Source organism: Leptospira chreensis, from assembly GCF_016919165.1.
In the GTDB taxonomy this organism is placed as follows: domain Bacteria; phylum Spirochaetota; class Leptospiria; order Leptospirales; family Leptospiraceae; genus Leptospira_A; species Leptospira_A chreensis.
In genome coordinates this window covers 1-115343 of the sequence record NZ_JAFFPS010000031.1, presented here as the reverse complement: position 1 = coordinate 115343, position 115343 = coordinate 1, and the positions used below count along the sequence as shown (strand labels likewise).

Annotated in this window: 112 protein-coding genes (1 of these 112 running past the window's edge); 46 read left to right on the top strand and 66 right to left on the bottom strand. The window is 39.7% G+C overall.

Annotated features, from left to right (window positions below; translation table 11 throughout):
- The 7 genes from JWG41_RS09965 to JWG41_RS09935 form a co-directional block, all read left to right on the top strand.
- A protein-coding gene (locus tag JWG41_RS09965; protein WP_205269777.1) for a hypothetical protein crosses the window boundary here: on the top strand, positions 1 to 241 show its 3' portion. It extends 44 nt beyond the left edge of the window; only the last 241 of its 285 coding nucleotides appear in the window; the start codon falls outside the window, past its left edge; the stop codon is at positions 239 to 241.
- Positions 242 to 577: an LBF_4227 family protein gene (locus JWG41_RS09960; protein ID WP_205269776.1), complete on the top strand. Its 336-nt coding sequence runs from the start codon at positions 242 to 244 to the stop codon at positions 575 to 577.
- A 4-nt stretch (positions 578 to 581) separates the two neighbouring features.
- The gene (locus tag JWG41_RS09955) at positions 582 to 827 is read left to right on the top strand and encodes a hypothetical protein (protein WP_205269775.1); all 246 of its coding nucleotides are present in this window, start codon (positions 582 to 584) and stop codon (positions 825 to 827) included.
- A 219-nt stretch (positions 828 to 1046) separates the two neighbouring features.
- A complete protein-coding gene (locus JWG41_RS09950; protein WP_205269774.1) occupies positions 1047 to 1370 on the top strand; it encodes an ArsR/SmtB family transcription factor in 324 nt (107 codons plus the stop codon).
- Positions 1371 to 1375: 5 nt separating this feature from the next.
- Positions 1376 to 1843, top strand: coding sequence for an SRPBCC family protein (locus JWG41_RS09945; RefSeq protein ID WP_205269773.1), 468 nt, complete (start codon positions 1376 to 1378; stop codon positions 1841 to 1843).
- Between the two features lie 4 nt (positions 1844 to 1847).
- A complete protein-coding gene (locus JWG41_RS09940; protein WP_205269772.1) occupies positions 1848 to 2444 on the top strand; it encodes a YdeI/OmpD-associated family protein in 597 nt (198 codons plus the stop codon).
- A 91-nt stretch (positions 2445 to 2535) separates the two neighbouring features.
- Positions 2536 to 2907 carry a DoxX family protein gene (locus tag JWG41_RS09935; RefSeq protein WP_205269771.1) on the top strand — a complete coding sequence of 124 codons (372 nt, stop codon included), beginning with the start codon at positions 2536 to 2538 and terminating at the stop codon, positions 2905 to 2907.
- Positions 2908 to 2934: 27 nt separating this feature from the next.
- On the opposite strand, the gene pnuC is transcribed toward JWG41_RS09935, so the two are convergent.
- From pnuC to queA, 9 genes are all read right to left on the bottom strand, one after another.
- Positions 2935 to 3588, bottom strand: coding sequence for a nicotinamide riboside transporter PnuC (gene pnuC, locus JWG41_RS09930; RefSeq protein WP_205269770.1), 654 nt, complete (start codon positions 3586 to 3588; stop codon positions 2935 to 2937).
- Between the two features lie 15 nt (positions 3589 to 3603).
- A complete protein-coding gene (locus JWG41_RS09925) occupies positions 3604 to 5433 on the bottom strand; it encodes a hypothetical protein (RefSeq protein ID WP_205269769.1) in 1830 nt (609 codons plus the stop codon).
- Complete coding sequence (locus JWG41_RS09920; RefSeq protein ID WP_205269768.1) at positions 5396 to 5746, bottom strand: hypothetical protein; 351 nt, start codon at positions 5744 to 5746, stop codon at positions 5396 to 5398. The genes JWG41_RS09925 and JWG41_RS09920 overlap by 38 nt, the downstream gene beginning before the upstream one ends.
- Positions 5747 to 5793: 47 nt before the next feature.
- Positions 5794 to 6471: a class I SAM-dependent methyltransferase gene (locus tag JWG41_RS09915; protein WP_205269767.1), complete on the bottom strand. Its 678-nt coding sequence runs from the start codon at positions 6469 to 6471 to the stop codon at positions 5794 to 5796.
- Entirely contained in the window at positions 6471 to 7625 is a 1155-nt protein-coding gene (locus tag JWG41_RS09910) for a hypothetical protein (protein ID WP_205269766.1), read from the bottom strand. The genes JWG41_RS09915 and JWG41_RS09910 overlap by 1 nt, the downstream gene beginning before the upstream one ends.
- Before the next feature lie 64 nt (positions 7626 to 7689).
- Positions 7690 to 9945 carry an aconitate hydratase gene (locus JWG41_RS09905; RefSeq protein WP_205269765.1) on the bottom strand — a complete coding sequence of 752 codons (2256 nt, stop codon included), beginning with the start codon at positions 9943 to 9945 and terminating at the stop codon, positions 7690 to 7692.
- 110 nt (positions 9946 to 10055) lie between these two features.
- Positions 10056 to 10586 (bottom strand): FlgO family outer membrane protein, encoded by a 531-nt coding sequence (locus JWG41_RS09900; RefSeq protein WP_205269764.1) that lies wholly within the window; start codon positions 10584 to 10586, stop codon positions 10056 to 10058.
- Positions 10546 to 11568, bottom strand: coding sequence for a hypothetical protein (locus JWG41_RS09895; protein WP_205269763.1), 1023 nt, complete (start codon positions 11566 to 11568; stop codon positions 10546 to 10548). Before JWG41_RS09895 ends, JWG41_RS09900 begins: the two co-directional genes overlap by 41 nt.
- A 52-nt stretch (positions 11569 to 11620) precedes the next feature.
- Positions 11621 to 12661 carry a tRNA preQ1(34) S-adenosylmethionine ribosyltransferase-isomerase QueA gene (gene queA / locus JWG41_RS09890; RefSeq protein ID WP_205269762.1) on the bottom strand — a complete coding sequence of 347 codons (1041 nt, stop codon included), beginning with the start codon at positions 12659 to 12661 and terminating at the stop codon, positions 11621 to 11623.
- A gap of 63 nt (positions 12662 to 12724) precedes the next feature.
- On the opposite strand from queA, the gene JWG41_RS09885 reads away from it, so the two are divergent.
- From JWG41_RS09885 to JWG41_RS09855, 7 genes are read left to right on the top strand one after another with little or no spacing between them, the layout of a single operon-like run.
- On the top strand, positions 12725 to 14017 hold the full coding sequence (locus JWG41_RS09885) for a glycosyltransferase 87 family protein (protein WP_205269761.1): 1293 nt from the start codon (positions 12725 to 12727) through the stop codon (positions 14015 to 14017).
- Positions 13995 to 15083 (top strand): glycosyltransferase family 4 protein, encoded by a 1089-nt coding sequence (locus JWG41_RS09880; protein ID WP_232373906.1) that lies wholly within the window; start codon positions 13995 to 13997, stop codon positions 15081 to 15083. The genes JWG41_RS09885 and JWG41_RS09880 overlap by 23 nt, the downstream gene beginning before the upstream one ends.
- A complete protein-coding gene (locus JWG41_RS09875) occupies positions 15080 to 15667 on the top strand; it encodes an LIMLP_18675 family protein (protein ID WP_205269760.1) in 588 nt (195 codons plus the stop codon). The genes JWG41_RS09880 and JWG41_RS09875 overlap by 4 nt, the downstream gene beginning before the upstream one ends.
- A gap of 15 nt (positions 15668 to 15682) precedes the next feature.
- A complete protein-coding gene (locus JWG41_RS09870) occupies positions 15683 to 16969 on the top strand; it encodes a hypothetical protein (protein WP_205269759.1) in 1287 nt (428 codons plus the stop codon).
- Positions 16970 to 16980: 11 nt separating this feature from the next.
- Positions 16981 to 18477 (top strand): MBOAT family O-acyltransferase, encoded by a 1497-nt coding sequence (locus JWG41_RS09865; RefSeq protein ID WP_205269758.1) that lies wholly within the window; start codon positions 16981 to 16983, stop codon positions 18475 to 18477.
- Positions 18478 to 18479: 2 nt separating this feature from the next.
- Positions 18480 to 19625, top strand: a complete 1146-nt coding sequence (locus JWG41_RS09860; RefSeq protein WP_205269757.1) for an SGNH/GDSL hydrolase family protein — start codon at positions 18480 to 18482, stop codon at positions 19623 to 19625.
- Complete coding sequence (locus JWG41_RS09855) at positions 19612 to 19950, top strand: nucleotide pyrophosphohydrolase (protein WP_205269756.1); 339 nt, start codon at positions 19612 to 19614, stop codon at positions 19948 to 19950. Before JWG41_RS09860 ends, JWG41_RS09855 begins: the two co-directional genes overlap by 14 nt.
- Here JWG41_RS09855 and JWG41_RS09850 read toward each other — a convergent pair.
- Genes JWG41_RS09850 through JWG41_RS09825 form a run of 6 tightly spaced genes read right to left on the bottom strand, consistent with a single transcriptional unit; the run spans position 19940 to position 28651 of the window.
- Complete coding sequence (locus JWG41_RS09850) at positions 19940 to 20662, bottom strand: hypothetical protein (protein ID WP_205269755.1); 723 nt, start codon at positions 20660 to 20662, stop codon at positions 19940 to 19942. The two genes, JWG41_RS09855 and JWG41_RS09850, sit on opposite strands and share 11 nt — an antisense overlap.
- Positions 20663 to 20667: 5 nt before the next feature.
- A complete protein-coding gene (locus tag JWG41_RS09845) occupies positions 20668 to 22422 on the bottom strand; it encodes a Kelch repeat-containing protein (protein ID WP_205269754.1) in 1755 nt (584 codons plus the stop codon).
- Positions 22415 to 24268, bottom strand: coding sequence for a Kelch repeat-containing protein (locus JWG41_RS09840; RefSeq protein WP_205269753.1), 1854 nt, complete (start codon positions 24266 to 24268; stop codon positions 22415 to 22417). Before JWG41_RS09840 ends, JWG41_RS09845 begins: the two co-directional genes overlap by 8 nt.
- Entirely contained in the window at positions 24255 to 25769 is a 1515-nt protein-coding gene (locus tag JWG41_RS09835; protein ID WP_205269752.1) for a Kelch repeat-containing protein, read from the bottom strand. The genes JWG41_RS09840 and JWG41_RS09835 overlap by 14 nt, the downstream gene beginning before the upstream one ends.
- Positions 25753 to 27054: a caspase family protein gene (locus JWG41_RS09830; RefSeq protein ID WP_205269751.1), complete on the bottom strand. Its 1302-nt coding sequence runs from the start codon at positions 27052 to 27054 to the stop codon at positions 25753 to 25755. Before JWG41_RS09830 ends, JWG41_RS09835 begins: the two co-directional genes overlap by 17 nt.
- Positions 27055 to 27070: 16 nt before the next feature.
- Positions 27071 to 28651 carry a methyl-accepting chemotaxis protein gene (locus tag JWG41_RS09825; RefSeq protein ID WP_205269750.1) on the bottom strand — a complete coding sequence of 527 codons (1581 nt, stop codon included), beginning with the start codon at positions 28649 to 28651 and terminating at the stop codon, positions 27071 to 27073.
- Positions 28652 to 28758: 107 nt separating this feature from the next.
- Here JWG41_RS09825 and JWG41_RS09820 point away from each other — a divergent pair, with 107 nt between their 5' ends.
- Complete coding sequence (locus JWG41_RS09820) at positions 28759 to 29496, top strand: pirin family protein (protein WP_205269749.1); 738 nt, start codon at positions 28759 to 28761, stop codon at positions 29494 to 29496.
- Positions 29497 to 29666: 170 nt separating this feature from the next.
- Here JWG41_RS09820 and omp85 read toward each other — a convergent pair whose 3' ends face one another.
- The 10 genes from omp85 to JWG41_RS09770 form a co-directional block, all read right to left on the bottom strand.
- A complete protein-coding gene (omp85, locus tag JWG41_RS09815) occupies positions 29667 to 31088 on the bottom strand; it encodes an Omp85 family outer membrane protein (protein ID WP_205269748.1) in 1422 nt (473 codons plus the stop codon).
- 5 nt (positions 31089 to 31093) lie between these two features.
- Positions 31094 to 32527, bottom strand: a complete 1434-nt coding sequence (gene pyk, locus JWG41_RS09810; protein WP_205269747.1) for a pyruvate kinase — start codon at positions 32525 to 32527, stop codon at positions 31094 to 31096.
- Positions 32528 to 32531: 4 nt separating this feature from the next.
- A complete protein-coding gene (locus JWG41_RS09805) occupies positions 32532 to 34535 on the bottom strand; it encodes a hypothetical protein (RefSeq protein ID WP_205269746.1) in 2004 nt (667 codons plus the stop codon).
- 15 nt (positions 34536 to 34550) lie between these two features.
- The gene (gene asd, locus JWG41_RS09800) at positions 34551 to 35600 is read right to left on the bottom strand and encodes an aspartate-semialdehyde dehydrogenase (protein ID WP_205269745.1); all 1050 of its coding nucleotides are present in this window, start codon (positions 35598 to 35600) and stop codon (positions 34551 to 34553) included.
- A gap of 36 nt (positions 35601 to 35636) precedes the next feature.
- Entirely contained in the window at positions 35637 to 37157 is a 1521-nt protein-coding gene (locus JWG41_RS09795) for a hypothetical protein (protein WP_205269744.1), read from the bottom strand.
- Positions 37158 to 37165: 8 nt separating this feature from the next.
- Positions 37166 to 38503 (bottom strand): MBOAT family O-acyltransferase, encoded by a 1338-nt coding sequence (locus tag JWG41_RS09790; protein WP_332461290.1) that lies wholly within the window; start codon positions 38501 to 38503, stop codon positions 37166 to 37168.
- Positions 38504 to 38666: 163 nt separating this feature from the next.
- Complete coding sequence (locus tag JWG41_RS09785) at positions 38667 to 38882, bottom strand: hypothetical protein (RefSeq protein WP_083901925.1); 216 nt, start codon at positions 38880 to 38882, stop codon at positions 38667 to 38669.
- 865 nt (positions 38883 to 39747) lie between these two features.
- On the bottom strand, positions 39748 to 40173 hold the full coding sequence (locus tag JWG41_RS09780) for a phosphatidylinositol phospholipase (protein WP_205269742.1): 426 nt from the start codon (positions 40171 to 40173) through the stop codon (positions 39748 to 39750).
- A 529-nt stretch (positions 40174 to 40702) separates the two neighbouring features.
- Entirely contained in the window at positions 40703 to 41701 is a 999-nt protein-coding gene (locus JWG41_RS09775) for a hypothetical protein (protein ID WP_205269741.1), read from the bottom strand.
- Positions 41702 to 41703: 2 nt separating this feature from the next.
- The gene (locus tag JWG41_RS09770) at positions 41704 to 43020 is read right to left on the bottom strand and encodes a helix-turn-helix domain-containing protein (protein WP_205269910.1); all 1317 of its coding nucleotides are present in this window, start codon (positions 43018 to 43020) and stop codon (positions 41704 to 41706) included.
- 229 nt (positions 43021 to 43249) lie between these two features.
- Between JWG41_RS09770 and JWG41_RS09765 the strand changes: the two genes are divergently transcribed.
- The 4 genes from JWG41_RS09765 to JWG41_RS09750 all read left to right on the top strand — a co-directional run bounded on the left by JWG41_RS09765 (position 43250) and on the right by JWG41_RS09750 (position 48632).
- Positions 43250 to 44002 (top strand): ParA family protein, encoded by a 753-nt coding sequence (locus JWG41_RS09765; protein ID WP_205269740.1) that lies wholly within the window; start codon positions 43250 to 43252, stop codon positions 44000 to 44002.
- Positions 43986 to 44807, top strand: a complete 822-nt coding sequence (locus tag JWG41_RS09760) for a ParB/RepB/Spo0J family partition protein (protein ID WP_205269739.1) — start codon at positions 43986 to 43988, stop codon at positions 44805 to 44807. The genes JWG41_RS09765 and JWG41_RS09760 overlap by 17 nt, the downstream gene beginning before the upstream one ends.
- Before the next feature lie 375 nt (positions 44808 to 45182).
- Positions 45183 to 46070: a helix-turn-helix domain-containing protein gene (locus JWG41_RS09755; protein WP_205269909.1), complete on the top strand. Its 888-nt coding sequence runs from the start codon at positions 45183 to 45185 to the stop codon at positions 46068 to 46070.
- Positions 46071 to 46121: 51 nt separating this feature from the next.
- Positions 46122 to 48632, top strand: coding sequence for a discoidin domain-containing protein (locus JWG41_RS09750; protein WP_205269738.1), 2511 nt, complete (start codon positions 46122 to 46124; stop codon positions 48630 to 48632).
- Here the strand turns inward: JWG41_RS09750 and JWG41_RS09745 are convergent.
- Positions 48618 to 49442, bottom strand: coding sequence for a 1,4-dihydroxy-6-naphtoate synthase (locus JWG41_RS09745; RefSeq protein ID WP_205269737.1), 825 nt, complete (start codon positions 49440 to 49442; stop codon positions 48618 to 48620). The genes JWG41_RS09750 and JWG41_RS09745 overlap by 15 nt on opposite strands.
- Positions 49439 to 50617, bottom strand: a complete 1179-nt coding sequence (locus JWG41_RS09740; RefSeq protein ID WP_205269736.1) for an AZOBR_p60025 family cell surface glycopolymer formation protein — start codon at positions 50615 to 50617, stop codon at positions 49439 to 49441. Before JWG41_RS09740 ends, JWG41_RS09745 begins: the two co-directional genes overlap by 4 nt.
- 76 nt (positions 50618 to 50693) lie before the next feature.
- On the opposite strand from JWG41_RS09740, the gene JWG41_RS09735 reads away from it, so the two are divergent.
- Complete coding sequence (locus JWG41_RS09735; RefSeq protein WP_232373904.1) at positions 50694 to 51497, top strand: hypothetical protein; 804 nt, start codon at positions 50694 to 50696, stop codon at positions 51495 to 51497.
- Here JWG41_RS09735 and JWG41_RS09730 read toward each other — a convergent pair.
- From JWG41_RS09730 to JWG41_RS09680, 11 genes are read right to left on the bottom strand one after another with little or no spacing between them, the layout of a single operon-like run.
- Entirely contained in the window at positions 51487 to 53811 is a 2325-nt protein-coding gene (locus JWG41_RS09730; RefSeq protein WP_205269734.1) for an ATP-binding protein, read from the bottom strand. The genes JWG41_RS09735 and JWG41_RS09730 overlap by 11 nt on opposite strands.
- Positions 53812 to 53871: 60 nt before the next feature.
- The gene (gene htpG, locus JWG41_RS09725) at positions 53872 to 55701 is read right to left on the bottom strand and encodes a molecular chaperone HtpG (RefSeq protein WP_205269733.1); all 1830 of its coding nucleotides are present in this window, start codon (positions 55699 to 55701) and stop codon (positions 53872 to 53874) included.
- 3 nt (positions 55702 to 55704) lie between these two features.
- Positions 55705 to 57276 (bottom strand): BatD family protein, encoded by a 1572-nt coding sequence (locus tag JWG41_RS09720; protein WP_205269732.1) that lies wholly within the window; start codon positions 57274 to 57276, stop codon positions 55705 to 55707.
- Complete coding sequence (batB, locus tag JWG41_RS09715) at positions 57260 to 58891, bottom strand: VWA domain-containing protein BatB (RefSeq protein ID WP_205269731.1); 1632 nt, start codon at positions 58889 to 58891, stop codon at positions 57260 to 57262. The genes JWG41_RS09720 and batB overlap by 17 nt, the downstream gene beginning before the upstream one ends.
- Positions 58888 to 59841: a VWA domain-containing protein BatA gene (batA, locus tag JWG41_RS09710; protein WP_205269730.1), complete on the bottom strand. Its 954-nt coding sequence runs from the start codon at positions 59839 to 59841 to the stop codon at positions 58888 to 58890. Before batA ends, batB begins: the two co-directional genes overlap by 4 nt.
- Before the next feature lie 2 nt (positions 59842 to 59843).
- On the bottom strand, positions 59844 to 60683 hold the full coding sequence (locus JWG41_RS09705) for an LB_053 family protein (protein WP_205269729.1): 840 nt from the start codon (positions 60681 to 60683) through the stop codon (positions 59844 to 59846).
- Positions 60676 to 61494, bottom strand: a complete 819-nt coding sequence (locus JWG41_RS09700; RefSeq protein ID WP_205269728.1) for a DUF58 domain-containing protein — start codon at positions 61492 to 61494, stop codon at positions 60676 to 60678. Before JWG41_RS09700 ends, JWG41_RS09705 begins: the two co-directional genes overlap by 8 nt.
- On the bottom strand, positions 61495 to 62475 hold the full coding sequence (locus JWG41_RS09695; protein WP_205269727.1) for an AAA family ATPase: 981 nt from the start codon (positions 62473 to 62475) through the stop codon (positions 61495 to 61497).
- Complete coding sequence (locus JWG41_RS09690; protein WP_205269726.1) at positions 62466 to 63785, bottom strand: LIC20035 family adhesin; 1320 nt, start codon at positions 63783 to 63785, stop codon at positions 62466 to 62468. Before JWG41_RS09690 ends, JWG41_RS09695 begins: the two co-directional genes overlap by 10 nt.
- Positions 63782 to 64324 (bottom strand): PaaI family thioesterase, encoded by a 543-nt coding sequence (locus tag JWG41_RS09685; RefSeq protein WP_205269725.1) that lies wholly within the window; start codon positions 64322 to 64324, stop codon positions 63782 to 63784. The genes JWG41_RS09690 and JWG41_RS09685 overlap by 4 nt, the downstream gene beginning before the upstream one ends.
- Positions 64321 to 65181: an alpha/beta fold hydrolase gene (locus JWG41_RS09680; RefSeq protein WP_205269724.1), complete on the bottom strand. Its 861-nt coding sequence runs from the start codon at positions 65179 to 65181 to the stop codon at positions 64321 to 64323. The genes JWG41_RS09685 and JWG41_RS09680 overlap by 4 nt, the downstream gene beginning before the upstream one ends.
- Before the next feature lie 92 nt (positions 65182 to 65273).
- Between JWG41_RS09680 and JWG41_RS09675 the strand changes: the two genes are divergently transcribed.
- Together JWG41_RS09675 and JWG41_RS09670 are read left to right on the top strand one after the other, a co-directional pair.
- Positions 65274 to 65702, top strand: coding sequence for a hypothetical protein (locus JWG41_RS09675; protein ID WP_205269723.1), 429 nt, complete (start codon positions 65274 to 65276; stop codon positions 65700 to 65702).
- Positions 65703 to 65812: 110 nt separating this feature from the next.
- Positions 65813 to 65953 (top strand): hypothetical protein, encoded by a 141-nt coding sequence (locus JWG41_RS09670; protein WP_205269722.1) that lies wholly within the window; start codon positions 65813 to 65815, stop codon positions 65951 to 65953.
- Here the strand turns inward: JWG41_RS09670 and JWG41_RS09665 are convergent.
- The 4 genes from JWG41_RS09665 to JWG41_RS09650 are packed head-to-tail and all read right to left on the bottom strand — an operon-like array spanning position 65939 to position 69430.
- Positions 65939 to 67210 (bottom strand): NAD(P)/FAD-dependent oxidoreductase, encoded by a 1272-nt coding sequence (locus tag JWG41_RS09665; RefSeq protein ID WP_205269721.1) that lies wholly within the window; start codon positions 67208 to 67210, stop codon positions 65939 to 65941. The two genes, JWG41_RS09670 and JWG41_RS09665, sit on opposite strands and share 15 nt — an antisense overlap.
- Positions 67198 to 67686: a low molecular weight protein-tyrosine-phosphatase gene (locus tag JWG41_RS09660; protein ID WP_205269720.1), complete on the bottom strand. Its 489-nt coding sequence runs from the start codon at positions 67684 to 67686 to the stop codon at positions 67198 to 67200. The genes JWG41_RS09665 and JWG41_RS09660 overlap by 13 nt, the downstream gene beginning before the upstream one ends.
- A complete protein-coding gene (locus JWG41_RS09655; protein ID WP_205269719.1) occupies positions 67687 to 68361 on the bottom strand; it encodes a M48 family metallopeptidase in 675 nt (224 codons plus the stop codon). It abuts the gene before it with no gap.
- A gap of 16 nt (positions 68362 to 68377) precedes the next feature.
- Entirely contained in the window at positions 68378 to 69430 is a 1053-nt protein-coding gene (locus JWG41_RS09650; RefSeq protein WP_205269718.1) for a putative porin, read from the bottom strand.
- A gap of 181 nt (positions 69431 to 69611) precedes the next feature.
- Between JWG41_RS09650 and JWG41_RS09645 the strand changes: the two genes are divergently transcribed.
- From JWG41_RS09645 to JWG41_RS09630, 4 genes are read left to right on the top strand one after another with little or no spacing between them, the layout of a single operon-like run.
- Positions 69612 to 70538, top strand: coding sequence for a ParA family protein (locus JWG41_RS09645; RefSeq protein ID WP_205269717.1), 927 nt, complete (start codon positions 69612 to 69614; stop codon positions 70536 to 70538).
- Complete coding sequence (locus tag JWG41_RS09640; protein WP_205269716.1) at positions 70522 to 71232, top strand: ParB/RepB/Spo0J family partition protein; 711 nt, start codon at positions 70522 to 70524, stop codon at positions 71230 to 71232. Before JWG41_RS09645 ends, JWG41_RS09640 begins: the two co-directional genes overlap by 17 nt.
- A gap of 7 nt (positions 71233 to 71239) precedes the next feature.
- Entirely contained in the window at positions 71240 to 71890 is a 651-nt protein-coding gene (locus JWG41_RS09635; RefSeq protein ID WP_205269715.1) for a DUF1569 domain-containing protein, read from the top strand.
- Positions 71887 to 72489 carry an NADPH-dependent FMN reductase gene (locus JWG41_RS09630; protein ID WP_205269714.1) on the top strand — a complete coding sequence of 201 codons (603 nt, stop codon included), beginning with the start codon at positions 71887 to 71889 and terminating at the stop codon, positions 72487 to 72489. Before JWG41_RS09635 ends, JWG41_RS09630 begins: the two co-directional genes overlap by 4 nt.
- Here the strand turns inward: JWG41_RS09630 and JWG41_RS09625 are convergent.
- Complete coding sequence (locus JWG41_RS09625; protein ID WP_205269713.1) at positions 72431 to 73510, bottom strand: acyltransferase family protein; 1080 nt, start codon at positions 73508 to 73510, stop codon at positions 72431 to 72433. The genes JWG41_RS09630 and JWG41_RS09625 overlap by 59 nt on opposite strands.
- Positions 73511 to 73619: 109 nt before the next feature.
- On the opposite strand from JWG41_RS09625, the gene JWG41_RS09620 reads away from it, so the two are divergent.
- Positions 73620 to 74060, top strand: coding sequence for a Crp/Fnr family transcriptional regulator (locus JWG41_RS09620; RefSeq protein ID WP_205269712.1), 441 nt, complete (start codon positions 73620 to 73622; stop codon positions 74058 to 74060).
- On the opposite strand, the gene JWG41_RS09615 is transcribed toward JWG41_RS09620, so the two are convergent.
- Complete coding sequence (locus tag JWG41_RS09615; protein WP_205269711.1) at positions 74061 to 74312, bottom strand: hypothetical protein; 252 nt, start codon at positions 74310 to 74312, stop codon at positions 74061 to 74063.
- A 2-nt stretch (positions 74313 to 74314) separates the two neighbouring features.
- Entirely contained in the window at positions 74315 to 75817 is a 1503-nt protein-coding gene (locus JWG41_RS09610) for an HDOD domain-containing protein (RefSeq protein WP_205269710.1), read from the bottom strand.
- A gap of 87 nt (positions 75818 to 75904) precedes the next feature.
- Here JWG41_RS09610 and JWG41_RS09605 point away from each other — a divergent pair, with 87 nt between their 5' ends.
- Positions 75905 to 76432, top strand: coding sequence for a hypothetical protein (locus JWG41_RS09605; RefSeq protein WP_232373903.1), 528 nt, complete (start codon positions 75905 to 75907; stop codon positions 76430 to 76432).
- Here JWG41_RS09605 and JWG41_RS09600 read toward each other — a convergent pair.
- Both JWG41_RS09600 and JWG41_RS09595 read right to left on the bottom strand, forming a co-directional pair.
- Positions 76341 to 76889, bottom strand: a complete 549-nt coding sequence (locus JWG41_RS09600) for a hypothetical protein (RefSeq protein WP_205269708.1) — start codon at positions 76887 to 76889, stop codon at positions 76341 to 76343. The two genes, JWG41_RS09605 and JWG41_RS09600, sit on opposite strands and share 92 nt — an antisense overlap.
- Positions 76890 to 78167 carry an STAS domain-containing protein gene (locus tag JWG41_RS09595; protein WP_205269707.1) on the bottom strand — a complete coding sequence of 426 codons (1278 nt, stop codon included), beginning with the start codon at positions 78165 to 78167 and terminating at the stop codon, positions 76890 to 76892.
- Positions 78168 to 78344: 177 nt separating this feature from the next.
- Between JWG41_RS09595 and JWG41_RS09590 the strand changes: the two genes are divergently transcribed.
- The 7 genes from JWG41_RS09590 to JWG41_RS09560 all read left to right on the top strand — a co-directional run bounded on the left by JWG41_RS09590 (position 78345) and on the right by JWG41_RS09560 (position 84484).
- Positions 78345 to 78650 carry an HU family DNA-binding protein gene (locus tag JWG41_RS09590; protein ID WP_002991590.1) on the top strand — a complete coding sequence of 102 codons (306 nt, stop codon included), beginning with the start codon at positions 78345 to 78347 and terminating at the stop codon, positions 78648 to 78650.
- A gap of 41 nt (positions 78651 to 78691) precedes the next feature.
- The gene (locus JWG41_RS09585) at positions 78692 to 79144 is read left to right on the top strand and encodes a VanZ family protein (protein ID WP_205269706.1); all 453 of its coding nucleotides are present in this window, start codon (positions 78692 to 78694) and stop codon (positions 79142 to 79144) included.
- An 88-nt stretch (positions 79145 to 79232) separates the two neighbouring features.
- A complete protein-coding gene (locus JWG41_RS09580; protein WP_205269705.1) occupies positions 79233 to 80849 on the top strand; it encodes an FAD-binding oxidoreductase in 1617 nt (538 codons plus the stop codon).
- A complete protein-coding gene (locus tag JWG41_RS09575) occupies positions 80849 to 81490 on the top strand; it encodes a TetR/AcrR family transcriptional regulator (RefSeq protein ID WP_205269704.1) in 642 nt (213 codons plus the stop codon). Before JWG41_RS09580 ends, JWG41_RS09575 begins: the two co-directional genes overlap by 1 nt.
- The gene (locus JWG41_RS09570; protein ID WP_205269703.1) at positions 81490 to 82416 is read left to right on the top strand and encodes a diacylglycerol/lipid kinase family protein; all 927 of its coding nucleotides are present in this window, start codon (positions 81490 to 81492) and stop codon (positions 82414 to 82416) included. The genes JWG41_RS09575 and JWG41_RS09570 overlap by 1 nt, the downstream gene beginning before the upstream one ends.
- A gap of 4 nt (positions 82417 to 82420) precedes the next feature.
- Positions 82421 to 84061: a glycerol-3-phosphate dehydrogenase/oxidase gene (locus JWG41_RS09565; protein ID WP_205269702.1), complete on the top strand. Its 1641-nt coding sequence runs from the start codon at positions 82421 to 82423 to the stop codon at positions 84059 to 84061.
- A complete protein-coding gene (locus JWG41_RS09560) occupies positions 84062 to 84484 on the top strand; it encodes an acyl-CoA thioesterase (RefSeq protein WP_205269701.1) in 423 nt (140 codons plus the stop codon).
- Positions 84485 to 84500: 16 nt separating this feature from the next.
- Here the strand turns inward: JWG41_RS09560 and JWG41_RS09555 are convergent, their stop codons facing one another.
- On the bottom strand, positions 84501 to 85490 hold the full coding sequence (locus JWG41_RS09555) for a P-loop NTPase family protein (RefSeq protein WP_205269908.1): 990 nt from the start codon (positions 85488 to 85490) through the stop codon (positions 84501 to 84503).
- Between the two features lie 101 nt (positions 85491 to 85591).
- Entirely contained in the window at positions 85592 to 87610 is a 2019-nt protein-coding gene (locus JWG41_RS09550; protein WP_205269700.1) for a protein meaA, read from the bottom strand.
- 101 nt (positions 87611 to 87711) lie between these two features.
- Here JWG41_RS09550 and JWG41_RS09545 point away from each other — a divergent pair, with 101 nt between their 5' ends.
- Positions 87712 to 89043, top strand: a complete 1332-nt coding sequence (locus tag JWG41_RS09545; RefSeq protein WP_205269699.1) for a hypothetical protein — start codon at positions 87712 to 87714, stop codon at positions 89041 to 89043.
- Between the two features lie 10 nt (positions 89044 to 89053).
- Here the strand turns inward: JWG41_RS09545 and JWG41_RS09540 are convergent, their stop codons facing one another.
- The 3 genes from JWG41_RS09540 to JWG41_RS09530 form a co-directional block, all read right to left on the bottom strand.
- Positions 89054 to 89680, bottom strand: coding sequence for a lytic transglycosylase domain-containing protein (locus JWG41_RS09540; RefSeq protein ID WP_205269698.1), 627 nt, complete (start codon positions 89678 to 89680; stop codon positions 89054 to 89056).
- A gap of 51 nt (positions 89681 to 89731) precedes the next feature.
- Entirely contained in the window at positions 89732 to 90100 is a 369-nt protein-coding gene (locus JWG41_RS09535; protein ID WP_269750432.1) for a response regulator, read from the bottom strand.
- A gap of 80 nt (positions 90101 to 90180) precedes the next feature.
- Entirely contained in the window at positions 90181 to 91584 is a 1404-nt protein-coding gene (locus tag JWG41_RS09530; protein ID WP_205269696.1) for an aspartate ammonia-lyase, read from the bottom strand.
- A 65-nt stretch (positions 91585 to 91649) separates the two neighbouring features.
- Between JWG41_RS09530 and JWG41_RS09525 the strand changes: the two genes are divergently transcribed.
- The 7 genes from JWG41_RS09525 to JWG41_RS09495 all read left to right on the top strand — a co-directional run bounded on the left by JWG41_RS09525 (position 91650) and on the right by JWG41_RS09495 (position 94956).
- A complete protein-coding gene (locus JWG41_RS09525) occupies positions 91650 to 92006 on the top strand; it encodes a hypothetical protein (protein WP_205269695.1) in 357 nt (118 codons plus the stop codon).
- A gap of 37 nt (positions 92007 to 92043) precedes the next feature.
- Positions 92044 to 92724, top strand: a complete 681-nt coding sequence (locus JWG41_RS09520; RefSeq protein ID WP_205269907.1) for an SH3 domain-containing protein — start codon at positions 92044 to 92046, stop codon at positions 92722 to 92724.
- A gap of 93 nt (positions 92725 to 92817) precedes the next feature.
- Positions 92818 to 93198 (top strand): TIGR04452 family lipoprotein, encoded by a 381-nt coding sequence (locus tag JWG41_RS09515; RefSeq protein ID WP_205269694.1) that lies wholly within the window; start codon positions 92818 to 92820, stop codon positions 93196 to 93198.
- Positions 93199 to 93292: 94 nt separating this feature from the next.
- Positions 93293 to 93745 carry a Spy/CpxP family protein refolding chaperone gene (locus tag JWG41_RS09510; protein ID WP_205269693.1) on the top strand — a complete coding sequence of 151 codons (453 nt, stop codon included), beginning with the start codon at positions 93293 to 93295 and terminating at the stop codon, positions 93743 to 93745.
- Positions 93746 to 93748: 3 nt separating this feature from the next.
- Positions 93749 to 94273: an RNA polymerase sigma factor gene (locus tag JWG41_RS09505; RefSeq protein WP_205269692.1), complete on the top strand. Its 525-nt coding sequence runs from the start codon at positions 93749 to 93751 to the stop codon at positions 94271 to 94273.
- Entirely contained in the window at positions 94254 to 94517 is a 264-nt protein-coding gene (locus tag JWG41_RS09500) for a hypothetical protein (protein WP_205269691.1), read from the top strand. Before JWG41_RS09505 ends, JWG41_RS09500 begins: the two co-directional genes overlap by 20 nt.
- 145 nt (positions 94518 to 94662) lie before the next feature.
- Positions 94663 to 94956, top strand: a complete 294-nt coding sequence (locus tag JWG41_RS09495; protein ID WP_205269690.1) for a hypothetical protein — start codon at positions 94663 to 94665, stop codon at positions 94954 to 94956.
- A gap of 25 nt (positions 94957 to 94981) precedes the next feature.
- Here JWG41_RS09495 and JWG41_RS09490 read toward each other — a convergent pair whose 3' ends face one another.
- From JWG41_RS09490 to JWG41_RS09430, 13 genes are all read right to left on the bottom strand, one after another.
- Positions 94982 to 95668 (bottom strand): sulfite exporter TauE/SafE family protein, encoded by a 687-nt coding sequence (locus JWG41_RS09490; protein WP_205269689.1) that lies wholly within the window; start codon positions 95666 to 95668, stop codon positions 94982 to 94984.
- A complete protein-coding gene (locus JWG41_RS09485) occupies positions 95646 to 95846 on the bottom strand; it encodes a cbb3-type cytochrome oxidase assembly protein (RefSeq protein ID WP_205269688.1) in 201 nt (66 codons plus the stop codon). Before JWG41_RS09485 ends, JWG41_RS09490 begins: the two co-directional genes overlap by 23 nt.
- Positions 95828 to 98290 (bottom strand): heavy metal translocating P-type ATPase, encoded by a 2463-nt coding sequence (locus tag JWG41_RS09480; RefSeq protein ID WP_205269687.1) that lies wholly within the window; start codon positions 98288 to 98290, stop codon positions 95828 to 95830. The genes JWG41_RS09485 and JWG41_RS09480 overlap by 19 nt, the downstream gene beginning before the upstream one ends.
- A complete protein-coding gene (locus tag JWG41_RS09475) occupies positions 98287 to 98775 on the bottom strand; it encodes a FixH family protein (protein ID WP_205269686.1) in 489 nt (162 codons plus the stop codon). Before JWG41_RS09475 ends, JWG41_RS09480 begins: the two co-directional genes overlap by 4 nt.
- Before the next feature lie 2 nt (positions 98776 to 98777).
- A complete protein-coding gene (ccoG, locus tag JWG41_RS09470) occupies positions 98778 to 100097 on the bottom strand; it encodes a cytochrome c oxidase accessory protein CcoG (RefSeq protein WP_205269685.1) in 1320 nt (439 codons plus the stop codon).
- A 2-nt stretch (positions 100098 to 100099) separates the two neighbouring features.
- On the bottom strand, positions 100100 to 100630 hold the full coding sequence (locus tag JWG41_RS09465; RefSeq protein WP_205269684.1) for a c-type cytochrome: 531 nt from the start codon (positions 100628 to 100630) through the stop codon (positions 100100 to 100102).
- Positions 100631 to 100635: 5 nt separating this feature from the next.
- On the bottom strand, positions 100636 to 100785 hold the full coding sequence (locus JWG41_RS09460) for a cbb3-type cytochrome c oxidase subunit 3 (RefSeq protein WP_135578242.1): 150 nt from the start codon (positions 100783 to 100785) through the stop codon (positions 100636 to 100638).
- Positions 100786 to 100789: 4 nt separating this feature from the next.
- A complete protein-coding gene (ccoO, locus tag JWG41_RS09455) occupies positions 100790 to 101485 on the bottom strand; it encodes a cytochrome-c oxidase, cbb3-type subunit II (protein WP_205269683.1) in 696 nt (231 codons plus the stop codon).
- Complete coding sequence (gene ccoN / locus JWG41_RS09450) at positions 101485 to 102915, bottom strand: cytochrome-c oxidase, cbb3-type subunit I (RefSeq protein ID WP_205269682.1); 1431 nt, start codon at positions 102913 to 102915, stop codon at positions 101485 to 101487. Before ccoN ends, ccoO begins: the two co-directional genes overlap by 1 nt.
- A gap of 190 nt (positions 102916 to 103105) precedes the next feature.
- The gene (locus JWG41_RS09445; protein WP_205269681.1) at positions 103106 to 104077 is read right to left on the bottom strand and encodes an LA_0442/LA_0875 N-terminal domain-containing protein; all 972 of its coding nucleotides are present in this window, start codon (positions 104075 to 104077) and stop codon (positions 103106 to 103108) included.
- A 210-nt stretch (positions 104078 to 104287) separates the two neighbouring features.
- Positions 104288 to 105730, bottom strand: a complete 1443-nt coding sequence (locus JWG41_RS09440) for a glutamate synthase subunit beta (RefSeq protein WP_205269680.1) — start codon at positions 105728 to 105730, stop codon at positions 104288 to 104290.
- Positions 105723 to 110300 carry a glutamate synthase large subunit gene (gene gltB / locus JWG41_RS09435; RefSeq protein WP_205269679.1) on the bottom strand — a complete coding sequence of 1526 codons (4578 nt, stop codon included), beginning with the start codon at positions 110298 to 110300 and terminating at the stop codon, positions 105723 to 105725. The genes JWG41_RS09440 and gltB overlap by 8 nt, the downstream gene beginning before the upstream one ends.
- A 196-nt stretch (positions 110301 to 110496) precedes the next feature.
- Positions 110497 to 111777, bottom strand: coding sequence for a hypothetical protein (locus JWG41_RS09430; protein WP_232373901.1), 1281 nt, complete (start codon positions 111775 to 111777; stop codon positions 110497 to 110499).
- Between the two features lie 70 nt (positions 111778 to 111847).
- Here JWG41_RS09430 and JWG41_RS09425 point away from each other — a divergent pair, with 70 nt between their 5' ends.
- The 3 genes from JWG41_RS09425 to JWG41_RS09415 all read left to right on the top strand — a co-directional run bounded on the left by JWG41_RS09425 (position 111848) and on the right by JWG41_RS09415 (position 114655).
- Positions 111848 to 112750 carry a TPM domain-containing protein gene (locus JWG41_RS09425; protein WP_232373900.1) on the top strand — a complete coding sequence of 301 codons (903 nt, stop codon included), beginning with the start codon at positions 111848 to 111850 and terminating at the stop codon, positions 112748 to 112750.
- A gap of 95 nt (positions 112751 to 112845) precedes the next feature.
- Complete coding sequence (locus tag JWG41_RS09420) at positions 112846 to 113487, top strand: hypothetical protein (protein WP_205269677.1); 642 nt, start codon at positions 112846 to 112848, stop codon at positions 113485 to 113487.
- Positions 113474 to 114655, top strand: coding sequence for a helix-turn-helix domain-containing protein (locus JWG41_RS09415; RefSeq protein ID WP_205269676.1), 1182 nt, complete (start codon positions 113474 to 113476; stop codon positions 114653 to 114655). The genes JWG41_RS09420 and JWG41_RS09415 overlap by 14 nt, the downstream gene beginning before the upstream one ends.
- A gap of 20 nt (positions 114656 to 114675) precedes the next feature.
- On the opposite strand, the gene JWG41_RS09410 is transcribed toward JWG41_RS09415, so the two are convergent.
- Positions 114676 to 115212 carry a shikimate kinase gene (locus JWG41_RS09410; RefSeq protein ID WP_205269675.1) on the bottom strand — a complete coding sequence of 179 codons (537 nt, stop codon included), beginning with the start codon at positions 115210 to 115212 and terminating at the stop codon, positions 114676 to 114678.
- Between the last annotated feature and the right edge of the window lie 131 nt (positions 115213 to 115343).

Here is a 115343-nt window from a genome sequence, read left to right as displayed (position 1 = left end):
GTTGTATGAGAAAAAAGCCAAAGAAATTGAACAAATAGCCAAGGAGAAATATATGGAACAAGTAAGCGACATCAAACAAAAGTTAGGTAAAGCCAGTGAAGAGGCTTCTATCAAAGCAAAAGAAGTGATTGATACTGTGGGTGCTTATGTAAAAGAACATCCGCAAAAAGCTGCTGTGATTGGATTTGGTGTAGGGCTTGGACTTGGTCTTGCTCTTGGTTGGGTTTTTAAGAAGAAATAATTGGAACATAAAGAATCAAAACATCGTAAAAAAGGCGGGATCAAAGCCGCCTTCGAAGACCTAATCACTAAGACAGTTGCTTATGCAGAAGTGATGGTGGTTTATATCCAGAAGAACCTCCAAGTTTATATTAAAAATTTGGTTCTCTCTTCTGTTTGGGTTTTTACTTCTATTTTCCTTATCTTTTTAGGACTCATTTACATTTCCTATGGAGTGTTTTTAAGTTTTCAAAAATTTCTCTCCGCAGGCGATCCCATCCTTGCGAGTTTCGGAACAGGATTTGGATTTTTGGTTTTTGCCATTTTGTTTTTATCTTTAGTGCTTCGAAAAAAATAACCCGATGAATTTCAACCCCCTAACAGACCACGAACGGTATTTGGACAAAGATCCCAAAGACATGTCTCTGACCGAACTACGAATGTTACTGAAAATCAAACGCATGGACTTACAAATTGGTTGGAATGAATTTGAAGGCAAAATCAAATTTTGGCAACGGGTCGTCAGATCTGTTCGCGAATCGGGAATGGTAGACCAAGTGAGAGAAGGAATCCAAACCTACTTACAAAACAAATCTCCCAAAGAATAAGAATCCTTCTACTCCCACCAATACTTCGTTAGTTGCAAAAAAGAGGGTTACTCCTTAAGCCATCGATTCTCTAACAAATCGAAGGATCTATTGTATGGTTTTCGTGGGGGGCGCCTCGAATCCCTCACCCTCAAAAAAACTAGAAAACAGCCCACCCCGATCCCATAAAATTGTGTTGCCAAATGGCTACATGTATTTTATTAGTCAAATGACTACACAATGGATTTAAGAAGAGACGTATTCCAAGCAATTGCCGATCCCACAAGGAGAGCCATCCTCTTACTTGTGGCCACCCAGTCTATGACAGCGGGAAGTATTGCTTCCCACTTTGACACCAAACGACCCACGGTTTCCAAACATTTACAAATCCTTACGGAATGTGAATTACTCGCCAAAGAACCTAGTGGTCGGGAGATTTATTACCATTTGAATCCAAACAAAATGAAAGAGATCGCCAATTTCATCGCACCCTTCCAGAAACTTTGGGATGATCGGTTCAACAAATTAGAATCTGTGATGAAAAATTACCAAACCAAAGGATAAGGGAAATGGAACTAAAAACAAAAGTTTTTGCCGAGGACGGCAAACAAGAGTTAACGATCGAACGTGAATTTGATTTACCTGTTTCTTTAGTTTTTAAAGCACACACAGAACCTGAGCTCATCGAACAATGGATGGGAAACAAAGTTTTGAAGTTTGAAGCAAAAAATCATGGCGGTTGGATTTATGAAATCAAAAATCCCGAAGGGATGGTTGTCTTTCGTGCCAATGGAGTTTTACATGATTTTGTTGAAAATGAAAGATTCACAAGAACCTTTGAGATGGAAAATACCGGTTTTGCGGTCCAACTTGAATTTTTTGAATTCCAAAAGGTATCGGAAAACAAATCGAAACTCAAAATGCATATCATCTATAAGTCGGCGGAACAAAGAGACCAGGTTCTCAAAATGCCTTTTATCCAAGGAATCAATATGGCTCACAATCGAATGGAAGAAATCTTAAAAGATAAAGGTTAAGTTTATGAAACCAAAAAAAACAATGCCAAATGATCCGAATGCTTTTTTTGAAAAAACCAAAACTTGGAAATCCGAATTCCAAATCCTACGTTCCATTGCATTAGAAACGAAACTAGTAGAAGAAATCAAATGGGGACAACCCTGTTATACATACAATGGTCAAAATGTATTTTTAATTCATGGCTTCAAAGAATACTGTGCCCTATTATTCTTTAAAGGTGCTTTACTCAAAGACCCAAAAAAAATTCTGATCCAACAAAGTAAAAACGTGCAATCAGCAAGACAAATGCGATTTCAAAATCCTTCGGAAATCAAAAAACTAAAATCTACCATTCTATCTTTTATCAAAGAAGCCATACAATTGGAAAAGTCAGGGAAAAAAGTAGTGATGAAAAAGACCTCAGAATATGAGGTTCCTGAAGAATTTTTAAGACATTTAGAATCCAATCCAAAGTTACACACTGCTTTTTTATCTTTAACCCCCGGTAGACAGAGAGGATACCTACTTCACTTTTCTGGGGCCAAACGATCCGAGACAAGAGAAGAGAGAATCAATAAACAAATACCGAATATCTTAATCGGTAAAGGTTTGAACGATTGAGATGTGAGTTAGGAAATTAAACCGATTCGATTGTATCGATTTTACGAACAAAGCGAACAAACTGGAATTATATTTAAATTAGGAGAGATATATGTCAGAAAAAACAAAAAAGATTGCTTATTGGTTCTTCACCCTTTGGTTGTCATTGGGTATGGTATCCACCGCGATTGTACAACTTATGAAACTTCCTGAAGAAGTAGAAAAGATAAACCAATTGGGTTATCCCACTTATTTTCTCACAATCCTTGGGGTTTGGAAACTACTCGGTGTGGTTGCTGTCCTAACACCAAAGTTTGTTTTGTTAAAAGAATGGGCTTATGCTGGATTTTTCTTTGCCATGTCTGGAGCTGCGATTTCGCATATCATCTCAGGCCACGCCATAGGAGAGATTCTTCCTTCCGTCCTTCTTTTGGCGCTCACTGTGATCTCTTGGTACTTACGGCCCGCAAATCGTAGAACGTAAATTCTAACGATTTGCCTCGTAACTGACTTAAGTAATCTGGTTGAGTTTGTATTCCTTGTACCAATGATAACAACCGTAGAACGCAATGAGTAAAAATACTATGTATTCTGCGGTGACGAAGGGAATCTCTTTCAATGAGTACAATCCAATACAAACTACATCCACAAGAACCCATAAAAACCAAGATTCCAATTTTCTTTGCGCTAACAAAAAATTGGCGATGATACTTGCCACAGTGGTAAAGGCATCCCAATATAAAAACACGGGTGGTTTTTCAAATATTTTTGGAAACCAAAGAGGCAAACGGCTCGTAATCTCACCGAGGACATACGTTCCCAAAAGAATAGAAAGTAGAAGTAAAATATTTTTTGGTTTCCCAAGGGATTGGATCTGAACATAAGATCCGGTTCTCTTATGCCAAATCCACCATCCATAAATACTCGATCCAAAAAAATAAATTTGTAATAACATATCCGAATACAATTGGATCTGAAAAAATAAAAAGAAAAAACAAATCGAATTGAATATTCCAATTGGCCAAGTGAGGATATGATTGCGAGAGGCCAAATACACACAGACAAGACCCGAGCTGGTTCCTAGGAGTTCAATCAAACTGATAGAGTATCCGAATACAGAGAAGAGTTGGAATTCAATCGAGAGATAGGAGATTAAGATTGTCATTTACTAACATTAGTTTCAATAACCATTTTCTTCAAATCCAAATAATCGAATTTGGCTCAAACTCCCTTCCCGAATAGGGATGTCCCCACAATAGTAAGGCCGGAGAGCATTAGCCTTTCTTAAAAGGCCATGACCTTGGTAAGCACCGAGGTTCGGAGTAAAAAGACAATCTTCTTTGGATTCACAAAGCCCATTTTCATTTCCCTTGGCATCTCCAATGATTTCACTTGCATTCCTAAGATGATAAATCCCACACACATTGGATCCAAGATAAATAGATCCTCTTACCAAATTTTGACAGTCGGATTCGGAACTCGCAACTCCACCCACAATATGTAAAAGCGGTCGCGACGGATCAGGGCAAGAGTTGGCATTCTTAAAATAGACATCAGAGGATTTTAATGACCAATCGAAGATACGACAATTCCCTGAACATAACCCACGAGTCCCATCCGAAAATACATTCGGTGGGTCATAATTATTAAAAGCACGGTAAAAGTTTTGGAATTTCACATAACTGCTATCACGAAAAGCAGTAGGAACAATGCCAGAATTGTCGTTGGGGTTCACTCTATCATCTTCAAATAAAAATCCAACAAAACTATTTTCATAAGGAATATTGTTTATAAAATCATAATCAGATTTTCCTGCAGGAGATCCACTTGTCGTAAAACCAATATTGGTTCCACTAGGAAGATTACAGGTTTGGCCACTCGCAAATTGTACCTTCCCTGTTAAGTAATGATTATTTACTAACGATGTTTCAATTGCAAAATTAGAAACCCGAAAGATTCCTAAATTTTCCATTGTTAGTCCGAAGTCCGATCCAGAGGAACTATTAAATCGCATACCAGACGTTATGTTGACTAAAATCTGATTTGAAATTGTCAAACCAAATATCTTTGCTGGCGAAGTTTCGGTTACATGTAACCCCGAAATGGTGGAGCTATTTGCCACAACTGTATCTTTCAAAGCAATCCCCCCTATATTAGAGTTTGTTGCCGAAATTGCGAGCCCTTCATCTGTAGAAGAATAAATGACTGAATTGATAAAACTATGGTTCCAAACATGGTTATTCGTTCCAGCAGCTAAGATGTAAATGGCACCTCCATCAACATCTCCGACCATTAAACCTGAAAACGTATTGTTCTGAAGTACATTGCCTGCACCCATTCCAGAAGAATTCAAACTCACAGCATTTCCATTGTTTTGAATCGAAACTCGTAACGATTGGTATAATCCTTGAGAGCCCTGTACCGCCAAGGTGGTCCCCCCGACGGCCGCAATCAAATTGGGAACCCACATAAATCGATTCCCCTCTGTGACAGATACAAGTGGATTTACATTGGTGATTGCAGAAAATTCACCTTCCAAAAACTGGAAACTTCCACCAAACCGAAAGAAGGGGGCTGTGTTTGTTAAAGCTAAACTTGTATTTGATTTATATAAAATTCCCGTTCGATTGGATGAAATATCAGCCGAACCTAAAGAAGCAGTGGGTTGGTCCAATAAATAGAGTGTGCCTGGACTATTGAGTGTTCCGCCTGCCAAAGGATAGGAAAGAATTGGATTATTCCAAGTACTTGCAAATTCTGTTTTTCCAACAAATTGGTTTGTATGAAAAACAGAAATCGAGATAGGACGAAATTGGTAACTCCCATTTTCTAAAATGACAAAATCACCTAAATACTTTCCTTGTTTGATCGATGTGGCAACAAAAACAAGCCCACCACCTGCTCTTTCAAAACAAGTAAATTGTAAAATACCCAAATGATCCTCTGCAGAATACCCGTCACAGGAATTGGAATTAAAAATTCCTCCGGAGCGACAACATAAGACCTGCATGCAAACAAGCACTATACCCACCTAATTCAAGCCCCGTGCAGCTAGTGTTGGACGCAGTGAGAGCTGATGTTCCATCATTTTTTATATAATCTAATAACTGGGTGCGACCTTCATAGAGAGGTTTAATAGAAGAAAGTTTTAGATCCACATTGATCCCGCAATGGGGTGATCTTAAATTTGCTGCGATTTTAAAAAGTAAAGTATCGAAAAAAGTGGAAGATCGGGTGTCACATACATTACCAAACTCACTATGACTACAGTAATTCAGACTAAAGAGGATACAAAAGACTGATATTCGAAGAAACCACCACATTTCCCTCTAAAAACATTATTTTGAAATAAATTGCAAAGTATTTTTGGTTAAATCCGAAAGAAATCTTCCTTAAATCCCTTCTCACCTAACCATTTACTTTGTAAAAGGTTATAACCTACAATTTCAAAATCCCTAGAAATCCATTTTTGGTATTTCTTCTTAGATCTGGAAAATGCATAAGGGTCGTGAAAAGACATTTCTTCCTTCATGACCGCATAATCTTCATTTGTTGGCACTGTAAAATATAGGTAATTACAATACTTTGCCATTTTTTCCAAAACACTTGGGATCATGGAATCCGGTAGGTATTGGATGACAGAGTTACAAATTCCGAGGTCCACTGGTTCTTTTTCCAATTTTGGGAGTTTGAAAGTTTCCAAAGATTCATGATAGAGATGGAATTTGTCAGAACGTTTGACCCAGTCTTTTTTTTTGAGGTCTTCATAGGCTTCTTTGGATGCATCCACCGCATACACTTTTACCGGAGAAAAAGTTTTTACCATTTCTCGTAGTAAGATTCCTTTTCCGAACCCAAAGTCTGCCATCTTGTATACAGGGATCTCCATCAATTGAAAGAGTGATTTTAAATATTCGGCATGTTGTTTGGCATTGTAAGATCCATCTACATCCAGTCCATTTCCGTAGATATCTGACCAATAGGAATCATCAAACTCTTTGCCATTTTTACCAAGACCAAAGTTCTTTTTGTTCAAAAACCCTTTCACTAAAATTGAACTCCTAAACTTTGTAATTCTTTAATCATCTCTTTGATGTATTTTGGTTCTTTAGTGAGTTGCTCCACTTCTTCTTCAAAAGCTTTTGTGACCATTTGATTGTCTTTTTTCACTCGGATCAGATAGGAAGTGAGACTTTCTTTTGTAATTTTTCTTTCTGAAAAATCTGCCATCAGTGGATGGGAAAAAAACCTTTGGCGGATCGAATCTTCCAATTCCCGAATTTTTGATTTGATAATACCTACAAACCGTTTGATGGATGTATCATGAAAGGAAACATCTGTTTGTTGGTTGGGCATTAACTCATCCACTTGCAGTTTGATTTCTAAAATTTCTGCAATGTTCATATTGTCTCTCGCACCGGAGAGTTTGGTCATCAGTTTGGATTTTTTTTCGCGTAAAACAGGATCTTGTTCTTTGTCAGGATGGATGAGTTTGGCTAAATTTTTAAATAGAGTATTGATATCTGTGCTTAGGAGACGTTCCGATTCTAGGATCTTTTTTTCCTTATCTGTTTGTGATTTAGATTTTTTTCGGTCGTTAGACTTAGAACCTCTACCTCTAAAGTATTCCGCTCGGTATTCTTCATACTTTTCACGAAATTCTCTATACTTTTCTTCGTGAGACTCTCTTTCCTCTTCTGAATCAAACCCAGTTCGATTCATATCATCTAAATCAATATCGATTCCAAATGTATTTTTGATTTTGGATTCCATTTGGTTTTTATACCGGAGGCGTTCCATCCGTTCAAACTTCGTTTCCAATACATCGCGGTACTTTCCATAGAAGATTGTATCTTCCAAAATAGAATCAGTACAGATATCGAGTAAATACCTACGTAAAAATTCCCTTTGCATTTTGCCAAAAGAAAGTTTTTCTTCGAGTAGGATGGCACACATCAATTCAAAACGTGTTCGTTCTAGTTTCTTTTGTTTTTCTAATTCAGGTAAAACATCTTTTAAGTAGGTCTCATTCACCATTTGGAACAAGGGTTCAATTTCTTTATTACGTTCTAAGGTTTCTTTATGTTTTTTGAGAGCGTCGTTAAATTCTTTTTGGGCTTTGGTTTGGTTGGAAGAAACTCCCGTCCAAATCAAAGTTTCCTCTGTCATCACGTCAATGGGTTTGGATTTTTGTTTAGGCATGGAGGTAAAAAAAATCGCCAGAGAGGAATCCCATCTGGCGACTGTTCGAATTGTTAATTTTGGGTTATGCTTTCATTAAGTTCAAAGCCGCACCTGCTTTGAACCACTCGATTTGTTGTGCATTGTAAGTATGGTTGACTGGAATTTCATCCTTTTTGCCATCCTTATGGTTGAATACAAGTGTCAGTGGTTTCCCTTCTGCAAAACTTGTGAGTCCAACAATATCAATCACATCGTCTTCTTGGATTTTATCGTAGTCTTCTTTATTTGCAAAAGTAAGTGCCAACATCCCTTGTTTTTTCAAGTTAGTTTCGTGAATTCGAGCAAAGGACTTCACAAGCACTGCTCTCACACCAAGATGTCTTGGTTCCATGGCTGCATGTTCGCGAGACGAACCTTCTCCATAGTTTTCATCGCCAACAACGATCGATCCAATCCCTTGGGCTTTGTAAGCTCTTTGGGTTTGCGGAACTGGTTCATAGTTTCCGCTTAATTGGTTTTTCACTTCATTGGTTTTGCTATTGAAGATGTTTGTCGCACCGATGAGTAAGTTATTGGAAATATTATCCAAGTGACCACGGAATTTGAGCCAAGGACCTGCCATAGAGATATGGTCTGTAGTACATTTCCCTTTAGCCTTGATGAGAAGTTTCAAACCTTTAATGTCAGTTCCTTCCCATGCTTTGAAAGGTGCTAAAAGTTGGAGCCTTGTCGACGCTGGATCTACAATCACTTGCACTCCAGAACCATCTGCCGCAGGAGCTTCAAAACCCGCATCCTCTACCGCAAAACCTTTGCTAGGTAGTTCTTCGCCAGTAGGTGGGTCTAATTTGACTTGTTCCCCTTTTTCATTGGTAAGAGTGTCTGTGAGTGGATTGAATCCTAAGTCCCCAGCGATCGCAAGAGCCGTTGTGATTTCAGGAGATGCCACAAATGCATATGTGTTTGGATTTCCGTCTTGGCGGGCTTGGAAGTTTCGGTTGAAGGAGTGAACGATAGTGTTCTTTTCCTTTTTATCCGCACCCACTCGAGACCACATTCCAATACAAGGTCCACAAGCATTGGAGAAAACTTTGGCTCCAATTTTGTGGAAGGAATCAATGAATCCGTCTCTTTGGATGGTGTAACGAACAAGTTCCGAACCCGGAGTGATGGTAAACTCTGCTTTGGTTTTTAATCCTTTGGCAGCCACTTGTTTGGCAAGGGATGCGGCTCTGGAAATGTCTTCATAAGAAGAGTTGGTGCAAGATCCAATGAGACCCACTTCTACTTTGAGGGGCCAACCATTCTTTGCTGCTTCTTCTTTCATTTTGGAAATAGGAGTCGCAAGGTCTGGAGTGAAAGGACCATTTACATAAGGCTCTAAAGTATTGAGATCAATTTCAATGACTTGGTCAAAGTATTTTGATGGATCTGCATACACTTCCTTGTCTGCAGTAAGATGAGTTTTGTATTTGTTGGCAAGATCAGCCACATCACTTCTGTTAGTGGATCTCAAGTATCTTTCCATGGACTCGTCGTAACCGAAAGTGGAAGTGGTAGCACCAATTTCCGCACCCATGTTACAAATGGTTCCTTTTCCAGTACAAGAAAGGGCTTCGGCACCAGGACCAAAGTATTCTACTATGGCACCCGTTCCCCCTTTCACAGTGAGGATTCCGGCAACTTTTAAAATCACGTCTTTTGCGGAAGTCCAACCATTGAGTTTTCCTGTGAGTTTGACACCGATAGCTTTGGGCCATTTGAGTTCCCAAGCAAGTCCTGCCATTACATCACAAGCGTCAGCTCCACCAACACCAATGGCGATCATTCCAAGACCACCGGCGTTCACTGTATGGGAGTCTGTTCCGATCATCATTCCACCAGGGAAAGCATAATTCTCTAAAACGACTTGGTGGATGATACCTGCACCTGGTTTCCAGAAACCAATTCCATATTTGTTAGAAACGGAGGATAAAAAATCATATACTTCTTTGTTTTCTTTAACAGCGATACCGAGATCCACACCGGATTCGTCTTTTGCTGTGATTAAGTGGTCACAGTGAACGGTGGATGGAACCGCTACTTTTTTACGACCAGCTTGCATAAATTGGAGAAGCGCCATCTGCGCTGTTGCATCTTGCATCGCCACTCTGTCGGGAGCAAAATCTACGTAATCCACACCACGACCAAAACTCTTTGTTGCGTTTCCTTCCCAAAGGTGGTTGTATAAAATCTTCTCTGTGAGTGTGAGGGGTCGACCCACTACCTTCCTGGCTTGTGTGATGGCCGCTTCCATTTTGGAATAACGTGCCGCAATCATTTCTATATCAAATGCCATCTGAACCTCTTATACCTATCAGAACGCAGGAAAAAAGGGAATCAATCGAAAATTAAACTACAAGTATTAAAATCAGTAAATTTGGCTCTAAGTGAGAATGAGTATCTTTTCTAACCGTCAATACGGACATAAACTTCGTCCGCTTTTAGGATGAGGCCTGATTTGATTTCGATGAGCCTGGTATTGACAAAAACTCCGTCTTGGTATGGTGTCACAATTCCTGTAATGATGACATCCAGTTTCAAAACATCGCCTATTTTCCGCAAGGTGGCGGTATCTGTCGGAGCGTCGAGTCCAAGCCCTGCTTCTTTTAAAACTTTTTGGTTGGCAAGACGGTCTAAAATTTGGAAGCGATCTTTTTTTACTAGTTCCGTAGTCAATTTTTCCGCAAGGATTTCGCCGTAGGGGCTTTTTTTACCCTCGTTATCTAAGAAAGTCAGGACAACGAGTCGTTGCGGTTGGAAATAGAATCCTTTTTCAGAAAGGGAAACGGCCAATTGTTCTAGTGGGGGAATCCCGATTTTTTTTGGTTTGGATTCTCTTTCCTCTCCCAAGTAACAAGCGCTAACGCTAAATAAAAAAACAAATACAGTGAATATTCTAAAACGCAAGTTCCATCCCGAGTGAAGTGACCTGTTCATAAAACGATTTTCCATTAAAGCCATTTCCATACATAAAACCACCGGGAACCCCAATCAGCATACCGTCTTTATAGAATTGGTTCTGGAAATTCAAAAAAAATGTAGTTTTTAGTTTTCCCGAAGGTTTCCCGCGAAAGGAAGCAGAGAATGTTTCTGGAGATCTACCATTTTGGTCTTTGACTTGTAGGAGTGGATCGTTAAAAACATTGAAAATTTGATTCCCCACATAAAGAGAATAGTTCTTTGAAGAACCTAAAAAAACAACGAGACCAAGAGAAGCAATGTCTTGGGCGGGAGAAAATCCCATGTGCCCACTTGCTACGGAGCCGGGCCTTGCATTTACATAATTGTATTTTACGTTTAATTGAACTTTATCACTGCCGAAAAAAAAAGAAAATTTACCACCTTCTGCACCATAGGCTGCCACAGGATTTTCCGTTTTCACATTATACACTGCCGTCTGCACTTTGACAAACTTTGATGGAGAAAAATTTCCTTGGTATTCATACAATTGTTTTGGATCAACTAACGACCGTCTATTGGCGTCCATTTGACGAAAAATCATTGTTGCTGACGGATGAACCGGTGTCGCAAGGTTCGCTTGTGATAAGGATGGTTCCCCTGAAAGTTTTGCATCCCAAATATAAGCCGACTGAGGAGTAAAATCAAAGTCCAATTTAGAACCGGAGCTGGCAAAAGGATTCCATTTAGAAGGCTTAGTTCGTTCTCCTTTGGTGCCCGATAACAAACCGAGAGAAAATGATTTCAGAGTATTCGCATATTCTAAAGCTTCAGAATCCCCACTTCTAAACTTTAATTTGACTTGACCTGGATGGTGTGCATACCCTTCACCTAACTCTAGTGAGCTTGGAGATTCTAATTCTCTCACGGCGGGTTCTTTCACGGGAGCAATATAAACCACCCCAAGAAGACCTAAACCTGAGAATAAGGAAACAAATACCGAAGATTTCGGGGAGTACATAAAGAAACTGTAGAAACATATTTCCTAAATTCCAATGAATGTAAATCTATTTTTAAAATAGGAACATCGAATCTCCATAAGAATAAAAACGAAACCCGTTCTCCAATGCATACTGATAAGAACTCATCACAAGTCGGGTGTTAGCAAAAGCACTGACAAGGAGCAAGAGACTTGATTTAGGAAGATGAAAGTTAGTAATCAGTCCTTGTACGGATTGAATATTGTCACCTGGCGACAAAAAGATGTCAGTTTGACTTGATCCTACCTTATATGTCTTCAATTGAGAATCAAATACAGATTCTAATACACGAAGAGTGGTTGTACCGACGGCAATGATTCGCCTTCCTTCACTTCGCGCCTCATTCAACTTTGCGGCAGTGGCTACAGAAACTGAGTAGTTCTCCCTGTGTAAAGTTTTAGTCTGCCATTGTTCGGTGGTCAGAGGACGAAATGTCCCATAACCAATTTGTAACTCCACTGGCAAAAATTCGACACCCTTGGTTCGTAATTCTTCTTTTAACTTTTCTGTAAAATGAAGGCCTGCTGTTGGTGCTGCTACAGAGCCCGAACGATTGGCAAAAATAGTTTGGTATCGAACCTTATCCTCCTCTGTCACATTTCGTTTCAAATAAGGAGGGATTGGAATGTTTCCAAAAATTTCGAAATCAGAATCAGAGATTGGTTTTCCCGAATGCAAAACAGAAAGTTCTTCTTTAGGCCCTTGAAAAGAAAAGGAAAAGTTGGGAAAACCAACGGGAGACAATATATCACCTAACTTTAATTTGGCTCTATTTTTTAAGATACATAACCAAGTTTGGCCTGCCGTATCTTCTGGTTCTAAAAAGATGGATTCATGAATCCGCCCTGACTCCACCTGCAAATACACTCGACGGTAAGATACTTTTGTCTCATTATAAACAAAAACATCGCCTGGGCGTACGAGATCCGCAATGTCCCGAAACAACGGTGCTTCCCAATGTTTACCCTCTGTTCTATCTACAACCAAAAGCCGAGACTCGTCCCGATTTTCTAAGGGAAATTTAGCAATCTGTTCGTCGGGAAGGTGGAAATCGAATTCCTGTAAAAAATCCATCTTTGTATAGCCTTGGGAAAACCTTGTCAATTAACCAGAAATATTGGGAATGGTAGGAGAACTATGTGGAAATTTTTAGAAAACCTAGAGAGACGTGGAAAATGGGTCTTAACTGTGTTTGTTTTGATTCTACTTGCCCTTTCCGTTTCTAGATCCAAACAAAAATCGGATTTTTTGGATTATTATCATGCGGCGGAACGTTGGGGAACGGGGGAAAATCTCTACCGGTTTGATGTGGCCTTCGAACTCCAAACAAAAATCAAAACCATGGAAGACCTCTTCCGACCAGAGAACCTACACCTACTTTCGGCCCTTCAAAACGAAACTGCCACCTACATTTACCCTCCTTTATTTTCCTTTTTACTGATTCCTTTCACTTATCTATCAGAACCAAATGCAGCTCTCGTTTTTGAAATTTTGAGTCTTCTATCTTTAGTTCTTATCTTATACCTGATCTTTCAAAACAAAGAACTATCCAACAGAAAATCCGCATTTCCGTATTTGATTTTACTCGGGACCTTGGTATTTAACTTTCGATTTTTAGAAAGCCATATCCAAAACAACCAAGTGGGATTTCTTCTCATCTTACTTGTGTTACTATCCTTAACCATTAGATCTCATGCGCTGAGTGGACTCCTTTTGGCCCTAGCAGTCAGTATCAAAATCACTCCCTTAGTTTTTCTTTTTGTCTTTGTTTATGAAAAAAAATACCAACGGATCCTTTGGTTTGTACTTGGGATGTTTCTCTGGAACGCTCTCCCTCTTCTCTACAATTTTGATTATACCATCCAAATGACAACGGAATGGCTCACTGAAATTTTGGGAAATGCCTTTAGTAATCCTCTACTTCGCTCTTGGAAGAACAACCAATCTCTGAGTTCCACCTTAGCTAAGTATTTTGTTTCGGGGGCGGATATGATCAACCAACCCAGCTACGGAATGCCTTTTATCAATCTTTCTCTTTCTAGTTTGAAAATCATTCAACTCTTCTTTATGGTTTTGTTTGGAATTCCACTCTTACTTCTCTTACGAAAGGAAAATAAAAAATGGGAAATTATTTCCTTACTATTTTTAGTATCGGCTCTCTTCAGTGGGATTAGCTGGATTCATAGTTTTATTATTTGTTTGGTTCCCATCTATTTTATTTTGTATAGAACAGCTCATAAAGAAAACAATCAGAAGGAAATGTATATTTTACTTTTGATTCTCAGTTTGCCGATTGTCACACATAGAACTTTTGTGGGTTCTAAAATCGAAGCTGCACTCTCTATGTATTCCATTTTGTTTTATACAACTAGTGTTTTGTATTTTTATCTCGTTAGGTTTGCCTTCCATGAAACAGAAAATCGGAATTGATGCCAGGCCCTTAGCCTACGGCATTACAGGAAACTCCCGTTATTTAGCAGAAGTTCTTAGGGTCATTTTACCCAAACACAAAAATAAAGAATTTTTTCTTTATACGAATAAACCAATCCATCCGGTGTTTCATGACCTACTGATCTCTAATACCAAAGTAGTTTTGGAACCAAAAAACATTCCGGGTCCCATCTATTTGAACTTCATTCTACCAAGGCGCCTAAAACAAGATGGAGTGGAAGTATTTTGGGGCACCATACAAATGTTACCTTTTAAAAAACTCCCCATTCCAAGTTATGTGAATTATCATGACCTGAACTTCATTTCAGCACCGGAAACTATGGCGAAGTGGAACTATTGGCAACACAAACTTCTTTCTCCCGTCACATTGAAAAACGCAGACAAAATCTTTTGTTTGTCAAAGAACACAAAAGTAGAAATTGCTACCTTCCGCCCCGAATACGAAAAAAAATGCCTGGTTGTTTATCCCGGTGTTTCTAAACAAAAAACAGCAAAGGTCAAAACCAATTTTCCAAAAGATTTTTTCTTAACTGTTGGAACTTTGGAACCAAGAAAAAACATCAATCGATTAGTAGATGCGTTTTTAGATTTTAAAACCAAACACCCAAAAGACAAACACTCCCTCCTGATCATGGGAAGAAGGGGTTGGGGTGAGGAAGGTGAGTTTTTGTATCAAAAACTAAAGGACTCTAAAATTCAAAGTAAAGGGATTCAATTTTTAGAAAACCCGGAGGAAGCAACATTGGCAGAAGCCTTTAAACAATGTAAGGCCTTCTTTTTCCCATCTCTCCACGAAGGATTTGGACTTCCCTTACTCGAAGCTATGTTGGATGACAAACGTTGTGTTGCCTCCGACATTCCCGTATTTAAAGAAATTTTATCCGACAAATGTGATCTCTACGTTCCTCCCAAAGAAACAAAACTTTGGACCCAAAGTTTTGAATTGATGTCAGGGCCAAAAAAATTCAGATCACCCAAATTTCCCGCCAAACAATGGACATGGGAAGAAACAGCCAAAAAAATAGAAGAGGTACTCTTTCAATGAAAGTCATCAAAAAATGGATCTCCCGATGGAAAGAAATCCAAAGCAAAAAAGAAATCGCCTACTTTGGAACTTCTTTATACGATGAGTTGACGGTAAACCCCATCCCCTCTTTATTACTTGTTGTGGCTTCTATACTTTTTTTCACCTATAGCCTACCTTATGCCTTTTATTTGGGTAAGTTTTTCTATTGGTTTGTGGGAGTCCTTGAGATTACTAAAGTTTTAAAAATTCCTTTTTTGGACGAACTAAGATACTACCACTATCTTTCTGTTTTTGTATACTTTTACATCGCGACTTCCTTATTAATTGATGTTAGCCGCCTCTTAAACAAATGGAATAGAAGAACTGTTTTTGTTAAAAATGAAATTTGGCAAATCCAAAGATTTGGGTTTGGAAAAAAACTAAACAAATTTAATTTAGAAGCAGAAGGATTACAATTTGGGTTCGAACATGGTGGTCTTAACGATTATTTGGGATGGAATCGAATGGTTTGGGAAAAGGATGGAGAAACTATATTTACCACTCCTTATTTTTTTCCTTACAAAAAGAACCGAACCATTATCAATCGAATCTTAAAACGCTAAATTGGACTTGGGTTCTTGAAAAAGTTATTCATTCTTCTTTTACTACTCGTTCTTTTTTTATTCCATCTAAGATACCTATCCCGGGCCTTTGATTGGGATTCTTGTGTCTATGCACTCAATATTCAAAAAGACCGAGTGGAATCAGCATTTTTCAATCCGCACCATTTGGGCTTTGAATCTTCAGGACTACTTTATTGGAAGATGATTCGTAATATTTATCCGACAACGGACATTATGTTCTTTTTACGATTAAGGATCCTAAGTTTTTCCTTATTCTTTTTAGGGCTTTTTATTTGGCTCTATTACAAACTCTACAAGGACTTAGTACTCGGGGTCATTCTTGCTCTTGTCATTCAAGTCACACAAGCCTTTTGGTTTTATAGTTTGCACAATGACACTCCCCTCATCCATTCCTGTTTGATGGCTCTGTTATTTTTATTTACGATTTATTATCTAAGGCAAGGTTTACAAACAAAACATATCCTTATATTATGGATCATCCAACTTTTTAGCATCTATTTCCACCAATCCAATGTAATCCACTTTGGAATGGTTCCTATGGCAATCTTCCTCTCCCCTAACAGAAGTTTAGGCAAAAAACTCAGAATCATTTTTGTTTATCTGACCTGCCTTGGAGTTGCGACTATCCTTTCTTATTTATTTGTTGGGTTCGTCATCTTAAAAAGGGGACTTGGTCCATTGGATGAAAAACATTTTTCTTTTTGGATGTTTTTGTATGCGGCCATCAACCGATGGGGAACAAGTCTCGGAGAGGAAAAAAACTATGTATTGTACTTTTACCGAGGGATCGGAGACGCATTTTTAGTATTCCAGAACATCATTCCGAAATTCCGAGTGAACCTATTTGACTTCCAAAACCCCAAACACCTTCCCTACAATTTGAATCTTTTATTCTGGATTTTTAGTTTGAGTCTGGGAATTTTGAATTTCCGTACTATGTGGGCCCGATACAAACAAGAACTATTGGTGATGGTGTTTTGGCTTATCCCTTCGATTGGATTTTATACATGGTGGGAAGGATATTTCTTTGAATTTTGGGTGGGAACAACGATTGGTCTTTGGATCTTGAATTCCTATACCTTACAATCTTTATCAATCCCTATGTTACCTAGATTTTCAAAATCCATCCTTCATACAATTTACTTAGTATTATTTCTTTTTTACTTCAGTACCAATTTTACCTTTTCGACTCTTCCCCGTTCCATCGGCCCAAAATTTGGATACACGGAAGGAATTCAGGGACCTGTTGAAAAGTTAGCCGAAGAATCAATTTACCGTTAGGAATCAAATCAATGTTATTTAACTCTTTTGAATTTTTAGTATTTTTCTTTTTAACGATCATCGTTGGTAATCTTCTAAAGAATCGCTGGCAGAAACTCTTTTTCTTACTCACCAGTTATTACTTTTACATGGCTTGGCAACCATCATCGATTTCCTGTACGGCGATGGCGACAGATGGATTCAAATTTTATACAGATCGGCTCTACTGTGATTTCAAAATCAATCCTTATGTTTTCATTCTGATTTTTTCAACTGTTATCGACTACTTTGCAGCTAGACTGATCGAAGAAAAAAAGGATAGTGATAGCACAAGAGGTTGGTTACTTGTTCTTTCCCTAGTTGTAAACATTGGAACCCTGGGATTCTTTAAATATACAGACTTTCTTCTCGGGGTCATCAACGACATTCACCTCTTAGGTGCGTACCAATTCCCGAAACAAAACATCATCCTTCCTGTTGGAATTTCCTTTTATACTTTTCAGTCAATGAGTTATACCATTGATGTATACAATCGCAAAATTGAAGCAAGGAAATCATTTCTCGATTTTGCTTTGTATGTTGCCTTCTTTCCACAACTTGTTGCGGGTCCCATAGTTCGTGCCGAAACTTTCTTTCGCGATTTAGATTTTCGCCTCAGTGTTTACAAAGAACATATCGAAGCTGCCTTTGCTTTGATTTTGATTGGGTTTACAAGAAAAATTGTTTTTGCTGACAACCTTGCTCGCGTTGTGGACTCCACATTTGCAAACTATCAAAATCTAAATACAATAGAAATTTGGACCGGAGCTCTTGCCTTCGGTTGGCAAATTTATTTTGATTTTGCTGGGTATACCGATATCGCCATTGGGGTGGCCCGGTTATTTGGATTCCAATTCAATCCAAACTTCAACTTCCCCATGTCGTGCCGAAACATAGCCGACCACTGGTCCAGATGGCATATATCATTTTCTACATGGATTAGAGACTACATTTATATTCCGTTAGGTGGCTCAAGGGTCAGTATCATCATGTATATTCGGAACATTATGATTACTTGGCTTTTTGCAGGGCTTTGGCATGGAGCGGCTTACCACTATGTAGGTTGGGGAATTTGGCAAGGAACCATGTTACTTTCGCATAAGTTCTATGGGGATACCAAACTAGCTAAATTCCTAAACGGGCGAGGCGGTAGAGTGTATGATTTATTCGCTCGTATCTTTACTATGTTTTGTTTGGCTTTTGGTTTCATTCTCTTCCGAGCAGAGACAATGGAAAAAGCGATCCCAATGATGAAAGCTCTTGTTTTTCTGGGTGATTCTGTAGCGCCACTCACAAGGTGGACCAACTATCGATTTGGGATTCTACTTGTGATTTGTTTTGCAGCGAGTTACATTTTTTCTAAAAGACAAATCCCTACCCTTCTCACGGGAAGTTGGGTGAAGTATACAACCTTCGTCATTGTGAATATATTATTATTACTACTTTTTGGAGTCACTGAAAGTCAGAACTTCCTCTACTTTCAATTTTAATTATGAACTTACTCAAAGAAACCATCTCATTTCTTACTGATAAAAAGTTAGTAGTCGCAGTTCTGTTCCTACTAATATTCGAAACCATCCTTCAATTGGGATTTTATAAACCCTTTTTAAAAAAGAATTCCTATGCCTCCAATATCAACCGTGTTACAGAACATGTAGTCTCCAAACGAGATGTCCTAGATCCAGATATTTTGATTGTTGGGACTTCTGTGGCCTTTGAAGGGATTAGTGTTCGGATACTCAATGAAAGGCTCCAAAAATCAGGATGGAAGACTCAATCCATAGCAGTTCGTGGTTCGGAACTTGTTGTCCAACACCGAATTTTAGAGGAATATTTACAAAAGTTTCCTAATGTAAAAATCATCTTACATGTAATGGAACCTGGAATGCCTTGGGTTGATAGAAATTATATCGTAGATCCCACCTTAGCGATGTTATCGGAACTTGGAAACTTTAAAGCAATCCCTACCGTTCTCGATTTTGAATACAATCTTCAATTTCCAAATTATCTTTATCTTGTTTTTAAATCTGTCGCCTATCGCAAAGATTTGTCTGATTTTGTGATCAATTTTAATGAACGATTGAAAGCAATTTCCAGAAATAACAAAAATCCAAACACCAATCCTTGGGATTATGAAAATGATCATCCTGAATCCATCGATGAATACAATTTAACCAGTGTAGATGATTGTTTGAACCGATTGGCACTAAACCTTCCTTTGGACATTCCCAAAGCCTCCAATCCAGATCACAGACGTATGTTATTTGAAACTTGTGGTATTGCCAGTGTAGTCCCACAAGATTCAAATGCTACAGACGATACCAGAAGGTATTTTCGAAGATTAAAGAAGATGTATGACTTCATTGGGAATAAAAAAATTCATATCGTTAATGTCTTTGCTCCTTATTCCGATGTCATTCGAAAGGTAAACAATGAAGGGAGAATGAAGGTATGGTTAGATGGATTAAAAGAAGCTTTGTCTTCTCACCAAACTCTGGATCAAATGGACTTACAAGATTCCCTTGGTGCCACTAACGGCAAATACTGTTTTGATTTAATCCATTTAAATGAAGCAGGTATGAAAGAGTTTTCCGGAATCCTTGCTGATGCGCTGGAGAAAAAACTTGGGAAACGATGACATCAGTCTAAACCAATTACAATCAGAGGTTAACGATTGGATTCAGACCATTGGGGTTAGATATTTTTCCGAACTCACCAATTTATCAATTCTAATGGAAGAAGTGGGTGAACTTTCTAGATTAATGGCAAGAAAGTACGGAGACCAGTCCTTCAAGGCCGGAGAGTCCGCAGACAATATTCCCGGTGAGATTGGTGACATTTTATTTGTACTCACTTGTTTAGCAAATCAGATGGGGATCTCTTTACAAGATGCCATCCAAACCACGATTCAAAAAAATACAAAACGCGATATCAATCGACACAAAAACAATCCTAAACTCTAAGATCCGAATGAATGGGAATTCCAGCTTCTCTTCGAATGGCATTCCAATAAGAAGTTAAATGGGCCGGATGCGAATTCATATCTGAGATACAATAATCAAATTTAGATCGAAACACTGGATTTGTTTCTAATACGGACTCGTATTTTGGATAATCCAACCACATCTCACTAAAAAATTGTTTCTGTCCTTCAAAATCATAATCTTCTCGAAAGAACATATAGGCATGAGCTAAGTCATGAAGGAGATGTTCGAAGGCATCTCTTTTGTCTTCGACCAAACTTCCTTCCATAGCGTGATCCCAACTGATTGTTGAATATCGATATCCTCTACTTTGGGATTCTAACATTTCTAATGAACTTGGGTTGTAGTTTATGAGTCTGATATCCCACTCTCCGATATGCCATTTCCAAAGTGCAAATCGTACGGTATCAGGCATTCCATAAAATCGAACTACTTCTAAAAATTCTTTCGATTGGGTTCGGTTCGGCAATGGTTTTCCCATTCTAAGAAAAGGGTGTTTTTTGACTCTACGTTCTAAATATAATAGTACAATTTGAAAACTAAGTTGGCTGTCGGATATCTGACCTGTCTCCCAATCGAATTTCAACGATTTTAAGTTAGGGAGAATGGATTCTGCTTCTATCTTTAAGTCCGATTCGGGAATACAAATTTTTTTAAAGGAGCCGTAGATACGGCCATTATCATGAGGCATAAATTCTAATGGATAAGTCCGTAATATTCCGTTTCATGATGAAACATTCCACCAATTTCCCCACCAAGAAAAAACAATGTTCCATCCGAAAATTTGACACCACTATGTTTTGATACACTATACTTGGCCATACCCATATCAAAAAAACTATTACTCTTTCCATAATCCAGTTTTTCTATGGTTCGACTTGGTTCACTTGTATTATAACGGTAAGCACCACCATAAAACAAAATCCCACCATCGGGAAGTTCTGATGCAATACTCCACTCTCTACGAATTTTGGAATTTGCTATGGTAAATATTTGATTTCGTGTTTTATCAAATAACATGGTAGAGTTGTTTAAGTTGGATAGCTGAGCACCATAAATCAAAATATTTCCATCTAATAACTTCATACATTTTAATGCACCAACAGGAACCGGCAAGGTTGGACCCCAGGAAAACGTTTCTGTCGTCGGATCAAAAAATTCCGTTGTATCTTTCGGTGAAAAAATCCCGTCCGTACCACCAATCACGAGCACTCTTCCATCATCGAGTAACACCGAACAAGAAAATGATCTAGGTGTCATCATTCGATTGGTAATTTCTCGAAAATTGCCTGTTGCCGGATCATATATCTCAGCAGTATTCGAAGAAGTAAAATAAGCAGGTCCTACGGGCGCATAATCCCGAATCCCACCAAGTACAATTACTTTGCCATCTTGAAGTTTGACAATATTATGTAAATGCCTTCCCCCATTCATACTCCCGGTAGGGGTAAAGGCTGTTGTTTCTGTATCAAAAATATAACTAGCGGTCATTGTATAGGCCGTGTTAGATGGAAGTCCACCAGTGATGAGTAATTTTTTCCCATCCAACATCACTCCTCTTTCTCCTTGAAGATTCTCAGGAAGGCTGGGGTTTGTTAGGACAAAACTAGTGGCTCCTTTACGCAAAATTTCAGCACTCGAATTCTTTCCGTAAATGGCAATCACATCTCCGTTGTCGTTCTGAAAGGCATCAAACTCAGATCGACCACGATTTAAGGATGGTCCTTGTACAAGCCCAATGAACTGAACCGTGACGGAATTCGAAACAAGATTGGATGCATTGTCTTTTGAATTCGAAAACTGTAAAGTAAGAGAACCAGGCCCATTTGATGAAAAATTAGTTTCGAAATACACTCGGTAACTCGTTTCAGTTATCTTTTGTACTGAGCGAAGTACAACGGAGGAAGCAAGCGATCCACTTAAAATAGGTGGTCCAAAATTGGCCAAGGGTTCAGAGCTGGTGAAGTCCCAATACCGAGTCGAGAAAAATGTATAATCTGTAATTGGTATATATCCATTTAAGGAAACCGTTGGAATTTGTGTATCGATGATAATAGGGAGTTTATCTTCAAGCAGAGTTTCTCCTGCTGAGGAAACGATTCCAGAGAGAACCAATTCGTAGCGACCATCATCTGTTAGGGGGTCAAAGGTGATGAGCAGTCGATCCGATTCAATTTTAGAAAATTGAATGTTTGAAAAAATACTTTGGTTTGACTCTGCAAGATAATTGGTATCTAAACTTGCGAGTTCTCGGTTACATTGCAAAAGAACCTGGTCTACATTACCGAGAGACTTCCCATTTGCATTCGTTGAACAGCTAAAAGGACTGGAATAAAAAAACGCACTTAGGATTACCCCGGCTGTGGATTTTTGATCGTACAAATTCCTATATTCGGAAGGGAACATACATCCAATCAAAAACAGAAATATGAAAGAAAATAATTTATTCAAAACTATATTCCTCCGTGTTCCCAAGAATTTCACCTATCCTACCACCAAGAATCATTCCTCCACCGGCCGAAGAATAACGGATATCACATCCTTCCCAACGAGCATTTAAGGAACGACTTGTCATATAAAATCGATTGATTGATTCCGACCATGACTCTGTATCATGAATGGAATCAAAAGTGGAGCCATTGATGGTTCGGTATTCCAATCCACCTGCAACGATGAGTTGATCTTTTCCATAAGGAAAAAGAAAGGAAGAACCCCATTCTCTTCCAAACAATAAATTTTTATGATCTCTAATCGTATCTGTTACTGGATTATAAATCTGAGCACGTAATACTGGTTGGCTAATATCAAAACGAGAATTCACACCACCGAGAATCAATATCTCTCCATTAGCCAATTCATGGGAGAAATGATTGAATCTTTTATAAACTTTGGCAGAGGAGTTGGTAAGAGTTTTAGAATTGATATCGTAGACTGCAATTGAATCCAAAGCATATGCATTAAAATCGTTCGGCATGGGGCCCGTTACGTCAGATCTTTCCCCTCCAAAAATCACCACCTTACCAGAGGAATGCGAAAGAGTTTGGGTTTGTTTGCCCCGAGAATCGGTCAAATCCCCAATGGTTTCTACCGTCATAGCGGCTGGGTTATGGGTAATATGAACTAATTCTACCATAGCAACGGATTGGAATGGTTTAAAGGGACTTAAACCCCCAACTACCAAAACATCTCCATTCGGAAGAACGGTCATTTTATGTAACTGACGAGGTGTTGTCAGCTGGGGACCCTCAGTCCAAGTATTTGTGACCGGGTCATACACTTCAGTGGATGTGAGACTTCCATTGGATGGGTCCCCCACCTTACCACCAAACCCACCAGAGACAAAAAGTCTTCCATCTGCAAGTTTGACCACATCAAATTCTTGCCTGCGGTAAATCATCTCAGGGGCAGAAACAAACTGTTTGGAAACCGAATCATAAAACTCTGCGTGACTCAAAGTTCCATTGCCATTGATGAGAACATCTTTTTTGGCCCTTCCACCAAGAACGATTCTCCGTCCATCATTCAGTTCAATACCAACACAAGACCTTCTCGCCACATGTAGATTAGGCCCACTTTTGAATGCAAATACATTCACTGGAACCATCATTGTCCCGTGTGAATTAGAGGCTTTGTCTTTCACATTCAACAATGAAATGGTCAGTATACCACCATTCGAATTAGGATTTCCTGCAAACAACAAACGTATATTACGCGATGAAACAATAACATCAGAAACAACAAGACTGTTTTTAGCAGTCCCAGTCAATGTAACCTGGGATAAGTTTCCATCCCATACAATGTCTTCATTAGAAACAATATCCAAAAAACCAGACTGCAATTCAGAAATATCGATTCCATTTCCAGTACGGAGTTCTAAACCCGGCGGTTGTGAATCAATTTCAAACTCAAAGTTTTCTGGATTCACCAAAAGTGATTCGTTTAAATAATAATCCTTCAGGTTGATACTGAACTTACCATTTGTAATGGATGGTTTCATGCGGACTTCATATAAATATCGACTTCGAGGAATGATCTGGGAAATAGGACTCACTCCAGGTCCAGAAACTGGTAATTTTAAACCGTCAATTCTTCCCGTAAAATCATGGTTAGTGGATACATAAATGGTGCCGCCAGGTTGCACGCGATTTGTTGAAAACTCCATATTCACTATAGGTTCAACACCCAAAAGAAGTAACCCTAAACTGGTTTGTGAGTTTGGATCAAATATGTTTTTACCTGGAGTCACTTTACAGGATACAAAACATAAAAGTAGAAATAGGAATTTAATCTTTTCCATACAATTCTACTCTTCTGTCATTTAATACGGAATCGCCAAAAATAACAATCCCTCGACTAGTTTGGATGGCAGTATGTTCCGACCGTGCATCCATCATTGTATCGACTATGAAATTTTTCTTTTCTATATGATCGTATAATTCCAAAATTCCAGATTTATAATAAGTATCCACTCCGCCAGTGTAAAGGATTTGAGAATTGGAAAAAGGAACAATGGAACTTCCATTTTTAAAACGAGTTGTGAACCCATGGATTTTTGTTACTAAACTCCCCTCGTTCCAAGATTCAATACTCCGAGAACCCACACCACCGCCCATAACACCACCCAAAACCAATCGATCCCCTCCAGGCATCACGATGCTTTTAACATTGGATCTGGAAGTAGGCATAACAACAGAAGAAGCAGTTAACGTTTGAGTATTAACATCCAAACTATAAATAACATTGGAATAAAGAGCATAAGGATCGAGGCGATCCCTTCCTCCAAAAAACAATACCTTATTTTTATTGGCATCATACTCTACAAATTGAAAGAAAGTATTGATTGGAAAATTGGAACTAGAACTCATCACTGTGAAAGTTGTATTTTGTATGGATATGAGTTCATGGTCATTAGTGATGGCAGATGGATCATTCCCTACTTGAAACTGTCCGCCAGAAACAAGTAAGTTCCCATCCGGCAAACAAACCATAGTATGACCATACCTTCTCTTCTGCATCAGAACAGGAAGCTCTACTACTGTTTGATCAATTCCATTGATTTGATAAATTCGATTATTAATCTGAGAATTGGTTGTGGCAGTTCCAGCAACCGTTTTACCACCCGACACATAAACAAAACCGCTTGAGTCAGTACAGATTGCCATTCCCACCAAACTTTGATTTAATGGAGGGAGAAGGGTAGATAACCCAGTTTCAGGATTAAAAATTTCGACAGTGGATACAGTGTTCCCCGCAATCGAAACTCCTCCTACAAGTAATATCCTTCCATCTAACAAAGATGTGGACGTGATATTGCCTTTTGCTTCAGAGATCGAACCAATATAACGAGGGTAAGGGAATTTGAACTCGAATTCTTTTCCAGAAAAAGAATCAAATCCTAAGGACTCTGGTCTTTGGATGGATAAAGAAATGGGTTCTCGCCATTCGGAACGAGAGGATACCGAAAACAAAACACGAATCTTTGATTCCGAAAGTGGGAATACATCTCTAAGTACCAAATCGTCTTTATAATTTTCTGATACATGGAAGTTATTTTTTGTAAAATGATAGGCAACAGGTTCACTGAGATCTAAATCTAATATTTCTGTTTTGATAAAAGATGGATAATCGTTTGGTTGGTATCTGGATGTAATTTGAATTTGATTGGGAAAAACTAAAGTAGATAAAACCGCAACCGAACCGCCAGTTAAAGTTGTAGGATCAAAAGCATTCTTAGATTCGCCAGGGATTGTACAATGGCAGAATATTAAAGTTATGAATAGACTAAAACTGCATCGCATATCCTAACTTCCCTATTCTGTCCATTCCCATATAACCTTGGTTTTCCCAATGAAATTCGAGCCAAACACCCGACTTTTCTTTAGGATTGGGCCCTAACAGATAAAAATCAAACACATTTGCCGACCAAAGTATCAGAAGTGCCGTGAGGGCCTGGGAAAGATTTGTTCGAGATGCCTCCATCCTTTGGCGGTGAGGTTCGATCAAATAATAGTTTAGAGCGACTGTTTCAGCTATGCGCGGGTTTGGTGGGATTCCTACTGCCGATTCATAGGCGGCCTTGTCATGTCTATAGGTATTGTACTGATATCCTGCATACAAAACTCCCAAGGCAAAGATCGACATATACACCTTCCCTTTTTCTTCTTGGCCACGTGCATATTGTCCCCAACCAGGAAAAAGAAAAGAACGAAAGGCATAGGTCGGATTGTACGGATTGAACAAAGGGGCATCGGCAAGGGATGTCTCTGGATTGACTGCGTAGGTAAGGATGGTATCTTCGGATTTCTCCGCATATTCCTTGGTGTATGGCTTTTGTAATTTCTGATTGGCTTTGGACCACTCTTTCAAAGAAGAAATTACATAGTTCGACAATTCAGAATAAGATACCTCACCATTAAAGTTGGAATCAGCTCTACCTTCCAATCCATAGATCAGAAATTTGGTAAAAACACCATATCCAGACTTTGGATCTTCAAAACTAGAATACCCAACTTTGGTAGAATAAAACACAGATACAATTTCTGAATCACGAAAGGAAGTTGCATCCAAATACTTTCGACCTTCCTCTCCTTTCCCGTCTTCTGGGTTACGACAAGCATCGATAAAGAAAACAACTCGTTTCAATTTGTACTTTCTTGTCATTTCCAGAAGTTGTTCCACTGCAATTCCGGACTCAAAAGGTTTTAAGGGGTTTGCATCCTCTGGAAGCAAATATACCTTATCGTTATAATCAACCACGCCATGACCCGAAAAATAGAAAACAAATAGGTCATCGGGTTTCGTTTCTTCTAATAATGCTTCAAAGTTTGATAGGATATTGTACTTTGTTGGTGTTGAATTGACGGAACCTTCCTGAACCAAGGTTTGAATTCGATTGTAAGAACCGTAACTAAACAAAATCTTAGTCATACCCAAGGCATCACTTTTGGCTGTTTTTAAATCACCCAAACTCAATTCTTTATATTCGCTGACTCCAACGACGAACCCAAATCGTTTGGAGGTCGAATCTGCAAACAAAATAGTAGGTGTAGTCAAAAATAAGAATATTAGAATTTTTGATTTCATGAATAATGGTTATTTATTATTTGGAAGCCAAATCGGCAGCTTGTTTTTCCAAACTTAAAGTATTCTCACCTACTTTTCTAGCATTAATCACTACTTCTCTGTTGATTTCAGCCATTTTTTGAACGACTGCCACCATCTGGTCTTTGTCCCTATTTAACAATTTAGATTCTTGGTCCAGTTCCCGCGAAATGGACTCGATCAAATCCAGTGATTCTAAAACTTCATTATTCACATCTTTTTGGGAACTGATTTTGTTCGTTGCGGTTTTAATGACTCCACTCAATAGCTCATACTTGGACTGCAACGCCTCGGTTTGTTTGAGGGAAACCGAAGCTAGTTCGGTACCTTCTTGGATGAAGCGATTGGAAGTGGTGATGATTTTTTTAATCTTTGTGGCATTTTCATTCGAATTTTCAGCCAATTTGGCAACTTCCTGAGCCACAACCGCAAACCCTCTTCCATGTTCCCCGGCCCTTGCGGCTTCGATGGATGCATTGAGAGCGAGTAGATTGGTTCTGTCTGCAATCTCCGCCATAATATCGTTCACTTCACTCACTTCTTTTTGAGATTCATTCACTGATCTTAATCTTTCTTCTAAATTTTTAACGGTTCCCGAAAGAACATTACTTCTATCTTGGAAATCACTCATATTGGAATTCAATTCTTCTACAACGGTTCCAATTTCAGTGATACTTGATTTAAGCGTATCTGATTTATGATTTAATAAACTGATTTGGTTGTGTTGCTTTCCAATATTATCCACTGAGGTTTGGATACTTTCCGAAAAGGAAGAAACAAACTCGGTCAATTCATGGATGGATTTATCTTGAGATTCAATTTGTAAGTTAAAGTCAGTTGTGATTTCACGAATGGATGTTAAAGTTTTGATGAGTTCCGAGCCTACCTTTACCAAATCACGATTTAAGTTATCGGCAGTAGACTTTTCAATCTCAGCAATCTTTTGTCTTTCTTCCGATTCATTTTTGATTTCATTTAATAAATTGAGAACGGCAGAAGTTAGGTATCCAAAACAAATCAAAAATAATATTTTGAAAACTTCATTTGAGATACCAACCGTACTCTTTTGGCTTTGGAATCCCTCCACCTCTTTATACTGAACCCCTTGTGTATAACCAATTACCAAAATTAGGATCAGACAAAAAGCAGAGTAATAGGTACTCATGAGTAGAGTTCGTTTTGAAAATAAAAACGCAGAATAAACTACATAAAAATAATACAACACATAGAGAGTGGGTGACTTGATTAAGTCGGCAGCAACCCCGCTCCCACCCAAAAGGCCGGAAGCTGTGACTGCAAAAAGGACTGTGATGTCCATAAGGATGAGCACCTTTGGGAAAAACGCGTTTAACCTTTCCTTTTTGAACAGGTAGGCCTGGAGCCCTCCATACAAAAACATACAAGTAATCCCCACCAAATAACTTGTGGTTTGTAATGTGGTTGAGGTTTTATAGGAACCGAGAGTCGCTATGATATAAAATCCCGCCAAAAGAAACCTGACTCGATTTACATACACCGGACCCAATTCTACCCAGCTCTTTTTGGTTTTTATTGATTCTAAACTAGTTCTCGTCGACATAGGATGATGATCGGGAAAGGAAAGTGAAAGGGAAGTGATTTTCTTTTTTTACTCCCTGAAAACAAAACTCTGTTGACAAATTATAGTTTAATATTAAACTATTCAATATGGAAACATTAAAAACCAACAGCAATTCCGTAGAAAAAAAACTTCACCCCGCATCCGAGCGTGGCCATGTCAATTTCGGATGGTTGGACAGCCACCACTCTTTCAGTTTTGGCCATTGGTACCATCCCGAAAAAACAAACTTTGGAGCCCTCCGTGTGTTGAATGATGACATGGTGGAACCGAGTATGGGATTTGGCATGCACCCGCACCAAAATATGGAAATTGTTTCCATCCCTCTCTTTGGAGAGTTGGCCCATAAAGATAGTACAGGTACGAATGGGATCATTCAGACGGGGGATGTGCAAATCATGTCTGCTGGTTCAGGAATTATGCATTCGGAATTCAACCATAGCAGTGAAAAGAAAGTGAGTTTCTTACAAATTTGGATCCTTCCGAAAGTAGCAGGCATCGAACCCAGGTATGCCCAAAAAACTTTTTCGGAAGCAGGCAGGGTAAACCGATTCCAAACCGTAGTCTCCCCGATTGATGAAGAAGCCGTATGGATCAACCAAGATGCCTACTTTTCTTTGGCAACTTTAGATCCAGGAAAGGAAATCTCTTATCAAGTCCATGCACCGGGCCAAGGGGTTTTTACTTTCCTCATCAATGGAAAACTCAAAGTGGAGGATACCATTTTGGAACGTAGAGATGCCGTGGGACTTTCCGGAAAGGATGAATACAAGTTTCATGCAGAAGTGAAATCCGAACTTCTAGTGATTGAAGTTCCGATGAAGTGAAAGACAAACATTCGAAGAGGGAGGAAGTTATTTTTTCTCCTTCTCGATAGAATCAATACAGAGTTAAGGAAGTTCGAAATTTCTTTGGTCTGTATTGTTTTTGTTTCCCAGATTAAGATTTCCCCTGACCAATTTTAGATTTTAACCTCTATCATCTAGAGGAGTGAAAACTAATACGTATGCCCCATGTCTATATAAAACAATTGGTCTTCTTTGGAAGATGCGTAGTCGATTAAGATCACTGTGGCCTGGTCCCAAATGAGGCGGAGTCCTACCCCACGGGCATGTTTATAACCAAGTGCATTCACATCGCGAAGTTTGTCCCAAACGCGGCCGACATCATAAAACGGAACAATACTTAGTTGAAAGAACTGGCCCCAAAGAGAAAAACTTCCCACACGGTATCGTAACTCAATATTATAGAACCCAATCACAGGGCCAAAAAATCGTTCCTGTCTGTACCCACGAAGTGTATTCTGCCCTCCGAGAGCACCAAACGGACCATCGATGGAAAATAGATACCGGTATTCAAAAAAAGGAACATTCCCTTCAATTTTAGTCAAAGCCACACGTTGGGCGATCACAAACTCTTCAAAGAGTTTTGGGAATGGTTGGTAGAAATTCTTTGCCTGTGCAAAATGTCGGATATAATTAAAATCCGAACCAATCGTACGTTCTGCTTTATTGATATTGTATTCAACAAGCCAACCCTGATCCGGATCCGGCTCATAATCTCTCGTATCATAAGCGATCCCCCCGCGCACATAATTTAGATGTCCCCCATTGATACCAATGATTTTCCCTGCATTCGCATCTTCTGTGATTTTAGAACTATCTTCTACTGCGGGAACTTTGGCGCCTGTTATTGGGTCAAATGCTTCTGTGGAAGTTCCGTCATACCGCCTAACGGAATTTTTCGAGAACTCCACTCCTCCCCAAACTCGAAAGACCTGGAATATGGTTTTATCCGCAGCAAATTGTCCATAGGTAGTTTCAAATTGGTAGTCATGGTAACGTTGGTTCGATGTGAATTCTTTACCTGGCCCACGATTGCGTGCAAAGGAATTTGCATTTTCGAAATCGGAGAAAGTAGCATTACGGGTAATCCGGCTTCCATCCATATTCCGATCTTTGAAATAAAGTGGCTGCAGACTCTCCGTTCCCACACCAAAGTATTGATTGTATAAACTAACATCGCGCCCCACATAGGCTCTAAGTCTGTAGGCAGTATCCGCAAAATATGGTGCATCCCAAGCCAAATAGTGGCTCTGTGTTCCACGGTTGGTATTATACACTCCTATATTAAACATATGTTCGTAGGGAGTGTATTTGAATGAAGAATCGGTTTTGGTTCCGTTATAGAAAATATTTGCGATTACCCCAAGGCCAGCACCACTCACGGCATCGTTTCCAAACCGTGGAAGGCCCGTGGCATACCAACCTTCTTTTTTGTTGGTCAGTTCCTTCTCGTCTAATTTTTTGAACTCACCGAGCCACTCGGGTACATCGGATTTTCTTTCTTCGGCAACGAGTGGAACGGATATCCATGTTGATACAACGACCAACACAGAAATCAGATTCCGAAAAATCATTGGAGTTATTTGACTTCGCGGACTTGGATGGTTTCGACTCTTTCTTCACCAGCGATAATATCAGATAATATTACCACTTTTTCTCCCATTTGGAGGTAACCATTATTCACAAGAGTTTGGATGGCAAGTTTGATGGTCTTTTCTGGGTCGGAGGAAAAATCAACTCGGTAAGGAATCACTCCCCTCGTGAGCCAAAGCTTCCGCCTAACGGACGTCATATTTGTAAACGCGTGAACAATGGGATATTTCGGATGAAACGATGCTAAGTTATTGGCCGTAATCCCACGACGAGTGATAGCAATGATAGCATGAGCTTGCATGGAATCGGCTAAGTTTGCCGCAGAACGAGCCATTTCTTCTTTTTGGTCTTTTGGTTTTCTTTGCGCCGCAAGTCCTAGGTTGATGGACATCTCCATACGACGTGCAATTTTATCCAACATTTCCACACAACGCACAGGAAATTTCCCCATCGCCGTTTCGCCGGACAACATAATCGCATCGGCCTCTTCATAAACCGCATTGGCAACGTCTGTTACCTCTGCTCTTGTAGGAGAAGGATTCTGGATCATAGATTCTAATAAGTGGGTAGCAACAATGACACGTTTCCCTTCTTCTTGGCAACGTTTGATGATTCTTCTTTGTACAATCGGAAGTTCTTCGATCTCGATCTCAACACCCAAATCCCCGCGAGCGACCATGATCCCATCAGATTCTTTGATGATGGCATCTAAGTTTTTTAAACCTTCTTGGTCTTCAATCTTTGCAATGATTTGTGCATGGTGATTTTTTTCATCGATGATTCCGCGAAGTTGGATCACGTCTTCCTGGGAACGAACAAAAGATAACGCCACAAAATCAATATCCTCTTCCAACCCAAAGATAATGTCTTTGAGGTCTTTCGGAGTGATTGACGGCAAGTTGACGCGAATCCCTGGCAAATTGATATGTTTTCTAGATCCGAGTTTTCCACCATCTAACACGGTACAAACGAGTTCGTTTTCACGAATCTCTTGCACCGCCAAGTTGATCAGCCCATTATCCACAGTCACCTTGTCACCGACTTTTAAATCTTTAACAATATCACGGTAGTTTACAAAGACACTTTGGGCTTCAGCTTCCATACCAGGAATGATATGAAAAGTAAAAGTCTCCCCCACTTTTAAGTGGAGGTCATTTTGTACATCCCCAGTTCGAATCTCCGGCCCTTGGGTATCCAAAAGGATGGAGATGGGTTGTTTGTGTAATTCATCTTTGTTTAAAGATTTTATGATACGAATGATCTTTCTATGAAACTCATGATCCCCATGGCTCATATTGAGTCTTGCGATATTCATTCCAGCCAAAGCCAAACTTCGGATCATATCTTTGGAGGCGGTCGCAGGACCAATGGTACAAACGATTTTTGTTTTTCGAGCTCTTAGTTGTTCAATAGCAGGCATAATTTTAAGGTTTCAATCTAGGTAAGATTCTATTCAGAAACTCTAATTGCGATTCCGCAATGTCAAATTTCTCTTGGTTCGGAAATTTTTCGCTCCGTTGGCGGTCACTTTCGGCACTGACTTTGTCTAAAAGTTTTTTGCCGTGCCGTTTTAGGTAACCAGTAGAAATAAGAATGGGCCAAGGGAATTTTTCTCTTTGGTTTCGGATAGGAAAACTGTAGATTTCCTTTCCCCCAAACTTCTTCAAAAAAAAGATCAGATTTTCTTCGGTAAACTTCCCATTCAATTTGGAAAGGACATACTCACGATCTGGATACACTCCAAACTCCCAAGCTTCATCTAAAATACGAATGATGGCTTCAATGGATTCTTTCCATTTTTTCTCTTCTTCTGGACTTCCCTGTTTGACTGGTTCCGAAGAATCCTCTTCTCCACCATTAAAACCGGCTGTAGATGCAGAAGTCTGTTGTGACTGTTTGGATTTTCTTTCTGCATCTTTCTCCGCTTCTTCCCGATCCTTCAAACGAGCTTTCACAAGTCGGTCTTTTTCCTGTGCTATCTTTTTGACTTTTTGATTCGCCAAATCTCGGTTTAACTGTTGTTGCAACCTTGCTTTGATAGGAGGGATTTCAAATTTATGAACCGTCATACTGCCCATAATCATTCTCCAAATTCTTGTGAAAAATGGGAGGAATTGGAACAGACTTTGTGCCTCGATCTCTTCTAAGAGTCGCTTAGGACTTTCATCATTCAAATGGAGAGTGACATTCATTTGATTGAGAACTCGAATTTCTAAATCAGAATGTTTGATTTGAAAAGTTCTTTTGGCAGACTCAATGGCCTGAGGAATACAAGACTTATGAAGGATAAATTCATTATAAACTTTGTTGTCTGCGTATTCTGTATATAGAAGTTCTGGTTGTGAGAGAAGGTTCGCACGGAACTCATCGGTAAGTGGTTCCCCACTCACACGAAGTAAGTTGACCTCAACAATACGCCCGGCCTCTGCCAAAAACGCCATCAAATCATCAACTTGTTGTTTGCGTTTCTGTTTCTCTTCTCTTTCTTTATCTTTTTCTATAATTTCATTTAAAACCAAACACTCTTCTATAAGAGTTTTTTGGTCTCCGTAAGAATCATTCATATACCCTTTAATTTCTGTTAAGAGGTTGCGAGGGTTATTCCATGAATCTTCCGTAATTTCCCCCATAACCCCTAAATTCTTTAGGGCCGGGTAAATGGTATTTTTTGTATAATCAATGTATCCATCATAACGATCTGCAATTTCAGAAGGGCGATTGTAGAGAAATACACTTTTGTTGGCAGGTCTTGATGCCGAATCATTCCGAAAGAAAAACAAAACCTTATCATCCACCAATTGTTTCAAAATGGGTTTTAAATGGATGATGATAGTGGCATCCTTTTGCACTTTTGTTTTGTCATAGGGGCATTGGAATAAATTTCCAATTTCAGTAGATGCATAGGTATCAAACAACCGGTTGGAATCCACCGCCGCCTTGATGACCTTACGCATTTTTTCTTTTCCCACATACTTTCTTTTTTCGTTAAACCAACCCTTAATAGCGGCAGTAGAAAGTTCATTGAGACCCAGTGCATAACGAAACGCAGTGCCCCCATCAGAGGTTGTGGGTCTTGCAAATACAGTATTGTGTTTGATAAAGGTCTTTGGATTTTCAGGATCCCCTGGTTCATTCGGATGAAACTCGAGGACATTCATCTTTCTGATGATCGCAGGATTTTGTTTATAACTGAGATCGATTACATAGTTTTCTGTACGATCTCTGTCAATCGAACTATCACGTTCAATTTGTTCTACATTGGGAAGGACTTTGTTCTGTAAAAACTTATCCGTCCATTCAAAGATCACAAGTAAAACTTTATAGATCCCTTTGTACGAAAAATCCCCCCGTGAATCCATAGCCTGCACCTTTTGGAGGCAGGCGGTGTAATCCATTACTTTTAATTCCGGGAGGTTTGGATCCAACATGTATTGGGTGAGTCCTTAGTTAAAAAATCCTTTTTTATACAATAACTCTGCATTCAAAATCGCAGCACCAGCTGCACCTCGAATCGTGTTATGCGACAGTACTACCCATTTCCAATCTAGGATTGGATCTTCCCGAAGCCTTCCGACAACGGTAGTCATTCCTCTTCCTGTCTCTAAATCGAGACGTGGTTGGGGCCTATCATTTTCTTCGCGGTAGAGAATAGCCGGATTTGGTGCAAACGGCAATCCCAATTTCTGCGGTTCCCCTTGAAAATCGGCCCAAACCTTAAGAATCTCTTCTTTTTTTGGTTTTTTATCGAAGGAAACAGAGACACAAACGGTATGTCCGTCAAAAACGGGAACCCGATTGCAATGAGCCGAAATTTTAAAATCTGCAGATTTGATGATTCCATCTTTCACTATTCCCAAACATTTCTGTGGTTCTTCTTCTGCTTTGTCTTCTTCGCCACCAATATAAGGCACAACATTTCCAAGGATGTCCATAGTCGGAACACCAGGGTAACCTGCTCCGGAAATTGCCTGCATAGAAAATAACATCACTGACTTCAGTCCAAAAGCATCCATCAGAGGTTTCAGTGAAATCGTAACACCCATAATCGTACAATTAGAATTGGTAATGATTTTACCTTTGGTCTTTTGGAATTGTAAAACATCCAAATGGTGTGCGTTCACTTCTGCAGAAAGAATCGGAACGTTCGGATCCATTCTATGATTTTTAGAATTGGAAAGAACCATCACACCCGCTTCTGCATAGGCCGTTTCTACTTCTCCTGCAATGGAAGCATCAAGACCGCTGAACACGAGTTGCACGCCCTTCGTCAATTCAGGATTTGGTAACGTAATGATAATGTCTTTAGCGTAAGCAGGGATATCGGATGAAATCTTCCAACGAGATTTCATTACCTCACCATAAGTTTGGCCGGCACTTTTTTCTGAAGCTGCCAAATGAGTCACCGTGAAATAAGGGTGATTCTCCAAAAGTTGAATGAATCTTTGACCGACGGATCCTGTTGCTCCCAGGACTCCAACTTTGATTTTTTCCATAAAATTCCTTATCTAATGTAAGGATTGAAAAACATCCTATTTCGGAAAGAGATTTCCAATTCTTTTGGCATAAATCGGATTCATTTGTTCCATTCCGGTATATGTGAAGTGATGGAAGTCGGAAAAACCCTGCATGGGCAAACCTCGGTGGATGTCCCAATAATGGACAGACCCTCCGGCCAAAGATTCCAAATATGCTAGGTGGTCCCGATACCACTCGGAATCTTCATACCAGTCAAGTGAGATGGGACTCTCCGGATTGTTGATGAGTAAAAAACGAACATTTCGCTCTCGGAAATGATCTGTAATCTTTTTGAGATACCGAAAGTGGAAGTATGGTCGAAACGATTCCTCTCGAATTCTTTCTTTCGCCAATTTCAAAGCTACTAGGTATCCAATTCCGGGCCTTTTTTCCAAACCCTCGAGCAACCGGTAATTAAAATACTTCCGATACTCATCGTCTTTCATGCCCAAATACCGAAAGTCTTCCGTTCTTGGGTCACGTTCGTATTGGATTCCCGACCGGGCCTCTTCCAATCCAAAGGTTTGTTCGAGTCGCACGCCCATTGGGTCAAAATGGTAATCCAAATAAGCTCCCGTCGCTTGGTTGGCAAACCATACTCGCTCAAGTTTTACAGTGACTAACTTTTTATCTTCGAAGAATTTTGAATCCAACTGTAAATGAACCCAACCTTCTTTCGTGAGCAAAATTTCCTGGTTGCTTGTCCCATTCGAAATTTCCATCCGGCAAGGTTTCCCTGCCAAAAGAAAAGAGGTGACCTCCACCCAAAACCCTTTGTTTTTTATTTTCTCTGTGGGGAAAAAACTAAAATTTTGGCCTGTCCATCCGAGTCCATTGATGCCCTCTGGAATGAGGACACCGGCGTAGGCATGGTAACTGGTATTTCGCCCAAAGCGGTGTTGGACTAAATTCTGTAGATTTTGCAGATAAATGTCTTTATATCGATAAAAAGAAAACCCAGAGGAAATTAAGTATCTTGACCAAGTTTCTAGATCCATGGAAGAGCCGACCTCAGGCAATGTTTCCCAAGGAAAAACCCACAAAGACTGCGGGGCTTCTGTAAAGGTAAGTGCGTCCTTTACCACAACAGATTCATCTACAGAATCGTTCCCGCCATCAGGGAACATAACATAAGTTCGGTGAAGACGATAATCAATAAAATTAATCGGGTAAACTACAAGATCCGGCTCCAAAGGATCCAACCAATTCAGTAGTAAATATACATAAAGTGGACTATTCCCCGCATACGCTAAATAAAAAACATCCACGTCCAGGGCAAAATCCTTCTGGAGGGTTTCTTTTAGTTTACCGGCATCAATCGAATAATAAGCAATAGAACTTCCTACAATGATGATTCTTTTTTTGGTTTTGGGGAGATGACGAATCCTCTCATACTCATATAAAAAATTGAAAAAATGGTTCGTGTTCCAAGGAGATTCGTTGGGTAATAAAAACTGAAGTTTCCTAAAAACTAAAAAATCTAGGCTAAATAGAGAAATAAGAAAGAGGCATATAAATAATATCCGTTGTTTCATATACCTACCTAAAATACAAAATACACAAACGGTTTGCTATCCGCCGAAAACAAAACAATCAGAACGATAGAAACGGAAGCCAAAACTCCAAAAAAAGCAGTTTTTCCTAAGGAATTTTGCCATTTTTCAAACAAACCTAACAATCGCTTGTTGTCAGAAAAATAAAAACTACCGAAAAGATGCCCGAGAAGTATGATCAAGAAACAATAAAGAAAGTTCATTTCCATTGTGTAGGGGAGAGAAAAACCCTCTTTTTTAACAAAAAGCCCCTGTAGGTAGCACAGTGAACTATCAAAATTTACACTCCGAAAGAAAATCCAAAGCAAACTCACAAGAAGGAAGGTTCCCAAAATACGAATCGGCCGCATCCAAGAAAGGCACCATAACTTGGATCTTCCAGAAGACCATCTTTCCAAAATCAGTAAAATTCCGTGGCAGCTCCCCCAAATGACAAAATTCCAAGAAGCTCCATGCCAAAGCCCACCGATGGCCATTACGAGAAATAAATTCCTATAAGTGAAAAGTTCCCCGATTCGGTTTCCGCCGAGAGAGATATAAATATACTTTTTTAACCACTGGGAGAGAGAGATATGCCACCGGGTCCAAAACTCAGAAAACCCGGCCGAGAGATAGGGCATTTTAAAATTCTCCGGTAACCGAAACCCAAACATAAGTGCCGAACCTTGGGCAATGTCCGTATATCCCGAAAAATCGCAATATATCTGCAGGGAATAGGAAAACATACCAATCCATAGTGCCTTGGTCGAAACATCTGCTGGTCGCATAAAAACAAAGTCCGAAGTTTCTGCCAAATGGTCGGCGAGCACCATTTTCTTAAAAAGACCAAGTAGGATGAGAAAAACAGCAAAGAGGATGGGGGTTCTGAAAAAGGGAAGCGGCCTTCGAATTTGGGGCAAAAAGGACTTTGCGGTCACAATCGGACCTGCCACTAGCTGCGGAAAAAAGGACAAAAAAAGGAGATAGGACAAAAACTGTCTCTCCGGTTCCAATTCTTTCCGGTATACATCCACCAAATAGGAAATCGACTGGAAGGTGTAAAAAGAAATTCCCACAGGCAAAAGCCAATGGCTCCAGAAATCAGGATTCGTAGGATACAAACCAAATATATTTGCCCAATTTTCAGCAACAAACTGTCCATATTTAAAGAACCCTAAGATTCCGAGACTATTTATTAGAGAAATTGCTAAAATAAACCGGCGCCAGTTCTCCGAAATCACGACTCCAAGGAGTCTTGCTAAGGAAAAGTCAACAAAAGCAACCCAAACAAGTAGTAAAAAGTAAAAAGGATTCCAAAAACAATAGAAAAAAGCACTAACAATAAGCAAATAACTGACCAATATTAAACGGCTAAGTGCGTTGTAGAAGCTGTATCCTGGATTAATAATAAGCAGTAAATTGCGTAATATTTGCCAAAGGATAAACGATCCGAAAAAGAAAAGAGCATAAACTGCAGAATTGAAAAGCATAAACTAGATTAAATTTAAGCAATTATACATTATACTTGCATTTAACTCCACAATTGGGGCAGGTGCAAGTCACTTCTGCCTTCACTCGACGCCCTTGCGCCCCTTCCACCTTTCCCACCGCCACAAAATCAAAGACAATTCCCTCTGGAACAAAGTGCCCAGACCCGTATTTAGCCGTTCCTTCGATCAAATTGGAGCAGGCATGGCATTTCACCCTAAGTCGTATCGTTTCCGCCATAATAGAAAGAACGTTGGGCCGGAACACCCTGGTGGCAACCACTATTCAAACTACTGCCAATTTTACATACGGATGCATTTTGGCTACACATGACATTTTGTCACTATATTGATAGGATTTATCACCATTCCCACTTGAATCCTAGGGAATCGATATCGGCCCAGGTTTTAGTTACCCGAATGGATCTGCCCTGCACAAATGCCGGAAATTGGTCGTTTCAGTAGCCTTTTCCGGAGTTTTTACAGGACAATCTGACCCATTACCCAATTCGGAGCTTTCTATAAACAACAAAGCCTCCCCTTGCCTAATGGCTCCAAAAATGGCGAAATTACCCCTAAATTTGCCTAAATGGAACTATTTAGCATAGAATCGAAACTGCCCGCTTCTCGGCAGCTTTCAGGCTTTCCTAGTTTCATTTAGAGCCTTGCTTTGGATGTGGCGGTCTTTTGAAAAGAAGACGGGCCTTTGTCCAAACCAGTATTTTCTGGCAAAATCTGGGCACCGACCCAAATGCCTACCCCTTGTCCGCCGGATGACCAACATGCCGAGAATTGGTTGCCCAGGACAGAACACTAGCTGCCGTCCCGCGAACAGATGATAGGCACAAAACAAAAGCTAGGTGGCGGTGGGCAGGCAGATAGCCCCAGAATCGGCTTTCTCAATAAATGCCTAAATTTCGGCAGTTTTTATCGATAGATGGGTTGATTGGTGTTCTCGAGTGAATGAGGAACCTTTAAGCTTCCATAAATGCTTAAAAATGGTCATTTTTGTTGAATTTGATGCTATGTCCCCTACAGGACAGAATTCTGGATTCCGCCCTGTGTGCAGCACAGGAAGCGTTGCCACTAGGAAATATAGAGAGCTTTTAGGACTTTTTAGAAGAAGATTTGGGGGAAGGTTTCCCCTTCTTTACAGAACTTGCAGATTTGGATGTAGTACGTTTGGTTTTAGAGCTACTGCTGGATTGCTTTCTAGAGGACTTAGAGCCCGAGCGGTCCGCAGAAGATCTGTCCTCTTCTCCTGCCAAAAGGTCACTGGGAACCCGACCGTTGCGTTTGACCATGTAGATGAAATGTCGGACATACTGTGTGTATGGTTCCGGGATGGTCTTGGGGTCGAAGTTCTTAGCATCTTGGAGGAGCTGGTTGACAACGGCCAAAGGGAGGTCGTCCTTACTGGTTGCCATAAGAATTTCCAATCGTTTGCAGATCTCCGAGTCATTGACTTCGGTAGAGAGTTTTCGCATAGCATTGAGAAATTTTTGGAAGGCAACTCGCTTCGGCTGAGACATATCCCCAGAAAACCAAAAAGTCCTGGGCTGGCAATCGATTTTACAGAGAAATGCTTTGGGCCATTCTCAAAAACAGAAGCCTCTTCCAAGATCACTTTGTCTTCCATTTGGGAAAATGAACCATTCGAATTTAAGGAAACCGTCTCTGCATTTGGGAGAATCCCAAGGTGAGTTAACTCTTGCGCCGATGCATCGGAAGAAACGAAGGCTATTGTTGTTTGTATTTCTGAAGCGGGAATTGCATCAAAGGCAAGTTCCTTTTCTGCTGTCACAACCACTTCTAGAACCAAACCATCGCGAAGCTCAATTGGTGTTAAAAGTTCATCGTTTGGAATGATCACAGGGAGGTCGGCTTCGTTTGCGAAAAGACCGGAGATAGGAAAAATAAAAAACATAGAGAGCAGAACCAGAAGGGCGCTCTTTTGCAACTTTTGTGCCAGATTTTTTATTTTTTCCGAGAAAATCATAGGATTATCCTCAGTTTTCATCGAAATCAGGGAAAAATAAAGCTTTTTTTAGTCGATTTTGGCTATTTTTTTAGGATTTGGGAGCGGACCCGAAGTTTCCATTCCCAGAGAACAATTTCATGTTCCAGGTCTTGGGCCGTCTCTTGTTCCTTAGCAAGTAAGGCATAAATCATATGAGAGATCTCTTTGGAAAAACCTGAGTCCAATTCCTTTTCGAAACCTTCCACACGATATTCCAAAATGAGAACTGCCAACCGAAAGGCTTCTGTCATAGCAATGAGTTGCGGTTTGACTACATCCAATTCTGGTTTTTTTAATTCGTTTTTGATCATCACATCCAAGAAGGTTCGGATGAACATAACATCATCGGACGAGAGATGGAAATCGAGAAGGAGTTGTTTTACCTTATCCAGCTCCATAGCTCGGAGGTGGATTCTGGCCAAGAAGACCGGATTTTCGCTATAGGTATTTAAGTTCTGGTTTTTGGCAACGTCAGTGGCACGGACCTTATCATAATCGACCACACCCTTGTCTTTGGATTCGTCTGTTTTTGGAGACTGCGATTCTGCCGAAGTATTGATCCTTTTTTTGATCACAAGGATGTTCATACTGGGGTATCGGATCTTAAAGGAAACCATGTCCGAGCGGGGGATTTCTTCATCGACCACCAAAAACTGGGCCTGCTCTCCCCTCTCCCAAGCCGCCATCAATTCTTCTTTATTTTTGTAATGATAGATGACAACGGGTAGAACATCGCTAAGACTCCCCGTGCCTAAATAGATGGTTTTGATTTCGTTGGAAAATCCATGTTGGTAGGGGATGACGAGTTTACTTGCTTTGACATTGACAAAGGAAAGTTCTCCCAAATGGAAATGGGAGACATCAAAATCGTCTCCGAAAAACCCAACCCGGGGCACATTGACGACGATGGAATTATTCCTGGCACCCTTCGGAACTTCTGGGCCTGTTTCCGTAAAAACGACGTAGGTGAGCTTGGAAAGTCGGACTTTGACGAGAAAGCCAGCAGGGGTTTTCCGCTCTTCGTATACAGTATCATCCATCTTTACATTAAACCAAGTTGTTTCATTTTATATTGGAGGGATCCCCTCGAAATACCTAAGGCCTTTGCCATCCGGATTTGGTTGCCAGAAAAGATCCGCATAGCCAGAAGAATCTTCTGCCTTTCTAAGGCCTCTGTTCCACGCCGCAAGTCTAAATCTTCTGCATCGGGAATCTCTAAATCCATCTTGAATTTTCCGGGTTCCAAGTCTGCGGGTTCCACCTGGTTTGAACGACAAGTTAAAATCCCGGTGAGAATTGCATTTCGCAAATCAGTAAAATTTCCCGGATACGATCTAAATACCAATTCCTGCAAACTCAAAGCCCCTAATTTCAAACCCGACCGGTTCTGGGAATTACACAATTCTTCAAATATGGCCTGGACCAAAGTTTGCAATTTTGCTTTCGGAAGGAACCTGAGGGATGGTAGTACCAACGAATTTTTTCGCAAAAATCTTTCAAACTCGGGTAATAATTCCTGGCTCATTTCCTCAGGCCCGAGTAAAAATAGAGACCCAGAATATCCAGACTTTGACCACCAATCCGAAAGGATTTGCTGCTGGCCTAAACTCAAAGCATGGATTCCGACGAGGACCAAACTTCCCTGGCGAGACTCACTCCCCCAAACGGCAAGGGCCTTTTCCAATTTCCCAAAATGGTCTGGCAAAGATTCTACAACGAGAAAGGGGGCTCCGGGCAGCTGGGACTGGTGGATCCATTTGGCCAAAGTCTTCTTTCCGGAACCGGAGGGACCAAGGATGGTAAGGACTTTTTGTTTAGTAAATTCCGAGATTGCCAAATCTAAATTGGGAATTTCTCTGCGAGATAAGGAAAGTGAATTGTCTACAAAGACCGTTTCTTTGGCCACGAGACTGGGCCTGGTTTTACCCCACTCATTCCCAATTTTTTCAGAAAGGAGGGTGAGGAAAATTCCTGCGGGAAGCGATAGAGAATCGTCCATTTCGGCGAGTAGAAAACCGATTTCTTTTTGGGCGGATCGGATCCGAATGGTCATCGCATTTGTTTTTTTGCTGAACAATTCAAACTCGGTTCCGGAGAAAAAGATAGGTTCCTGAGAGCGCATTAACTCTTCCCAATGTTCGGAACCGCGATTCAAAAATGAATAATAGAAGCCGTCTTCTCCGTATCCAAAACTGGCAGACTCATAAAATGAATCTTCATCTTCTGCTTTCAAAACAACCACTCCGGCAGAAAAACCAAGCTCTGTACATAACCCATCCCACAAAAGAGGAAGGACAGAATCCATCCAATCCTTGCCTATTTTTTCGGAGGCAAGTAGGGAAATGGCTTGAGAAGGCATGCTATGAAACTGTTTAAATTTAATCACTTTGTCAAGTACGTACCTATTTGAATGTCGGATGTCCGACCAAAAGAAAGGAGATAGTTTTTGCTAATTTTCAGTATGTCGGATGTCCGACAATGGAGAGAGAAGAGACCAAAAAATCCTTTTTTTGCTCCATTCTAAAAATACAATTGATCCCAAATTTTCGGCAGGAAAGCATACCATTTGGGAAGGGAAAAAGAGATAGATGATCACCATTGCAGTTGCGAACCAAAAAGGCGGAGAAGGAAAAACGACTACTTCTTTGAATCTTGCCATGGGGTTGGCCCGTCGGAATCTTAAGACCCTCCTCATCGATATGGATCCTCAGGCGAATTCTACAGGAATTTTTCTGAACCCAGAGACCGTTGAGAAAGACCTTGCCCATCTCTTCCAAAATTCTGCCAGCCTCAAAGAAATTATAACGCCGGCGTATAACGAGCATTTGTGGGTAGCCCCATCTAGCATGCGTTTGGCGGAAATGGAAACAGTTTCCGTAAACTCCGTGGAGGCCCCTTATATTTTAAGGGACTCACTTTCTTCGGTAAAGGAATTTGATTTTGTCATTATTGATTGCCCTCCTTCCCTTTCCATCTTCACAGTGAATAGTCTTGTGGCCGCAAACTTTGTCCTCATCCCCCTCCAAGCAGAAAAGTTTTCTATGGACGGGATCATGGGATTACAACAGACAATTTCCTCGATCAAAAAGAGGATCAATCCCGATCTAGAAATTTTAGGGGCTCTCATCACCCAACTCAAACCCCAAACCCTTCTCACAAAAACCATCCTTCCGGTTTTGACCAAATACTTCCGCATCTTTGAACATACGATTTCGGATGGAGTGGCCATCGGAGAAAGCCATCTGGCCAAAAAATCGGTATTTGATTACAACCGAACTTCTCGCCAGTCCCAAGAGTATGAAGGTTTTATTGAGGAGGTTTTAAATGAGCTTAAAAAGTAAACGCCTCGGAACTCTAGCCGATATCTACCAAGCGGAAAATTTGGATGGAACCATTCGAACCATTCGTATGGACAGAATCCTACCCTCCGAACACCAACCGAGACAAGAAAGAAAAAAGGGAATCGAAGAGCTCGCACAAACCTTAAAGGTCGATGGTCTCTTACAACCCATCATTGTGTCCAAAGGGGAACGGGAAGGGCATTATAAAATCATCGCGGGAGAAAGAAGATACCATGCCGCCAAATCCCTTGGCTGGGCCGAGATCGAGTGTAAGATCCTAAACCGCCCTGATAAAGAAATCTATAAACTCGCTGTCATTGAAAACTTACAAAGGGAGAACCTATCCCCCTACGAAGAAGTGGATGCCCTACTCTTTCTCAAAAATTCCCATAACTACACCGATCAGGAATTAGGTGACCTTTTTGGGAAAAGTCGCAGTTATATGACAGAAGTCCTTTCCATCACCTCGATGTCGAAAGAAGACCTGGACAAATGCAAAAAGAACGAAATCTACAATAAGAACCTTCTTGTCCAAGCAGCCCAGGCCGCAAAAAAAGGAAGTCTCGACGATTTTTTAACCCTATTCCACAAAGGGGCTCTAAAGACTGTCAAGGACGCCAAAGACTTCAACAAACAAGTGAAATCAGGGGAACCGGGTTCCGCGAAAAATTCTCTTTTTTCTGGGTATAAAATTCGTAGAACAGGGACGGGAATTCAGATTCTGTCGGACGACGAAATTTTACTCGGAGACATCTACAAATTCATCCGCAAAGAATTAGTCAAAAAATACGGGGATTCGGCGTAACCTAGACAAGTACTAAGCAGTCAAGTACTTAGGAAAAAAATTTATAGTACAGCTCAGGAAAAATGCTGTACGAACTTGACATCTGCCGGAATCCGACAATAATGTGACATAATAAAACTGATTTGAGTTTGAGCAGGCGTTTCTTGTAACCCAAGAGACGGGGGATTTGTAGTATCCCAACCCGAAATATAAAAAAATTCCCCTGGTGATCCAGGGGGTCGGGGTTTCCCGAAGGAATGTTGTTGGATGAGACATAATTAACATTATGTCAGATAATGTCAACTCCTTCGTAAAATTTGCTTAAATTTGGTTTAATTTTTGCAGAAAAGCGGAGGAGCTTTTGTGAGCGACCAGCGGCATCCCTATATCCGACTGATGACCGACATCATAGATTCTGGTGTTTGGGCTGGCCTTTCCCATGCCGCCAAAACACTCTACCCGGTTCTATTGAAATTCAGTGACTATAATTTCAAACCGGTTTGGCCCAATACAGAAACATTGATGCGGCTCACCGGTTTCAAAACCAAAAAATCCATTGTCTCAGCAAAAAAGGAACTCACACGTGCGGGCCTACTCTACCAAGTTCCCGGCAATGGACGAACCTCGACCCGGTACCATTTTTCCTTCCACTATGAGGGTTCCAGAATTACCCCCCTGGGGGATACGAGCGTAACCCTCAGGGGGTCCGAATCGGAGACCTCAGGGGGTTCAAAACCTGTCGGTAAGGGGGGTGCTGACGGAACCCCTAACCATATTAATATAACTATATCTAATACAAACAATATACCTGCGGTGCCCGCGCCTTTGGAATTGGCTAAAGAAAAGGAAGAGAAAAAAGCGTTCGAAACTTTAGTGGAACTCTTTGGACCTGAAATTGCGCTGGAAGCATATCGAAAGGCTGTCTCTTTACATATGGAATCGAACGCATCCTATGTCCAATCTCTCTGCAGGGAGTTAGTCTCCACGCAAAGAAAGGAAGTGATTAAAACTGGGCAGAAAGTTTTCACGGAAGAACCCTTTTCTCACCCGGCTTCTTGGGTTGGATTTTTAGATTGGGCAAGCAAAGAATTGACCCAATCCTCTTGGAACCAATTGGAGCGAATCGAAGTCCAGACTGACGGGAACGTGATTGTTGTTTCCTCACCTCTCCAAGGACATTTACGCCAAATTGTGAATATGTATTTTACGGAACGAGTGAAACCGGCAGTTCTCGTTGTATTTTCAGAGAAAGAAGAAGGATCACGCCTCAGTGAAATTCGATAGACTGGATACAAAAACGGTAATTTTTGGAAGGAATCAGAATCAAAAAGCGCAATGAAAGATCATTTAATCCGCACAAGCCACCCCTACTCTCTACCGATCAAATCAGTTTCCACTTCGGGAACTTTCGAAGTCAAAAATGAAGAATTTTTATCCTTTTTTGAAGAAAAGGAGCAGTCTTCCCTTTCCTCCATCATTTTTCAATTTGATGACGTTGTGTATTTCAATGGGATTGAGCTTTTACCAGGAAAAGATGGATTGGATTTCTTTCCCGATTCCTTCCGGTTTGAATTATCCCACGACGGAAAGTACTGGGAACCCATTTTACAAGAGTCTTCTTTTCGGAAGTCTTTTAAAACATCAGCCAAATGGCTTTTTTCTCTTACTAGCGCTCGTTATGTGAAGTTTGTCTCGAAAATTTCGAGAAAAGCCAGTAACGGAAAAAATCGGATTAGTTTTGGTCAGTTAAAAATTCTCATCACTGGGATCCAGTCCATCCAGGCAAGTTCTGAATTTGACCGGTTGTATGTAAAAGAAAATCTTTTTGATACAAGACCTGACTATGGATGGTCTTCCAAAAAGAAAGAAGAACCAGAAGAGGAATATTTGATTTTGGATATGGGTTCTGTGAACCGCATTGAAGAGATGCGAATGCTTACAAAAAACGATCCTATAACTAATTTCCCCGAACGTTTTGTTACCTATTATAGCGAAGATGATCTGACTTGGCACCAGTTACATGAAGAGAATTTCTTTTTATCAGAACCAGGCACTTGGTATAAGTGGAGGTTTTCTGCGGTAAACCTTCGATTTTTAAAATTGGTTTTTTTCCAAGAGAAACAACCGAACAAAAAAGATTACATTACAGAAGTCATCGAACTCGAGTTATATTCTAGCCCAGATAAAAAAGATTACGGTGGTCCGACAAGAGAACCCCTCCCCTATGCTTCCGTCCTTCGTTCCGGGATCATTCGCCTTGCTGTGGATGGAGAGGTCAAAGAAGGAGTTGTGGTTCAGGCAAATGACAGACGCCTTCGGGATGCCACTACGGAATACCGTGGGATTGTGGAATTGGCATCGGATGGGGAAGAAAAACCGGGAGTTGCCGTCCAAGGAAATGATAAACGCCTAAAAATTGCCACCGAACTCACCCATGGTCTGGTTCGTTTGTCAAGAAGCGGAGAAGCCCGTCCTGGGCTTGTCGTACAATCTGATGATGAACGTTTGCGTAGTGCTTCAACCGATCATCCTGGTATTGTTGAACTCGCGTTAGACGGTGAAACTCGTCCGGGTGTGGTGGTGCAAGGAAATGATTCTCGTCTCCGTGTTGCCACAAAAAAATCCATTGGTCTTGTGCAACTGGCGGATGCAGGAGAAGTGGCTCTTGATAAAGTGGTGACTGGGGATGACCCAAGACTTCGTGATGCTACAAACACGGCAAAAGGAATTGTGCAACTCGCACCTAACGGTGGAGAGGAGCCGAATACTGCTGTCCAAGGGAACGATAAACGTCTGAGACAGGCGAGTACAGAGTTACATGGAATTGTGCAGCTGGCCCACTCTGGTGAAACAAAACCTGGTGCCGTTGTCCAAGGAAACGACAAACGTCTTGCGAAAGCTGGATTTGCCGATGCCGGAATTGTATTACTGGCAAATCACGGTGAAGCTGTTCCTGGTAAGGTGGTGCTTTCTGATGATCCTAGGTTGTCTGACAAAAGGGATCCGAAACCACACACCCACCCTTACGCAGAAAAAGAACATGATTTTAACTCCCATACAGGACTTTTGAAAATCACGGGAGAAGCCGAGGGATCATCCAAAGGTTTCATTCCCCCACAGGCAAAAGATGCCATCATTTACGGAAAAAATACAAAAGTAGGATCGGGGATTGCAGGAATTTCTTCGGGAACTGGTGTCTCTGGATTCGGAGATTCGATTGGAGTGTATGGAATTTCGAAAGGAAAAGATTCAAAACAATCCGCCGGAATTTTAGGTGCCGGGACTACGGCACCGGGTGGTCGTTTTCTATCACAATCTGATTTTGCTCTTATTGTGGATGGAAAAGGAATTCCGGAATTGGAACTTTCTGGTTCTGGAAAAGCCATCTATGCGAACGGAGAGTCCTTGTTTGAAGGGAATCTTCGCATTACAAAAGAAGGTGGTGAAGAGTGTATTGCTCGTTACTTCCGACTGGATGGGAAAGATGTTGTGACTGCGGGAGATCTTCTTGTGGCAACGGAAGAGCCGGGAGTTCTCGGAAGGTCCAAACACCCCTACTCTACAAACGTCATTGGTGTTTGTGTGGCAAGTGCCCATGTGATCTTTGGTAAACAAGAAAAGACTGTGGAATACGTGCTTGTAGCACTACTTGGAATCACAAAATTGCATGTGGATGCAACGCAAGTGCCGATTTATCCAGGTGACCTTTTAGTTTCTGGATTATCGTCTGGTCATGCAGTGAAAGCGGATCCGAGTAAATTGAAACCGGGGATGCTTGTGGCTAAAGCCATTGAAGCTTGTAAACGAGACAAAGGAAATATCCTTTGTCTGTTAACTTTCTCCTAAAAACAAAGGTAACGAGGTGGGTTTTTGAATAAAACCTGCCTCGGTTGCGCGCTTTAAAAGATATTCTACGGCACCCTGCCCTTCCTTCCCTAAATTTTTAGTAAATCCATTCACATACAAATTTATATGAGATTTGATTACCGCATCTTCTTTGTTTTGTGAATTTGCACGAATGTAATCCATCATTTCTTTGGGTTCCAAATAGGCAGCTTCTAAGCTTTGTCTCAGATTCGATTGGAACTTTAACGCTTCCTCTCTTGGGATATCGCGGCGGATAGCAATGGCACCTAAAGGGATGGGATAACCCGTAGAACTCTCCCACCATTCCCCGAGATCCACTACCTTTTCCATCCCCCTTGCTTCATACGTGAACCGTTCTTCGTGGATGATCACACCTAAACTGTCGTCTTCACTGGTTACCTTGGGAATGATTTCATCGTATCGTAATGGAGTGGGATTTTGTTTTCCATTGGTATATAAGGACAAAAGGAGGTTTGCTGTGGTAAGTTTGCCTGGAATGTATAGGTTTTTGTAATTGGAGAGATCTGTGTTTGTATTTTTTTTTCGAACGAGTAAGGGTCCACAACCTCTTCCCAAAGCAGAACCTGTTTCGAGTAAAATGTATTTGTCTATGATTTGGAAATAAGCAGCAAACGAAAGTTTTGTGACTGGAAATTTTCCTTGGAATGCGAATTCGTTTAGGTTTTCTACATCATAGAGTTCTTCTTTCACTGGGTAATTTGCATTACGGATCAGATGATAAAAGAGGAAAGTATCGTTGGGACAAGGGGAATAGGCAAGAGATATCATAGGCTAAAGAAAAACTCCTTCGTGGGTGTGATCCAAAGGATCCGGATGATTAAAAAGAAAAACAAGGTAATGGAGATGCCGAGAAATAGGCGTAAAAAAGGTCTTTTGGATGCCCCTTCGAGTAACAAAGAAAAAGGTAAAATCAGTGTGAACATCCGGCTGAGATTATCAAAAGACCTCCAATAGCCTTGTTCTGCAATGAGGATCACAAACAAACTTCCAAGAATCGGAATGAGTAGATCCACATTCTTAGAAAAGGATTCTTTTAGGGATTGAACGCTGACAACAGACAGGACAAGAAAAGAGATAAAGAATAGAATTTTCGGAATTTCTTTGAGTTTGAATTGGAAGGACTCCCCTTCCTTAAAACTTTTGAAAAAACCAAACAATGGAAGGTCTGTCATATCTCGAAATCCAAGAGGATTGGTACCTAAGTGGTTCGGAGGATGGATGAGTCCATATACCACCAAACAGAAAAATGCGAAGCCGGGAATGGAATAAAGAAATACATCTTTCCATTTTTTTTCGAGTAATGCCTTAAAAACAATCGGAACAAGAAATAAAACTCCCAATTCGCGAGTGATTACCATCAAAAGAAAAAAGAAAACAGCGAGGAAAGTTTTTTTGTTTCTAAAGAAATAGAAAGCGATGATTCCGAAACTGACAAAAAGAGAATCGGCAACAAGGAGTAGATTGGCATTTAAAGAAAAAGGAGAAAATAGATAAAAGACAACAAACCATTTTTTGGATTCTGGAAGAAGTGAATACAAACAAAAGACAGATAGAAAAAATAGGAGAAAAAGAAAGAGGATGGTGATTAAGGGATAATGAGAAAATCCAATCACTGCAGAAAAAACACCGGCAAATAGAGAAAGTCCGATTCTATGAAACCGGAAGTGGTAAGAGTCTACAATTAGGCCCCAATCTCCATAGGCAAACAAGTCTTTTGCGAGAAAATAGAAGAATTGGCCATCATAACCACCCGATTTGTAGATTACGAAATTCGAATCGACCAGGGTGGGATTGATTTCGTAGAATCCTTCCCAAATCCCAATCAGTGCCGAAAGGGAGTGATCATAGGGAGCTGTTTTGTAGTAAATCAGTCCCCCTAGCCCGCAAATGAAAATTAAGATTAGAAACCAAAGTTGGCGTAGCTTCACTCTTCCATTTTGCAAAATTTAACAGATTCGAAAAGGAATTTCTCTGGAATTTTACGAAGATTCTGACAGTTTGTATCCAAAGTTGGGGCAAATGAAAGAAGTTCTCGTTACAATCCAAAGTGTTTACCAGTATTTAGAAAAACTGGGCCCCAAAAAATCCTTCCAGATTTTGAAGAATCTGGGTTACGAAAAGTTACTTTCGCTCACGGGAAAGGTTCCTAAAGAGAGGCTGATTGTACTCACACAAAAGTTAAGTGAAGATACGGTGGTTGAACTCGTAAAACAAATCCCTGAGAAAATTCTTGTGGAGATGATCCGAGAGAATGAGGACGATGATTTAGTTTATTTTATTCATTCTTTACCAATGGCAGATTTGGCTCTTGTGTCTCGGAGCATTCCTCCTCATGATGTGGGCTTACTTGCCAAAACTTTGGGTAAAGAAACCAGTGTCGAAATTTTAAAAACTTTAGGGATTCAAAAATCCATTGCTCTACTCAAAGAAATTCCGATGAAAGATTTTCTTTGGCTTGTGAATGAGATTCATGTAGGGCCTATCATTCAACTTGTTAGCGAACTTTCCGTTGCGGATTGTAAAAAATGGATCAAACAACGCGGTCTCGAAGAACTCCCAATACTCATCAAATTTTTTGGGGTTTCCCAAGCGCTTACCATTTTTAAAAAGTTGGGGATGAACCAAGCATTGGATATGATGCATTTGCTTGGGACTCGGGAGATGTTGGAATTGTCTTTACTATTATCTAAGATGCATCTGGAGGAAAAAAATATTCCTTCCCTTGTTGTATTGAAACCAAATGATCTGTCTTCCAAAAACAATTCGAAACCAGCACCGAAGAAAAAACAAATTCCGAAAAAGAAAAAAACTTCTAAACGTTAATATTCACTTTGGGGAAGTAGATGGTAAATTTACTTCCCTCTCCCATCGTACTATCTACAGAAATTTCACCGGACATTTTGTCCACGAGGGATTTGACAATGGAGAGTCCAAGGCCCGTTCCACCAATTTTTTTATTATCTGATGATGGGATGCGAAAGAACCGATCAAAAATTTGGTTTTTGTAGTTAGGATCAATTCCAATCCCTGTGTCTTCGACAGTGATTTCAATTTTTCCATTGGTTTCTCGGATGGAGATACCAATCTTTCCTTTGAATGTATACTTCAGAGCATTCACATAGAGGTTGGTAATGATTTGCGAAAATTCAAATTTGATCCCCCTTAGAAAAAAACCTTTTTTGAGTGAGAGGTCCCACTCGATAGGTTTTCCTTTTGCCAGGTGAGAGTTCATGTGGATGACATCTTCTATGACGGCAACGGGATCAAAAATTTCTACTACTTCGGCTTCCTTATCTTTTTCCCGGGATGTGGTTAGTTTTAGTAAGTTTTCGATTAGAAAGCTAAGTCTTTTGGCATTTTTATCGATAACTTCCAACATATTTTTGTGTTCGGTGTTAAATGGTAGTGAAGTATCGGATTTAAAAAATTCCAAATATCCTCTGATATTTGTCATAGGGCTTCTGAGTTCATGACTTACATTGGAAATAAATTCGTGTTGCAAGCGTTCTTGTTCTTTTCTCTCCGAGTTCGGTCGGAATTGTACTTGGTAACGTTTTTTTGGAGAAAGCAAAATGGATGTAAAACTAATGTCCACTTCTAGTTTACTCCCATCCTTTGCGAGAATTTCGACATCGGGAAGGGACATCATGGTATCAGAAGATAGATCGGAACCAAACCGGAGTTGGTTGGATACTTGGTTTCCTAAAATAATATCTTCAATATTCATTTTAGTGATATCACCACGAGTGTAACTGGTGAGCGATCGGAACTGGTGGTTTGCTTCTAAAATACTTCCTGTATCCGCATCCACAAGAGCGATGGCTTCTCTGGAAAATTCGAATAGATAGCGATATTTTTCTTCCGAGTATTGGAGATCCACGGCGGAACGGTCCAATTTAATTTCTAAAATGGAGATTAAATTTTCGAGTTCAGTGATCTCTTCTCTTTGTAGTTCCATTTTTGCGTTAAAAGAATCTAACATGGAGTTTACGAGAACTTTGACTCGATTGTCTAACTGTAATGTTTCATCCGAGTTGATTCTGGAGTTATAGTTTCCTTGCAGAATGTCCAAAACAACTGAGTTTACATCGACGATTAAATGTCTGACAGCATTGAGTTTTCTGTAATTGATTTGGGATGGAGCATGGAGTTTTGATTCTGCGGGTTCTTGGAAACTACTCAGTTTCCTAACATCAAAAACTTTTTTTGGTTCTAGGGCAGAAAGAATTTCATCAAAGTCGAGAGCTGACTTTACAGCTTCTGGTTGTATGACCCGTCGGATAAGCCGGAAATACACATCTTTTAGGAGTGGGTTGAGTGTTGTTTCGTCTCCCTTGTAAGAGAAAACTCCCTTTTGCAACAGCGGGTGTGCATTGAGTAGGTTTTTTGTTTCCCCTACTCTAAGATGTGGGTAATAATGAGAAAGTTGTAAGTCTTCCCATAAATTTCCTGTAGTCAATTGGTTTGTGTTTTGTAAAAGGTCTATGGCTTTTTTGACAGCAAGAAGTACACCAGAGATTTCCCTTCCTGTTTTTAAAACAGCATCACCACTAAATGCTAGTAAGGTGGATGGGAAAAAAGATTTGGTTTCTAGAATCGGTAATTCGAGTGTGTTTGCAAAATCTTGAAAGTTTCTAAGAAAGGGACTTGAAAATGGATCAGAGACAAGACCAAGACATGATGGTTTTAAAAATTCTTTTTCTTCTAAAAAACCTGGGGTGTCAACGTAGCGAACTTTGACAGGATTTTTGGGAGCATACTCCTCTAAAAATTTTTCTGCATAGAGTCTTTCTACAGAATATTGGTGTGGAACGGGTAATATATATGCTTTGTTTCGAGTGAGGTCTTCTGGTTTGAATTGGAACCGAGAATAGAATGATAATGGAGAATGGTAGAGATAGATCCCTTTATAGATGCGTTTGAGTTTGGATTTTTTTAAGAAACTATCTTGTAAGTAAGCAATCGTGGGGACTTCCCCTGCCTCCACTCGACCAGCGTCCAGTAAGGGCATAATTGCTTTATGGTGTGTGTTGACGTGGAGAGTGACTTTGACGCCGAATTCTTCAAAGTATCCCTTTTTGTAGGCAACTACAACTGGTAATGAACTAAGGCGACTTGTTATACAAATCTGGATCACATGGCAACAATTCCAAAAAGAGGAATCGTTGCCAAATCATTCTATAGGGTTTTGTCTAAGTTAAGAAAAAATCTCCTGGAGAAATTCCGTTGTTCTTTTGGTATACTCGGATACTTCTTTTTCGTCCATCACCTTGGCGGAAAGGAGTGAGAGGTCATAAATGATCCTTGCCAATTTTTTCCCTTTTTCTGGGTTTACACCTTCGAACGCTTGTAAGGCGGATTTTACTAATGGAGATTTCGAGTTAACCATAAGGGTATGTGATCTTAAAATGTTCTTTGTGTCTTCCCGGTTTAACATCGAGTTCATTTCTGACATTCGTCTCATAAACTCTGGCAAAAGAATGACCCCCGGAACATCTAAAGATTTTAAGGCCTCGACTTTTACTTCGACTCCTTCTGCTGGCAAAGAAGATTGAAACAAATTTTGGATTCTGTCGGATTCCGTTTTGTTGTCTTCATTTACCAAGTCTTTCGGAGCTTCTTTGTCCACAACCTGGTCTGCAATTTCGGAATCCACTCTTTGGAATTTCCAATCTGGGTTTTTCGTTTCTAAGTGTTGGATGAGGTGGGAATCAATTTTGGAATCAACGAGGAGTGCTTCTAGACCTTGTGACTTTAACAGTTCCATATAAACGGAACCCATCTCCGTTTCATTGGCATAAAAGATTTTGTTTTGGTTCTTTTCTTTGTTTTTTTCCCAATATTCGGAAGTTGTAGAATACCCACCTTCGGAATTTTTAAAAATCAGGTGATCCTTCATAGCATCATAAAATTTTTCATCCGTTAGAACTCCGTATTTTACGAATAAAGAGATATCGTTCCAATTTTCTTCATATTTGCTTCGATTCTTTTTGAAATCATCAATGAGGCGGTCGGCTACTTTTTTGATGATATGGTTGGAGATCTTTTTTACTAGTGGATCGTTTTGTAAATAAGACCTGGAAACATTCAGTGGGAGGTCTGGGATATCGATGGTTCCTTTGAGAATGGTTAGAAATTGTGGAATGAGTTCGCTTGCGTTATCGCTCACGAAAACATGATTACAAAAAAGTTTGATTCCATTCTTTGATGCTTCTAGTTCATGTGTGAGTTTGGGAAAATACAAAATTCCTTGTAAACGGAATGGATAATCTACATTTAAATGGATATGGAAAAGAGATTCCCCAGAGAAAGGGAATAGATACGAATAAAAATCTTTATAGTCCTCTGGAGTGACTTTTGCAGGTTCTTCGGACCATAATGGTTTTTCGCGATTTGCTTTTTCATCTTGTATATAAATCCCTACTGGCAAGAAGTCACAATATTTTTTAATTAATTCTTTGAGTTTCCATTTGTCTAAGTATTCGCCGGATTCACTATCGAGATGAAGGGAAATTTTGGTTCCCCTTGTTTCTTTTTCTATTTGGGAGATAGTAAAATCGGTTCCGGATTCGCTGGACCATAAAACAGCCGTTTGGCCTTTTTTGTATGATTTTGTTTCGATGGTTACTTTTTTGGAAACCATAAAAGAAGAATAGAACCCAAGTCCAAAATGGCCTATGATTTCTGCTTTGTTTTCGGCGTTTTGGTATTGTTTTGCAAAGTCAGTAGCACCAGAAAATGCAATTTGATTGATGTATTTTTTGACTTCTTCTGTGGTCATTCCCACACCATTGTCTTCGATGGATAGGATTCTTGTTTCTACATCAAAGTTTAAATCAATTTTGTATTCGTTCCCACCTTCAAATTCTTCGGATAAAGAAATTTTTTTTAGTTTTGTAATCGCGTCACTCGCATTGGATACGAGTTCTCGCAAAAAAATATCTTTCTCCGAGTACAACCATTTTTTGATGATAGGGAAGATATTTTCCGTTTCTACGCTTATTTTTCCTGATTCTTCGGCTGACATATGTTATTCCTTTGTTTTTAATTGTTTAGCGATGATAATGGCTTTGGTTCTTTCTTGTTTGGGTAAATTTGGGAACGATTTTTGAGCTGTTTGTAGGTCAAAGTCTCCCAAAAGGGTTACAATAAACTGACTGTCTTCTTTTGAAATTTCTTTTTTTTCTAGATAGTCTGAAAGGAAGACATTTCTTTTTTTCCCAAAGCTTTGGACCATTTCTATCAATTCCTGAGACTGTTTGTGAAATACATACCTTCTATATCCTATATAGGAGGTAACACCCAATACGGCAAGGAAAACTAGAAGAAAAATAGGAGGAGCACTCGGTGTCTTTTTATGGTTCGCTGCTACTTGAGGATTCCTTTTGATTTCAGGAAGTACGGAGAGCTCGGGGAAATTAATAGTGATGATTTTGTATTGGTTTTCATTTAAAGAAAAAAAATGGAACTGGTAGGGTTCGAGTTGTACTTTGCTGATGGATTCGTTTTGGTATCCGTAAAGAAACTTTACCACTGAATAAAATCCGTATTCGCCTGAATCTAATTTTTGAAAGGTTTTATTTCTGGTTTGGGAAATGAATTGGATGTTTGAGTTCGGTTTTGGTAGCGGGCTGATCCCTTCATATCCACCTTCCCCTTCAATTGTAATTTCAAAATAGGCAGTTTCCCCTTTGTGAACCTCTTTCGGAAAGTTGGTTAGGTTCAATTTAAAATTGCCAATGGCTCCAGTGAATTCTTTTGATTTGGTTGGTGGGAGGTCAAGGACTGTCACAGTTGCTGGAGTTGTGTTGACTGTCTCTTGGAGAGAATTGAATCGCAAACTATCACCAGAGATGAATTTAGTTTTTCCGATTTGAAATCTCCCTGATTTAATTGCTGTTAATCCATAGATTTCTTTATCATAAGCTAATGTTTTTTTCGGGATATTGTTTCTATAGACTTCTGGTTCAATTTGTACGGATACTTGTCGTAGTGTTTCTGATAGAAAATAAGGGAATGAAATGGATTGGTTTGGATCTCTTTCTAGGAAAGGTTGTCTGTATCCATTATAATAAAGTACATAATAACCAACAATAGGTTCCCCTTTGTAAAAAACGGATTTGTTTGTATGGAAAGATACTTCTGGGGATTCGTCAGCAGGTACTTCGTCGGTTTCCATAGGGAAAGGATCGAAGAATTGGTTTTGTGAATGTTTACTTCTTTTGCTGACTTTGAACTGGGTGGATGGCGATTTATAGATTTTGTTGTCGTATTCTACGGAAATTTCTGGAAGTTTAAAGGTTCCTTCTGATTCCGTATCCACATAGAAATTTAATATCTGTGATCTGGAAACTTTGAAGTTGATGATTTGTGTTTCGGTACCACTGCCGACAAATCGAATCCGAACTCCGTTTTGTTTAATATTGGTTTGGATGGCTCGGAAAATTTTTTCGCCGTGCGCTTTCACTTCTAGTTTGGCATGTTCTCCGAGAGAAAACTCGTTTGGATAAAATTGAAACTCTACTTCAGAAGAAAGCATGGCAGAGAGTGGAATGAGGTAAAGTAGAAGGATAAGGACTGCAAGTTTACCAAAACTTTTCATTATCAATCGAACCTCCTTTTTTGTTTTTTAGGATGGAGTCTTGTGAAAGAGGATCCAAAATTCGTTCTGCATCCGACTTTTCTTGTTTTTGGTTTTCTTTTTGATTCCTTCTTTCTGGTTCAGGTAGGGACTCATTTCCTTTCTGATTTTGGTTTTGCCCTTGGTCTTTCTTTTTGGTTAAGTGTTCAATATTTTTTTTTGCGGAAAGATGGTCAGGATCGATTTCTAGAGTTTTGGTATAAGATTGTAATGCTTTCTTTTTATCACCTAGCTTTGAATAAACATTCCCGAGGTTAAAATTGGCCTTTGCCTTGAGATCAGGATCCGCTTTGGGATGGGCCAGAATTTTTTCTGAGAGTCCTATGGCATCTTTGTACTGACCCAGTTGGTAAGCTGAAGCCGATTCATTGTACAATAACCTTGGGTCGTCTTGGATATATTCTTTTGCTTTTTCAAATTCCTTTTGGCTTTCATTGTAGTTTTTGCTATGATAGGATTTGACTCCCCGCTCAATGGAGTTGCCTCCTGGGTCTAACTCCCATGCTTCTAAGCGACCTAATCCGAAAAATATTAGAATAAGAAAAAATGTATAAATTCCTTTGGGGATTTTTTGTACGAATAGATTTAGGATTCGTTCTAAAAATAAAAAAGCAAAGGCAGCAATTAAAAATGGATGGGCTCCATCTTCATTTTTGAAGTGTTCGATCATTTGTATTTTCTGTTTTTTTACGGTCTGAATTGTATCTAACAAAGCATAGGCGCCATCTGCCTGAAAAGAAACATCGTGGTAAGTTCCATTGTTTTGATCCGCAAGGGATTTTAATTTTTCTCCATTTATTTTAGAAACTACCAAATTGGGTGCCATTGGAGAATCGGATAAGCCAGCATCCAGAGTCACATACCCTCCCTTCCCGGTTCCAGGGTCACGGTATTCAATTACACTACCTTCTTCAGTGCCAATCCCCCAAACCATCACCTCGCCTGTAACCTTTGGCAAATTTTGATTTTCGTGGTCTTCTCCATCGGAAACAATCACAGTGATTTGTGAGGAGATATGATTGTTTTTCTTTCTGATTTTGTTTACTCTTTCGAGAGCAATGGCGAGGTCTGTTCCTTTTGCACCCACCATCTCTACACCTAATGCTTGTATGTAATCGGATACGGCGGTGATATCAGATGTTAAAGGGCAGAAGGAAAAAGATTGTCCGGCAAAAACAACAATACCGATTCGGTTTCCTTTAAGACTTGTCAAAATTCGTAGGGCTAAATCTTGGAATCGTTTGAGCCTGTTGGGTCTTACATCGATTGTGTTCATAGAAAGACTGACATCGACAACAAATAGAACATCGGCAGATTCAAATTCCTTTAAGGATTCCACTTCCGTGGATTTCACTTTATATAGAGAATAGAAGGCAAGGATTAGGGAAAGTAAGAGGCAGGTGAGTCTTGTCAGATAGAGCTTTGTATTCGCTGTATAGATTCTATTTTTTAAATTTGGATGTTCTTTTTTTAAATGATTGGCTTTAAGGTTGAGATACAACTTCCCTAAGATTACTAAAATCCAAATGGATATGGAAGTTATGCCAACCGTTGCTATCGAATCTATATCTATCATAGCTTTTCTGTGAGTGGGTAGATCATAAATAAAGCCACTATTCCAAGTAAGATAAAAAATACTAAAACTGCGGAGGGGAAATGGGTTTCGTGAATTTCCATTGGTTTGGATGGGAGATCCACGGTTTCTAATCCATTGATTTCGTTTAGCACCTCTTGTAATACTTCGGGAGATTCTGCACGAAAGAAGCGTCCCTTTGTGTTTGCGGAAATGGCCTCTAAGGATTCGTAATTAACTTCATACTGTCCTTGTTCTTTCCCGATTCCTATAGAATAGACTTTGATTCCGTAGGCTTTGGCGGCATATGCCGCGGTTTCCGGATCTAATTTTCCTGTGTTGGAGACGCCATCGGTTAGCAGTATGATGATTTTTGATTTTGCCGTAGAATTTTTCAGCCTGTATGTGGACAATACCAAAGCATCCCCAACTGCCGTTCCTTGTTCCGTGATATCTTCATCGGAGGTATCGGTGATGAGTTCGTCTAACGCATAGCGATCGTTTGATAGAGGTGATTGTAGGTAAGCTGCTCCTGCAAACAATACAATTCCAATTCGGTCATACAAACGTTTTTGAATGAATTCTCTGAGTAGTTCTTTCGATACGGTGAGTCGATTTTTTGGTAAAAAATCATATGAATTGACCATGGAACCTGAAATATCCAGGGCGATCATGATATCAATTCCATTAGTAACATCAGGTGTTAATCTGTATTTTTCTCCAGGACCTGCCGCAGCAATGATGAGAAACACAGCGGCTATATAAAACAAAACTTCGGTTAGTCTTAAGAATAGAGCTCGTAATTTTAAGAAAAAGTTGGTAGTCGGAGTTTGGAAGCGGTCAGATTGAATGAGTAGGATAGCACCCAATGGTTTTTTTCTCCATTGGTAAATTCCGAGTAAAAGGAATGGGATGATGAAAAATAAAAGATAAGGTCTTTGGAACTGATCCATAGTTATAATTCAAAGTCCTTTTTGATTTTTTCCCAAATAGAATTTGCTGTCTCCTTTGTGATTTCCGTTGGGTTGTCATCGTATTTTGTGTTTCTGAAATAGATGCGTAGTTCGCGAAGGAGGGAATCTTCGATATGAGTTCTATCGGACAATTCTGCTAAAAATTCGGAGTCTGTTTTTCCTAACAGGTTCCTTTCTAGTTTTTGTGAGTATACTTCTTTCAAATATTCACTGATTTTAAAAGCCAAATCTTTTTCATGGATTGGTTCTGATTGCAAATAGGTTTCTATGGTATGGAGGCGTTTGGTTGTTTCTTCCAACACAGGTTGTTTTTCCCAAAGAGCATCCATGACCTTTGGTTTCGATTTCCAATATATGTATAAAGCATACAATAAATAAACATTGATGGCAGTGATGAATAAGATAATGAACAAACGAAAGAAATAAGGCCCCGAAAACTGGAGGGGAGGCTCTATATCTTCGATATCATTTTCAATTCCAATGAGTTGTGATTTGACTTTGATTAAAAAAGTAGATTCTTTTTTTTCACCGTTTTCCTCCCAAGTAACAGGCAATATATAATCTCCTGGTTTGAAAAACAAAAGAGAGGCTTTTATTTTTGACTCTTCTTTCGCAATGCCAAAAATTTTGTAAGAAGGTAGGTTGTCATCTTCATAGAATTCCCCTTCCTGTAAATCCAAGTTAGATTCGTTTGTCTCTGTTAATTCGACTTGGTAGTGGACCGTATCTCCGACATAAATATCGGATTCCAAAACCATCTCTTTCGGTACAGCAAAGGCCGAAACGGAAGAGAATAAGAATATTAAAATGTACTTAGCCATTTCGTTTGCTTTTGAATAAGGGTAGGATTTGGTTAGAAAGTTTTGTGGTTGGGTTGATTTGGACTAAATTGACGCCAAAAAATGACTTCGCTGCTTTTAAGTCCTTAGTGTATGTATTTTCTTTACTACGAAAACTGACTTTTTCTTCTGAGATTTCCTGAAACATTCGAAGCCAAAATGGGAATTTGATACTGTCCAATTCATCCTTGATCCAAATCCCAATGGGTTCCCAAAGTTTGGGGACTTTGTTTTTTTCTGTATAGTCAGAAAAGTTAATAAAGTCAGAGATCCAATAACTAACTGCGAATTTTGGGTAAAGTTTAAAAGCATATTGATAGGCTTTCGAATAGTCCGTTCCATCGCCTGCGCTTTGTTTTGTGAGATTGGCAAAAGTGGAGAAAACATCAGTTTCTGTTTTTAACCATTTGGCTGAATTACTTTGATCTTCGGAAAAGCTAATCAGGAGGATGCGATTTCCCATTTTGATGTGGAATAAGGATAAAAAAAGAGCAATTTGAAAACTGGCGGTTTGTTTTATCCCATTCAGTGACCCGCTCCTATCATAAAAAATGATAATGGAAGCATCGCGTTCTACATAAAACTCTTTGGTGTATAATTCTCCAGTTCTAGAAGTTACGTTCCAGTCGATATACCTTGTATCATCGCCGAATTGGTAGTTTCTTACTTCTTTGAAATCAAATCCCCTACCCCGCTCGGACATTGTTAAGAGACCTTGCCTCGTCGAAGAGAATTTTTTCTTTGTTTCCCATTGTAAAACTTGAAGTAACCGTTTTAGTTCTGGAGATAACATTTAGGGAACTTCCGTGACAGATAGGATTCGTTTGATGATAGAATCTGTGCTGATATCCTCGCTAATGGCATCGATTGTTAGGTGGAGTCTGTGTTTAACGATTTCCGAGAAAAAACGTTGGATATCTTCAGGGATTACAAAGTCGCGTCCCTCAAGAAGTGCATGAATCCTACTTACTTTCAACATAGCAAGGCTGGCGCGTGGGCTAACTCCATGTTGAATGAAGTTTTTTAATTCACCATCGATGGTAGTTTCCGGTCTTGTGTTTCTTGTTAGGTTTACAATATAACTTTGTAATTTCGGTTCTACAAACACTTGGTTTGATATTTCAGAAATCTTTTGGATTTCTTTTGGCTGTATGATTTTTTTAGGTTTTTTCTTTGTGAAGTTCAAACTTCCGTGTTGGTGTAGGATGGCCAATTCATCGTCAAATTTTGGATAGGTGACAATCACTTTGAATAAAAATCGATCCAGTTGTGCTTCCGGAAGTGGATAGGTTCCCTCTTGGTCGATGGGGTTTTGTGTTGCGATCACAAAAAATGGAGGTTCCAAATCAAAAGTTTCGTCTGCAATGGAAACCTGTCTTTCTTCCATACATTGGAGTAGAGCCGATTGAACTTTTGCCGGTGCTCTATTGATTTCGTCAGCTAACAAAACATTGGTGAATATAGGGCCTTTTCTGATTTCAAAGGACGAAGTTTTTGGGTTAAATATATTGGTTCCAGTGAGGTCTGCTGGTAACAAATCGGGTGTGAATTGAACCCGAGAAAACTTTGCATCAATGATGGATGCTAAGTTTTTGGCTACAAGGGTTTTGGCAAGGCCTGGCATACCTTCAAGTAACACATGCCCATTGGCCACAAGGCCCACAAACAGGGATTGGATTACATTGTCCATCCCTGATATCGATTCGGATAGTTCCGACCGAAGTAGTTTTACTTGGTCGGATATTTCTGTAATTTGTTCTTTGTTTATTTGCATTGCGATGGAGTCATTTTTGGCATTGGTTTATCAATCATATAATATTCTGTTTTGCCTCCAATGGTCCAACAACCCATCTTTCTTCCTTGAGGTTCCACAGGTCCTTTTCCTAACTCTCTCCCATCTTCCGAATATTCAGTAGCATCTTCAGTGGAACGAATCACCATTCTTTTTTTTCCAGAAGGATAGAAATAAGTATAAGGGATACTCGGCTTGTAATTGAGTTTTAAGTCTTGGGTTTCTTCATCGATCTTTACGAGTGAAAAGAAAAGTTTTCCTTCTCCAAGAATTTTTCCCGTATTGTCATAAACTTTAGCAGATTCTAACATACTTTCGTTTGCCATATTGCCTTGGTAGCCGATCTGACCATTTTTATAGTAGAACTTCCATTCGCCGGTTCTTGTATGTTTTCGTGAACCAGTTCCGAATATTTTTCCATCGGCATAGTATTCTTTCCAAATTCCTGTTCTTTCATACTTAATATCTAAGTTTTCAGAATTTTCTTTTTTAGAATAAGTTCCTTCCGCTAAAATGTTTCCTTTAGATCCAAACATCTTCCATAAGCCAGAGCGTACGTCAGACGAGTAAGATCCTTGTGATTCGACTGCACCGTCTTTGTAATAATTGATCTCTTGGCCATTTTTTAAGCCGTTAGAAAATGATACCTTGGTTTTGATTCCGTTCCCATCAGCACCTACAAAGTGATAGGTCCATTCGCCGTCTTCTTCATTATCTTTAAAAGAACCTTTTTCGACCCACTCACCTTTGTTATTCTTTCGGTAATAGGGGCCATTTTTTTTATCATCAGTGTAGTTCGTTTCAGAAGTAACAACACCTTGTTTATCAAAAGTTTTTGCAAGTCCCTCTTTTTTTCCATCGACCCACGGGGTTTCCGCGAGAAATTTCCCTGGACTATCAGGATCTGGTTTTTTCCAAATTCCTGTTTTTTTACCATCCACATATTCTCCGACTTGGTCTAGTGTGGATTTGTATTTTGGATTTTCAGCTGTGGAACCTGGTTGTTCGAATTGGATGTATTCTTCCCAAACACCATGTTTTGGTAATGATTTAATTTTTGCTGGAGCAAATTTTGTGACTTGGTCTTCGGTGCATTTGGCACCAGCGCATTCCGCTTTCACTTCTCCGACGGCACGAATCCCTCCAGAGTTTTTGAAACGTTCGGTTCTAGTCCATTTTCCTTTAGAAAATTTTAATTCAAACTCTTGGTCACCTGACCCGTCTTTTATGGAGGCACCAGAACATTGGATGACTAGTGTTGTGATGAGTAAGCAGAGAAGTTTTAGTTTCATGTTTCTATCCTATCAAAGAGATGTGCGCGTTTTAATTTATTTACCGATAGCAATTCATTCGCAATCGCTATTTTCCCTCCGGTTAATTTATCAGAGAAAAAACGCGGAGGTAGTATATGGAATGCCCCCTCCCCTTTTACATAGAGAATTTCTCCATCGAGTGAGGTAAGTTCACATTCGAGTAATACTTTGCGTTTTGCTTTTTTGATGGGCCATGCACGGATGAGTAATTCCTTTTCGACAGGTGTTGCTTTATGGAATTTAAAACTCATGGTATCAGTCATCACGATATAACCTAAATGAAAACAGAGTCCACCCATGGCTTCATCTAAAACAGTCGAAAGAATCCCTCCATGTACAAAACCGGGAGCTCCGTTATACATTTTTTTGAAACTGTAGGTAAAATTAACTTCGCCAGTTTCATCATGAAAGGTGAAATCAGCAACGAGTCCTAATGGGTTTTCTTTCCCACATCCAAAACAAGTGTCGTGATGGATTTCGTAACCATGTTTGGAAGGATTTTCTATAGGTTTGTTCATTCAGTGTCCTTAATTGTTTCTTTTTCTAAAAATTCTAAGATTGTCGAGGAAACTTCTTCTGGGGAATCCATATGTAAATGGTGTCCTCCTGGAAGGATTACTTCCTTTATATTTTTTACCGCTTCGATCCTGTTTCTATATTTTTCGGCGATAGGAAAATCTGATTTATCACCTAATATGAGTAATGTTGGGCATTCGATGCGGTTACAAAAGGATATAATTTGTTCTTCTGTGTAACGAAAGAAAGAATTGTAGTGAAGCCGTAAATCCCTTCTCGGCTTTAGGCCTTTTGGGGTTTTTTCGATCCCTCGTTCCATAAGAATTTCTGCAGATTCTTTTTTCATATCCCCTGCTCGCATTCGAATTGCTACGGCTGACTCCATATCGGGGAAGAAGGTTTCTTTTTTTCCTCTGGGATGGAGGATTTGTTTGATCGCCTCAACTAAAATGTCTGGGGCTGACTCCGAAAGATTGGTAAGGGGTCCGAGTGATTCGATTAGAACCAGTTTTTTTATTTTTAAAAGGTTTGTTCCTGCAACTAACGTAGAAACTGCGGCACCCATGGAATGAGCCATTAAAATAAATTCTTCTAATCCAAGAGCTTGCGCTATTGATATAATTTCCAGTGTATACTCTGCAAAATAATAAACTGTGTTTTCGGGTTTGTGACTGGATTTCCCATGTCCAGGGAAGTCGATGGAAATGAATCGGTAATTTGGGAAAAACTTTGCAAGTGGTGCAAAACTATTGGCATTGTCTAACCAACCATGAAAGGCAAGGATGGGAGTCCCTTGTGGATTCCCCCATTCAACTCCTTCTATGGAGTGGAATTTTGTGCGAATAGAAATCGGCAACATATGCCTAAGGCTTTTCAATTCCTCCCGATTGTAAACATTTATCTTTTCGATTTAGGCTTGATTCTTTTTTGCTTTTTTTATGAAATTTGTTTATGAATCGTTTTCTTTTGATTGTTTTGTTGACCCTTCTGAATTTGTCGTTACTGGCAGAACCGAAAACAAAAAGTGTTTGTCTCAGTCTGTCAGATTGTGAATCAAAAGCGGATGCCACTTCGATCCATCGAAAGAAAATTACCTTACTTAGTTTTGGGATCGACGAGTATTCAAAAGATACTGCTGTTCCCAAATTAATTCCTTTGTATTTAAAACGTGCGAAGGCTACGATTCTCGAAGCAAACGGTGATACAGGTTATAAGGGAGAAGTGATTTTAAAAGTCACCCACAAACCAGAATACAAACAATCACAATTGTTAAAGGCAGAAGAAGACCTCCATTTTCTTGAGTCAAACAAGGCAGATCTCTCTAAAGAACAATCTTCTGAGTTATTAGAATTGCAAACACTGCTGGGCCAATCTAAGTGATTCGATTCTTTTTACTTTTGTTCTTACTTACTTCTGCTTGTGCACAATTCTCCAAGGAAGATCAATTCCAAGAAGAGTGTGAAAAAATAAGGAAGAGAAATTATATCTTCATGTCACCAATTTTTGAAAGACATATTGCCAGCGGAGATGCAGAGATGAATCGAACTGTATGGGTGGGAAATACAGAGCTGGCGTATAAAAAATGTGTATCAGAAGCAAATAAGAATCGTTATTATCTAAGATCGAACTGAGAGCTCATCCATTTCTTCTTGGATGAGTCTTGAGCCCGCTCGGAATGTTAAATAACTCCATACCCAACTGAGTAGAGTACTCACTTTATTTTTGAATCCAACCTGGTAGACAAGATGGACAAAAAGCCAACCAAGCCATCCCAAAATTCCTTTTAATCGAAATTTACCAAATTCAGCTACAGCGTCAGTCCTTCCAATGGTTGCCATATTCCCTTTATCAAAATAATGAAAAGGGGTGATGGATTTTTTCTTTTCGATGGATTCAATGATTTTGGCAACATACCTTCCCTGCTGCATCGCCACAGGAGAAACTCCCGGTAGTGGCTTTGTGAGGCCTTTGCTAAAATTAGCAGCGTCACCAATCACAAATACTTCTGGATATTCAATTGTCCTACAATATTCATCTACAATGATTCTATTCGCCTTATCCTTGTTAATCGAAGTATTTTTGGCCAATTCGGAACCTTCTACTCCTGCCGCCCAGATCACGGTTTTGGATTCTATGGTTCTATCTTTAAGGGTTACTCCTGTATCTGTAATATCTAAGACGGGAGAATTAGTTAGGACTTCCACTCCCCTACTTTCTAGTTTTTCTTTGGTGAAGGCACTCGACTTTTCACTAAAGGCAGTCAGTAACCTAGGGCCTGCTTCAATGAGAGTGACTTTGGTCATTCCAGAGTCGATATTACGAAAATCTTTTCTGATGATATTATGGGAAAGCTCAGCAATGGAACCTGCAAGTTCTACTCCTGTTGGCCCTCCGCCGATGATTACGTAATGCATAAAACTTTTTGCTTTTTCGTAGTTACCGATAAGTTCTGCTTGTTCAAAGGAAAGTAGAATTCTTCTTCTGATTGCTAAAGCATCTTTTAGATTTTTTAGACCTAATGTTTTTTCTTTCCAACTATTGTTCCCAAAATAACTAGTCCTTGCTCCTGTTGCGAGGACTAGGTAGTCATAGGTTTCTGAATTGTTTTGGAATTTTACTTGGCGGTTTTTGAAATCAATTTCTGTTACATCACCGAGTAGTATTTTTACATTTTTATACTTTGTGGTAATGGACCTGGATGGAATTGCGATGTCTGCCGGTGATAATACGGCAGTGGCTACTTGGTATAAAAGCGGTTGAAAGAGGTGATGGTTTTTTTTATCAACAACTGTGATGTCAAATGATTTGTGGTTTGCGAGAGTTTTGATGACTTGTAATCCACCAAATCCGGCTCCAACGATTAAGATTTTTTTCTTTATTTGAGACATTCGTCTACTCCTAAATAATTCAAGAAACCGGAAGAACAGTCTTCTACAAGATCCTGAACCAATTCAAATGCGGTTTCGTTCTTATAATACGGATCAGGAACAATGGGTGCACCTGAATCACTTCTGAACTTACCAAACAGGATGATTTTATCCTGAATTTTTATATCATTTGTTAGACTACTTACATCCAGGAAATTGTTCTCATCCATCACTAACAAATAATCAAAATAAGTTAGATCTTTTTTATTTAATTTTCTTGATTTATGAGTTAAATGGATTCCGCGTTTTTCTGCAACTTTTCGTGTCCTTGGGTCGGCTAAGTCACCATCATGGTATCCCGAAGTTCCGCAAGAATCGATTTCAAATAAATGGTCTATTTTTTTTTGTTTAACAAGGTTTTGGAAGGCACCTTCGGCCGCAGGAGAGCGGCAAATGTTTCCTAAACAGATAAAGAGGACTTTGGTTTTTTCTTTCATTTAATTTAGATAATAGATATATTTTTTCCCAGTTTCTTTGAGCCATTTCTCTGCAATTTTGTAATTTGGATTTTGTGATTCGACTATTTTCCAAAACTTAGAGGAATGGTTGTGTTCAATGGTATGTGCTACTTCATGTAAGATAATGTATTCGATGATTGAATCTGGGCAATGAACTAAACTTAAGTTCAAAGAAATCTGGTTTTTGGAATTACAGCTACCCCAAAGGGAACGCATTGTTTTGATAGATAGTTTCGTTACTTTTGTGTTTAGGTCTGATGTTGTTTTTTCTATAATAGGTTTTATTTTCTCTAAAAGTAATCCCTTTAAAGCAAGTTTCCCTTTGCGAATACGAGAGTCTTCGTTACCAATATTTGGGATCTGAATGGTTTTTTCGAGAAAGGTAACTTTTTTCTTTGAACCTAAATGGATGGTTGTTGGATTTCCAAAGATATGGGTTGTTTCCCCGTCTGCGAATTTTAATTTTTTAGGAATGTCTTTGGGGAGATCTTTGAGTTTGGAGAGAATCCATTCTTTTTTTTCGGTTATGAATTCCTCCAATTGTTTCTTTGGAACTCGCGCTGGATGTTTTAAAACGACTTTGCCATTTTGATATACAACAAGAGAAATATTCCGTCCTCTCGTTGTTTTCCTTTCGATTTCAAAATCTATCATTATATATTAGATAGTTTTATTCAGCCGTTTTCGGTACAACTTTTTCTGGATTTTCCGACTCGTTTCCAGACCAATCTAATTTGTTTAGAGCCCCAATTTCGATGGAATAATCTTTAATATTGATATGTGATTTAAACCCGCTGACTAAATTCGAAGCCAAGTCGTCGGCTGTCAATCCTCCTTGAGAGGTAAACCTACCTTCTGAAAAAAACCTCCGATGATTGATGCGGATATAACTAAGCCAGGTCGGACTCATTTTATAACCTACTTCAACTTTTGAAGCCCAACCCAATCCATAGTTTTCTGAGAAAAAATTGATGGATCGTTGCACATGAAAATCTCTTGTTTTGATTCTTCCGAATGATGGCATAAAACTTAAATCCATATAAAAATCTCCCGACGAATAACGGTAACCACCTCCGGAAAAGAACTCCCAAAGATCGTTGGAAAAACTAAGTCCGATTCCAATGGGGCCATAAAAAACGGGTGTGGTTTCAACGTATTGGTTCACATCGTAAAATAGATATTTAAAGTAAGAATACCTGGCTCCTATTGCTAGAAAAAATCCAGAACCTTCCGCCCAATAATTTGGATTTGCATTTTGGAAGTAATACCTCCCGTAAAGTTCGGCTCTATTTTCGAAGACTGTTGATTTACCTTTTCCATCGGCAAAGTTGCGACTTCCGGAATAAACAGTCGCTGAATCTCGATAACTCCATTCCCTTGTTGCGATATTGGTTGTATTTTCTGTTGATACGGCACCAAGGAAAAAATCTTCATCACGGGCTTCTCCCGATTTTTGGTAATTACCGGTAGTTTTTAGTGCACCACTAATTTCGATACGATCTTTAGTGAAGATTCCTTGGATGCCGAAGAGTGAGAAGGTTCTCGGGAAGCTGATTCTTGAACCACCGCGAATCCCAGATAAGTTGGGATACTTGTTCCCAGTCTCGAAGATATACTCACCACCAGATCTTTCTATTGTGGGTCCCCATATTACTTCTGCGGAGACCGAGTTTAAACTTAAGAGCAAAAATAAAAAGGGGGTCTTGGATATTTTAGGCACCAACGTAGGTTCTATTTTACCTAAATGTTGTAAATTCCTAAATTTAAACTTAGGGAGGGGTGGTTTTATGGTTCTTGGTTTCTTTGTTTGTTCTTCTATTGATTTAGGGGTGAAATGATTTCACCCCTAAGAGACATAATTAAATTGACAGTTTGGGCGGATTTACGCATCCTTTGGGAAGGTTATGGGCAAAACAGATACTATACTAACTGAAGAAGAAGCAGCTAAATTCGTTGGTTTAAATGCCGGAGAGTTTTCTGCAAAAGCGTCAAGTTTGAAGATACCTGGATGGAAGTCAGGGGAGTTTAAACAATCAGTTTTGCTTAAGTATTTTGAGCCTGCTGAATCAGATGGACTTGATAGTCATGTAATTGCAGTATCAAACCAAAAGGGAGGGGAGGGGAAAACAACAATCAGTTTGTATCTCGCAGAGGCCCTTGCTGAAAATCATAAAGTATTGTTAATCGATTGGGACCCACAAGCTAATGCGACTCAACTTTTTTTAAAGGAAGATGTTCCCTCGGTGATGGATTATTTAGGTTACCGAGGAAAAAAGGCTAAGAACATCGAACCTGCCATCAAAACGATTGGTGAAAATTTTGATTTACTTCCTTCTACATTGGAACTTGCAAACTTAACCACTCCTTATGAGAGGGACGATTTCGAATTATTAAATGAAGCAATTTTACCCCTTCGTTCCAGATACGAGTATATAATTATAGATTGCCCGCCTTCTCTTGGTCTTATCTTGGAAAATGCTTTGATCTGTGCTGATTATATATTGGTTCCGATCCAAACGAGAGCCTTCAGTTTGCAAGGGATTAGAGATTTGTATGAAACTTTCCAGAAGATCCAGAAAAAAGCGAATCAACGACTCAAACTTTTAGGAGCTGTTTTGAACCAATACGAAGGTCAAAAGGCTCTAGCTGGTTTAGCGGAAGGGGTAAAGAAATATTTTCCTGTTTTCGACACTGTGATTCAAAGGCGAGAGGCTATCCCACAAGCGCAGGCAAAGATGTCTTTTTTAGCTAAGATTGATTTGGCTACTATGAAAAATTTTAGAGATCTTGCAGTAGAGGTTAAAAATAAAATCGATGTCCAAAAAAACTGAATTCCAAGCCTTAGATTTAATTTCTGCTTACTCTGAAAAGAAGAAGAACCCTTCTCATTTGGAACTTAGTCAGATACTTCCAAATCCTACTCAGCCGAGACTTATCGGTCGTGAGGATACTGCAGATTTAGTGCCTTCAATGGAAAGGTTAGGGCTAATTGAACCAATCCTTGTTCGAAAAGATAAAGGTAAGTATCTAATCGTTGCAGGAGAGCGTCGTTATCGCGCCGCTCTTAAGCTGGGGTGGAAAGAAATCCCTGCAATTATCACGGATGCAAATGAAGACGTTTGTTATGAAATGTCCCTTGCTGAAAACGAAAAAAGGAAAAACTTAAACCCCTGGGAAGTCGGGAAAGCGATCCAGTTTCTCCGCAGAGAAAAAAGGAAAACAGCAGAGGAAGTCTCCGAATTGTTGGGTTACAGCGGAAGGTATGTAAAACAACTTAGCAGTATTGCCAGGTTGGATCAGAAATCGGTTATGGAACTGATGATCAGTGGGAAACCACTTTCGGTAAAGAACCTTGAAGAATTACTAAAACGTAAAGAAAATAGGGGGGGTGAAACCATTTCACCCCGAGTTGGATCTGGAGTCAGCCGTATTAGTATCAATTTAGGTAAACTTAGCGGAAAGGTCAGAGATAACTTTTTGAAAGAATTGGGTTCACTCAAAAAGAAATACGGAATCAACGAATAGAGGAAAAATGAAGTCAACTTTAAAACTTAAAACGATAGACGATATCGAAAGAGAGTTATCAATCATTATAGCTTGCGAGAAAAAACAGAAGGCTGACGTTAGTTTAACTCAAGTTTATGATTTTTTGGCAGAATCCATTGAGTTATCAATACAAAGGATTGGTTCTACAAACAAAAGAAATACAATCAATAAATTATTGGGTAAATACAAGTTTGCAAAACTAATATCCACAGGGAATTATACAAAAGCAAATCAGATCCCGGGATTCCCTCCGAAGGATTTAGGGGATTCTGATTCCGCTCTTCTCAGATTAAAAACGTCCCTTACAGCATTTAAGTTACACTCGGGTCCGTTTGCGGAACATTCAGTATTCGGTGAATTGGATAAAAAACAATGGGAACGTATCCATGGAATTCTTGGTGCATTCCTATTTGGATACATCCAACTGTATGGCGATGAAAAGTTAAGGTTTGCTAAAGAAAGAGAGCAGAAAAAAGAAAAAGCCTTCGCTGACAAAAAACACCACCACCACCATCATCCGCAAAAGAAGAAAGAGGATCAAGAAACGAAACCCAGTGGTCACAATAACCGTAAATGGAAGAATAAAAAGAAGACTCACCACAAAGGTAACAAAAACCAAGGTGGTGGGAATCGATGAAAATCTGTTTAATCGCGGGTAGTCACAGAAAAAATTCTCAGTCATTGAAAGTAGGGAAATTTCTCGCTAAAATATTAGAAACAAAAGGAATCGAAACTATACTCTTTGACTTGGGTGGGAATCCTCTCCCACTTTGGGAACCGGCAATGTGGGAAAAAGATTCTGAACTTAAAAAATTTTGGCTAGAGTATAGCGCTGGATTTGGAAATGCAGATGCTTATGTTTTTCTTTCCCCTGAATATGCGGGGATGGCAAGTCCTGCTTTAAAAAACTTTTTTCTTTATTTGAGTGGGGGAGATATCTCTCACAAACCAGGACTCATCATTACTGTCTCGAGTGGAATGGGTGGAAGTTACCCCAATGCGGAACTTAGAATGTCTAGTTACAAAAATACTAGGATAGTATACATCCCCGATCATGTAATTGTCCGTCATGTGGAATCTGTATTAAATGCAGAAACTCCCGAAGGCAAAGATGATGAATACATTCGCACTAGACTTACTTATACATTAAATGTTTTAGTAGAATATGCCAAAGCTCTTAGTTCGGTTCGGCAAAGTGGCGTGATTGATATAAAGACTTACCCTTTTGGATTGTAATCGCAATACCAATGGGTATTCCCACATTCAATATTAAGGTCACAATATAACCGAAAACTGGACCGCCGAACGTATAAGGATCAAAACTATGCATCATATGGATGACAAAGGGATGCAGAAGGAATATAAAGAGACTATTGTTTCCTATATAACAAATAAAATCCGATACCGTACGGTTGAATTTAGGTAAAAGTTCCCAAACAATAAAGAAGAAAAATATGGGATATACTAAGTGGTGGTTTTTGAAATCGAAAGCATAAACACCACTAAATAAAACAATAAAGAACAGAAACAAAAGAGAGAAAGTTCCGAAGATAAGGGAGACCTCTGTTTTTGGTTTGTTTATCTTTTCTTGTGAAAGTCCAATTTGAATCCCTAAAATAAAGAAGAATAGATAATTGAAGATGGAAATCGAATGGTAATCTTTTGGGAGGAGAGAGTCGAAAAATCCCAGATTGGAAGCTAAATTGATTAAAAAGGAAACTAGTAGTAAACCTTTTGAAAATCTCTGGTTCATTAGAAATTTATCAAATAAATAGAACAAAATATAAAATTGGGTTAAAAGTGGAACAAAGTAGAAGGGAGCAAATACCTTTCCCAGAAAATAAAATTCTACAAATTCCAATACAGCATAGTTGTTATATTTCACCAAATATCCAACCACAGAAGCAACAGTATAAGGTAGAATAAGGTTTTTAAGCTTAGAGATCCAATACCCATTTTTTTTTCGTAAAAAAATAGCAGATGTGAGTATAAATAGCGGTACAGAAAAACGAGATAAATTAGACAAAAACAAAGTTGTTCGAACGACTGAAGTGTCTGCTGGGTGGAAAAACTGAAAGTAAGAATGGATATGAATGATAACGATCCCAACCATCGCGAAACCTCGAAGCAGGTCAAATCGAGTTTCTCTTCCCTTTGAGGTAACCAGGGGATGAGGGAGAGAGTAGGGGACTTGAAAGACCCAAAGATACAAGGCTCCGAGGCCTGCTAGTATGATCCCTAGTAATTCCCATTCCATAAATCTCTTCTCCTTTAAGGCATTTTCTTTTCAGATTTCCTGCAGGAAAGGAAAATGAATTCAGATTTTAGGCAAAATAGCCAAAAATAGATACAGGAGCCACGAATCAATGAGCAAACTCAACATTCCGCCAAATCAGAGGATCTTCAAAGAAGGGGAACTGAATAATGCGATGTACATCATCCTCCAAGGAAACGTTGAGATTTTTTTTACGGTAAACAATAGCCAAACTCGATTGGCTCTCATGAAACCAGGAGATTTTTTTGGTGAGATGGCTTTGTTTAGCTCTAATCCAAGAAGTGCAACAGCAAGAACGATTACTAATTGTGAAGTGGCAGTCATTGAAAGCAAACAGCAGTTGGAAAACTTTCTTGTTAAGAATCCGAAGTTTGCAGCAAAGATGGTTTCGATTATGGCAGACAGGCTTGCTCGTACAAATGAACTACTTATTAGTAGTATGGAAAAAGCAGTCGCTAAGAAAATTGAATTTAGTACGGATGTCGGGAAAGAACATCATACTGATATCAGTGATGTTCAAGATGTGGAATGACTATCCGTAGATGGTAGGTAGATTTTTTTTAATCAATGTAATTTCTAATATGGGAGCGTAACTTAAAAGATTTTTGATATTTACAATTTGACCTTCTGCCAACAAAAATTCTTTAAGAACTTCTAATGTTTCTTCGGGCGGGAGCGTGGAAATACTTGGATATTCCGGATGTCCTACTAAATTGAATTCATCTGCGAGTTTTGGATCTTCTAATTGTCCGTCTTCTAGGTTGAGTAAATCTTTCCAGTTCATAATTAAATTAATAGAGTTTGGTATTCTTCTCTATGTTCCTCGAACTTCAGTTTAAACCTTTCTTGCATTTCGCGAAATTCTTTTTCTGATTTAATTTCGAAATACTCAAGTACTTCTGGTTCCACGGTGAAGTAGTTCCCTTTTCCGCGACCGATATTGGCTAAAATATCTGCCAAGTAGATGATTTGACAGAGGATATTGTTTCTAGTTTTGCATTGCCATGGTTTGTGATGGTAACGAATGACATCTAAAATTTCCTCGGGGAATTTCCATTTTTCTGACATCAAATAACCAATTTCCGAATGTGTGGTACCTAGAGTGTATTCCTCCACCCATTCTGAAATTTCATTAGTATCGTCACTTCTAAGAACTCTAATTTGGTTTATTTGTCTTAGGTCCAAGGAAAGTAGAACCATTCTTCCTAAATCATGAAGTAAACCGCATATGATGGCAGGTTCAAGTAACTTGAGATGTTTTTTGCTATCTTCGATTAAGAATCGGGCATACATAGAAGTTTTAAAAGAATGGGTCCAAACCAAAACTTGCTTCGCATAACGAGAGTTAAGTATTTTTTTAGCACCTAAAGTTAGAAAAATGGATTCTAGATTTTTTAGTCCAATTCTTTTGACACCTTCCAAAACCGATATGATGGGCGTGTGTGCTCCAAATAAGGGAGAATTTGCAATTTTAAGAATTTCTGCGGTTATGGCTGGATCTTTTTCTACTTCCGCAGAGATTTCATGCCAATCGACATCCTTTTTCTTTGCTGTAAGGATCAGTTTTTGGATTTGCGGAGGAAGTGGGGGAAGGCTATTCACTTCGCGAACCAAAAGGTTTTTGATATTGATCTGATTTTCTTTAGGGATGAGTTGTTTTGGAATTCTGATGATCACTTCAGTATAATCCTCTGTTGTCATCAGTTGAAAGAATTGGTTAGAGATTCCGGAGTTTCTGAGTAAAATATGGATGAGAACAATCCCGAGTCCTGAACTTTCTTCGTTATCAACAGATTCGCGATAGGCATCGTTTATGTTTTTGTATCTTGCCGATGCCTGGACTCGTTTTAGGATTCTGTTTTTTTCTTCTGGGAGAATTTTTGCGTTATTTCTGACTCGAAACTCTATGTAATCTTCTTTGCAAATTGTACTTAAGGTAATTTTGAAATCGGACTTATCGAGAGCCAAAAACACTCGTTTGCGGTTGTGCCCAAATTCATCCTTATAAAGAGGGATTCCTCTAGCGTAATCATTCCCATTCCATAAATCGAAGCCTTGTTCAGAGAAAAAAACTCGTTTGCCGTTAGCCTTACATCCGTTTACTAGTAGTTCACTCAGGATGGTAAAGAGAATTTCATGTAGAAATTCTAAGGAAATACTGCGAACCACTCTCCCGATCCAAACATCCAATTCCGGGCAATCGATTTCCGAAAAGTGGACATATTCTTTGGAAATCAATTTTCCGGAAAGAAAGTCCTCCTGGAAGGTAATGAGTGGGGGAATCGACATGATAAACCTGTTTTGAACCTTGTTTCTCTTTTTGAAAACCGAAAATTTTATTTTGAAATTTCTGTCAGGATTCCGATAATGAAGACTATGGAACTCTCGAAAAAATCCCTTCTGATTACCTTTGTGTTATTTGTAGCAGTTGTGTCTATCTCTGCACAAGATACCAAACCGCAAGTTACCCCCACCGATGTGAACCAAGAGAATCACGATGCAAAAGAGGGACAAGATAAAGAGTTATTCGAATACTATTATAAAACCCGCCCTGAAAATTTACCACCTAATAAAGCAAAACTAGAATATAACTTGATTAAGACGCTCAAAAAAGAAATTATGAGCCGCGATTATTCTAAAGAGTCAGCAGAAGCCATCAAAAAAATTGATGCTTCCAACATTCAATATGAACGAGTTTACAGAGAAAGCAAATGGCTTCGTGGTTTTATGACTCAGAACACTCATCTAAATTATGGAGAATTCATGTTCATTATAAAACATGATAAATATATGTGTTTTGTGAACTTTGATGTTAATCCTGAGTTTTATTTACAACAATCTCGTCAGTCGCAGCTTGTTTTTGCAGCGAAGGATAAGTTCGAGATAGTAATCCCAAAACCCTAATAATTAAGGTAACACCGACTAATACGAGTAAATAGATAAATCCATATTGAAAGTACTTTTCTAAGTTTTCCAAGAGGGGGAGTGGTTCCTCATTCCCCCTGATTCGCGAAATAGCTGTTTGTTTTCCAAAAATTTTTATTTCTTTTTTATGAACTTCAATTGTATCACCTAACCGCAGTCTCTTGTAGATGGAATAGGGAATCCGTTCTGTGATTTCAAATAGGGATCCGTTACTGAGTCCGAAGCTATAGTGGCACTGATAGGCGATGGGGAATTGGTTTTTGACACGAGAGAGTTCCTGCACGATCGCAAAACTCCTGTTCCTCTCTTCATTTAAGGTCGCAGTTTCAGATTTTAAGTAACGATTTTCAAAGTGGACAAACGAATAGAATAGGGAAATGACAATAAAAGATACGAAAACCGAATTGGTGATCCAAACGGAAATTCGTGGAGACATCTAGGACTTAGATGGCTCCTCAAAAGACTTTAATGCTTCTTCACGGTCTGGATAGAATTGAAAAGCATTGGATAGACCGAGCAGATGAAAAACTTGGAGAATGGAACTTGTGACTCCGACGAGTGCCATTTCTTTATTTCTCTTCTGTAAGTTCATTTTTACATCCAAAATCATACGAATTCCAAGACTGGATATGTATCTGAGTTCGGAAAAATCTAAAATGAGATGTTTTCTGTCGGCCCCCACCATTTCGTCTAAGATCGTTTGTGTGATCCGATCCAGTGGACCCGATTCCATACGACCTTTGATTTGGACGATGACGGTTCCATTAATGCGTTTTTGTTCTATTTCGTATGGTAAGTCTTGCATGGATTCCCCTCTCTTTAGCGGAACAATTACAAATAATTTCTCGGGCGATAACCGAATCGTCGCCCTAGCGTAAGGTGGAAACGGATAATGTCTCTCCGTAAGAGAGTCCACTGCGAGTCCGCCATTCATTTCGGAAATAACTTCCACTTGATCTAAAGCCCTAAAATCTGCCAAGGAAAACTCTTTTTCTCGGGACTTCACTCGAATTTCTCGAGAATAAACATGGAAAAAAGCTTCATGTTTGGAAAATGGTGGGAATTTCTTAGGAAAACAAGAACTGATCCAACCTGTGGATCCAGCACCGGTGTAAACGAGGAGTCCAGAGCACTTTTGTTCTTCTTTTTTGCCTTGGTAGGAAATCCAAAACCGAGAAGTGAGATCGGGGCTATTGTTCCGTATAGAAAGTTCGCAAATGGCTGGGACTGTTTTTAATTTAGTACCGTTTGGATATTGAATTTCGGTATCAAGAAGTGACCATGACTCCACTTGCGTTTGAGCAAAGTTGTTTTTAACAGCTTCCTTCAATTCTTCGGCAGTGAAACCAAGTAGTGCTCCTACAGAGGAATCGGGATCAGAATTACAGCCAATTAAATGGGTATTTCCTGCTAAATGGGCCACATAAGTGAAATGATTATCACCTCCATGGGCCACAATCAAATCATACTTAGCCTCAACGTCGGGATCAAAATTTTCCCGAAACACAAAATCTGCATTCGGAAAGACATTGGTTTTTAGAAATTCTCTAGACTGTAGTTGCCTTTCGTGCGATTCCTGTGTCCTTTCAAAGACTTCCGGATTTTGGCGTGCGACTTCTTTATAAGCCTGAATGGAGCCATAAGTTTCCAAATCCAATTCGTATTTGGTACGTTTGAATACCACTACGACCTTTTTATACTTGGTTGAAGCCATGAGTTTTGGAAGAAATTCCTATTTTCCTTAGGGAAATAAAGGTTTTTTTACAAAAACTTCGTTTTTCTTAGGAAATTTGCAGAAAAATTGTATCCAAAATCAATTTAGTCTTGTACCAAATCATGTAGTTTTATAAATAATGTGTAACCGTTAAATGGTTTAGAGGAAAATCAAAGTATGGCAACAACTCCTACCCCAATGAAGAAGTCCGAAATGCTCAGCGAACTCGCTGAAATAACTGGTATGACCAAAAAGAGCGTGGCTGCGTTCTTAGACTCCTTTGTTGATCTCGCTTATAAAGAAACCAAGAAAAACGGTGCATTCATCATTCCAGGTTTAGGAAAACTTGTTAAACGCAATCGTCCAAAACGTAAAGGAAGAAACCCAGCAACTGGTGAAGCGATTGTAATCCCTGCTAAAGTTGTTGTTAAATTCACACTTTCTAAAACTTGCAAAGATGCAGTTGTGCCTCCTAAAAAATAATTTAGTTTGTGAACCCAGGAGGATGTCCCCCTGGGCATTTTATGGATAAAAAACCTTATCCTTTTTTACCTTTTGAAGATTCTCTCGTAGGAGAGAAAATTCTTCTCGTTTGGCAAGAAAGCCACCACTCAGAGAAAAATCTTAAAGATCATCTGTTAAAAGCATTAGATCTGCACGAAGATAGGCTCGTCTTCACACCCAATGCCATTAAACAAAAGTTAATGGTATCTTATCCCACAGAAATTCGTTCTTATATAGAAAAAGCGGAACCGTCAAATATCACCAACCTATTGTTACAGATAGCAAAAGGTAAATCTGAGTTATATCCTGAACCTGCACTTGACATTACCTTTGAGCTCATCGAATGGATTCTAACTGGATTTGATTTGGATGATGTACTTGTCGAAACCTTATCCGCATTATTTGGAACAACTCTAACAAACGATTTCGTTGATCAAGTCAGAGCTGAGTACATTAAGGAATTTAGGGGTTGAAGAAAATTTGAGTCCTTATCTTATTTTGGTTGTCAAATATTGAACTTGGTTCAAATTTTGGAACAAATAAGGACTTGTGGTTACCAAAATGCAAACTCGCACAATTTATAAATGGGGATCTCCCGACGTAGAAGAAAAATTACCAGAACATACATTGAAGTTTTTGGAAGGGCAGTTTCCCGTAGATAAAGAGTTTAAAACTTCACTCCCGAAAGGAGAACTTCCGCTTAAGTCCTTAAAAAAATCCAAAATCTCCACCGCTACTCTTACAAAATTAAAACAAATTGTTGGTAAAGATTATGTTTCGTTAGACGATGCATCGCGCGCAAGACATTCCATTGGAAAATTCTATACAGAAATTTATAAAGCAAGATTCGGTGAAGTTTCTGATGTGGTGGATGTCGTAGTATCACCAAAAAATGAACAGGAAGTAGCAGCAATTATCGCAGTAGCGAATGCCGGAAAAATTCCTGTGATTCCTTATGGTGCGGGTTCCACAGTCACGAAAGCTTTACAAGCTCCTAAAGGTGGGATCTCTTTAGATTTATCTCGCCTGAATCGTATCCTTGAATTCAATGCCATTGATTCTACTGTCACGGTAGAGGCAGGAGTGTATGGCCCTGTTTTGGAAAAACATTTGAATGAAAGAGGTTATACTTGTGGTCACTTCCCACAATCATTCGAGTTTTCCACTGTTGGTGGTTGGATTGCTGCAAAAGGTGCCGGTCAGGCCTCCACAGGATACGGAAAAATAGAAGACATCCTTCTTAGTTTAACAGCGATTACTCCTTCCGGAAAGTTTGAATCAAAAGCTTATCCTGCAGCATCCATTGGTCCCGACTTATTTCGGTTGTTTCTGGGAACCGAAGGAAGTTTCGGTGTCATCACTAAAGCAACATTAAAAATTCGCAAATACCATCCAGAAAATTCAGCTAAAGGTTCGTTTATCTTTAAAAACTTTGAAAAGGCTGTGGAGACAATGCGAGATGTGATGCAAGCCGGTTTTGGAAAACCTCATTTCTTTCGGATCCAAGATCCGGAAGAAACAGACATTTCCTTTCATATGAGTGGTCTTCATGGTGGAAAAGAAGACTTGTTCTTGCGATTCATCGGATACAAACCTATGGAAAGATCTCTCATGCACATCATTGTGGATGGGGATCCGTCTTATGCAAAAGAAGTATTAAAGAAAATTAAGAAAATTGCAAAACGAAACGGTGGATTTTCTACAGGAGAATCTCCTGTGAACAAATGGTTACACCAAAGGTATTCCAGTGCTTACCTTCGAGACTATCTAATGGATGAAGGGATTAGGATTGATACCTTAGAGACAGCTGTTAGTTGGTCAAATTTACATGAACTTTGGGGAAAAACTCGTGCTTATATCAAAAGCCATGAAAACACTTCTTGTATGGTGCATATCTCTCATGCCTATGAGAATGGGGCCAATTTGTATTTTATTTTCCTAAGTCCGATGAACCAAAAGAACGAAACAACTGACTTTATCAAATTTCACAAGGGAATCATTGATAGCATTCATAAACATGGAGGCTCTCTCTCTCACCACCATGGGATTGGTCGAATGTTATCTCCATGGATGGAAGGCGAAATAGGAAAAGAAGGCCTTCGTATTTTGTCTTCTGTCAAAAAGACATTCGATCCTAAAGGGATCATGAACCCAGGTGGATTGTTAGGACTTAAATAATGGGTGTTTCTGAAAGGAAAAAACGCGAGTTTGCACAAAGAGAAACAGACATTCTCCACTGTGCTATTGAACTCTTTCGAACCAAACATCCTTCACTGGTTAAGATGGATGACATTGCCAAACAATTAGAGATAGGTCGGGGGACGATCTATCTCCATTTTAAAAGTAAAGATGATTTGATGGCTCGGATTCAATACGAAGACTATGTCAGACTTCGTGCGCGGTTGGAAAAAGCATTGGATGAACAAACTGCCGTTGAAATGTCGAGAAAGGCAATAAGAGCATATATTGATCATTGTTTAGGCGATCGACATATGTACATCGTAGCCAAACAATGTGGCGTCAATTTAAACATTGATAATGTGTCGGATGATATGCGGGAACTTCTAACAGAGGAACGAACCAACCGATTAACTCTTTTAGAAAAAATCTATAAACAGGCCAAACAAGAAAACTTGATCAATACCAGAGGAACTTATCCAAACGTTGCTGTTGCTTGGGGTATGATTCGCGGTGCGGTCGAAGTCATTTTAGACGGGCATTTTCAGAACGAAATCAAAAGTGAAAAAGCCTATCTAGACACGATTGAACATGTATTATTCTATGGATTATTTTCCGGTGGTAACAAAGGAGAGACTTGATGAAAAAGATTAAAGTAATTCTAAATCCTGTATCAGGTGGAGGTCTTTCTGCAAAAGTTTGGAAACAAGTGGAACCGGAGTTACAAAAGAAGGGAATTCCTTATGTTTATGAAGCCACGACTAAAGATAGAGCAGCTCGTGATATTGCAAAAGACGCCGTCAAACAAGGGTTCCATTGGATCATCGGAATTGGTGGAGATGGAACCTTTTCTAATATCATCAATGGTCTATTTGAAAATGGAAAGTTAATCAATAAAAACGTTGTTTTTAGTCCCATCCCTGCCGGTAGGGGAAATGACTTTATCAAAACTGTTAAAGTTCCGAGAAATCCTAAAAAAGCATTGGAACAAATTTTAGTCGGAACTGAAAGGTTGGTCGATCTCATTGCAGTCACTTATACCAAAACGGACAAAACGAAAGGCAACTATCTATGTTTGAATTTGGCTGATTTTGGAATGGGTGGGGAAGTGGTTTACAAAGTCAATCGTTCGAGACTTGCCTCCATCATTGGTGGGAAAGGTGTATTTTTGTTATACACGATTCTTGGATTATTTACTTATACTAACAAAAAAATCACTCTCACTTTGTCCAAATTTGAAAAAATCACAAACAAATGTAGATTGATCGTTTGTGCTAACGGTGAGTATGCGGGTGGTGGGATGTGGTTTGCACCCAAAGCCAAACTCGATGATGGTAAAATGGATTTACTTGCTATCCAAGATGTGACTGTGATGGAAACCCTTCGTAAGTTTGGGTATTTGTATCGTGGGAAGTTATCAGACGACTCTAAAGTTATCTCCAAACAGATTACAGAACTTACTGCAGATTCGGAAGAAGATGTATTTATCGATGTGGATGGTGAGAATATGGGCCAACTTCCTGCCCATTTCAAAGTTCTCTCCAAAGTATTGCCGATCAAATGTTAATAGAATGAAACAAATTACAAAAAAAGAAAGTTCTCGCATAAAAGATCTTAAAAACGATTATGATATCATCATCATTGGGGGCGGGATCACCGGTGCCAATGTCCTTTGGGATGCCACCCTTCGCGGTTATAATTGCCTGCTTGTAGAAAAAAATGATTACGCATCTGGAACTAGCCAAGCTACTTCGAAATTGATTCATGGGGGGCTTCGGTATTTAAGAAATTTAGAATTTGCATTGGTTCGCGAATCCTTATCAGAGAGAAGGTATTTAGCAAAAATCTCTCCTCATGCCATCCGTCCCATGGGTTTTATCATCCCGATTCGGTCTTGGTTTGCACGAATCCAGTTGTTTTTTGGAATGGAATTATACAATGCACTTTCTTTTGATCGCAACAAAGAGATTGATTCCGATGTAAAACTTCCCAGATACCGATGGAATTCCCTTGCAGAAACTATTTATAAAGTAATTGGTTTAAGTCGAAAGTCCTTAAAGGGTAGTTTCCAATACTATGACTATGCCAATATAAATCCAGAGAAACATACAACAGAATTTATTTTATCTGCTAAAGAAAAGGGGGCTCACGCCTTTAATTATCTTTCTGTAACTACTTTAAAAAAACAAAATAGCGGTGGTTATACGGTAGGTCTCACGGATTCCATTACTGGGAAAAAAGTATTGGTATCTACTAAGGTGGTTGTGAATTCGGCGGGCCCTTGGGCTGACGTCATTGAATCGATGACTGGTGTCACTGCGGAGAAAAAATTGGTAAGATCCAAAGGAATCCATGCCGTGGTTCGTAGTATTTCTGGGAATGAATGTGTGGTTTTATCGAAAAGAGATGGGTCTCATCTTTTTGTCATTCCCTGGCGAGGAAAAACCATTGTAGGAACAACGGATACCGCTTACGAAGAAGATCCAGATCGATTCAGAGTCAAACAATCAGAGATCGTAGATTTATTAGATGAAGTAAATCATAGTTTTGGATTTGCAAAACTAACATTGAAAGATGTGGATTATTATTACGGCGGTCTTCGCCCTTTGGTGGAAGATCCGGGAAGTACAGAAGGTACTTATTCTGCATCTAGAAAATCAGAGATATTTCATTATGAAAAGGAAGGATTCCCTGGTTTCTTTTCTGCTTTAGGTGGAAAGTATACAACAAGCCGTGCTGTTGCAGAAACTTTAGTGAATGCGATTGATTTGTATTCGAAAGGAACAGAATCGCCTTGTGCCACAAAATTCACACCCCTTCTGGGAGGAAGATACCAAAGTCTCAAAGAACTTGTGAACGAACTACAACTCAAACATCCAAAAACTTCTGGATCCAAGTTAGAAACTTTAGCCAAGCGTTATGGGAGTGTGAGTTGGAAGATTTTGTCCTTGGAAGGAAACGATTTCTATCGGATTCCCAATGGAGAAATTTATTACGAAGAAGAAGTGGAATATTTGATCACCCATGAAGAAATTCTTCATCTAACCGATTTTTATTTTAGAAGGTCTGGGGTTGGTACTGTAGGAACACTTGATTCTTTGGAACGAATTCGTTTGGATAAAAAAATTGCTAAGTTACTTGGATGGAATGCAGATCGTTTGAAAGAAGAAACTAAGTCTGTGGACGAAAGATACAAGTGGTTTGTGGACTAAATGGCAAGAATCTCCATTGATATTCCAGAAAAACAAATTTATGCAACGGACCTGAGTGTTCGGATCTCGGACATTAATTTTGCGGGTCATTTAGCGCATGATGCGATTTTAACTTTAACACATGAATGCCGGGCTCGATTTTTCCATTCCCATGGTTGGACAGAAATCAATGTAGAAGGGAAGGGGATTGTCGTATCCGATGTAGCGATTGTTTATAAATCAGAAGCTTTTTTCCCTGATGATTTAGAGATGCAACTCTATGTGGACAATGTATCCAAAAAGTCTTTAGAAATGATTTATGTCATCACTCATAAAAACGGTGGAAAAGAAATTGCGAGAGCCAAAACTGCAATTGTATTTTTTGATTATGCGGAAAGGAAACCTTGTCCTATCCCGGATGTTTTTTTAAAAGCACTAGATTAAACTAGGCTGTTGATGTTTATTTGATTTTTGTTTTGATGGAGGATACGATTTTACGTTCCTCTTCTTCATACTTTAATTTCTGAATTCCTCCGAGTGGGTTTCGTTTGACTGCCTGATTCCACTTGGACGATTCCAGTCCTTCCCAAATGGAAATTCCCCATCTACCATATTCATTACGAATCCACTGCGTGAGTTGGGTGAGTGTTTCTGCATTTTTGTCCTTCCTCTTTTCGTAGTGAAGGATGTATTGTAATAGTTCTTCGATTCCTTTCCGTTTTGTTACCGATGTTTTGAAAATGGGTGGAAGTGTGTGGTTCGGAAGGATATCTTTGATAAATTCCAAAGTGGATTGTAACATATAATAACTAGAATTGGCCAGAGATTCTTCATCACATTTGTTAATGATAAAGGCTTCTGGAACTTCCATAATTCCCGATTTCATAAACTGAACTTGGTCGCCACCTAAAGGTTGCATCACAAGAAAAGATAAATCAGAGATTAGGGATACAGAGATTTCATTTTGTCCAATGCCGACGGTTTCCACAAATACATAATCAAACACTCTTCGTAAGAATCGGATGACATGGTAAGTATAGGGATTCAGTCCTCCCAGTTCCAGTTGGGATGGTTGGGAGCGAAAATATAATCGAGTGTCTCTTCTGGGAAGTGTGACACGAGTCCTATCTCCGAGGATCGATCCACCACTCACATTGGAAGAAGGATCAATGGCGACAATGGCCATTTTTTTATCTGGAGCAAAGTCTAAGAACATCTTGCATAGCTCACCGAGTAACGAAGATTTGCCGGCCCCGGGTGTTCCGGTAATTCCGATGGTGAGTCCTTCCTTAAAATCTGGTTTTTGGAGGGAAAGTTCCTTAAATAATGATTCTCGAAATTCTAAATTTTTTTCCGTTTCAATTCTCGAAATGATCTTTGCAATCGGATACTTTTCCCCTTGCAGTGCGTCGGAAACCAATTGGGATAATGATTCATTCATATCAATCAAAGGATGTTTGCCATAATTAAGAAATAAATTAGAGTCGAGAAAACTCCCATTACAAACCATTCACTGGGCTTTGCAATGGAAGTTAAAATCGGTTTTTCTGTTTAAACGAGAACCGGTTCTACAGTGATGATGTCGATGATTTTGTTCATAATCGACATGAGATCATAATCTTTTGGTGTAAAGATTTCCCGAATTCCCATTGCTTTTAGTTCGTCAAAGTCGGATTCAGGAATGATTCCCCCAATCACAACAGGGATTTTTGCCTTGTAGTGAGCAAGTTCATCAAACAACTGTTTTACGATTTCTTTATGCGAACCAGAAAGAATGGAGAGTCCAATCACATTGGCATTTTCTTCCACTGCGGACTGAACAATCTCTTCTGGAGAAAGGCGAATTCCGGAATAAATCACGTCAAAACCACTGTGTTTTGCAGAAACGGCAATCATTTCGGCTCCGTTGGAGTGGCCATCGAGTCCAGGTTTTCCTACAACGATTTTTGGTCTATGCCCGTTTGCTTTTGTAAAGGCTTCCACCTTCCCCCGAACGGTAGAAACTTTATCATCAGACAAAAAGAGTTTTTGGCCATCCACACCAGTAGGTGGGTTGTATTCTCCGTAGATTTCGCGAAGAGCATCAGCCCATTCTCCCGTTGTCACAAGAGCCTTCGCACAAGCAACGGAGAAAGGCATTAGGTTTTTTCCGTCTTTTGCAGCCTGTTTTAATTCATCTAATGTTTTTTTTGCAAGTTCTGCGTTACGTCGTGTTTTTGCTTCTGCTAAAACGTTTAATGTTTGTTCTGCGGATTTTGGATCTACTTTAAAGATACCACCATCGGAGTCTGTCATGAGCGGTGACTTGATTCCGTCGGTCCATTTGTTTTTACCAACAATCACAAGTTCATTGGAATTGATTTTGGAAAGTCTCTCTGTTTGTGATTTCACAAGTTGAGATTTCATATAACCATTTTCAATCGCAACAAGAGCTCCACCCATATCGACGATTTTTTGAATTTCAAGTTTGGCTTCTTCTTTGAGAGCTTTTACTTTCGATTCAATGACTTTCGATCCTTCGAAGATGTCTGGATATTCGAGTAGGTCTGTTTCATAAGCAAGGACTTGTTGCAGTCGGAGTGACCACTGTTGGTCCCAAGGTCTTGGTAAAGATAATGCTTCGTTCCAAGCGGGGAGTTGGAGGGCGCGGCATCTTGCATTTCTTGATAGTGTCACACCAAGAGACTCGATAAGAATCCTCCAAGCGTTGTTCTCTGGTTGTTCTTCAGTCAGACCAAGAGAGTTTACTTGCACACCATATCGGAACACACGGTATTTAGCCGTTTTTACTGCGTAACGTTCAGTAGTGATCTCTTCCCACATTTCTGTGAAGGCGCGCATTTTGCACATCTCTTCTACAAAACGAATCCCTGCGTTGACAAAGAAGGAAATCCGACCCACACACTGTTCAAATTCTTCTGCTGTAAAACAATTTCTTTCTTTGATGGCATCTAATACTGCAATCGCTGTTGCTAAAGCAAAGGAGAGTTCTTGTACAGGAGTGGCGCCTGCTTCTTGTAAGTGATAAGAACAAATGTTAGAGGGGTTCCATTTTGGAATTTTGTGTAAACTATACTCATACATATCCACGATGATTTTCATGGATTCTTTTGGAGGGTAGATATAGGTTCCGCGTGCTAGGTATTCTTTGATGAGATCGTTTTGAGTGGTCCCATTCAGTTTTTCTAGAGGGACACCGCGTTCTTCTGCAAGAGCCACATATAGGGAAAGTAACCACATGGAGGTTCCATTGATGGTCATGGAGGTGTTCATTTCTTCAATCGGGATCTGGTCGAATAAAATACGAAAATCTTCTAGAGAGTTGATGGGAACTCCCACCTTTCCGATTTCTGGGCGTGATACCTCGTGGTCGGAACTATAACCACACTGTGTTGGGAGATCAAATGCAATGGAAAGCCCTGTTTGGCCTTTAGAGAGGTTCTTTCTGTACAACTCATTGGAGGCTTTTGCATTGGTATGCCCTGCATAAGTCCTAAAAATCCATGGTTTGTCAGGTTTTCCCTGTCCATTCTCGTCCACGAGAAGGTATTCTTTTTTTTCGGCGGACATTCTTTGCCTCGTTTTATAAATTCTATGTATAATTGAAAATCTTCTGGAATATTTTCACCTAAAAATTTATACAGGACTAGGCAATTTGAGCCTTTTCCAAGATGCGCGACCCAAAACCTTTTTCACCACTTCCTTTCATTTTTAGCATCTTACTCTTAAGTTTGGGCTTTGCACTGTTCTCTTATTTTAGACCTTTCCCTACTACTGAAACCGAATGGGAGTTTTTGGCCAATATCAAGTCCGCTGTGGAAGAAGGGGGGCTCATTTCCGCCAGAGAGCCACTTGCCATCTGGTTTGTTGTGGCATGGAAGAAACTTTTTGGGACAAATTATATCCCTTCCTTTCTAGTGTTAGCCGGACTTTTTTATAGCCTTTTTTTGCATTTGTTTATGTTGTTACTCAGGTCAGAAGAGTGGAAACGTAACCATTACCTTTTGGTTTACCTTGCGGCTTTTCTCCCGTTTTCCTATGGGTTCCCCACATCCTATTTTACAGAAACCCTTTGTCTTGTGTTTTTACTTTTGGTTTTCCTGACATTCCGACTAGAGAAGATGACAGACCTTCTTATCTTCCCAACTTTCACCGCTCTTGCTTTCTTTTCTAGTTTTATCATGTTCTATCTTGGGTTTACTTTCTTTGTGATCTTTACCGGAATTCGTGGATCTAGGAAAGCTGCCCAAAAAACATCGGTGTTTTATAAAAAGAGAAATGTGCCCTTTTTATTTTTATTAGGTTATCTCGGATTTTTTATCCTTTCTCTATTCTATTTTTCTTATACAAACTTTTTTGGACCGAGTTCCATCAGCTTTTTATTTAAAACTTGGTACACTTCTGCACTTTTGATTTTACTTCCTTTGGTTGTGCTTGGAATTGGCCATGTATTATTAAAAACAGAAAAAGAATTAAATACCATCACGGCATCCGTTGTGATTGTTCTTTGTATTGCCGTTTCCATCTATTTTGTTTTCAAAAATTTAAAAACAGCAGATAAAGAACCTTGGGAACTCCAATCCAAAAACCTTACCAAAGCTTTTGGACAAGCTCTGATTTTAAAATCCGATCCCATCTATTTACCAAAAGAATTTTCCTTTGCTTTTTATTTCCAAACAGGAACCAAAACCAAATACATGCGAGAAGAAACGGTGACTGACAAATCGTTTCTCTATGTGAATGGGATTTGGAACCAAGACATCCAATTGGTACAAAAGTCAGGACTCTTTCGACGTAATTCTAGATCCTTTGCCATTGTTCCTATCAGTGAAAATGATGTTCTCATCCAAAGAGCCACTTCAGAAAAGATTAGAAACGAAAAGAGTTTGAATTTTATTGTGAAAAAAGTAGATGAAGCTTGGCTTGAAACAGCCATCAAACATCCGTTTGATGTGTATACTGCAGGTTTACAGAAGAAGTTTGGTTATTTAACTTTTTACTAAATCGTAAGTTTTAAGAACTAAAATCTTTATAGTAACGTTTGACTTTGTTTACGTACTTTTGTGTTTCCTCATAAGGAGGAATGCCTTTGTAACGTTTAACGGCTCCGGGTCCGGCATTGTAAGCGGCGATAGCTTTTTCCGGATCTTTGAATTCTTTCATAAGCCCTTTTAAAAACTTTACCCCACCACCAATATTGTCTTCTGGATCAAAGGGATCAGACACACCTAAAGATTCTGCTGTTTCCGGCATCAATTGCATAAGCCCCATGGCACCTTTGGGAGATACGGCTTTGGGTTTAAAATTTGATTCCGCTTTGACCATGGCTTTGACTAGATTTGGATCCATGCCTTGGGATTTCGCAATGGATTCAATGGTTCCCAAAATATCGGTAGGTCCTTTTCCTAGATCCGATTGCAAAGAGGTTTTGGATCTGTCTTCTGGGAAGGGGAGGGAGATTGCGTCTTTTGGTCTTACTTCTGCGGGACTGGGCAGGTTTTGTGCCGGTTTTGCCTGATTCCATTCCCTTTCCAAAACATCAGGAAAGGAAACGAGAGACTTGGGATTTTCTGAAAGTTTGGATAGGGACTCCATCCGATTTAGCACAGAAGATACAGAAGGAATATCAGTCAGTCTCACACTCTTAAGATCGACAGAGAGGGGAAAAACTGAAGAAAAAAATATGTCTCATTAGCCCACTGCGGGGTTAATAGCCTGTAAATCTTTGAGGGAGAGGGGTTTTATGAGGTAACCCTTGACGTTTTTGTATTCCGCAGAACGAGCTTTGTCAGTCGGGTCAATGGAAGATGTGAGGATGTAGATGGGGAGTTTTGCATATTTAGGGTGTTTATTTATGGCACTTAAAAATTCCCAACCATCCATAATCGGCATATTTAAATCTAAAAACAATAAATCGGGGTCTACGGTGCCACTGAGAAGGGCATTCAATGCATCCTCCCCATTGTGAAATCCATGGATTTCGTCAGCAAAGGAAAATTTCTCCATCAAAGTTTTGATGAGAAATGTTGTGATCATGTCATCTTCAACTAGGAATACCATACTTAATTGTTTCATAAATTACGAATAGAACCGAGCGTATTTTCTCTAAAAATAAAAAGAAATCAAGAAATAATCCAACCTCAAATTGTATGAGGTGATGTGAGAATTTCGGGTCTTAGGATCTCTTTTAATTTTTTTTCATCTAATAAACCGAGTTCAAGAACGATGGATTCAACAGACCTGTTTTCTGATAGCGCTTTCTTTGCTACAAGGGTGGCATTCTCATACCCAATGTATGGATTTAAAGCAGTGGCAAGTCCTGCAGAAGTTTTGACTCTGGATTCCAGTAGTTCTCGGTTGGCAGTAATACCATTGATACAATTGATTTTTAAAGTTTTACAACCAGCTGTTAGGTGCTCAATACTTTTGAATAGGCTATGAGCAATGATAGGTTCAAAGGCATTCAATTGGAGTTGTCCCGCTTCGGAGGCCATGGTGATGGTGATGTCGTTTCCAATCACTTCATAAGCGATTTGGTTCACTACTTCTGGAATGATGGGATTTACTTTCCCAGGCATAATGGAAGAACCTGCTGCCTTCGCCGGAAGATTGATTTCATTAAACCCACCTTGTGGTCCGCTGGAAAGGAGTCTTAGGTCATTACATACTTTGGAAAGTTTGGTCGCAATCCGTTTGAGTACGCCAGATAACTGTACAAAGGCGCCTGTGTCTTGTGTGGCTTCAATCAAATTGGGAGCTGCTTCCAGGCTAAGGCCAGTGTCGTTGGATAAAATATCGGTAACAATCTGAGAATACCGAATGTCTGTATTAATTCCTGTACCAATGGCTGTGGCACCTAAATTGATTTCTCCAATGAGAGAGGTTGCTTCTTTCAATCGGCTGATATCTTCACCTAACATGACATCGTATGTGGAAAATTCTTGGCCGAGAGTCATAGGAACAGCATCTTGTAATTGGGTTCTGCCAATTTTTAAAATATCTTTAAACTCTTCTGATTTTCTGCGAAAAGCGAATTGGAGCTCCTCCATAGCCGCGAGTAACCCTTTGATGGCAAAAACCGCAGCCACTTTCAAAGATGAGGGATAGACATCGTTTGTACTTTGTGACATGTTGACGTCGTTTAACGGATGGAGGTGGGTATAGTCTCCTTTGGCAAAACCATTCATTTCTAGGGCAATGTTTGTGATCACTTCATTAGCATTCATATTCGTGGAAGTCCCGGCCCCACCTTGGATCACATCCACTACAAATTCCGAATGGAATTCGTTCGCAAGGATTCTGTCACAAGCATCGGTGATCATCTTTGTTTTTTCTTTGGAAAGTTGGCCCAGTTGTAAATTGGCTTTTGCCGAAGCCCTTTTGATATAGGCAAGGGCCCGCACTAAGTCGGGATAAGTGCCAATGGTTTTTCCAGTAATGGGGTAGTTTTCCAAGGCCCTTAGGGTGTGGATCCCCCAGTAAACATCCGCGGGGAGATCTCGTTCCCCCAAAAGGTCGTGTTCTCTGCGTATGGTTTGGCTCATAGGTTTCTAAATTCTCTTGGATAGGACGAAAGATACTCGACCAAATCCAAATGGGAAGAAGATTTATGTTGCCGATGTCCAAAATCCGATCTTTCCTCCTCCTCTCCATTTCCTTCCTTTTCCTTTCGTCGCTTCTTGGAAAGGAAAAACAACCGACAGGTGCTTCTTGCAAACAAAAGGAAGAAACTGTAAAAACCATTTTCCAATTATTACCCGAATCGGAAAGGTCTTGTGTCGATATTGCCAAACTCGTACTGACAGAAGAAGATGAAGAGGGCGAAAAATTGGACAAAGAGTATTCAGAACTCTTCTTAAAGGTATGTGAGCTCAAACGGAAAAAACTTTCCTTGGAAGAAATCCGAGAGAATTTGGGGATCACAAAACAATGCTCCCTTGCGGTGAATGTCTCGAAAAAGAATTGATTCTTTAAGCCTTCGGAGTATCCTTTTTGCAAGTTTTATGCTAAAATACAAGATTGCTCTTTTTGTTTTCCTTCTTCCATCGGTTCTTTTGCCTTGTGATCCCTTCCCTCCGAAGACCTTAACACCTATCGATCATTCGGCGAAGGACAAAAGTTTTAACGAATTCAAAACCAAATTCCTAAAAATTCTGAAAACCAAAGATCGAAAGGCCTTGGAAGAAGTAATCGATAATGACATTCATTTTTCCTTCGGTGCGGAAGCGGGGAAAAAAGATTTTTTAAAATCATTCCAACTAACAGAAAAACCATCGACTTCCAATTTTTGGGAATTGATGGAGGAAGTTGTGAAATTAGGCTTTCGTCAGAACAAAGAAGGCCAGATGGTGGCTCCTTATTTTTTTGAAACCTTCCCTGGCGATTACGATCCTTTCACTCATTACCTTATCATTGGAAAGAACGTCAATGTAAGAGAAGATGCCTCCAAAGAATCTAAGTCCATTACGCAGCTTAGTTATCAAATTGTTAGATCAGAAGCAGATGATTTGGATGGAAGGCGTCTCGAAAAAGAAAGTAATTGTAATTGGAAGAAGATTTGTACACCACAAGGGAAACCTGGTTATGTATGTGACAGGTTTTTACGTAGTCCTCTTGACTACAGAGCTTTCTTTGAAAAAAAGAAAAACAATTGGCTCCTCACAATCTTCATTGTGGGCGATTGACCGTTGTTAAATTGAGACTCTTTGTTAGTTTTTTCTTGAAACAGAAATATAGATAGTTTAGATTTGGTGAAACCATTATCCAAGGAAACATTTATGTTAAAAAAAATACTTTTTGTTGCTTTAGCGTTTTCGCTAACCAACTGCTTGATCTTAAATCCTGCAGGTGCAACGATTGATCGTGAAAAAGGATCTGTAGTAGCTTCTCGAATTACAGATGCGGCCATCCAAACCGATCTTATCAATTCCACTGTTTTGGCAGGAAGACCGAGTATCTCTCTTATTAGTTTGCTTGCGGGCGATATTGCAAGCATTGACCCTGCAAAATACTATGTAAAAGCGGATGTGGATCAGTGTATTGCTGATATCCAAGGATTCAAAGGTTTTTTACTTGGATCACTAGTGGCCAATATCATTTCTTGCCAAGATTTGAAAACAGATGGTTTCATTACTGGAGATCCGTTCCCTAGTTTCTAATTTTTTTTTAAATTCCCTGCCTCTTTTTTTCTGGGGTAGGGAACCCTACCTCCATCTTCCGGGTCATATTCACCAAACAAACAAGGTAGGTTTTATGATCTCTCTCAAACAAGTTTTAAAAATTACAACAACAGTCGGTCTTGTATCGGTGATGGCATTTGCATTTGGAAATTGCCGTGGACACAAAGATTTCGAAAAACGCATCGAATGGGTGGCTTCTAAACTGACATCTAAACTCGATTTAGATGAAACTCAAAAAGCTAAATTGGAAACCATCAAAGCGGAACTCATTGCCAAACACAAGGAAATGAAACCAAAACATGAATCTTGGGCCAAAGAGATGGCAACACAAATTCGTGCAGAAAAAATCGATACGAAGTTATTGGATAAAATGAGTATTGATAGAGAAACTCGCCACCAAGAGATGCGTAAGTTTTTCCAAACCAAACTCGTTGAATTCCATGCGGTATTAAAACCAGAACAAAGGGAAAAATTTGCTGATTTAGTGGAACGTTTCGCAAGTCGCCACCAACCACCGGAAGAGTAAACAATGCTTGAGTTTGACTTCGAAACAGTAGTCAAAGAAACCAAATATTTGGTTCTAAAAACGGTCGGTGATACCCTCATCGACCGTTTTGATGATGCAACCGAAGATGTGGTTCAGGAAGTTTACTTCCGGGCTTTCAAATCTCTAGAGAAGGGTGGGTTCGATGGAAGGTCCAAAATTTCTACTTGGATCTACACCATTGCTCGTAACGAATCTCTTCGCATGAATGAAAAACGGTTGAAGGAAGAAGAAAAGGCAAAACGATACTTAGTCAAAAACAAAGTTCAACTTTCGGGTGTAAGGGAAGAGTCTAGATGGGAAAAAGAAGAATGGATCGAATCCATGCTTGGACAAATCCCTGAAGTATACCGCCAAACCCTTCGTCTGTATTTGGCTGGAAACACGATGGAAGAAATTGCAAAGGAATTAGAGATCCAACAAGGAACAGTGAAGTCACGTTTGTTCCGAACCAAAGAGTGGATCCGCAAACATATACCAGGAGGAAAAAATGAATTCCAAGAATCCTAAAAAATGGGAACAACTTTTGAATGATTCTGATTTCGAATTGCGGTTGGTACGTTCTACCAAAGCAAGAATTCGAACGGAAAAGACAAAACGGAGAGTTTATGCCAGCTTGGCAGCGTCCGCTTTAGTCTTTTCCCTATTTTTTTTCAATGAATTTGTCATTGAACCTTCAGAACTTTCAACTAACATGCATTACTTGGTAGATGAACTAAGTTCAGAGTCCATTGTGAGTTTGAGTATGGATTGATATTTATCAATGATAAATATCAGGGATTCCCTAAAGGAGTTTTTTAAAAAGAGAATGATTTAAGTTTTCTTTTCTGTCATACTAAACTCAGGGAAGTGAAAGTATGAATGCCTGCATCCTCTACCTCAACAAAAAGAGAATTGAAATGATTAAATTTGAATCCGATCAAATGCGATCTAAAACTTGGGAGAAACCAACAGAGGCAGATGTCTGGGATTTTGAAGACATTACAAACACTTTACAATCACCGAACGAGGTCATCCTTGTTGGGGAATCGGAACTCAATACTCAATACAAACGATGGTTAGTCAATCATGACAGAAACTTAGCAAAAAAACTCATTGCTGTGATTGGAAATACAAACGATACCAAAATCAATCAAGATATGGTCAGTCATTTCAAAGAGAAATACTTCCGAGGGAGAGGTTTCCAGTCTTAAATTGAATTTAGTTTAGGAAGATATGTCACAGTAGATGGTCGCAAGACTCTCCGTGGGCATGAAAGAACAAACGATAAAGTAAAAAACTAAGAGAAGTTAGAATCACCACTGTACCAAAGGCGGGAATCCATTTCGTTGGGATATGCTGTCTCCACCTTCCAACAAAAAATCCAAGGCCCGTGAGCGCAGGAACCGTTCCCAAATAAAAGAAAAACATCACAAGACCTCCCGTTAGCAGATTTCCAGTGGCGAAGGAAGCAGCATAAGCAGGATATAAAACTCCACAAGGGAGAAGGGCACTGACGATTCCAATCCCAAATCCAAGTCCATTTTTACTAAACTTAGAACGCACATGCTCTAAAAACTTTCGAATCCCTTTTGGCAAAGAACCAAAGGAAGAGGACTTGCCACCAGTATAAGTTCGAATGGCAAATAGAATGAGGAACAAAAAAGTAAAAACGCCGGCTACCCCTTTAATAGCAGTTAGATCCCCCAAAGCATTGGCACCTTTCCCAAAAAATCCAAGTACCATACCTAAAAAAGTATAAGAGATGACTCGTCCTAGATGATAAAGATAGATGGGAACTGCTCTCCCTGATTCTGTTTGTAAAAGAGAAACAAAAGGCCCACACATCACCAAACAATGAAAACTGCTGATAAATCCATACAAAAGTATGGAACCAAAAAAGCTAAGATTTGCTAGTTGGTCCATCTTGTGAATTTGGTTTCGTTTGGGTATTACTTTGCGGATATTCTTCTTCGAAGAACATTCGATACTTGGGAGACTCTATGTCTTCAAACTGACCTTTGCGAAAGGCTGTGATAAAAACATAAAGAAAGAAGGCGGCAATACACATTGCCATGGGGATGGTTAAGTAGAGGGCTTCCATTGGGGGATCCTAAATCTAATGGATAGAGAATTGAGAAGGACTGTCAAGCTAGAACAAGCCATAAACACGGCACAGATCACAGGTAACATCAGTCCAAACATGGCTAGAGGCAACATGATGGAATTGTAACAGAAAGAGATGATGATATTCTGTAAAATCACCTCTCTTGTTTTTTTAGCAGAGAGTAGGGAATGGACCAGTCCATTTAAATTCCCTGAAGTCAAAACCACATCTGATTTTTCTAGAGAAAGATCCTCTGCCTCTGTATGAGAAATGGATACATTGGCTTGTGCCAAAGACAAACTATCATTGATCCCATCTCCCACCATGATGACTATATTTCCTTTGTTTTGAGACGAACTGATGAGATTTCTTTTGTCTTCTGGGGAAAGGTCGGATGTATATTTTTCAATTCCCAGTGATTCAGCAATGAATCGTACCGCTGGATAACGATCCCCAGAGAGGATGGAAATGTTCGGAACAAAGTGTTTGAGTAAGGATACAAAAGAACGGGTGCCCGGTCGGATTTCATCTGCGAGTAGAAAATTTCCTAAATAGATTCCGTTCACTGCAAGTAGGATTAAAGAACCTTCTCCTTCCGGTAAAGTTTCCATAAGAATGTTTTCGGATTCAAGAAGAGATTTGTTTCCTATGAGAACTGCAAATACTTTAGAATCTATTTCTAAATTTGCTTTCACACCTTTTCCGGGAATATTCTCTAAATTGAGTAATTGGATGCAGTTTGCTCTATCTTTGACAGAACTAAAAGGTTCTAGATACTTCACAAGGGATTTGGCTAATGGGTGGTTTACTTCTTTTTCTACTCGGTAAACAAGAGGTAGGTGGTCGTCAGCCACGGAAACTTGTCTCACTAAAAACTTACCTTCGGTGAGAGTCCCTGTTTTGTCTAAAAAGATGGTATTGGCTTTTGCCAGTGCTTCCACAACAGAAGGATTTTTTAAAAGGACTCCTTTATCCGCATTCAGAATATGATTGGTGACAAGGGCTGTCGGAACTGAGATCCCTAAAGCACAAGGACAGGCCACAATAAGAACCGAAATGGTTGTGACAAGGCTCTGTTCTAGATTTCCTCCCGATACAAAATACCAAACAAAGAAACAAAGGATGGCAAGTCCAAAGACAACAGTGATGAAATAGGATGCGATTCTTTCTGTTAAAATTTGTAATTTAGGTTTGAGATGTAAGGCTTCTTCTAACCGTAGTTTGAGGGAGGACAAGGTGGAGGCATGGTAATCGGAACCCGCGATGATAAAGGCTGGGTTATCCATAGCAAGAGAGCCAGCAAGGATGGGGTCACCTTTTTTCTTTCGAATGGGTAAGGACTCACCAGTCAAAAAAGATTCATCCAGATAAGTTTGTTCAGAGATAAGAACGGCATCCACAGGGATTCGTTTCCCTGGGGCCACTCGGATGGTATCACCGATTTTGATCTCAGTACTCGGGATCAAACTTTCTCCTGATTCAGTCACACGGATGGAGGTCTCGGGGAGTTTACAAAGAATGGATTCGAGTTTATCAGAAGCAAAGACCCTTGCTTTTTCTTCGAAGTATTTCCCTATCAAAATAAAGAAGTAAATCATTGCTACCGAATCAAAGTATACTTCTCCAATGTCAGTGAGTGTTACATAAACGGAATAGAAGTAAGCCATAGAGATTCCTAAAAATAACAGGAAGTCCATGGATAGGGTGCGCCGTTTGACGCTTGTTATAAATCCGGACATAAACGGATATCCAGAATACAAATATGCAGGGGTGGCAAATACCCAGGAAGCATAATGGAAGAGACGTTTGATGTCCAAATCAATTCCAGAAAAATATCCCGAGTATAAAGCCACACTCAAAATCATAATATTACCAAAACAAAATCCAGCCACACCAATCCGAAGGAGTAGGGTTTTTAGCTGTTTTGTTTTTTCGAGTGTTCCTTCTGTTGGGGAGAATAGGACTGGTTTGTAACCAATGGCACGGATGAGTGTTAGGATACGGGAGATTTTGATTTTAGAACGATCAAAACGAACTCTCGCTCGCCCAGAAGCGAAATTGATTTGAGCAGAAAGAATCCCGTCTTCTTCATTTAAAACTTTTTCATTGATCCAAACACAAGCAGAACAATGAATATTTGTGATTTGAATCGAAACTTCGGAATAGTCTCCCGATGTACGAACAAATTTTTCGTATACTAGATCGTTTTCAAGTTCCGTATCTGAGTCCTCGATACGAACGGGATCGAGTTTGGTATTTCCTTTTAAATTATAATAATAACTTCCACCTAACGAATTGATAATGGAATAAACCGTCTCACAACCTTCGCAACAAAATACCTTTGTATCGCTTCCAACCTTGGCTTCAATCCTCACCAATCGGATGGGATTCCCACAATGGTCACATTCGGTTTTTGTTGCGTGAGTTAGGCTATCGTTCATTGCACTAAGATCTTTCCTTCTCTTTCAAAGGATTTGCCTTCAATGTCTGCAACCAGTCGCAAATTCCAAGTTCCCTTTTCTACAAGAGGGATTCTTCCACTAAAACCATTGGCATTTTGTTTTAAGTTGTAATGTGCTGTGTTCTTTGTGGTCGCATTTCGTTCCAGAAACACTGTGATCGAACTTGCTTGGGTGAGGGCCCCCGCTTTTTCTAATTGCACAGCGATTTCAGATTCTCCTAAAGGTAGGATGGTTTGGTTGTCCCAGTTGGATTTAATCAGAAAACCTTGTTTCAAAAGTTCTTTTTGATTCTCGATGGCCTTTTCATAGTTCAGACCAATTTCGTAATAGTTTTTATCCATTACAGGTTCAAAACTTTTGTAAGTGAGACGGATCGTGTAAAAAGTAGCCGCCACAAGGGCTGTAAAACTAAAGAGAACCACATACATGGCACTTCGTAGACTTGGGTGTAAATCTTTAAACATCACTACCTCCTTGGTAATGTTAAGGAGAGTTTTTTCTCCAATCGTTCGTCTGGATCCTCTGCATTGTTTAATACAATGGAACCTGGTAAGTAACCTTCATTTAATTCTTGTTCTGTGAGAGATTCTGTCTCTAGAACCACAGAGATACTTTTAATTTCGCCTGATCCTAATTTGAATTGGTTGTTTTCTTCTCCAGAACGAACTAGAATTTTTTTCCCATGTCTTGTATCAAAGGCAGAGAGTTGAAATTCTTTTTCTACCGGAGCAATATTTTGAATACGAAGGGCCACAAAGGCCCTGATTTTATTATCAGGAATCAAAATCGGTGGCATCGATTTATTGGATGCTGCAATCATCGACATAGGACTTCTTGTGATGAGCTGAATGGTTGCACCAACGATGACAACTGTAAGTAGAATCGCGTAGATAACTGTCCTTGGTCGAATCCATTTGATTTTTTCACCAGTTTCAATTTGTTTGAGAGAAAAATATCCGATCAGTGTTTTTTTGTTTTCTTTTGCCATGATGGATGTACAAGCATCCACACATTTTCCGCAGGCCACACAACCTACTTGAAGGCCATCGCGAATATCGATACCTGTGGGACAAACCACCACACACATATTACAAGATATACAATCTCCAATTTTGGTTTTTCCATCTCGACGAGGTTCCCCTCGTTTGAAGTCATAAGTCACATTCCAAGAATGTTCATCCATAAGGAGGGTTTGGAATCTAGCATAGGGGCAAGCATAACGGCAAAACTGTTCTCGGACAAATCCGATATCGATAAACATCGCCGCTGTAAAAAATAATGTATAATAGAAGTAAGTTTCTTGAAATGCGGCAAGGTTTAGAAACCCAGCTAACATTTCATAGGGACTGACAAAGTAGGCAATCCAATGGAAGGAAGCAATGAAGGAAACCACAATCCAAAGAAAATATACAGTGAGTTTTCCATGAAGGGAAGCATCCTTCTTTCCATATTTTGAATTCAAAACAAACCGACCAATTCTATCGAATAGATCGGTATATATGGTTTGGGGACACCCCCATCCGCACCAGACTCGGCCAATGACGGAGGTGAAAAAGAAAAGAGAGAGACCCATTGTCAGAAGAAAAAACCATAAGATTAAACCTTCTTGTGGGATAAAAAGACCGCCAAACAGGTGAAACATCCTACGTGGGATGTCCAGCCGAATGAGGGGGCTACCATCTGATAACACCACCCATGGAGCTGCTAAAAATAACCCCACGAGAAAACTCATAACGAAATTTCTTCGTGTTCTTACTTTTCCTGATTGAGGTCTTGAAATGATCATCTTTATTTAGCCTTTACCAAACTATCATTTTTAGTAGCAAGCCATGCCATCACGGCATACACTTTTTCAGCACCTAACCCTTCCCAAGCAGGCATTCCCCCTCGGTTGAGTTTTTGTCTTTCAGGTCCTACACCTTTCATGATATTGTTGAACACTTCTTTATCGGTATTCCCGTGAAGCCAATCTTTGTCTACAAGACTTGGTCCGACAGCACCTTCGGCAGTTGGGCCATGGCAAGCAGAACAAATTTGTTTGTAAGTTCCTTCACCTTCTTTGATAGCTACTGCATCATCACGATAAGGGTTCGATCCGTCTTCTGCATTCACAACCACCGCTTGTTTTGCTGGGAATTGTGCTTCATGTTCGGCAACTTCCTTTTCAAAGGCAACGTCTTGTGGCCATTCGGAATACCAGTGAAAGTATACAACATAACCTATGGAAACGATGATACTGATGAGCCAGACCAATTTCCACCAAGTGGGCATGGGGTTGTCGGCTTGGAAGATTCCGTCTACTTCTTTTGGTTCTTTCATTCGTATTAATCCTCCTCAAGCATTCTATACTTGGGTTTCTCCATTTCGTCTTTCGTACGTTTTTTATAAACGTAGTAGGTGATGTAAGAGATTGCGATCACGAGGATCGGCAATCTCAGACTTTTATAAACGAGTAGAATATCTGCTTCGTTCATGATTTTACTTCATACCTTTTTGCAATTCAGCAGAATCTCTTCCCAGTTTTTGCAAATATGCAACGAGTGCCTCTCCTTCGGTTTTGTCCTTTAGAAGAGAAGGTGCGTTGGCAAAGTCTTCGTCTGTGTAAGGAACGCCGATGGTTTTTAGAGCCTTCATGTTAGATAAAACTTGTTCTACATCAATCTTGTGAGATGCTTCGAATAACCATGGATAGGCTGGCATAATCGAGTTAGGTACACCTCCCACAGTTCTTGGATTGATCAAATGGTTTTTATGCCATTCGTCAGAGCGTAACATTTGAGATTCATGAGCTAGGTCTGGACCTGTTCGTTTAGATCCCCAAAGGAATGGGTGGTCATAAACAAACTCACCACCTTTAGAGTATCCAGCTCGTCCATAAGCCTTCGCTGGGTCAAAACGATCCACTTCCCATTTGAATGGACGAACCATTTGCGTATGGCATCCGATACATCCTTCTTTTTGGTAAGTGTCACGACCTGCCAGTTCCAATGCCGAGTAAGGTTTTACAGTGGAAATTGGAGTTACCGTTTTTGTTAGAAAAAATGGAGGAACCAGTTCGAAAAGTCCACCAATCACAACGGCAATCGTTGTATACAGAGTAAACTTAACACCTTTGGTGTCCCAACGGTCTGCAATTTCAGAAAACCAATCTAAGAATTTATTAAATCCTAACATTATGATTTCACTCCTATACGTAAGTCTTGTTCTACAAACCCACTATCTTTGTTTTGAATGGTTTTGATAAAGTTATACACCATCAGTAAAATTCCTGTTAGATAGAGTGTTCCTCCAATCGCACGGAATAGTCGGAAAGGTTTTAAGAACTCAACAATTTCTACCCAGTCTTTATATACGAGTTCGCCGTTTTCACCAACTGCTCGCCACATAGAACCTTCCGTAATTCCAGACACCCACATAGAAATGATGTAGAGTAGGATACCGAGAGTCCCGAGCCAGAAATGAGCGTTGGCAAGTTTTTCGCTATAGAGATTGGAGTTCCAAAGTCTTGGCACTAGGTAGTATAAAGCTGCCGCAGACATAAATCCCACCCAACCGAGAGTTCCTGAGTGAACGTGACCAATGATCCAGTCAGTGTTGTGTCCAAGAGCGGAAACAGCACGAATGGAAAGTAGTGGACCTTCAAATGTTGACATACCGTAAAAAGTGATAGCAGCTAACATCATTTTGAGGGTAGCATCCACTTTGATTTTGTCTTTGGCTTGAGTGAGTGTTAAAAATCCATTGAGCATTCCTCCCCAAGAAGGCATCCATAACATGATGGAGAATACCATCCCTGTTGTTTGTAACCATTCTGGAATTGGTGAGTAAAGTAAATGGTGAGGACCAGCCCAGATATAAATAAAGATTAACGACCAGAAGTGAATGATCGAAAGTCTATGCGAGTAAATGGGTTGTTTGATGTGTTTTGGGAGGTAGTAATACATTAGTCCCAAAAACGGTGTTGTAAGAACAAAGGCTACTGCGTTGTGTCCATACCACCATTGGATGTTGGCATCAAACACACCTGCGTATACCGAGTAGGATTTTAAGAATCCTGCTGGGATCACAAGGTTGTTTACGATAAAAAGCAGTGGAACTGTAACAAAAGAAGCAATGTAGAACCAAATCGCTACATACATTTGTTCTTCTTTTCGTTTGATCACCGTCATCAGATAGTTTGCAAAGAAAATCACATACCATACAACAAGCAATAAGTCGATAGGCCATTCTAGTTCGGCATATTCTTTTGATTGGCTGTATCCAAGTGGTAATGTAATTGCAGCTAGGACAATTGTTAAGTTATACAATGCCAGGTGTATTTTGGAAAGTGTGTCGTTCCACATTCTAGTCCGACACAATCTTTGTACCGTATGGTAGGCTGTGGCGAAGATAACACTCAATGCGAATCCAAAAATGGCTGCATTGGTATGTAGAGGTCGTAACCTTCCGAAGCTCGTCCAAGGTAATTCCAAATTCAGCTGTGGATATACAAGCTGGAAGGCAATAATGACACCGAATGTCATTGATGCAACGCCCCAGACTAACGCTGAAATGATAAACCCTTTTACGATAAAATCGTCATATTGAGTTTTTTCCGTAGCCAATGTTTCTCTCCTTAATCTTTATCAGTTCTGTATGTATAGAGAACTAATTCCTTTGTATTAAAAAGGACGAAGAAAAGAAAGAAAAACAGGTTGGGGTTCTTATTGTGACCCCTTGATATTTGTCAAGGGGCTTTGAGACTTAGAATTAATCTAAAAAATTGGAATGGAGGGTAAGACCTCCTAGCGGTTGTTAGAAGGTGAGTTCATATCCTAATTGTGTTCTGTGTTCGATACCACGATCTCCAGCAATCGCTGTTGGGTGGTATCCCACGCGATCCACTGAAGAATGCATAAAGAATTTTTCTTTGCGTGTGTCTTCCATACTGAGTCCCGTACCTGTAGGGTGGAAGTAGTAAGCATCAAAAATATTCCAAAAATATACGAGCAGAGTTGCAACTCCAATGTATTGCATATCTTGGTAATGTTTTTCTACAGACTCTCTTTGACCCTTGAAAGGCCCAAGTTGGCTTGCAACCACAGCTTCTGCTGGTGATACAGTGGCAGCACTTTGAGGAGAGAAAGCCGCTCTTATATAACCATTCGTTGTATAAGGGTTTTCTAAATTGTTATAATCACGTTTGGCATTTAAATACATACGGTGTTTGTCGTATGTAAAAAAGAGCCCAAGAGCAACGATGGATGGATATACAATTGCTTGCACCTTGCGGCCTTGTTTCCATTGGCCCCAACCAGGAAGAACAGCCGATCTCCAAGTAGCACCACCTCTGGTAAGGTTTTTGCGATCTGCCTCAGCAAGTTTTGCTTCTTCTTCTTTTTTACGTTTCGCTTCGGCATCAGCCGTTGCATTTTTGGCAGCCAATTCTTTTTCTAACTTTGCTGCATCTTCTTGTTCTTTTTTGAGCCTTGCAGCTTCTTCTTTATCTTTTTTGGCTCTTTCTTTATCCTCTTCTGCTTTTCTGAGTTTCTCTTCTTCTGCAGCAGTTAGGTGGTCTTTATAAACCACTTTGAGAATATCGGTTTTGTTGAGAACAACTGTAGTTCCGTCTTCTTTCCGAATTTTTAGCTTGTATTGGTCTTGTTCCACCACCTTACCTTGGAGAGTTCCCCCTTTTTTGAGAAGGATGTTCTCTGCAGATAGGTTAGTTGCGATCACTACCAAAAGTGTTGCGATTTTAATATATTGTGTAATAGTCAGTTTCAAGGGTATCTCAAGTGTTGGAATATTATATAACAATCTCTATAGTGTTACTAGCTACGTTTCAATTGATCTCTCCAATGATTTTTGCAATTTGGAAGTTAGGCAAGAATTTTTTTGCCAAAGAGGGTTCGAAAGTAAATCCACATTTGGAAACAAATTATCCCTGTTACGACAAGGTATGTTCCAAATGTGGTTCGTAGGAAAGGTGGGTTTTTAAGCCTCTACGTCTTGCATAAGGAAGTGGTGGACTTGGTCAGCACACTTCCTTCCTTCAGAAATGGCCCAAACAATGAGGGATTGCCCTCGTCTTACGTCCCCGCAAGCGTACACTTTCGGTACAGAAGTTGCAAAAGATCCTGATTTTGTTCCAAAATCAGCCTTCACATTCCCGCGACCATCAAGTTCCATCCCTTCTTTTTGTAAGTCAGCGATGAGTCCTTCTTTGATGGGGTTTACAAATCCCATGGCAAGGAAAACCAAATCGGCAGGCCATTCAAATTCGGTTCCTGGAACTGGATTGAATTTTCCGTTTTCCTCTTTCACTTCCGATCCGTAAATGGCTGTGACTTCCCCTTTTTCGTTGGATTTGAAACCCATAGTGGAAACGGCCCATTTACGGCTCACACCTTCCTCGTGTGAGGTGGATGTGCGGAGCATTTTAGGATAGAGGGGCCAAGGAGTAGAGGAGTCTCTTTCTTTTGGCGGCTCTGGAAAAAGTTCAATTTGAGTGACAGACTTAGCACCTTGGCGGTTGGAAGTTCCTACACAATCGGAACCTGTATCCCCACCACCAATGACGATCACATGTTTGTCTTTCGCATTTATGATTTCGATATCGTCCCCTGCCACATGTTTGTTGTTTTTGGACAAAAAGTCCATAGCGAAGTGAACCCCTTTGTTCTTTCTACCTTCCACAGGAAGATCTCTTGGAACTTCGGATCCGCAAGCAAGGACTACAGAATCAAAATCAGCTAATAATTGCTTTGCGGTGATATCCACACCCACGTTCACATTGGTTTTGAAAGTTACACCTTCCGCTTCCATTTGTTTCATACGTCGGTCGATATGTCTTTTTTCCATTTTGAAGTCTGGAATTCCGTAACGGAGTAGGCCACCAATACGATCATTTTTTTCAAAAATAGTAACTGTATGTCCCGCACGAGCTAACTGTTGTCCTGCGGCAAGACCTGCTGGTCCCGATCCTACAACGGCTACTTTTTTTCCTGATTTGGAAGTGGGAGGTTGTGGGATGACCCATCCTTCTTCCCAAGCACGGTCAATGATGGTTCTTTCAATGGATTTGATAGAAACTGGAGGTTCAATGATTCCTAAAGTACAAGCCGACTCACAGGGAGCAGGGCATAACCTTCCTGTAAATTCAGGAAAGTTATTAGTTTTAGAAAGGTTTTCCCAAGCTTCTTTCCAACGACCTCGGAATACAAAGTCATTGAATTCAGGGATGAGGTTATCCACAGGACAACCTGTATCACCATGGCAGAAAGGAATTCCGCAGTCCATACAACGAGCGCCTTGGTCTTTGGCAACAGCCTCAGGAAATGGTTTTTCGAACTCTTTATAGTTCTTAACTCGTTCCTTCGGTTCAATCTTTTGAAGGTATTCTTTTTTAAATTCTAAAAATCCTGTTGGTTTACCCACGAGCTGTTACCCCCTCTTTGTTTGGTTTTCCCGATGTAGTTTCTTCAGACATTTTTTCTAAAGCTTTTTTATAATCTCTCGGAATCACTTTGATCATTTCTTTGACGACTGTTTCCCAATTGTTAAGAACTTCTTCCGCTCGTTTGGAACCAGTGTAAGTTTTATGATCTTCTACCATTTTTTTCACTTCTGCAATTTCTGATGCATCAGTTAACGGATCTAAGTCGACCATTTCTTTGTTGATGAGTGCTTCTTTGTTTTTCTTTGGATCCCAAAGGTAAGCAATCCCACCAGACATACCCGCAGCAAAGTTTCGTCCAATGTCTCCAAGGATGATGACCCGACCACCTGTCATATATTCACAACCGTGGTCACCTGTTCCTTCGACGATGACATGAGCGCCTGAGTTACGAACACAAAAACGTTCGCCGGCAATACCATTCACATAAGCATTTCCGCTGGTCGCTCCAATAAAACATGTGTTACCGATAACGATATTTTCTTCTGCTTTGTAAGGAGCTGTTTTTGGAGTTTGGAAGATGAGTTTTCCACCACAAAGTCCTTTCCCTACATAGTCGTTTCCTTCTCCAATCAGACGAAGTGTCATTCCTTTGGTAACAAAGGCACCAAATGACTGTCCTGCGGTTCCAGTGAATTCGATATCGATGGTGTCTTCGGAAAGACCATCCACTCCATATTTTTTAGTCACTTCGTGACTGAGCATGGTTCCTACCGAACGATTTAAGTTCACGATAGTAGTTTGGATTTTGACCGGTTGTTTGTGGTCAATGGCAGGGAGTGATTTACGAATCAGTTCGTTGTCAATTTGTTCATCCAAATGGTGGTTCTGTTCTTTCGCGCGGAATAAACCTGTTGGAAATACAGGAGTTGGTCTATGGAGAACTTTTGTAAAATCAAGTCCACGTGCCTTCCAGTGGTGGTGAGGTCTTTTGAATTTGATTTTTTCCACTTGGCCAATCATTTCTTCAAAAGTTCTAAATCCCAATTTCGCCATGATCTCTCGCACTTCTTCTGCGACGAAGGTCATAAAGTTCACAACATACTCTGGTTTGCCGGTAAATTTGCTTCTTAAGAATTCATCTTGTGTCGCAACACCTACTGGGCATGTATTCAAGTGGCATTTACGCATCATGATACAACCCACAGAGACGAGTGCGGAAGTAGAGAATCCAAATTCTTCAGCACCGAGGAGTGCTCCCACAACCACATCTTTTCCCGTAAGGAGTTTTCCATCCACTGCAAGATAGACGCGGTCACGAAGTCCGTTCGCAACAAGAGTTTGGTGGGTTTCAGAAAGTCCAAGTTCCCAAGGTGTTCCTGCATGGTGGATCGAAGAGATAGGGCTTGCACCGGTTCCCCCTTCATGTCCTGCGATGAGGATATGATCTGCGTGGGCTTTTGCAACCCCAGCAGCCACAGTTCCCACACCGGATTCAGAAACTAGTTTTACCGATACCCTTGCTCTTGGGTTTGAGTTTTTTAAATCGAAGATGAGCTGTTTTAAATCTTCAATCGAATAAATATCATGGTGAGGAGGAGGGGAGATCAGTGTCACACCAGGAGTGGAGTAACGCAACCATCCAATGTATTTGTCTACTTTGTGTCCTGGAAGCTGTCCACCTTCTCCTGGTTTTGCGCCCTGTGCCATTTTGATTTGGATGTCATCAGCATTGGTGAGGTATTCCATAGTCACACCAAAACGAGCTGAGGCAACCTGTTTGATCGCCGAACGCATGCTATCTCCATTCGGAAGGGTTTTGAACCTCACTGGATCTTCACCACCTTCCCCTGTATTGGATTTCGCACCAATTCGGTTCATGGCAATTGCAAGTGTTGTATGCGCTTCCCAAGAAATGGATCCATGACTCATCGCTCCCGTTTGGAAACGTTTCAGAATGGATTTTACAGATTCCACTTCTTCGATTGGGATCTCTTTGGATCCTTCGAAGTCGAGATGGAATAAACTTCTAAGAGTGATGGCTTTTTCGTTTTGGTTATCGATCAGGCTAGAAAACTCTTTGAAAATTTTGTAATCGTTGTCTTGTGTTGCTTTTTGCAATTTATGTACAGTGATCGGTGTATAGAGATGGCTATCTCCATTTTTACGATAGTAATGTACTCCGCCTGGTTCCAAGTTGTTAGGGAAAAAAGTCGGATCATATGCCGCTTTGTGGCGACGAACCGTTTCTTCTTCTAACATCTCAAGCGACAATCCTTCGATTCTGGATTGAGTTCCTGCAAAGTAAGTATTAACTAACTCGGAATCAAGTCCCACTGCTTCAAAGATTTGCGCACCACAATACGATTGTAATGTGGAGATACCCATTTTTGAAAACACTTTGAAGAGTCCTTTCCCAATGGATTTGATATATTTCTTTTTGGCTTCTTTGTAATCGGAGACCTCTGGAAGTAGGCCTTGTTGGGAAAGATCAGAAATGGTTTCAAAAGCAAGGTATGGGTTGATGGCGTTGGCACCATAACCACATAACAATGCGAAGTGGGCCACTTCTCTTGGTTCCCCAGATTCAAGAACAATTCCTGCTCGAGTACGAAGTCCTTCGCGGATCAAATAGTGGTGGAGTCCTGCGACGGCGAGTAGTGATGGAATGGCTGCTTTTTTCTCACCCACACCATGGTCAGTGAGGATGATGAGGTTCACCCCTTGTTCCCGAACCGCTTTGGCCGCATCCGCACAAACACGATCGAGTGAGTTTCTCATATCATGTTTTTTGGATGGATCAAAAAGGATTTCAAAAGTTTTGGCTTTGAAATGGCCTTCACTGATTTGTTTGATTTTTTCAAAGTCTTCGTTTGTGAGGATAGGATGTTCCAATTCCAAACGGTGAGCATGTTCTGGTTCTTCAGAAAGAAGGTTTCCTTCTGGGCCAATGTATGTTGTAAGCTCCATCACGAGTTCCTCTCGGATCGGATCGATCGGAGGGTTTGTGACTTGTGCAAAGTTTTGTTTGAAGTAACGGAATAGGGGCTGTGGTTTTTCACTGAGGACAGCAAGAGAGGAATCCACACCCATAGAGCCGATCGGTTCTTCTCCAGAAACTCCCATCGGTTTGATGATGGTGAATACATCTTCGTGAGTATAACCAAAAGCCCTTTGGCGTTCCAAAATGGTTTCGTGTTGCGGTTGTTTTACGTTCTCAGGATCTGGTAGAGATCCGAGGCGAATCATATTGTCTTCTACCCATTTGCGGTATGGTTTCTGAGTTGCGATTTGTTTTTTGATCTCTTCGTCATCAAGGATCTGGCCTTTTTCCATATCGATGAGAAGCATACGGCCTGGACGAAGACGATCTTGGATTAAAATTTCTTCTGGTGGAAGGTTGAGTACTCCCGCTTCCGAAGACATGATGACTTCATCATCTTTTGTGACGATAAAACGTGCAGGACGAAGGCCATTTCTATCGAGAGTGGCTCCAATGATACGACCATCAGTAAAGGCAATGGCTGCAGGTCCATCCCAAGGTTCCATAAAGGTTGCATGGTATTCGTAGAACGCGCGTCTGTCGGCATCCATTGCTTTGTTTTTAGACCAAGCTTCTGGAATCATCATCATAACGGAGTGAGGTAAAGACCTTCCTCCCATGACAAGTAGTTCAAGCACTGTATCAAAAGTTGCTGTATCTGATTGGCCTTCCATTACGATCGGAAGCATTCGGCGAAGTTCATCCCCGTAAATGGGAGACTGCATCACCATCTGACGAGCGGCCATCCAGTTCATGTTCCCACGAAGTGTATTGATCTCTCCGTTGTGAGCAATTTGACGGTAAGGGTGAGCTAAATCCCAAGTAGGGAAGGTGTTCGTCGAAAACCTTGTATGAGTCAAACAAAAGGCAGAAGTTAAATCGGGAGATTTCAAATCTTCATAGAATTTTTTAACTTGGTCACCAAGTAACATCCCTTTGTATACGATGGTACGTGAAGAAAAACTAGGAACGTAGTACTGAGAACGATCTAGTTTCATTTCTGCACGGATTCGTCTGTCGATTAGGCGACGGATAAGGAATAGTTTTCTTTCGAAGTCGTCAGAGGTTTTGTTTTTTTTGGATTTTTTACCAATGAATACTTGTTTGAATACCGGAATGGTTTTAGAAGCAACAACGCCCGCATATTCTTTGTTAATGGGAACATCACGAAATCCAAGGAACTCTTCTCCTTCGTCTACGATGATTTTTTCAATCACGTTTTCTACGGCGGTTCTTACTTCTGTATTCTGCGGAAGGAAAAGAAATCCTACAGCATAATCACCTTCTTTCGGGAGAGTGAAGGGGAGATTCTTTCTAAAAAATGCATCTGGGATATTGATCATGATCCCTGCACCGTCACCGGTTTTTGGATCAGCCCCTTCGGCCCCTCGGTGTTCGAGGTTACACATCAGGCGGATCCCTTTGTCTACGATGTCGCGGGAGCGTTTGCCTTTATAATTTGCGATAAAACCAACACCACAGGAATCTTTGTCCATGGCAGGATCATACATACCTTGGGCCTGTGGGCCGAGTGGCGGAAGGATGGGTGGTTGGTTAGATTTTGACATACGTACCCTACACTAAAGCAATTACTGTACCTTGTTTTTACATTTGGGTGTACTGTCCAATTATTTTGTTTTCAGCAAAATGATTTATTTTTAGGCAGAGCGAAACAGTCTCAAATGCTCGCACTCGGTACATTCTGCTTGTTTATGGATCATTTTGCCTATTTGAAAATCTAGATTGAATTCTGTCTAAAAAATCCTAGAGTACAAGAAACAAGCGAACTGCAACTTCCATAGGAAGATCGCTTAAATCCCAACGCTCCCAATCCGAGGCTTCATAGACCTCTTTAGTTAGTTTTAAGGCATCTCCCAAATCCTGTGATGGATCATCGAGGGAATCGGCAAGGGCTTTCGCTTTTTCGTAAGCAAGTTTGGTTTGGATGTGTAGGATTTTTCCCGGCAACTCCAAATGGCCCATTTTATCAGAGTTTTGGATCCATACTTTTTCTTCGGTGAGTTTCCCATCCTTCAGAGAAGAGAACAAATAACGGTCTTTAGAGGATTCGATTCTATATTGGGTTCCTTGTTTCTCATGAATCCAAAAATAATATTGAGCTCCAAAGGATAAGTATCCCAAAAGAAACAAAAGGACTCCCCAAACCCAGTTGGGATTATCTTTTGCGCGAATCGTGATCACAAAAAGAAATAAACCCAAGTTCCCAATCGCTAGAAGACTTAGCGAAAAATACCAATTAGCGTTTGTAATGTGGTGGACCCATCCGATCGGAAACTGGGGAGGCGGAATGATTCCCAATGGAAGTGAATCCTTCGGGGAGGTAGTATCTGTTTTTGATTTTTCTTTTTGAAAATCAATAGAGGGATTCGTTTTTTTCTGTAAATCAACATTGGATTCTAATTTTTCATGCGGTAACTTTGGTTTGACTAGAAGTTCCTGGAATGGTTTCCCCGTTATTGTTTCCACAGGCAGGGGAAAAATTCGAAAGAGTTTTCTAAATTCTCTGGAGAGTTTTGTATAACGACTAAAACTTTCCTGACTATCTTTATATTTTCTAACGGAGACAATGGCTACAGGAAGTAACAATCCAGATTTATGGTTTAAATAGATTGTATCGGTATACAACCTCCCATCTTTTTTCGATTCTGATTCTGATTTGATTTGGTAAGAGAGAAATTCGGCAAAAGGAAAAAGGATATCCGGTTCGAGTGCGGAATCTCCAAACCGAATCTCTTCTTTATTTTTATCAATCACTAGCTCGTATGAAAATATTTCTTTATCTTCATACGATTGATAACACATAAAACTAAAAGGAAGAAACATCAGTAAGGTGAATAAGAGTCCTATTCTTCCGATAGGATTTCCTTTCCCCATCCAAATTCCGGAAAGTGCCAGTATGGCCCAAAAAACAATCCCAAAGAGGATCAGATAATCACTGAAAGTCCCTGCTTTTACTAATACAGAATCAGATAAAAAACTTGTTTCCACGCCCGAAAAATCTCTTTGATTTTTTTCATTTGTCAACTACCCTAATGCGATGCATTTTATATTTTCTAGCCTTCGCGTCAGTTTCTTTGTTTTTTTTCTTATGGGAATGGTTTCTTTAGAAATCTTTGCCAAAGAAATTCCCACTTTAGAAAGAAGAGTCACTTGGGAGACAGGAACGATTACCAATGCGGATGCTGAAATTTGGGATTTGTCCTTAAAAGAACACGAAGAAAAAACCACTGATCAAATTGCCGTCCTCGTCGTACGTTCGTTAGAAGGTGAGATTTTAGAAGAGTACAGTTTAAAAGTCGCAGAAGAATGGAAACTTGGACAAAAAAATCAGGACAATGGAGTCCTCATTTTACTTTCCATTGAAGATAGAAAGGTAAGAATCGAAGTGGGGTATGGATTGGAAGGAATTCTCACCGATGCCTATTGCAATCGTGTGATCCAAAATACAATGATTCCCCATTTTGAATCCGGCAATTACGAAGAAGGAATCACTGCTGGTCTCAAGGAAATCCTTACCACTTTGGATACGGGAGTGACCCCGGAAGAACCTACACTCTGGGAAGAATTCCAATCCTTTCGGGGCATCGGAGCCAAAGAGGGTTGGCATTTGTATTTGATTGGACTAATCTTTGTCGGGATCATTTTTCTTTTCGCAACCATCTTAGCCTTTCACAAAGAAGATAATAGTTTTTGGGTATTTTTCTTTTTACTCGTTTTTTTCCAGTGGGTTCCTTCTATTTTTTACGGATTTTATGGTTGGGTTTTTTGTAATTCCATTTATATCATTGGATTTCCTTTTGTGCGCTTAACAAGAAATAGAATTTCTTGGGTGAAAGCCATATCAGATAAAATTTCCAATTCAGTGGTTTATTCTTCGGGGAGTTCTTCTGGTGGGGGATGGAGTTCCGGAGGCGGATCTTCCAGCAGTGGTAGCAGCGGCGGGTTTAGTGGAGGAGGCGGAAGTTTTGGAGGTGGAGGTTCTAGTGGGAGTTGGTGAATCGCCAGTTTTAACAAAAAGTGACATAAGCTGCTTGACAAATATGGAAATAAATGGTAATATTTGTCATATGCCGAAAGTCGGAGGAAGTGACGTTGGAAAGCTTAGAGATATATAAATTAAAGTCTTTGATGGAACGAGAATTTGATTCAACTTTTATTAGAGCCATATTCGAATTGCACAACTTCAAATTGCGCAAAATTAAAGAACTGCAAAATGAAAGGAAGGGAAAGATAGCGAACTGGATTCCACATTACGCTGGAAATTTCTTTTTTGACGAATTGGAAAGCAAAATGGAGGAACTCGGTTTCACAACATTAAGGAAATCGTTCAGAGGATATAAATACGTAGAGATTGTTACAGATAATTTTCGATTATTTACTACTTCAAGTAGCGAGATTTTCGGAATAAAAGATAAACCAATACTAGAAAAATATACAATAAGGGATGAATCTAGCTATCTATTTCCTAACATGGAAAAAAAAGAGGGTAAGGATACTCGAATTCCTTTATTTATCGTTAGTGAAAAAACGAAGGATGGGTTAGATTTTTCAGTTTTAAAAATAATTGCAAAAGTTGAAAATGTTTGGGATGAAGGCCTTTGCATTAATGTTCTAGAAAATTTATCTAGAACAAATATTGATGAAGAATCACTTGTTCACGAAAATCTTCCACCTGCAATAGAAAAACTGGAATTCCGTAATTTAAAAATTCGAAGTAATAATGAGGAAGCTTAAGTTTAACTATAGAAAGTTAGCAGAAATTAGAAGAATTCGCGGATACAATCAATCAGCATTGGCCACAGAAATAGGTTTATCTAGAAACTCTATTTCATTGTACGAGAAAGGTAATACCTTTCCTGAATCGGAAACGATTCACAAATTGGCGAATGCATTGAATGTTCCTGCAACTTTCTTCTTTAAAGAAGATGAAGATGATTTTGCGATTTCCTCCCCAATATTTTTCAGAAAATTTGCTTCGTCAAATTTAACTCATAGGTTAATGGCGGAAGGTAGAACAGAATGGTTGGCAAAAATTTATTCGATACTTTCAAATTATATCAGTTTCCCAACTGTTAATTTACCGGATTTTAATAAGAGTCCTTTTTTAATTGAATATAGCGATTCTGAAATTGAGAGTCTTGCTGAGGAAACTAGAGCTTATTTTGGATTAGGACTAAATCCTATTGGGAATTTGATAAATATTTTAGAATATAAAGGTATTATATTTGGGAAATTTTCAATTGCTAATTCCTTAGATGCATTTTCACTCTGGATGAATTTTAGAAATAGTAACGTACCATTCATTTTGATTGATCAAATTAAAGATTCGCCAACGAGAACTAGATTTAACTGTTCACATGAATTGGGTCACTTAGTTCTTCACAAAAACCTATCACTTAATCTTATAAATGACAGTTTTGCATTTAAACGTATCGAAGAGCAAGCCGACGGGTTCGCTAGTGCCTTTCTAATGCCTAAAGAGAACATCTTTTCTAAAGTAAAGCCAAGTTTTGGTATCGATGAATTAATGAAATTAAAGAAAGTTTGGGGCGCTTCTGTGCAGGCAATAATAATGCGCGCTAATAAGTTGGGGATATTTAACGATAATAAGAAAACATATTTGTTTAAGAAGCTTAATTATTTGGGGTTAAATCGTCGTGATCCCATTGATGATTTAATTAAAACCGAGAGTCCAAGTCTCCTCAAGGAATCCATAAATAAACTTATAAACGAAGCAAATTATCCGATTATTAATGAGATATTGGAATCGCTATGTATCAGTGTTGACGATTTAATAGAACTAATCGGATTGTCTGACGAAAATTTAGAAATAAATAAAATTCTTGAAGCGTTAAGTAAGAATAAGCCAATGCTTACTTTGATACAAGAAAGTAAGGCTTGATAAACCTTCAAATGACTCCTTTATTTAGATTTAAGTCCTAGCCAATCTAAGATCCGTTCGGCGGCTTCTTCTTTGGAAAGTTTGGAAAGGTTCAATTTAAAATGAGCGGCTTCTTGGTAGATAGGAAGTCGTTTTTCTAAAATAGAACGGTAAGATGTTTCTTTGGAAAGGTCGGGCCTTGTGGAATCCCCCTTTACCTTTTCTATGAGTTCTTCGATTCCCCGTTCCAAATACACAATCCTTCCGAAACTTCGGAGAAGGTTTAATTTTCTTTGGCTTGGAATTTCGTTTCCGGCTTCGTCCAAATCAAATAGAATTCCGCCCCCACAATCCAGAATGATCCCATCGGCCCCTTGTAATTTTTGTAAAATTGAATATTCTAATTCGCGAAAGGCCTTCCAGCCCGATTTTTCTACAAATTTAGGAATGGGAACCCCGCCCGCTTCGTAAACGACAACAGAATCGGTAGAAACGACGGGGAACTCGGTTTGTTTGGATAGAGAGCGAGAGACCTTGGATTTTCCAGCCCCTCTTGCTCCAATAAAGATAATGTTCATAAACTAAGGGTTAATTTTGAAATGAATCATTAGAAACTATACGTTTAACAAATCAGCAAGGCCGGCTTGTAAATCAGGAATATGAACAAAATAAGTTTCGATATCTGCTTCTGTAACGCCTGTTTGACTGA

Coding starts and splice junctions, on each gene's coding strand:
- JWG41_RS09955 (WP_205269775.1), top strand. CDS start 582: ATGAATTTCAACCCCCTAACAGACCACGAACGGTATTTGGACAAAGAT.
- JWG41_RS09950 (WP_205269774.1), top strand. CDS start 1,047: ATGGATTTAAGAAGAGACGTATTCCAAGCAATTGCCGATCCCACAAGG.
- JWG41_RS09945 (WP_205269773.1), top strand. CDS start 1,376: ATGGAACTAAAAACAAAAGTTTTTGCCGAGGACGGCAAACAAGAGTTA.
- JWG41_RS09940 (WP_205269772.1), top strand. CDS start 1,848: ATGAAACCAAAAAAAACAATGCCAAATGATCCGAATGCTTTTTTTGAA.
- JWG41_RS09935 (WP_205269771.1), top strand. CDS start 2,536: ATGTCAGAAAAAACAAAAAAGATTGCTTATTGGTTCTTCACCCTTTGG.
- pnuC (WP_205269770.1), bottom strand. CDS start 3,588: ATGACAATCTTAATCTCCTATCTCTCGATTGAATTCCAACTCTTCTCT.
- JWG41_RS09925 (WP_205269769.1), bottom strand. CDS start 5,433: ATGCAGGTCTTATGTTGTCGCTCCGGAGGAATTTTTAATTCCAATTCC.
- JWG41_RS09920 (WP_205269768.1), bottom strand. CDS start 5,746: ATGTGGTGGTTTCTTCGAATATCAGTCTTTTGTATCCTCTTTAGTCTG.
- JWG41_RS09910 (WP_205269766.1), bottom strand. CDS start 7,625: ATGCCTAAACAAAAATCCAAACCCATTGACGTGATGACAGAGGAAACT.
- JWG41_RS09905 (WP_205269765.1), bottom strand. CDS start 9,945: ATGGCATTTGATATAGAAATGATTGCGGCACGTTATTCCAAAATGGAA.
- JWG41_RS09900 (WP_205269764.1), bottom strand. CDS start 10,586: ATGAACAGGTCACTTCACTCGGGATGGAACTTGCGTTTTAGAATATTC.
- JWG41_RS09895 (WP_205269763.1), bottom strand. CDS start 11,568: ATGTACTCCCCGAAATCTTCGGTATTTGTTTCCTTATTCTCAGGTTTA.
- queA (WP_205269762.1), bottom strand. CDS start 12,661: ATGGATTTTTTACAGGAATTCGATTTCCACCTTCCCGACGAACAGATT.
- JWG41_RS09885 (WP_205269761.1), top strand. CDS start 12,725: ATGTGGAAATTTTTAGAAAACCTAGAGAGACGTGGAAAATGGGTCTTA.
- JWG41_RS09880 (WP_232373906.1), top strand. CDS start 13,995: ATGAAACAGAAAATCGGAATTGATGCCAGGCCCTTAGCCTACGGCATT.
- JWG41_RS09875 (WP_205269760.1), top strand. CDS start 15,080: ATGAAAGTCATCAAAAAATGGATCTCCCGATGGAAAGAAATCCAAAGC.
- JWG41_RS09865 (WP_205269758.1), top strand. CDS start 16,981: ATGTTATTTAACTCTTTTGAATTTTTAGTATTTTTCTTTTTAACGATC.
- JWG41_RS09860 (WP_205269757.1), top strand. CDS start 18,480: ATGAACTTACTCAAAGAAACCATCTCATTTCTTACTGATAAAAAGTTA.
- JWG41_RS09850 (WP_205269755.1), bottom strand. CDS start 20,662: ATGCCTCATGATAATGGCCGTATCTACGGCTCCTTTAAAAAAATTTGT.
- JWG41_RS09840 (WP_205269753.1), bottom strand. CDS start 24,268: ATGGAAAAGATTAAATTCCTATTTCTACTTTTATGTTTTGTATCCTGT.
- JWG41_RS09835 (WP_205269752.1), bottom strand. CDS start 25,769: ATGCGATGCAGTTTTAGTCTATTCATAACTTTAATATTCTGCCATTGT.
- JWG41_RS09830 (WP_205269751.1), bottom strand. CDS start 27,054: ATGAAATCAAAAATTCTAATATTCTTATTTTTGACTACACCTACTATT.
- JWG41_RS09825 (WP_205269750.1), bottom strand. CDS start 28,651: ATGTCGACGAGAACTAGTTTAGAATCAATAAAAACCAAAAAGAGCTGG.
- JWG41_RS09820 (WP_205269749.1), top strand. CDS start 28,759: ATGGAAACATTAAAAACCAACAGCAATTCCGTAGAAAAAAAACTTCAC.
- omp85 (WP_205269748.1), bottom strand. CDS start 31,088: ATGATTTTTCGGAATCTGATTTCTGTGTTGGTCGTTGTATCAACATGG.
- pyk (WP_205269747.1), bottom strand. CDS start 32,527: ATGCCTGCTATTGAACAACTAAGAGCTCGAAAAACAAAAATCGTTTGT.
- JWG41_RS09805 (WP_205269746.1), bottom strand. CDS start 34,535: ATGTTGGATCCAAACCTCCCGGAATTAAAAGTAATGGATTACACCGCC.
- asd (WP_205269745.1), bottom strand. CDS start 35,600: ATGGAAAAAATCAAAGTTGGAGTCCTGGGAGCAACAGGATCCGTCGGT.
- JWG41_RS09795 (WP_205269744.1), bottom strand. CDS start 37,157: ATGAAACAACGGATATTATTTATATGCCTCTTTCTTATTTCTCTATTT.
- JWG41_RS09785 (WP_083901925.1), bottom strand. CDS start 38,882: ATGGCGGAAACGATACGACTTAGGGTGAAATGCCATGCCTGCTCCAAT.
- JWG41_RS09780 (WP_205269742.1), bottom strand. CDS start 40,173: ATGTCTCAGCCGAAGCGAGTTGCCTTCCAAAAATTTCTCAATGCTATG.
- JWG41_RS09775 (WP_205269741.1), bottom strand. CDS start 41,701: ATGGATGATACTGTATACGAAGAGCGGAAAACCCCTGCTGGCTTTCTC.
- JWG41_RS09770 (WP_205269910.1), bottom strand. CDS start 43,020: ATGCCTTCTCAAGCCATTTCCCTACTTGCCTCCGAAAAAATAGGCAAG.
- JWG41_RS09765 (WP_205269740.1), top strand. CDS start 43,250: ATGATCACCATTGCAGTTGCGAACCAAAAAGGCGGAGAAGGAAAAACG.
- JWG41_RS09760 (WP_205269739.1), top strand. CDS start 43,986: ATGAGCTTAAAAAGTAAACGCCTCGGAACTCTAGCCGATATCTACCAA.
- JWG41_RS09755 (WP_205269909.1), top strand. CDS start 45,183: ATGACCGACATCATAGATTCTGGTGTTTGGGCTGGCCTTTCCCATGCC.
- JWG41_RS09750 (WP_205269738.1), top strand. CDS start 46,122: ATGAAAGATCATTTAATCCGCACAAGCCACCCCTACTCTCTACCGATC.
- JWG41_RS09745 (WP_205269737.1), bottom strand. CDS start 49,442: ATGATATCTCTTGCCTATTCCCCTTGTCCCAACGATACTTTCCTCTTT.
- JWG41_RS09735 (WP_232373904.1), top strand. CDS start 50,694: ATGAAAGAAGTTCTCGTTACAATCCAAAGTGTTTACCAGTATTTAGAA.
- htpG (WP_205269733.1), bottom strand. CDS start 55,701: ATGTCAGCCGAAGAATCAGGAAAAATAAGCGTAGAAACGGAAAATATC.
- JWG41_RS09720 (WP_205269732.1), bottom strand. CDS start 57,276: ATGAAAAGTTTTGGTAAACTTGCAGTCCTTATCCTTCTACTTTACCTC.
- batB (WP_205269731.1), bottom strand. CDS start 58,891: ATGATAGATATAGATTCGATAGCAACGGTTGGCATAACTTCCATATCC.
- batA (WP_205269730.1), bottom strand. CDS start 59,841: ATGGATCAGTTCCAAAGACCTTATCTTTTATTTTTCATCATCCCATTC.
- JWG41_RS09705 (WP_205269729.1), bottom strand. CDS start 60,683: ATGGCTAAGTACATTTTAATATTCTTATTCTCTTCCGTTTCGGCCTTT.
- JWG41_RS09700 (WP_205269728.1), bottom strand. CDS start 61,494: ATGTTATCTCCAGAACTAAAACGGTTACTTCAAGTTTTACAATGGGAA.
- JWG41_RS09695 (WP_205269727.1), bottom strand. CDS start 62,475: ATGCAAATAAACAAAGAACAAATTACAGAAATATCCGACCAAGTAAAA.
- JWG41_RS09690 (WP_205269726.1), bottom strand. CDS start 63,785: ATGAAACTAAAACTTCTCTGCTTACTCATCACAACACTAGTCATCCAA.
- JWG41_RS09685 (WP_205269725.1), bottom strand. CDS start 64,324: ATGAACAAACCTATAGAAAATCCTTCCAAACATGGTTACGAAATCCAT.
- JWG41_RS09680 (WP_205269724.1), bottom strand. CDS start 65,181: ATGTTGCCGATTTCTATTCGCACAAAATTCCACTCCATAGAAGGAGTT.
- JWG41_RS09675 (WP_205269723.1), top strand. CDS start 65,274: ATGAATCGTTTTCTTTTGATTGTTTTGTTGACCCTTCTGAATTTGTCG.
- JWG41_RS09670 (WP_205269722.1), top strand. CDS start 65,813: ATGTCACCAATTTTTGAAAGACATATTGCCAGCGGAGATGCAGAGATG.
- JWG41_RS09665 (WP_205269721.1), bottom strand. CDS start 67,210: ATGTCTCAAATAAAGAAAAAAATCTTAATCGTTGGAGCCGGATTTGGT.
- JWG41_RS09660 (WP_205269720.1), bottom strand. CDS start 67,686: ATGAAAGAAAAAACCAAAGTCCTCTTTATCTGTTTAGGAAACATTTGC.
- JWG41_RS09655 (WP_205269719.1), bottom strand. CDS start 68,361: ATGATAGATTTTGAAATCGAAAGGAAAACAACGAGAGGACGGAATATT.
- JWG41_RS09645 (WP_205269717.1), top strand. CDS start 69,612: ATGGGCAAAACAGATACTATACTAACTGAAGAAGAAGCAGCTAAATTC.
- JWG41_RS09640 (WP_205269716.1), top strand. CDS start 70,522: ATGTCCAAAAAAACTGAATTCCAAGCCTTAGATTTAATTTCTGCTTAC.
- JWG41_RS09635 (WP_205269715.1), top strand. CDS start 71,240: ATGAAGTCAACTTTAAAACTTAAAACGATAGACGATATCGAAAGAGAG.
- JWG41_RS09630 (WP_205269714.1), top strand. CDS start 71,887: ATGAAAATCTGTTTAATCGCGGGTAGTCACAGAAAAAATTCTCAGTCA.
- JWG41_RS09625 (WP_205269713.1), bottom strand. CDS start 73,510: ATGGAATGGGAATTACTAGGGATCATACTAGCAGGCCTCGGAGCCTTG.
- JWG41_RS09620 (WP_205269712.1), top strand. CDS start 73,620: ATGAGCAAACTCAACATTCCGCCAAATCAGAGGATCTTCAAAGAAGGG.
- JWG41_RS09615 (WP_205269711.1), bottom strand. CDS start 74,312: ATGAACTGGAAAGATTTACTCAACCTAGAAGACGGACAATTAGAAGAT.
- JWG41_RS09610 (WP_205269710.1), bottom strand. CDS start 75,817: ATGTCGATTCCCCCACTCATTACCTTCCAGGAGGACTTTCTTTCCGGA.
- JWG41_RS09605 (WP_232373903.1), top strand. CDS start 75,905: ATGGAACTCTCGAAAAAATCCCTTCTGATTACCTTTGTGTTATTTGTA.
- JWG41_RS09600 (WP_205269708.1), bottom strand. CDS start 76,889: ATGTCTCCACGAATTTCCGTTTGGATCACCAATTCGGTTTTCGTATCT.
- JWG41_RS09595 (WP_205269707.1), bottom strand. CDS start 78,167: ATGGCTTCAACCAAGTATAAAAAGGTCGTAGTGGTATTCAAACGTACC.
- JWG41_RS09590 (WP_002991590.1), top strand. CDS start 78,345: ATGGCAACAACTCCTACCCCAATGAAGAAGTCCGAAATGCTCAGCGAA.
- JWG41_RS09585 (WP_205269706.1), top strand. CDS start 78,692: ATGGATAAAAAACCTTATCCTTTTTTACCTTTTGAAGATTCTCTCGTA.
- JWG41_RS09580 (WP_205269705.1), top strand. CDS start 79,233: ATGCAAACTCGCACAATTTATAAATGGGGATCTCCCGACGTAGAAGAA.
- JWG41_RS09575 (WP_205269704.1), top strand. CDS start 80,849: ATGGGTGTTTCTGAAAGGAAAAAACGCGAGTTTGCACAAAGAGAAACA.
- JWG41_RS09570 (WP_205269703.1), top strand. CDS start 81,490: ATGAAAAAGATTAAAGTAATTCTAAATCCTGTATCAGGTGGAGGTCTT.
- JWG41_RS09565 (WP_205269702.1), top strand. CDS start 82,421: ATGAAACAAATTACAAAAAAAGAAAGTTCTCGCATAAAAGATCTTAAA.
- JWG41_RS09560 (WP_205269701.1), top strand. CDS start 84,062: ATGGCAAGAATCTCCATTGATATTCCAGAAAAACAAATTTATGCAACG.
- JWG41_RS09550 (WP_205269700.1), bottom strand. CDS start 87,610: ATGTCCGCCGAAAAAAAAGAATACCTTCTCGTGGACGAGAATGGACAG.
- JWG41_RS09545 (WP_205269699.1), top strand. CDS start 87,712: ATGCGCGACCCAAAACCTTTTTCACCACTTCCTTTCATTTTTAGCATC.
- JWG41_RS09535 (WP_269750432.1), bottom strand. CDS start 90,100: ATGGTATTCCTAGTTGAAGATGACATGATCACAACATTTCTCATCAAA.
- JWG41_RS09530 (WP_205269696.1), bottom strand. CDS start 91,584: ATGAGCCAAACCATACGCAGAGAACACGACCTTTTGGGGGAACGAGAT.
- JWG41_RS09525 (WP_205269695.1), top strand. CDS start 91,650: ATGTTGCCGATGTCCAAAATCCGATCTTTCCTCCTCCTCTCCATTTCC.
- JWG41_RS09520 (WP_205269907.1), top strand. CDS start 92,044: ATGCTAAAATACAAGATTGCTCTTTTTGTTTTCCTTCTTCCATCGGTT.
- JWG41_RS09515 (WP_205269694.1), top strand. CDS start 92,818: ATGTTAAAAAAAATACTTTTTGTTGCTTTAGCGTTTTCGCTAACCAAC.
- JWG41_RS09510 (WP_205269693.1), top strand. CDS start 93,293: ATGATCTCTCTCAAACAAGTTTTAAAAATTACAACAACAGTCGGTCTT.
- JWG41_RS09505 (WP_205269692.1), top strand. CDS start 93,749: ATGCTTGAGTTTGACTTCGAAACAGTAGTCAAAGAAACCAAATATTTG.
- JWG41_RS09500 (WP_205269691.1), top strand. CDS start 94,254: ATGAATTCCAAGAATCCTAAAAAATGGGAACAACTTTTGAATGATTCT.
- JWG41_RS09495 (WP_205269690.1), top strand. CDS start 94,663: ATGATTAAATTTGAATCCGATCAAATGCGATCTAAAACTTGGGAGAAA.
- JWG41_RS09490 (WP_205269689.1), bottom strand. CDS start 95,668: ATGGACCAACTAGCAAATCTTAGCTTTTTTGGTTCCATACTTTTGTAT.
- JWG41_RS09485 (WP_205269688.1), bottom strand. CDS start 95,846: ATGGAAGCCCTCTACTTAACCATCCCCATGGCAATGTGTATTGCCGCC.
- JWG41_RS09480 (WP_205269687.1), bottom strand. CDS start 98,290: ATGAACGATAGCCTAACTCACGCAACAAAAACCGAATGTGACCATTGT.
- JWG41_RS09475 (WP_205269686.1), bottom strand. CDS start 98,775: ATGTTTAAAGATTTACACCCAAGTCTACGAAGTGCCATGTATGTGGTT.
- ccoG (WP_205269685.1), bottom strand. CDS start 100,097: ATGATCATTTCAAGACCTCAATCAGGAAAAGTAAGAACACGAAGAAAT.
- JWG41_RS09465 (WP_205269684.1), bottom strand. CDS start 100,630: ATGAAAGAACCAAAAGAAGTAGACGGAATCTTCCAAGCCGACAACCCC.
- JWG41_RS09460 (WP_135578242.1), bottom strand. CDS start 100,785: ATGAACGAAGCAGATATTCTACTCGTTTATAAAAGTCTGAGATTGCCG.
- ccoO (WP_205269683.1), bottom strand. CDS start 101,485: ATGTTAGGATTTAATAAATTCTTAGATTGGTTTTCTGAAATTGCAGAC.
- gltB (WP_205269679.1), bottom strand. CDS start 110,300: ATGTCAAAATCTAACCAACCACCCATCCTTCCGCCACTCGGCCCACAG.
- JWG41_RS09425 (WP_232373900.1), top strand. CDS start 111,848: ATGGTTTCTTTAGAAATCTTTGCCAAAGAAATTCCCACTTTAGAAAGA.
- JWG41_RS09415 (WP_205269676.1), top strand. CDS start 113,474: ATGAGGAAGCTTAAGTTTAACTATAGAAAGTTAGCAGAAATTAGAAGA.
- JWG41_RS09410 (WP_205269675.1), bottom strand. CDS start 115,212: ATGAACATTATCTTTATTGGAGCAAGAGGGGCTGGAAAATCCAAGGTC.